This window comes from Chryseobacterium sp. c4a, assembly GCF_009900745.1.
Classification (GTDB): Bacteria; Bacteroidota; Bacteroidia; order Flavobacteriales; family Weeksellaceae; genus Chryseobacterium.
Genome location: NZ_WXVU01000001.1, coordinates 57,672 through 173,014 on the forward strand (window position 1 = coordinate 57,672; position 115,343 = coordinate 173,014).

The window sequence follows — 115,343 nt, forward strand, 5'->3', positions numbered from 1 at the left end:
ACAACCGTAACCTGTGAAGTCAATTAAGATGGGTTTATTCTCTTTTTTAGCGATTTCTATCGCTTTAAAGAAATCATGTTCAGGATGCATTCCTAAGATACCATCTTTTTCATCATGGAAATAGCTAACATTCAATGGAGGCAAAATACCACTTAATAATTGAAGTTTTGGACGATCAGACGGAATCAATCCCTGGATCAGATAGATCACAAAACCAATTCCTAATGCCCCTAATATTTTTCTGGTAATCGAAATCTTAGGTTTTTTATCATCATGCGGGAACTTGATTAACCCGAATAAATATAATGCCAATCCTAAAGCAACAATGATCCAGATAGCGATGAAAAGTTCTCTTTTTAAGAAGAATGTCTTCGATACAAGGTCTGCTTTTGATAAGAACTTTAAAGCTAAAGCCAATTCTACGAAACCTAACACAACTTTTACTGTGTTCATCCATCCACCTGATTTCGGAAGACTTTGCAATGCCTGTGGGAATAAAGCTAATAGCCCGAAAATAATAGCCCATGCTAAACCAAATCCAGCCAATGCGAAGGTTAATAACATCGGAACATTTGAAGAACCTGTTACGGCACTTCCTAATAAACTTCCTAAAATAGGCCCTGTACAAGAGAAGGAAACGATTACCAGTGTCAATGCCATAAAGAAAATACCAATGATACCTCCTGCTTCCTCAGCTTTAGAAGATTTGTTGGCAATAGAGCTTGGTAATGTAATATCATAATACCCGAAGAAACTTCCGGCAAAGAAGATAAATATGATAAAGAAGGCAATGTTCAGCCATACACTTGTAGAGATCTCATTGAAGATGTTTCCTGCAATCCCATCAATGATATGGAAAGGGATACTTAATAAAACGAAAATAAGCAGAATGAAAAATCCATAGATCAAAGCATCTCTTTTCCCTTTCGCTTTATCCTTACTTCCTTTAGTAAAGAAAGATACGGTTAAAGGAATCATTGGAAATACACATGGTGTCAGCAAAGCGATCAACCCTCCAATGAAGCCTAAGAATAAATAAGTCCAATAGTTTTCATCCACTTTCGTAGAAGCAGTACCGCAATCAGTTAATGGTTTTTTAAAGTCTATCGTTTCGATTTTCAGTTGCTTAGGATCCAGTTTTGAAGCCTCGGTGACTGTAATTTCTGACTTTGAAGGATTCTCAGTAACTGTTTCAACGGCTTTCACAGAATCTTTTTTAGCTTCTGTAGTTTCTGCAGTTACTTCCTCCGTTGCTCCTTTGGGAGTAACCTTCTGATTGAATTCTAATGTATTCGGTGCAAGACAAACCCTGTCATCACAAGTTTGGTAGGTGATTTCAGAAGTAACATCAGCAGGTTTGGTAGGATCCTTTAGCTTGAATTTTTGTTTAAAGCCAGCTGTGTTGGAATAGAAAACAATCGTTCCTCCGAAAGCTTCAGAGAATTCTTCATGTTTTTTGCCAGCCTCCGTGAATTTTCCGATAAGTTCAATGTTCTTTCCTGAAACTTTATACTCTGTAGGAATTCCTGTATCTTCAGGAAGATCTTTTGAGTAAATGTGCCAGCCACTTTCCATGGTAGCATTTAAAACCGCTTCATACTGGTTATTGCCCAGATCGTTGATGGTAAATTTAAACTTTACAGGATTTTTAATCTGTGCATTAATTCCTGTTGCTAAAAAGAGTAGAATTAATAAAAACCAATTTCTAAATTTCATTTTTCGTTTCATTAAAAATTTTGAGAATACGTTCTGTTTTCTCATCCTTTGCATATCTTCTATCCTGTCTGAAAGGAATGACTCCAAGTACAGAATTCTTACTGTCAGACAATATCCAAATTTTTTGCCTCGCTAAAATAGATAATTTTTCGTCCCTAAAAAATTTAGAAACTTTCTTTTTCCCTGAAAAACCAGTCGGGTAAAACTCATCACCATCCTGTTGTTTTCTTAAACGCAGAGGAAACTGTAGTTTTTCAGCATCAAAATCCCAATTCAGATTTTTATTGATTCCATCAATGTCTTCAATAGAATCCTGAAGATTAAGACTGATCCGGTTTTCTGAAAAATCAAAATGATCGATCAGAAGAATCTCATCTTTGCTTTCTTGCTTTTTATTCTTATCAATAAAGATTAATTCATCTCTGTTGACAATCAGTTGATATTCTTTAGAAAAAAAAGAACTGTTGTTTTCAGCTTTAAATATTTTTGGGATTTCTTCTTCCTGATTGAACCCATATTTTTTTAAAATCTCAAACTTGACAAAAGCGCTTTCCTGATCCAGCTTCTCCTTTGATAAGATTTTGTGGTCTTGGTTAAATACAGTGAGTTTATTTTCTATTTCCTCAAGCTGTTTTTGAACAAAATCTTTGGTTTGGTTTAGATATGAAGAACTTTTTTTGAAATTTTCCAAAAAGTGATCATTGGTTTCCTGTAATTTGGGAACAATTTCATTTCTGATCTTGTTTCTCAGGTAATCACTTTTTTTATTGGAAAGATCTTCCCGGAACTCAATCGTGTTGTCCTCAGCAAATTGGTAGATTTCCTGTTTTGAAAATGATAGAAGAGGTCGAAGGATATGATTATCATTGGCAGGAATACCGATTAATCCATTAATTCCGGCAGCTTTGGAAAGATTGATGAGAAAAGTCTCCAGCTGGTCATTAAGGTGATGAGCAGTAACCAGAAATTCCAGTTTTTCTTTTTCCTGAATTTCCTTAAAAAAAGCGTACCGAAGCTCTCTTGCCCAAAGTTGGATAGAATTTTCAGGTTTTTTATCGCTTTCTGAAACCTCATACAAATGAAATTTAATATGATTTTTCTCACAAAAATCCTGTACTACTTTTTGATCCAGATTTGAATCTTCACCACGAAGTTTATAATTAATATGAGCCACCTGAAATGAACATCCGGAATCCTGGTTTTCATCTCTCAAATCCCTGAACAAAGAGGCCAGAACCATAGAATCTGCACCTCCGCTCACCGCTAAAAGATAGTTGTAATTTTCAGGCTGGTGAATAAGATTTTCTAATTGTTTTTTGAAGCTTGATTTTTTCAACATAGACGTTGAGAATTTCTTTTATGCAAAGATAATCCATATAATTCAATTGAATTTCCCTAACTTTGATTAGTCTAAAAATGATTACTTATGAAGATTTTAAAAATTTTAGCGGTTTCTGCAATGGCGTTGGGGATGACATCTTGTGTGAGCAAGAAGCAGTATGATGCCTTAAGCACAAACTATAAGCAATGTATTGAAAACATCGGAGAAAGACAAAGGGAAATTCAGGATTTGAAATCTCAAAACTCTGCATTATCAGGTGAAAATAATTTATTAAAAAGCCAGCACGATGCTTTAAAATCATCATTGGATGCATGTCTTTCCAATACCGGGAAAAGTTCTGCTAACATTGACAAACTTGTGGGCGAAATCAATGCTTCCAACTCATATATCAAGCAGTTGATTTCAAACAACGCTAAAAACGACAGCTTAAACCTTGCTTTGTCTAATAAATTGAAGAGATCATTAGATAATGTATCTGATGACGACGTACAAGTGAAGGTGTTGAAAGGAGTGGTAATGATCTCCCTTTCTGATAAAATGTTATATAAAACAGGAGATTACAATATCTTACCTGCAGCTCAGGAAGTGCTAGGTAAAGTAGCGAAAGTAATCAACGATTATGACAAATATTCTGTACTTATTGAAGGAAATACAGATAATGCACCATTAAATTCTGCAAACTTACCAAGAGATAACTGGGATCTTTCTGCATTAAGAGGAACCTCTGTAGCTAAAGTTCTTCAGACTCAGTTTGGTGTAGATCCTGCTAGAATTACGGCAGGTGGTCGCTCTGAGTACAATCCGAAAGCAACTAATATGAGTGTTTCCGGAAGATCTGAAAACAGAAGAACGGAAATTATCATTATGCCTAAGCTGGATGAATTCATGAAGCTTATGGATATTGCTCCGAAAAAATAATTACTGAACAATACAGTAAAAAAGATCCCGATTTTTTGGGATCTTTTTTTTTGCAATATTTTGAATGTAACTTTTAAAGAAATCGTTCTACTTATTTAAAATAAATTCGATATTGCCTTTGGGAATCAATAAGATGTATTGATGTTGAGGATACTTGTTACCACCGCTTATCAGCAATTTACCAATAAAAATAATAATCACATGAAAATAATTATTCTATCGGTAAGCTTATTAGGATTCTTTTTATCCGGAACAGCTTTTGCGCAAACGGAAACTTCCGGAAGAGAAAAAGTATATAAAGCAACCCACACAAAAAGCACAGAACTGAAGCATACCAAGCTGAAAGTGAGCTTTGATTACCAGAAAGAGGAAATGAATGGAGAGGAATGGCTCACTGCATCGCCTTATTTTTATCCTTCAGACTCATTGGTATTGGATGCTAAAGGAATGCTGATTCATGAGGTGGCAATGGTGAGGAATGGAAATAAAACACCAATACAATATCATTATAATGACAATGTTCTGAAAATCAATCTTGATCAATCTTATAATAGAAATCAAGATTATACGGTTTATATCAAATATACTGCCCGGCCTAATGTAGTAGAGAAGCAAGGAAGCCCAGCCAAGGGATTGTATTTCATCAATGCTGATGGAAAAGATCCTGATAAACCTACACAGATATGGACAGATGGAGAGTCTGAATTTTCATCAGTATGGTTTCCTACGATAGATAAACCCAACCAAAAAACTACTCAGGAAATTTATATGACGGTTCCTGATCAATACATAACTCTTTCTAATGGTATTTTAAAAGAGTCCCAGAAAGAATCTGGAAATATGAGAACGGATCATTGGGTCATGGATAAAAGACATGCGGTTTATCTTTTCTTTATGGGAGTAGGAGAATATAGTGTGGTAAAGGATAAATGGAGAAATATTCCGATAGACTATTATGTGGAAAAGGAATATGAACCGTTTGCAAGACAGATCTATGGAAATACTCCTGAAATGATGGATTTTTTCTCCAAGAAGTTGAATTATGATTATCCCTGGCCAAAATATTCACAAATTACCGGAAGAGATTATCCAAGTGTAGCTATGGAAAACACAACTGCTACTCTTCATAATATGGGAGTAATGCAGAAACCAGGGCAGCTCATAGATGAAAATAAATGGGAAGAATATATTGCTCATGAGCTTTTTCATCATTGGTTTGGAGACTTGATAACAGCGGAGAGCTGGAGCAATCTTACGTTGAATGAATCGTTTGCTAATTATTCCCAGTATCTCTGGAATGAGTACAAATATGGAAAAGATCAGGCAGATTACCATTTAATGTCTAATGTCAATAAGTATTTCAACAGCCCTTCTGATTTTAAGAAAGATCTTGTACGATTTGGTTATGATTCACCTGAAGATGTTTTTGATGTGGTTTCCTATGAGAAAGGAGGCGGAATTCTTCATATGCTGAGGAACTATTTAGGAGATGATGCTTTTTTTGGAGGAATAAATGATTTTTTAAAGACCTATGAATATAAAAATGCGGAAGCTCATCAATTAAGATTATCGTTTGAGAAAGTGTCCGGAAAAGATTTGAATTGGTTTTTTAATCAATGGTATTACGGAAGTGGAAATCCGAAATTAGAGTATTCCTACACTTTTGAACCTGTTAAAAAACAAGTGGAAGTTGTGATCAATCAGTCCCAGGAAAAACCTTTTGAATTTCCTTTGGCAATAGATGTGTATGATAATGGGAAGCCAACACGATATAACGTATGGGTTAATGCACAAGCAAAAAATACTTTTAGTTTTAATGCCTCTGCAAAACCTGATTTAATTAATATCAATGCCGATGGAATATTGCTTTCCGAAATCACAGATAAGAAAACTGCAGCTCAAAATTTAATGCAGTTTATTCATTCTAAAGAATATCTAAGCCGTTATAAAGCAATAGTTGGGATTAAGGAAGACTTGAATCATCCAGAAGCTGTTAAACTACTTACTGCTGCCTTAAAGGATCCTTTCTTCAGGATAAGAATTAAAGCATTGGAGGTGCTAGATCTTACCAATGCATATCAGAATAAAAATCTGGCTGCTGATGTTGAAAAATTAGCAGCTAACGATTCAAAAACATTAGTGCAGGCTGCAGCGATTAATGCCTTGGCAAAGACTAAAAATAAAAAATATATACCGCTATTTGAAAAAGGAATAAATGCGATGTCCAATGCTGTAAAAGCAAACTCATTACTGGCAATCATTGCTGCGGATCCTTCAAAAACTAAAACATTGGTTGATAGGATAGATCTTTCGGAAGCTTCTAGGGGTACGATCATCAAAATGCTTCCTACTGTTGTGGAGAATAAAATAGATTCCCAAATGAAATATATTGTTTCTTTTGTGGCTTTTTATCCTTTAGTGAAGCCTCAAAATCCGGAATTGGGAAAATATGCAGAAGGAGGTTTTAACAGGATTATGGAGACTGATAATTTTGCTGCTACCAATGGAATTGTTAAAATATTGAGTCAGGCAAAATCTGAAATTGTCAAAAATGTTGAAAATAAAAAATCAATTTATATTATGTTGGAAGCCGGACTGAATAAAAAGAATGAGCTATTGAAAAACAATCCACAGAACAAGGATAGTATTAATAAGCAGATTGCCGCACTGAAACAAATAATGGAGGAATATAAATAAAAAAAATCCCGAATTTCTTCGGAATTTGTTTCTTTAATCAAATTAATTCTTCCTTTTTCAAAAGGGAAATAATTCGTTGCAAAAAAGAATTGGATATTTCAGTCTTGTTTTTTCTTGCAGAAGACTGTGTACTTCCTTTCGGAGGTGCTTTTTTTTGATTCTCATGGTTAGTTTGTAGTTTATCTTCTGCAGTCATTTGTTATCTCGTGTTTTTACCCCTTCGTTCTCTTTGCAAACTTATAACTAATGCGACATAAAAAACATCCGTATTTTCACGGTATTTTGTATGGGATTTTTCCCGATAGCTAGATTATTAATTTTTTTGAATGTTTTATTTTGAATATAATCATCTGATTAATAAAAGAATGCGTATATTTAAATCTCTATAATGAGATATAGATAAAACAGAGGTATCCGAAAATCTTAAGAGTAGGAAATTAATACTAAACAAAATAATATGAAAAATTCAAAAAAACTTTCAAGAGGAGAAATGAAAAGTGTAAAAGGTGCTATTAACGGATGTAATCCACAGATATTTTGTAGTAGTCCACAGACAAAGTGTTGCCCAGGATGGGTTTGTGCTGGTATAAGACAATATTGTATAGCCATATAATAATTTTCACATAAATTTAGATAGACCTAAGAAAAAAGAGAGGAATTCATTCTTCTCTTTTTTATATCTTATCCTGAACAGAGGCAGTTTGTTTAAAAAGAAGTTTAAAATCCGTAAATTTGTTTAAATTAAAATGGTATGAGTTTTTTTGAAGAAAAGAATCCTGAAATGGATAGATATTTGGAAGCACACGCTTCCTCAGAATCCGAAATTCTAAAAAAGCTGAGAAGAGAAACTTATCAGAAAACGACGCAGCCTCATATGATTTCGGGCTATCAGCAGGGAAGATTACTTACAATCATCTCCCAAATGTTACAGCCTAAAAACGTTCTTGAAATTGGAACTTTTACCGGATATGCTACTTTATGCCTGGCTTCAGGATTAGCAAAAGATGGTAAGATTACCACATTAGATGTAAATGAAGATCTGGCTTATCTGCCGAAAAAATATTTTGAATCCAGCGAATATGCTGCTCAGATTGATTTTAAACTTCAGGATGCTAAAGAATTTTTAAAAGAAACCGATGAGGTTTTTGATTTGATTTTTGTAGATGCTGATAAAGAAAATTATGCAGAATATTTCAGACTCATAAAACCTCATACAAAGTCCGGTTCAGTAGTGATGTTTGATAATGTTCTATGGTATGGAAAAGTGCTGGAGGAAAATCCAAAACTTAAATCTACACAATCTATTCAGGAACTAAATGATTTGGCGGCAAAAGACGAAGATTTTGAAAATCTTATTTTACCTTTGCGGGATGGAGTCAACTTCCTTCGCAGGAAGTAATTAAATGAAAGGTTAAGAGATTTAGAAATTAAAGGATAATATAATTTCTAAATCTCTTAATTTTCCTAATTTCTAAATGAATAAAATGAATAAAGGAATTTGTATCGTAACAGTAGCACCCGTTCGAGCAGAAGGCTCGGACAGAGCAGAGATTGTTACGGAAATATTGTTTGGAGAAAGTGTAGATATTTTGGAAGTTAATAAAAACTGGACTAAAATAAAAATGCACTATGATGGCTATGAAGGGTGGATGGATACCAAACAGCTAAAACTGGTAACAGATGAAGAGCTTGCTAACAGGAAAGTGACTGTTGTGACGGAAGATTTTTCTTCTGTATTGATGAAAGATGGCAAAACCTTATTATCTATGGGTTCTGAAGTAGAGTTTCCTGTGGTTGCTTCAAGGAGAAGCCATGATGTAAGGGAAAGTGTTGCTCTTACGGCCAAAGAATTCCTTAACGTACCTTATTTATGGGGAGGGAAAAGTTTTTTTGCAGTAGATTGTTCCGGATTTACCCAATTGGTGTACAAAGTTCATGGGATTAAGATTCCAAGAGATGCTTCGCAACAGGCCGAAATAGGGGAGGATCTTACTTTTGTAGAAGAAACAAAACCAGGAGATCTAGCCTTTTTCGAAAATGCTGACGGAAAAATCATCCATGTAGGAATCATGCTGGAAAATCAAAAAATTATCCATGCCTCCGGAAAAGTAAGAATTGATACATTAGATTCTACGGGAATCTTTAATGAGGAAATGAATAAACATACTCATAAACTAAGAGTTCTTAAAAGCATTATTTAACAGATGAAAACCTCCAGTATATTACTCATTGTAAATACTCTTTTACTTATTGTAATATGGGCTTTTACGGGAGTGAAATATGCTGGGTTACCTGAAATAATTCCTACCCATTTTGACATTCATGGGAATGTAAATAGTGAATCAGGGAAAATGACAATCTGGCTATTGCCTTGTATTGCTGCTGTTATCCATTTTCTTTTTATCCTGAAATCTAACAATCCGGACTCACCGTTTGTAAATGTCCCTAAAAGCTTTCACAATCAAAAGAATTGGAAGCTGTATCTGTTTACGCTGCAGGTTCCTATAATGGTTTTGTTTTTGGATATTATTGTAGAAAGTATTCGTATTGCAGAAAGAAAACAGACAGAGCTCAGTAATGTTATTTACTTTATTTTAGCAGTGCTATTAGCAATGATTGCAATAGGATTTATAAAATCAATGAAAGAAGGGGTAACAAAGTCTAACGACTAGATCAATCAATATTGAAATTACTTTATAACATATTTATCAATCTCCTTATCTTCGGAATGAAGGTTTTTTCTTGGTTTAATAATAAAACTAAAAAAGGAGTTGATGGCAGAAAAGAATCATTGGCTAAAGTGAAATCCGCTTTTTCAAAAACAGATAAAGTGATCTGGATGCATGCTGCCAGTTTGGGCGAATATGAACAAGGATTGCCTGTGCTGGAGAAGCTTAAAGATCAGTTTTATGATCATAAAATCTTAGTGACATTCTTCTCTCCGTCAGGGTATGAGAATGTGATTAAAAAGAAACATATTGCCGATGTAGTCTGCTATTTACCATTTGATAAAAAAAATACTATAACCGAATTTATAGCACAATTTGATGTTAAACTATTTTTTACGGTGAAGTATGATTACTGGTATAATCTGCTTGCTGTACTTAAAGAAAAGAATGCTAAGGTCTATGTAATTTCCGCTTTATTTTATGAGAGACAATCCTTTTTTACCTCTTACGGAAAGTGGTTTGTAAAACAGCTTAAGCAAAATGTGGATTGGTTTTTTCATCAGACTCAGTTTTCTCTGGCTTTGGCGAAAAGTGTTGGATTAGTGAAATCCTCTGTAACAGGAGATACGAGATTCGATAGAGTAAAGCAGCTTCGCAATCGTGACAATCAAGTGGCACATATCACAGATTTTATCGGAAGTCATAAAGCTGTTGTTTTTGGGAGCTCCTGGCAAGCAGAAGAGAAGATTGCAGAAATGATTTTCCGTAAAAATAACACTCTCAAAATAATCATTGCTCCCCATGATCTGAAGAGAGTAGAACACCTGAAAAATATTTTTCCTGAAGCTTTACTGTATAGTCAGATCAAAGGCTCTCAAACTTTAAATTCTGCCTCTCAAATTTTAATTATAGATAGTATTGGATTGTTGTCAAAACTATATTCCTACGCTGATATAGCGGTTGTTGGCGGAGGTTTTCATGATGCAGGACTCCATAATATTCTGGAAGCTGCCACATTTGGTGTTCCGGTTATTTTTGGAAATCATTATAAAAAGAATCCGGAAGCAGATGATCTTATTTCTGGTAACGGAGGAAAGTCTTTTGCTGACGAATATACCGCTGCAGAATTTGTTTTATTTTTAGCCAATGAAGATAACGAAGAAGAATTAGCAGAAATGTCTGAAAATGCAGCAAAATTTGTTGATGAGAAGCCCGATTCTTCAGCTATGATTCTTCAAAAACTTCTATCTTAAAAAACCCTGGCTTTTTATCTCCTTCATCGTTTGTTCAATGTTTTCAGGAATACTGTCACATTCAAACCAGTTGAGGTCAAGTCCGTTATTTGTGCACAACTTCTGAAGATAATGATTCTCGGATATTTTTTGTTGTAAACTCCTTAAAAGTTCATCAAATTCCATCCAGTAATCTTCATCCAATTTTTTTATCAAAATCAAAGATTTAAATATCTTATTGATGATATAGATGTAGAGTTTGTAAACGTTGTCAAATCTTTGTCTGCTAAGATCATTATTATAATCAAGAACTTTGTCAATCATAAGCAGATTCAGGGAAACGTCTCCAAATTTGTCTGTTGTTATCTTTACATGTTCGGTGATTTCGGCACTTATTTTGCGAACAATGGTCAAAAAATATTTAGCATTACCAATATATTTGGATGCTAAAAGAATCTTTTCTTCCACAATATCTTCCATTGCATTTCTCTTATCATCCGTTGTTTCCGGATCAATAAGCTCGAAATACAGTTTTTTAGATAACAATTTGTCCTTTCTAAGGAGTCTGAAAATAAGTTTATCCTTTTCTGTGCTGGAAAAAGCACTCAACGCCGCTTTAAACTCTTTTGAATACTCCATTAATTGAATATTTTTGAATATTTCATGAATCCATTTAAAGCCCAATTTGCTGTATAATACAATGATTTTACAGTAGAGAATCCCATGAAATCTTTATATACAAGATATTGGTCTTTAATGATATTTTTTTTATTTCTGGAAACACTGTTCTCACGCATTCTATACTTGGCCATTGTTTTATTGATCGGCATTCCCTCAGGGATTACTTTTAGTAGGTTTAGCCACATGACATGGTCTTCACGTTTGCTTTTTACAGGAAATAGAAACTTGCCAACCCTTCTGGTGTCATACATCGTAGAAACCGGAGCCAATCGGCACGTTTTCAATAAATTGGAAAAAGTAACCGTTTTATCTGCCAGAAAATCTTTTAGTATAGGTTGTAGTTGCTCGTTACATCTTGAATAATTACAATATACAAGCTCTGCGTTGTGCTCCTGCATATAATCCGTCATTGTCTCAAGATATTCGGGATACCAGAAGTCATCAGAATCCAGGAAGGCGATATATCTTCCCTCAGCTCTTTCAAGACTATTGTTTCTTGCATTTCCAGCACCTCCGTTTTTTTCAAGTACCTGAAGCTTAATTCTCGGATCGTTGTATTTTTGAATGATTTCTACTGTATTATCTTTAGAAAGATCATCAGTAATCAACCATTCCCAATTTTCGTAGGTTTGGCTAAGAACAGACTGTATCGTTTCTTCTATAAATTCAGCAGAATTGTAACAAGGAGTGATGATGGAAACAAGGTCTTTCATTCAGGTTTTTAAATATTATGTAAAATTATAAAAATCTTTTTTCATAAAAATGCCACGACGCTATTCCCACTCCGATTACGACAAACATACATACAATGCTCATGAGATAAGGGTTGTAATTGGCAAAAAGCCCAAGTGTAGCAAATACTCTGATAATAGGGAAGTGAAAGATATAAATTCCATAAGTGAAATCTCCGTATTTTCCGAAATTATTCAGGAAATTGAAAGAGTAAGCAATATACAAAACAATAATACTGATCATGATCGGAGAGAAAAGTTTTATTTTGAAAATAAGATCAATCCAAACCGTAATGATAGCAATAATGAAGAGTATATTTTTATGTTTGATAAATTTTTCAAAATGAAAATATAAAAGCATTCCTCCGATAAAATAACATAATGAACCAGGAAGCTGTCTTGAAAGAGCTGCCTTTCCCGTCATTTCAAAATAATTAAGATAGACCAGAGAAAGAAAATACAGAACAATCAAGCTGATGGTTCGATATTTATTGTTTTTTCCAAACAGTAAAAACATCAGCGGAACAGCAATATAAAAACACATTTCGATCTTGAGAGTCCATAAAGCTCCGTTTACGGCTTGGTTTCCGAATACTCCGGGAAGCCATGGAGCTTTGAAATTCATAAATAATGAATTCCAGAAAATATATTTATAAACCTGTGTATTGCTGAAATATTCGGAAAATGGTAAGGTGCTGACGAGACTGAGAAGAGTAGCACAAAGAAATACAACGAGCAGGTAAGCCGGAACAATCCTGTTAAATCTTTTTTTTGCATAACTTTTTAGGCTGGAAGACCTTTCATAGCTTCTGGCAATTAAGAAGCCACTCACAATGAAAAACGAGAAAACGGCAACTTCAACTGGGCTATGTGTTAAAAATAAAAGCTTATCAGAAGCACTTAACGCGCCCAAGTGTCCGACAAAGACAATAAAGGCGAGGAGAACACGGATGAAGTCAAAATTGTTTTTCGTTATAGATTGCATTTTTTTTCTTTGCTACAAAAATAACTTTTTTAATAAAACAGAGCTCTTTTCAATTGTTCAATATTTGTTAAATAAAGGCAATATGGCCTCTTTCGACTTTAAAATATATATAAATAAAAGCCGATAAAATAATTTTTCACAAAAAATAGTGAAATAAATCAAAAAAATTATAATTTTAGCGCTTGAAAAAAATAATCTATGAAGAAATTAGCACTACTATTTTTTGGTTTATCATTATTGATAACTACCGGATGTAATAACAGCAACGATATTGTTATAGATGAACCCGTTATTGGATTCTGGCAACCGTTAAAAGAGGTAGTTACTACCGTAGAGGTAGGTGAGCAGCCAATTTCAGATGTGATTACATATACCGACTGTCAGAAGCAATCCAGATGGTGGTTCAGTACCGAAATAGCTGGAAAAAGAATGGATGTGGAAGATCCTACTACAGGAACAGCCTGTAATATTTTACCAGATAAGAACTTTACCTATACGTATGATAAAAGTGCTAAAACCCTTCAGATGAAATATCAGGGAGTGGTAGAACCTGTAAATACTAAGGTGGTTACAATCGACGCAACTACACTTAATTTATCCATAAGAGTAGAAACTGAAGATCCTACGATATTTAAAACAAGAACGATCACTTTTAAAAGAGTAAGCCCTAAACCTTAATTGGGTAATTCAAGATATAATAAAGGTCTCATCTTCGGGTGAGACCTTTCTATTTAAATGAGAATGACAATTCATCATAAATTAAATTTCTATTTCCTTTAAAATCATTATTTTTGTGAATCTTGTTTAAAAGAAAAACAATCCAATATTTAAAGTCTAACATATAAACATCCATATAAAGTGTTTTACGATCATCAGCAGATAGAAAAAAAGTGGCAGAAATACTGGGAGGAAAATCAAACCTATAAAACCTCCAACAATACCGATAAACCTAAATTTTATGTACTCGATATGTTTCCGTACCCATCCGGAGCCGGACTTCACGTAGGACACCCACTGGGATATATTGCGTCAGATATCTATGCGAGATATAAAAGACATCAAGGGTTTAACGTTCTCCACCCGGTTGGATATGACAGCTTCGGGCTTCCTGCTGAACAATATGCAATTCAGACAGGGCAGCATCCTGCTATTACTACGGAACAAAATATCAACAGATACGAAGAGCAGCTAAGAAAAATCGGATTCTCATTCGACTGGAGCAGAGAAGTAAGAACTTCCGATGCTTCTTATTATAAATGGACACAATGGATCTTTATCCAGTTGTACCACTCTTGGTATAATAAAGATACCAACAAGGCAGAAGCTATTGATACTTTAATCAAACACTTTGAAGAAAAGGGAACAGAAGGATTAAATGCCAATCAGAACGATGAATTGAACTTCACTGCTGAAGAATGGGCAAGTGCTTCTGATTTAGATAAAGAAGATATCTTACTAAACTATCGTCTTGCTTACAGAGCAGAGACTACCGTAAACTGGTGTCCTGCATTAGGAACCGTTTTAGCAAATGATGAGATAAAAGACGGAAAATCTGAAAGAGGAGGTTTCCCTGTATTCCAAAAGAAAATGATGCAGTGGAGCATGAGAATCTCTGCATATTCTGAAAGATTATTACAAGGTCTTACCACATTAGACTGGCCACAACCGTTGAAAGACTCTCAGGAATACTGGATCGGAAAATCTCAGGGAGCACAAGTGAAGTTCCAGGTAGAAGGGCACGATGAGTTCGTTGAGGTATTTACCACAAGACCTGATACTATTTTTGGGGCAACCTTTATGGTACTGGCTCCGGAAAACCCATTAGTGGATACTATTACTACAGAAGCTCAAAAAGTGGAAGTAGATACTTATATAGAAGAAACTTCTAAGAAAACAGAAAGAGACAGAATGTCTGACGTGAAAAACGTGAGTGGAGCTTTCACTGGAAGTTATGCAATCAATCCGTTCAGCGGAGAAAAAATGCCAATCTATATTTCAGACTATGTATTGATGGGATATGGAACAGGAGCTGTAATGGCTGTACCGGCGCATGATGAACGTGATCATAGATTTGCAAAGAAATTTAATTTAGAAATTAAAAAAGTAGTTGAAACAGAAGAAGACGTTCAGGAAAACTCTTTTGACTCTAAAGACTCTGTGTGTGTAAACTCGGATTTCTTAAACGGGCTACATTATAATGATGCTAAATCAAAAATAATTGCTGAAATTGAAACGAAAGGAATCGGTCATGGAACTACGAATTATAGACAGCGTGATGCGATTTTCTCAAGACAACGTTATTGGGGAGAACCAGTTCCTATATATTATAAGGATGGAATGCCATACACGTTACCAGTTTCTGCTTTACCATTAGAACTTCCTGAAGTTGAAAAATACTTGCCAACAGAAGATGGAGATCCGCCACTAGGAAATGCAAAAACATTTGCGTGGGATGAGGTGAACCAGAAAGTGGTTGATACAGATTTAATTGATGACCAAACGATATTCCCATTAGAATTATCTACAATGCCGGGTTGGGCTGGAAGCTCATGGTATTTCCTTAGATATATGGATCCACAAAATGATGGAGAATTCAGTGCAAAGAATCTTTCAGATTATTGGGGACAAGTAGACTTATATATAGGAGGTAGCGAGCACGCAACCGGTCACTTATTATATTCTCGTTTCTGGAACATGTTCCTAAAAGACAGAGGGTATATCAATCACGATGAACCTTTCCAAAAATTAATCAACCAGGGAATGATCCTTGGGATGAGTGCATTTGTATACAGAATTGATGGTACTAATCAATATGTATCTAAAAACTTAGCCAGCGAATACCAGACTCAACAGATTCACGTTGATGTATCTTTATTAAAAGGAACATCTGATGAATTAGATACTGAAGCATTCAAAGCATGGAGACCTGATTATGCAGAAGCAGAATTTATTTTAGAAGATGGAAAATACATCACAGATCGTGAAGTAGAAAAAATGTCTAAGTCTAAATACAATGTAGTAAATCCTGATGATATCTGTGAAGAATACGGAGCAGACGGATTAAGATTGTATGAAATGTTCTTAGGGCCATTGGAGCAATCTAAGCCTTGGAATACACAAGGGCTAAGCGGAGTGTATGGTTTCCTTAAAAAATTCTGGAACCTTTATTTTAATGGTGATGTATTTGAAGTTTCTGATGAAGAACCTACAAAAGCAGAATATAAAGTTTTACATACCTTAATAAAGAAGGTTGTTTATGACATTGAAAACTTCTCTTTCAATACCTCAGTGTCATCATTTATGATTGCTGTAAATGAACTTCAGAAATTAAAATGTAACAAGCGCAATATTTTAGAACCGTTAGCCGTTATCATTTCTCCGTATGCTCCTCACATCTGTGAAGAATTGTGGAGTTTATTGGGACACGATGCATCTATTGAATTCGAGGCGTTTCCTACATTAAATGAGGATTATCTAATCGAGGATGAAATTGAGTATCCGGTAAGCGTAAATGGTAAAATGAAGTTCAAAATTTCTCTTTCAGCTCAATTATCTGCTAAGGAGGTAGAAGATTTGGTGATTTCAAATGAGAAAATGCAACAGATTTTGGAGGGCAAAACCCCTAAAAAAATCATTGTAGTCCCTCACCGTATTGTGAATATCGTAATTTAAAAAAAAATTAACATTGGGAAATTAAAAAAAATGGAGTCCTTATTTTTTAGATTTTTTAACTCAAATGTTAAATTTGAGGAAAATAAATAAAATAATTGCGAATAATTATAATATCAAAATCGTATTAAATTTTCTTTATTAAAAAATATCAAAATGTTTAATTAAGACTCTTGCATTTTAATTAATTTTGCCTTTAATTTACACCCTGTAAAATTTTAAAACAATATAATTTAGTTAAATATGGAAATGAATGTTTCAAAAAATGATGAGCAAGTAGTTGCTAGAAAAGCGGGAGGTTTAAATCCAGCTGTTATTATTCCTATTTTATTAGTAATAGGGATTTGTATTTGGTTATTCGTTTTAGGTAACCCAGGTAATTTTAAAGCTGATCCAAGATTAGCAGGTGCATCAGTAGCGTTTTCTGATGTTGAAGGTAAGGAGATGCATCCAGAAGGGTTTTTAGGGATGATCTACATGGGAGGTATTATTGTACCATTACTTGTAACATTCATGATTACTGTTATTGTTTTCTCATTTGAAAGATACTTTGTATTAAGCAAAGCTTCAGGTTCAGGTAACGTAGATAACTTTGTAGTAAAAGTAAGAAGCTTACTAAACGGAAACAAAATTGACGAAGCTTTAGAAGAGTGCGACAGACAGCAAGGTTCTGTAGGGAACGTTGTAAAAGAAGGTCTTACTACTTACAAGGCTCTTGCTCACGATACTACTTTAAATAAAGAGCAGAAAATGGTAGCGCTTAACAAAGCTATCGAAGAAGCTACAACTCTTGAGATGCCAATGCTTGAGAAAAATATGATGATCCTTTCTACTTTAGGTACTGTTGCAACGTTAGTAGCACTACTAGGAACAGTAATCGGGATGATTAGAGCATTCTTCGCGTTAGGTGCTGGAGGAGGTACTCCAGATGCAGCAGCTCTATCAATCGGTATTTCTGAAGCCTTGATCAACACGGCGTTAGGTATTGGTACTTCTGCAGTAGCGATTATTCTTTATAACTTCTTTACTTCTAAAATTGACGGATTAACTTATAAGATCGACGAGATCGCTATGAGCATCCAACAGTCTTTTGCTGAATTCCACTAAGATGGAACTGTGTTTTGCACAATAAAAGAAGTTTAAAAAATAATTTATAAAAAATAATGGCGAGAATTAAACCAAAAAGACATGGAGTAGTTACGGACATGACCGCGATGTGCGACGTTACGTTCCTATTACTTACGTTCTTTATTATGACCACGCAGTTTAAAAAACCTGATGTGGAGCAGATCAAACCGCCATCTTCAATTTCGGAAAAATTACTTCCTGATGCTAGTTTAATGACGATCAACGCTACACCGGACGGAAAATTTTATTTCCAGCCAGTAGAGAATGCATCAGAAAGACTTGCTCTTTTAGATAAAATGGGTCAGAAGTATGGCGTTACTTTTGATAATAATCAAAAAGCAGCTTTCCAGAAAGTTCAGGCTATTGGAGTTCCAATGAACCAATTAAAAGGGTATTTGGATTTGCCTGAAGATGAGCAGAAAAATTACAAGAGTCCTACAGGGATTCCTATGGATAGTACAAATAAGCAATTAATTGACTGGGTAAAAGAAAGTTTAAGCGTTAACCCTGACTACAAGTTAGCCATCAAAGGTGACGTTACAACAAAATATCCTAAAGTTAAAAGCCTATTTGAGGGTTTAAGAGATATCGATTTTCTTAAATTTTGGTTGATTACATCACAAGAAGGTAAACCTAATGAATAATTAAGAAGAAATGGCAGAAGTACAAGTACAGGATAAGAGTGCCAAGGGTGGCAAGGTTCGATCCAAGAAAAACAACCCCAGAGTCGATATGACTCCGATGGTTGACCTTAATTTCTTACTATTGATGTTCTTTATGTTTACGTCAACTTTTAGTAAACCGAATGTGATGGATTTGGGTCTTCCGGCTAAACCGAAAGATGATAAACAAAAACCACCTCCAACAGAAATTAAACTTTCGAATTCAATTTCTATATTACTAGGAAAAGATAATAAAGTATTTTGGCACCAGCAGGATCAAACTTCCTTGAATGACCAAACTCTTATGGAAACTAGTTTTGACAGAGAAGGAATTAGAAAAGTAATTGAGCAGGCAAAATCTAGAGCTGCAGATCCTACCAAATTTACGGTGATCATTAAGCCAACTGACGATGCTGTATATAAGAACTTTGTTGATATTCTTGATGAAATGGCAATTACCAAAAGTGAGCAGTACGGTGTTACTGATATCAAATCTTGGGAAAAAGCTGTTTATGAGAAGAAAGTAGGTGGTGCAGCAGCACCGGCTGCTACAAAGTAATTTAACCATAAAATTGTTATTTTATCTATGGCAGATGAAAATGTATACAATCAAAATCTTACTTTAGACGAGATTGTATTTGAAAATAGAAACAAGGAATATGGTGCCTATGATCTTAGACATCAGTATCCTAGACTTCTGACAAAATCTTTTATTGTCGGAACATCTATATTCCTTTTGGTAGCTTTGTCTCCGTTCATCTATCTTACAATTAAGAATCTTACAGCTCCGCCTAAGACAGAAGTTAAGGCAGATCTTTTGAATATTGAGGAAGATGATCCGATTATTGAGCAGCCTAAAGAAGAAGAACCACCTCCACCACCTCCACCTCCAAAAGAGGAACCAAAAATTGAGGTGATCCAGAACGTGGTTCCTGAGCCTGTAAAAGCTCCGAAAATTGAAACTCCACCTCCGCCAATTTCTAAGCAGTTGGAAACTACAACTGGTTTGCAAAATCAGGAGGGAGTAAAAGCTCCGGCTTATACACCACCACCGCCACCACCATCTACAGGAAACAAAACTGCTACTGTAGAAGTGAAAGCGAACAACCCTAACGAAATCTACAAAGATGTAGACCAATCTGCAGAATATCCTGGAGGTATGGGTGCATTAAGAAAATTCTTAGGAGAAAACTTCGATACTTCATTAATGGAAGGAGGTGAAGGTACCCTTAAAGCTAAGCTTAAGTTCGTTGTAGAAAGAGACGGAACTGTTTCTGCAGTTACTATTGAAGAGAAATCTCCAAATAGCGACTTCAACAATGAAGCAATTCGTGTAGTTAAGAAACTTAAAAAGTGGACTCCTGCTAAAAGAAATGGAGAAAGCGTTAGATCTTACTATAGCGTACCATTTACTATGAACTTTGAATAATTAGACTTATTTATTCAAAATATAAATAAAAAGAGAGGCTTATGCTTCTCTTTTTATTTTTTTTGTATTTTTGTTACATGATGTTCAAGTGGTTATCCCTAGTAGCGGGATTGTTTTATATCGTATTAGGAATTGTAGTAATGGTCTACAGATTCTTCTTTACTATTTTAGACCCTATTGTAGCGTATGCTTTAGGTGGGGTATTTGCTCTTTATGGGATATTTAGGATCTATAGAGCTGTTTCAGAAATCAAAAAAAACCGAAATGAAGAATAGTTTTTTTAAAACTGCAGCGGTTGTTGCTTTAAGCTTGATGATTGCTGGCTGCAAAAAAAAAGACGATAATGCTCCTTCTTATAATAAAGGTAATCTAACAATTTTTACGGACGATTCTTTTCAAAGTGTTACAGAAGCATTGGCTGAGGGGTATATGATCAGCTATCCTGAAACAAAGATTAACGTCGAAACAAAAAAAGAAGATTTAGGTTTTATTGACTTATTAAATGATAAGGCAAAGATTATTGTAATGTCCCGAAGCCTTAATGCAGAAGAGATCAAAACTTACGAAGAAAGAACTCAGTTAAAATTTACTCCTGCAAAATTTGCAGCAGATGCTGTAGTTTTTGTGGTTCCAAAAGATTCTCCAAAAGAAAGTATCTCTATGGATGAGATCAGTAACGGGATGCTTTCAGAAAATAAAGATTTTATTTTTGACGGAACAAACTCCAGTAATCTAAATTTTGTAGCTGAAAAATTAAAAAAACAGCCTAAAGACCTTAAATTTTCCATTATTCCGGGAAATCAAAAGGTTATTGAAGAATTGGGAAAATATCCGAATAAAATAGGCGTTATAGGACTTAATACATTTAGCCGCCCTTATGATAAAACTTCTGAGCAATTGAGAAATATGGTGAAAGTTCTTCCGGTGGTTAATAACGGAAAAACATACAATGCCGATTCTGAAGGACTTCGTTCTATGGATTATCCATTTACAAGAGTTCTTTATTTCCTGGCTAATGAAGGTGGATTCAATATTGCAAGTGGATTTATAAGATTTTCATGTACCCATTTGGGACAAAAAATTGTTCAAAAAGAAGGTTTACAGCCTTATAACCTGTACAAAAGAGAGGTGCAGATGCGTTAAAAAATATAATTTCACAATTTACCTCAAACAAATAAAGTGTTTTGGTCTGAAAATTGTGTAGAATATAACTCAATTGATTAGAAAATATAAAATGAAAGATATAATGAATATGAATGTAAAGAAGATTGCTTTTGGAGCAGCCGTGGTATTTTTTACCGGTTTTGCCACTGCACAGACATTGCAGGATGGTATTAACAGTATAGACAGTGATAAATTTGCTCAGGCAAAAACAAACTTCACTGATATGATCGCTAAAGAGCCTACTGCTGATAACTACTTCTATTTAGGAAATACTTTCTTAAAGCAAGGAGAGCCAGATTATGCAAAGGCTACTGAAAACTTTAACAAAGGATTAGCTGCTGATGGTAAAAGCTTTCTTAACAAGATCGGTTTAGCTACTGTAAAGTTAGGTAAAGGTGACAAAAGCGCTATTGCTGAAATTCAAAAAATCGTAACCGATTCTAAAGAAAAAGATGCTGACGTATTATTCAGAGCAGCAGAAGCTTTAACTTTATTTGAAAAGAACAGTTCTCCGGATCTTGCAATTCAGTTCCTTACTAAAGCAATTGAAAAAGCAGAGAAAAAAGGAGTTCCTGCACATTATTATTATACATTAGGTGATGCTTACAGATTGAAGAGAGCTCCGGGTGAAGCAATGTCTGCTTATGACAAAGCGTTACCATTAGCTAAAAATAAAGCTTCTGTTTATACAAGAATGGCAACTTTATGGATGGCTGCTCAGCAATGGCAACAAGCAAAACAAAATATTGATAAAGCAATTGGAGTAGATGCTACTTATGCACCTGCATACAAAGCAATGGCTGGATATGATATCAGATATCAGCAAAATGCAAAAGCTACACAAGACCTTATCAACTATACAAAATATGCTGATGAAGATCCATATACTCAATTAGAAATTGCAAAATTGTACTTCACAAACGAAGATTATGCGAGCTCTAAAACAGTATTAGATAAAATATTTGATAAAATTGAAGACCCTATTAAGTTCAAATTAAGAGCTTATCAGGATTATGCAGATAAGAACTATGCAGGAGCTAAACAAAACATGGATACTTTCGTTTCTCAAGCTGATAAAACAAGAGTATTACCTGCTGACCAAGGTTTACAGGGACTTATCGCTGCGGGATTAGCAAAAGATGAAAAAGATGCGGCTAAGAAATCTGCTTTAACAACAGAATCTCAACAGAAAATCGCTATTGCTAAAGCTGCAAAAGATGAAACAATGAAGTGGGATTTAGAATTAGCAAACATCGCTGGAGGTGGAGGTGCTTCTCAGGCAGAAGCTGATAAAGGGCCTACTAACCCTGCCATTGAAGCATTGAAAAAACAAGTAGCAGCTAACAGCCAGGATTCTGATGCTTTATTCAAATTAGCAACAGCTTATCAGGACGTTAAAAACTGGAATGGAGCAATCCTTACATGGCAGAAAATGTCTGCACTTCTTCCGGATTGGGCACCAGCTTACTACAGCCAAGGATATTCTTATCAGCAGGCTGGTAACAATGAAGCGGCTAAATTAGCTTACGAAAAATTCATCAGCACTGTAAAACCTGCTGAGCAAGAAGCAAACAAACAGACTTTAGCTTATGCTTACTTTGCTGTAGCTTACATGAGTAAAGATTCTGATGCTGCAAAAGCTAAAGAATATGTAGCTAAATCTTTACAGTTAGATCCTACTTATCAGGATGCTGTAAAATTAAATGCAGAGATCAACAAGTAATTTAAATTTTAAATTATAGATATTAAAACTTCCCATTCGTAATGTTTGGGAAGTTTTTATTTTAAACTTATCTTTGATTATATGAAAACTGATATACTTGCTTTTGGAGCACATCCTGATGATGTAGAGCTGGGATGTGGTGGAACTATTGCTAAAATGGTTGCTGAAGGAAAAAAATGTGTCGTGGTAGATCTTACCCGAGGAGAACTCGGAACAAGAGGTACAGATGAAACCAGAAAAGCAGAAGCTGCAGATGCAGCAAAAATTTTAGGACTGTCTGCAAGAGAGAACCTGGGAATGAAAGATGGCTTTTTGGTGAATTCGGAAGAATACCAAATGAGGATCGTAAAAATGATCCGCAAATACAGGCCAGAAATCGTATTAGCGAATGCAATTGATGATAGACATCCAGATCATGCAAAAGGAGCGAAATTAGTGTCGGATGCGTGCTTTTTGTCCGGATTGAGAAAAATTGAGACCGTAGTGGATGGAGAAGCCCAGGAAGTTTGGAGACCTAAGCATGTTTTCCATTATATCCAGTGGAAAGATATCAAACCGGAGTTCGTTATTGACATTTCAGAATTTTTAGATAAAAAGATTGCTTCATGCATGGCTTATAAAACTCAATTTTATGACCCGACTTCTAAAGAACCTGAGACTCCAATTACCACAAAAGACTTTTATGAAAGCTTAACTTACCGCGCACAGGATTTAGGGCGATTATCGGGAGTTGCTTACGCTGAGGGCTTTACGTCAGAAAGATTAATTTCTTTGAAAAATTTTGATGGAATTGTTTGGTAGTTGAGAAAATTGTCCTATATTTGCACTCAGAAAACGGTGATTGTAGCTCAGTTGGTTAGAGCGTCGGATTGTGGTTCCGAAGGTCGTGGGTTCGAGACCCATCATTCACCCAAAGAAAGTACACTTTTTGAAAGTGTACTTTTTTATTTTATACCTATTCTGTGGGTGAAATAATATCTCTTTTTTATTCTTTTTCGAGAAGCTTTTTCCCGCTATCCACTCATACTCCTCACGCCGACCCCTAAAAATGGCATCGCTTGCTGCGGGGTAACCGTTTCTATCGGGGCTAATTTTATGAGTAATAAAATGATAAATAATAGGAGGTATTTTCTTTATCATTGTTATTCATTATTTATTTGTGGAGCAACATTCACAATTGACTACTCTCTTTTCACAGACTATTTCTCATCCAATTATTGATATTCGTCATAAAATCTCATTTTGAAACAATAGAGGTTTTAAATTTCACTATATTTAAACACACTAAGTTCAAATATGGATATAAAAGTCACTGTAAAGCAGTTGGGCAGGAAGCATCCTGTTCTTTCGGAACAAAAAATTGAAATCGCTTACGAAGATTCAATAATCTCTTTAGAAAATTTATTAAAGCTCATTGTTCAACAGCAGGTAGAAGAGTTTAATGCTAAATCATTCGAGCTCGAAGATGAAGATACGGCTAAAATTCCAACAGATAATTACCTAAATATTCTTACTGATACAGGTAAAGTAGGCTTTGGGAGTATTTATAATCTTAAAGAAGCAGACGTACAAAAAGCCCAGGAAAATGCTGTTCAGGCATTTGAAGATGGGATGTTTGCTGTCTTCTATAATGATGAACAGTTCGAAAATCTTGATCAAACAATAGATTTGAGTTTACAATATACATTTACTTTTATCAGGCTCACCTTTCTTGCTGGAAGCTATTGGTAACCAAATTATACAAACAAATAAAATACATGGAAATCACAAAAAAATTAGAATCGAAAAAATTAATTAATAATTACTATGAAAAGCTACGGAAAGACCTTATAGAAATGTCAGAAAAGGGAATTTCTACACAGGTATTTCCGGAAAAACCTCTCCTGAAGAAAGAGGTTGCTGAACTTGCTGTACTCCTGATGGGAAAAACAAATTATTATCAGGCCATGACATTGGGTTCAAAAGAAGCAGAAAAGTTTAAGGAACTTATTAAGACTAATATTTGGGAGGATCCAGACTATTATCAACTGTTGGTTTATTATTTTGGCGAAAATGCTGATCTTGTAAAATATGCGTGGAACAGGATGCCTTATAAAATGTATCAGAAAAGTTATTATCGTCGTTCATTCAGAGCTCCTCATAATAAAAGATACATTCAGCTTAATCAGGCTAATCTGATTCGTGAATTGTTGCGTTTTACAGCTAAAAATTCATATGACAATGAATATTATAATCTTTCATTGCAAGAACAGATTATTTATGACAATGAGGTTTATAATAATAGTCATCAGTTCTATATCTGGTCAGCTGCGATTGATACGGGGAATACAGATGTTTATCAGCTTATTGAAGATATTATTTTCAACAAACATAACGAAGGTAAAGTATCCCTTAATATTATTAAGACCTTACTGAATAGTGAACAAAAACACTGTTGGGAGCTTGTAGAAAAACTTTTACTTGCAGCTCAGCGACAGGAGGGGCTAAGACAAACCATTCTGGAAGCATTGGACGAAACCAGTATTGGGGCTTTGGAATATATGATCAATGTAATTATTGAACAGAAACTTACCCGTTTTTCATCTGTAGTACGTGGGGTAGATACCTGGACAGGATTAGGCTGGGAAGCTGAGAAAGAATCTGTAGTAAAAGGAATATTGTCATTAGCTTCTGCTTATTTCAGTCATCCGGAACAAATTCCCGAAGCAATAAAAAGCAAAAATAATAATGAAGTTTATATGGCCTTGTGGGTGCAGGGAGTTTGGGATGTAGATAAAACAGTTCCTTTCTTACATGAATTATTTGATAAAGGAAATGTGGAGAAGAAATGCCTGGCGATTAAATTTGCAGCCGAAACGGATGACCCATATATTCAGATGCCTTTGTATTATAAAGCGGTATTAGAAGGTAATGTAGAAGTGATGGCCTTTGCAGGTACTCATATATCAGCATTATTAAGTGCTAATACCAGCACTAAATTCTTTATCAACAATCCAGACTATCCGGATTTCTTTGAAAAGCTTCATGAACTTACTCAAAAAATAGAAGTTAAAGAAAAGAAATTTGAAGGAAAAGTATTTTCATGGCTGAATGTTACTTTCAAAAAAAGTGATTTGTATGCTTCCATGTTTTATCTGGTAGGAGAGGATAGCAATAAACTTGATCTGGTTCTTTCGTATTTTGATCAGTTTGATCTTTCATTACGTGAGTTATTGGCTCGAGATATATTGCGTGAATTTTACTGTTACTCTCTGTCGTATGCAGTAGGAAAAAAGAAACTGAAAGTAACAGCTTTTCAGAGAGAATTTGCTTTTAAAATTTTAAAAGACAGAGGAGAGGCATTAGTAGCATCCGGAATCAATGTTTTGTTACAGGATCCTTTAAGTAAAGAAGAAATTATGGTGTTCTTTGATCTCTTTAAACGAAAAGGGGGAGTACTTCGTAAAAAGCTTATAGAACTTGTTATAGAACAGAAAGATGATGTTGTGATTCCATTAATTGAAGAATTAATGAGTAAAGGAGATCTGGAGCAGCGTGCAGCCTCATTGGATATAATGCTTCAGCTTCAAAAAGAAAAAAGAGCAGCTGCACAGATTACGAACTGGACAAAACAATATACTGAGAGATCAAAAATAACAGAAAGAGAGCAGGGGTTATTGGATCAGATCAATCCATCAGGAGATCAGACCATTCTTTCTGAAGACAATGGATATGGTTTTTATGATCCTAATGTAGTGTCAAAATTTGCATTACCAAAGGTGGAATCTAATTCAATATATGCACAGGCTACTAAAAAAGACAAATATGGGTTTACAAAACCTATGGATGCTGTGAAAGCGGAAATAAAGAAGCTTAATGACTTATTCCTGAAACATAAAGATCACGAATATGAATCTGAAGAATGGGATGGCACTGTAACAACTTTGCTGATGGGAAATACTTTTCGTCAGATCAAAAGAGATACAGATGGTTTTACAGTTGTGCAATTAGCCGAAAATTATCCTTTGTATGAAGTTTGGGAGAAATGGTATCTGGATTCAGGCTTACAACCGAGAGACCTGTTTTTATTAACATTAGCTGAAAGTTGTGATAGAAAAGTTTTCAGAGAATTTATGGAAAACTATGTATTCTACTACAAGGATATTTTAATAAATCCGTTGAAGGGAAGATATGCCTGGGAAAATCCGATTTTGATTATATTAAATTCATTAAAAGATAAATTTGTATTTGAAGAACGAGTAGATTTTGCGATAGATGCTGCCAGTACACTCTTTGCTAATCTTCCTGAGAGTATTCTCAACTATAAAGGAAAAGATAGTAATGATTACTATTACCAGGATCAGGGAAATGGCTGGCAGAAACTCGATTTTTTCATGCCTTTCTTATGGGCTATTCCAAGAACAGGACTTACAGATGAACAGCATATCAAACAATGGAACCTGTACCGTTGGATGCAGTATAACGGATTGAAAGAAAATATCAAAAAATCGGTTCCTAATTTCTATTTCTTTTGTAAAGCTTATGAATTAAAGCTCATTACAAAAGAAGAACTATATGAGGGGATTTTAACGGCTGATTCGGCGATCAGAGAGCTTACAACAGTTAAAGTTAATTATTATAACAACGAAAAATATCTGGAGGTATTTCCTTTCCTGAAGCCTATGATTACGGAAATACAGGATAAATTCCTTGATATAGAACTCATCCGCGGAGATTCTAATACAGCGGTTTCTCATTTTGTACAACAATTTCAGACCATATATGGAGCGAATCGTTTTGTTCAGATTCTGAAAGGTCTTGGTAAATCAGGATTATATGCTAATTACATCTATAGTTACAGTAATGAAAGCATGACCAAGCAAAAGTTATTCTCTAAATTGATTTCTGAATGTTATCCTTTAGAAAGTGATACGCAGAAGGTATTCAATGAAATGATGAAGAATGAGAAGATTTCAGAGCTTCGTTTAATTCAGGCGGCAGTGTATGCACCGCAGTGGCAGTCTCTTGTTAGCAGTTATTTAGGCTGGAAAGGTCTGGATTCTGCAATTTGGTGGATGCATGCACATACTAAAACCGGAGCTTATGAGGCTCAAAATGCAAAACTGGAAAGTGAAGTAGCCAAATATTCATCGGTGGATATCCAGGATTTTAAAGATGGAGCAGTGGATAAAGATTGGTTTACAAAAGCCTATAAGGAGCTTGGCAAAGCGCGTTGGGAAATGTTGTATGAATCTGCAAAATATATATCAGACGGAAATGGTCATAGAAGAGCAAGGCTTTATTCTGATACTCTATCCGGAAGCTTAAAGATCAAAGAAGTTACGGCTAAAGTAAAAGATAAACGTGACCAGGATTACCTTCGTGTGTATGGATTAGTTCCTTTAAGCAAAACAAACCCTGAGAAAGATGTATTGAGCCGATACGAATACATTCAGCAGTTCAAGAAAGAGAGCAAAGAGTTTGGTTCTATGAAGCAATCCAGTGAAGCTTTGGCTATCCGTGTGGCTTTGGAGAATTTAGCGAGAAATGCGGGATACCCGGATCCGGTAAGGCTTACCTGGGCGATGGAAACCAAGCAAATCCAGGGGCTTTTATCAAAAGATACTCAAGTAACTATTGATGGGGTGACTGTGGGCTTAATTATTGAAGATAGCGGGAAGGCTGAATTGGTTGTATTCAGAGATGATAAACAGCTGAAATCTATTCCGCCGAAAATTAAGAAAGATAAAGCCATCGTTGAATTGACCAATAATCGTAAAATTATGCGTGAACAATGGTCGCGCTCCAGAAAAGGGTTGGAAGAAGCAATGATAAGAGGCGATGAATTCTTTTTAAAAGAAATTAAAACCCTTTTCGAGCATCCGGTTATTGTCAAGCACTTAGAAAAGTTGGTATTTATCTCCAATGATCATACAATAGGATTTTATCATGATGGTAGCCTTGTGAATGCTCATGGTGAGATCCAGAAATTGAGCGAAGAAAGTACTTTACGTATTGCACATTGTGTAGACCTGCATGAACATTCTGTATGGAGCGACTATCAGCATTATTGTTTTAAAGAAAAGCTTATCCAGCCATTCAAACAGATATTCAGAGAACTCTATGTTCCGACCCCTGATGAATTGAAAGAGAAGTCTATTTCCCGCAGATATGCAGGACATCAGATTCAGCCAAAACAGACATTGGCATTGCTTAAAACAAGGGGATGGAAGGTTGATTATGAGGAAGGATTGCAAAAAGTATATCATAAGGACGGTTTCCAGGTAAAATTATATGCTATGGCAGACTGGTTCTCACCGGCAGATATAGAAAGTCCAACGTTGGAGACCATAGAATTTCACTCATTAAAGGATTATAAAAATATTCCTTTTGAAGACATTAATCCAAGGTTATTCTCTGAGGTAATGCGTGATGTGGATCTTGTGGTTTCTGTTGCTCATGTAGGAAATGTAGATCCTGAAGCTAGCCATTCATCTATGGAAATGAGAGCAGTGCTGATGAAAGAAACAGCACGTTTGTTTAAGCTGGATAATGTGAAAATTGAAGGTTCACATGTATTGATTAAAGGCCAAATGGCAGAATATAGTGTACATTTAGGAAGTGCGGTTGTGCATCAGACTCCGGGGAGGTATTTATCCATTCTTCCGGTACATTCTCAGCACAGAGGTAGATTGTTCTTGCCTTTTGCAGATGACGATCCAAAATCAGCAGAAGTACTATCTAAAGTATTATTACTAGCTAAGGATAATGAAATTCAGGATCCAACTATCCTTTCCCAGATCAAAAGGGAATTTGTATAGGATAGAATTAAAAAAACTAAAAGGGTACACTGGTGAAGTGTACCCTTTTTTATGTTCTAAAAGATCAGCATCATTAAATAAGTTGCATTATATTTGTTTTTGAAAACTTTAACTGTTAAAACATAAATAAATGGGAATATTTGATTTTATAAGAAACGAACTTATAGAAGTTATTGAATGGGTAGACAATACTACTGATACAGTACTTTGGAAATTTCAGGATAACGGAAATACTATAAAAAACGGAGCAAAACTTACCGTACGTGAAAGCCAGGTTGCTGTTTTGATGAACGAAGGAGAGTTCGGAGATGTATATGCTGCGGGGCTTCATACACTTGCTACGAATAATATGCCTGTTATCACTACTTTGGAATCCTGGAAATATGGTTTTAATTCTCCATTCAAAGTAGATGTTTATTTTGTCAGTACCAAACAGTTTACCAATTTAAAATGGGGAACTTCTTCTCCTGTTATCATGAGGGATTCAGAGTTGGGACAGATCCGGTTAAAATCATTCGGAAACTTTGCGATAAAAATTCATGATCCCAAGAAATTTATTACTGGATTTACGGGAACAAATTCTTACGTAAAAGTGGATCAGGTTGAAGAAACCCTCAGGAATATTATTGCAAGCAAGATGGCGGAAGGATTTGCCGAAGTAAATGTTACTGTTTTGGATTTAACAAGTCAGTTTTCTGAGCTGAGCGAAAAATTAATGCCTGTTTTCCGTAATGAGTTTGAGGCTTATGGAATCAGCCTTGAAAAGTTTTTTATAGAAAGCGTTTCTCTGCCTGATGAAGTGGAAAAAATGTTCGACAAAAAAACTCAGTTGAATATGCTGAAAGGCAATCTCGATGATTTTAATAAAATGCAGGCCGGAATTTCACTGGAAAATATGTCTGATAATGGTGAGGCCGGTAACATAATGGGAATGGGAGCAGGAATATTGATGACAAATGTTTTAAACCAGTCTGTTCAAAGCGCCCCAGGTGTCTCCTCGAAAAATAAAACCGAACTGATGGATATTCTGAAGCAGTTAAATGATTTAAAAACACAGGGTATTATTACAGAAGAAGAATTTACCCAAAAAAAACAGGAAATACTGAAACAATTATAGACTTCTATGGCAAATATAGTGGAGTATCCGTGTCCTAACTGCAACTCGGAACTCAATTTTGATTCGGAGCTTCAAAGTCTTAAGTGTTTACATTGTAAAACGATTGTTCCTATTACTGTGAGCAATAAGGTGATTTCAGAACAACAAATCAACGCGTTTTTAGATGCATCAAAATTACCTGCTACTGAGCTGAAAGAAGTTACTTTCCGCTGTTCAAAATGTGGAAAAGATAATATAAGTACAGAGAATATTGCTTTCTTCGAATGCCAGTACTGTAAAAATAATATCATTAATACAGACGGATATAGATCAAAACCTATCACTCCGGGATCTGTAATCCCTTTTGAGATTTCAAAAGAAGAAGCATTGGGTATTTTTCAGGAATGGATTGGTAAAGGCTTCTGGAATGATTCTGCTCTCAAGAGACAGGCTCTCAATGATAGAATGGAAGGATGCTATGTTCCGTTCTGGACATTGGATTCCCATACCGAAAGTGCATGGTCTGGAGAAGCCGGAACTTATTACTATGTAGAAGTAGAATATAAAGATTATAACGGAAAACAGAAGGTAAAAAAGGAAAAAAGAATACGGTGGCACTATAAGTCGGGATCTACCCAACAGTTTTTTAATGATATGCTGCTGTCCGGATCGAAAGAGTTTGATCAGGCAACGGTGGAGACAATCTATCCTTTTGATATGAATAAACTGAAACCTTTTAATCCGGAATATTTATTGGGCTGGAGTGCTAAAGCTTACGATGGAGATCTTGCTCAGGCCTACAATTTTTTTCATCAGCATATAGATGCCAAAATCCGAGATGTGTGTATCAATCTTTTAAAAGAAGATACCTACAGAGGGTTGTCTATACAGACGACATATTTTAATGAGACCTATAAACATATGGTTCTTCCAATATGGTATTGCCATTATCTTTTTAAAGGGAAATCTTATTTTTATATGATTAATGGGCAGACCGGTAAAATTGATGGGAAAAAACCACTTTCCAGTATTAAGATCATTTTTACAATAATGATTATTCTAGCTATGATTGCAGGGCTGATTATTATAGGAAGGCAAAAATAAATCTAGGGAAGGTGCTTTTGTAGCAATTCAAAAGCTATAGATAAATTAATAGCAAAGGCGATGCAACTCTAAACCTAACAGGTTTTAAAAACCTGTTAGGTTTCAATTAAGATTTTTTTGAAATACAAGTCTCTACACGGATATTCCTTTCCCTAATTATATTTTTCAATAATTTTGCCATAAGCCATAAGCCATAAGCCATAAGCCATAAGCCAACTTCAGGGCATAAAAAAAGCATCTTTTTCAGATGCTTGTGTTTTTAGATATTCTTTTTTTAAACTTCGTCGTCAGAGTCTATTGTATAAGATCTGCTTTTGAAATCTTTGTCATGTTTTTCTGAAATTACATCCTCACCCTTTTCATTAATGATGAAATCTGTGGACTCATTAAACATCTCCTGAAAACTCTTAAAATCTTCCTTGTAAAGGTAAATTTTATGCTTCTCGAATGTAGCTTCCCCATTCTCTCCGAAATTCTTCTTACTCTCTGTAATTGTAAGATAATAATCTCCTGCTTTCGTCTCGCGCACATCAAAGAAATAAGTTCTTCTCCCTGCTTTTAACACCTTCGTGAAAATCTCATTTTCATGGCGTTCCTTGTATTCACTCATTGTTAGATATTTTTTAATCTTGTTAAGAACAAATATAAAAGAATTCTTTTAATCACAAAATTTTTTTTATGATTTATTTAACAATTAGGAACGAAACCGCTATGCGGTTACAGAATTAGCAATTTCGGTTAGGTTGATGATTTGGTCTGCTTTTTGAGCGCTAGACTCTCTGTGTGTGATAATTATGGATGTCGCATTACTGATTTTTCGATCAATATTTTCAAGGATATTCTGCTCTGTTTCGGTGTCTAAAGCAGACAAAGAATCATCAAAAATTATGATATTTGGGTCTTTAATCAGGGCTCTGGCAATACAAATTCTTTGCTTTTGTCCTCCCGAAAGCATGACCCCGCGTTCACCAACAAGTGTTTTATATTGCTCCTTAAACTCAACAATATTTTTGTGAACATCTGCAATCTGAGCATACTCAATTACTTTTTCATGCGATGGATGATCAATGGCAAATCCGATATTATTTTCAATAGAATCTGAGAATAAATAACTCTCCTGAGGAATATATCCGATGAAGTTTCGATAATTCTCCAGATTATGCTCTTTCAGATTTTTACCATCAATCAGGATTTCTCCTTCAGTAGGGTCTATCAGTCTGCATAAAAGAAGGGCAATGGTAGATTTTCCACTTCCGGTTTTTCCCATAATGGCTAAGGATTCTCCGGCTTTAATTTTAAAGCTTAAATTCTCCAGCGCTTTAATTCCTGTATTAGGATAAACATACGATACATTTCTGAATTCTATATCTCCTTGAATAGGATACTTCTCAAAGTTGGTATTGACGATCTCAGACCTTTTATCCATGAATTCATTGATTCTTTGCATAGAAGCCTCAGCTCTTTGATTCACAGAAGTTACCCATCCTACCATAGAGAAAGGGAAAATCAAAGTATTAATATACATGAAGAAATCAGCAATCTTACCAATGCTTAATTCTCCTGCAATGTATTTTGTTCCTCCGATCCAGATAATGGCAACATTCAGTAAGCCGATAACAAACAGAATGATGGTAAAGAAGTAAGCTTCTGTTTTGGCAAGATCCAAAGCCTTATTCTGATAATCGGTAACTTTAATTCCGTAGTTTTTTTCAATGTATTTTTCTCTTGCGAAAAATTTCACCACACGGATCCCTGAAAAGCTGTCCTGTACAAAAGTGGAAATTGCAGATTGGCTTTTCTGCATGATCTTCGACTTTTTATTGATAATGGAGCTTACTTTATAGATGGCAAAAGATAAAATCGGAAGTGGCAATAAAGTCCATAAAGTCATGGAAGCATCCGTTTTTACCATATAAATAGCTGTAATCAGAACAAGAACAATAAGGTTGGCGACATACATTACGCCTGGCCCAAGGTACATTCTTACGGCTACTACATCTTCACTTAACCTGTTCATCAGGTCTCCGATGGTAGTCTGTTTATAATCCGTTAAAGATAAATCCTGATAGTGTCTGTAAATTTTATTCTTTAGCTCGTATTCAATTCTTCTGGAAGCAACGATGATTGTTTGTCGCATCATAAAAGTGAAGAATCCGGTTAAAAGTGAACATCCTACAATAATTCCAACATAGATAAGTACCTGCTGATTGAAACCAAGATTTCCGCCTTTGGTAAGTTCGTCTACAGATTTTCCTACAAACTGAACTTTATATATATTGAAAAAATTACTGGCAATGATGAATAATACCCCCCAAAACAAAAGTATCTTATGTTTCCAAAAATAAGGGTTTAAGGTTTTTAGCGCTTTCATATAGTTTTACAAAATTACAAAAATGTCATCAGACTACGAATTCCATCAATTTTAAATTTTGTATCTTTGCACTCATTAAAAAGCTCTTTGAATGTTAGGAAGACGACAAATCCGTGAAAAAGTAGTACAGGCTGTGTATTCATACTATCAGAACCCTGTGAAATTTGATGTTTTAGAGAAGAACATGTTCGCTGGAATAGAGAAAATCTATTATCTCTATATCTATCAGCTTAATTTTTTAGTAGGTCTAAAAGAATTAGCTGAGCATCAAATTGAAATTGGTAAGAATAAATTTCTTAAAACCGATGCTGATATTAATCCTAACCAAAAATTCATCAACAACCAAGTATTGCTTAAACTGGAAGAAAATCCAGAGAGATTATTCTTCACAGGTCAGCACAAGCAGCTGAAGTGGGATATGCATGATGATCTATTGGTGAAAACTTTCCAAAGAATTACTGCAGGAAAACGTTATCAGGATTTCATGAAAGAAGAAGGATTTACTTTTGAAGAAGATCAGAAGTTTATCGGGAAATTATTTTTAAGATATATTGCTGAAAATGATGATTTCCATGATTATCTGGGAGATAAAGAACTTTCATGGTACGACGATATCCATATCGCGAATTCTATGGTTCAAAAAACAATCGGATTCCTAAGAGAAGATGAAGAAAGCAGAACTTTGATCAAAATGATTAAAGATGAAGATGATAAAACTTTCGCAGCTAAATTATTGAAAGATACCCTAAACAATTGGGAAAACAATGAGAAAAAGCTGGAAGAAAGATTAGAAAACTGGGATTTGGAAAGAATTTCCCTAATGGACAAAGTGATCTTGTCAACAGCTATTGCTGAACTTGATAACTTCGCCTTCACGCCTTCAAGAGTTATTATTAATGAATATATCGAGATCGCAAAAGTGTTTGCAACAGATCGTTCAAATATTTTCATTAATGGTATTTTAGATAAATATTGTAAAGATCAAAATAGAATATAAAATGAAAAAGACGTTATCAATTATCGCCTTGTCAATTATAGGCTTTGGATTAGTTTCTTGTAAAAAAGAAAACAAAGAAACGCAAAGCCCTGAAGCTGTGGCTACTGATTCTGCAGCTGTAGGAACTCCGGCAACTCCTGATTCTGCTGCTGCCTCTGTAACAGGAGAAGCTCCTGCTGCCCCTGTTTCTAAAGAACCATCTACTTCTATCGCTTTATCTGAAAGTAACTTCAACTTTGGAAAAATCAAAAAAGGAGATAAAGTAGAGCATGTGTATGAAGTAACCAATACAGGAAAAAATCCATTAGTGATTTCTGAAGTAAAGCCTGGATGTGGATGTACAGCTCCTGATTTTACAAAAGAGCCTATCATGCCGGGTAAAAAAGGAAAAATTACATTGCATTTTGACTCTTCAAACTTTGATGGAAACGTTCAGAAGTATGCAGATGTTTATGCAAACGTAGAAAAAGCTCCAATCAAATTAACGTTCACAGCGGACATTCAACCATAATTAAAAAAATATGTTGACATTATTTTTACAGGCGCAGCCACAAGGTTCTTCATCGATGATGCTGATCATGATGGGTGCGATGTTTGTAGGGTTTTATTTCCTGATGATCAGACCTCAGATGAAGAAGCAGAAACAGGAAAAAAACTTTCAGGAAACCCTTAAAGTAGGAACTAGAGTAGTCCTTACTTCTGGTCTTCACGGAAGAATTGCTCAGGTTCAGGATGACGGGTTTGTTATTGAAACATTATCAGGAAAACTGAAGTTTGAAAAAGCTGCTGTTTCCAGAGAAATGACGGAAAACCGTTTCGGAGATAAAGCAAAAACAGCTGAAAAACCAGCAGATAAAAAAGAAATTGAAACTGAAGAAAAGAAATAATCTAATTCAGTCTGAAAATAGTTAGCTGCGGCGGGTGAACTTTGTTCACCCGCCGCAGCTTTTTTATACGGTTTTCTTTGTAATTAAGTGAAAACATTAGTGAAATTAATGTTTAATAAAAAATTATCTTTGTCTCATGAATCAAAACACAGGCAAAACCGTTCTCATTTTAGGAGCCAATTCAGACGTAGCAAAACAATGCATGATCCAATACCTTGAAAAAGGATTTTCTGTAATGGCTGCTTCCAGAAATACAAAATCCCTTGAAGAGTTTATCATTTCAAACAATCTGGATCCAAAAAGAGTAACCGTGCTGTATTTCGATGCCGCAGATTTTGATTCTCACCAACAGTTTTATAATGATCTTGCTGTAAAACCTCATATTGCTGTATATTCGGCAGGTTTTCTGGTGGATAATCAAAAGGCTTTGAGAGACTTTAAAGGAGCTAAACAAATGATGGAAGTTAATTATATGGGTGGAGTTTCTATTCTCAACATGATTGCGATGGATGAAAGCAATAAAAACCTGGAAAGAATCATCGGTCTATCTTCCTTATCCGGAGTGAGAGGCAGAAAAAGTAATTTTGTCTACGGAAGCACGAAGGCTGCATTCACCCAATATCTGGCGGGATTAAGACAGGAATTAGCTTCCAGAAAAATAAAAGTCAATGTTTTGGTGATAGGATACATCAGAACGAAGATCAATGAAGGGTTAGAACTGAATGAATCTTTGATCATGGAGCCGGATTATGTAGCAAAGTTTATTGTTAATGCAGGTAATTCCTTTACTATTGTTCCTAACTTTAAATGGAAGATTATTTATCATATTCTGAGACTTTTACCAGAAAGCCTGGCTGCAAAATTGCCTTAATTCTTTAATTTTTACTGTTCAAAATTTATTTTAAGGAAGATTTTTTCCCTGAAAAGAGACTTCGGTATTTTTTTTGTAATGATACTCCCGAATTATTCTTCCTGGCAAGATTCAATTTCTAAAATGATCATTGAGTAAGCGGAAACAATCTGTTCTGCTGTCAATCTATTGTAAAAACATTTAACTATTGATTTTAACTTCCAAAGAGTTAAGGTTAATTTTTTTTTTTTTGAAAAAACAAGACTTTCTATTCAGAATTCATTTTTAAAATCTTGTAAAACAGGAAGGAATACCTATAATGATATATAAAAATAAGTAGTATAAAAAATGGACGATTTACAATTGAACAACATTCAAAAGCATTGGGACACCTTAATAACCTCAGCCATTTCATGGGCTCCGAGAATCTTTACGGCAGTGGTCTCTGCATTATTGATTTATCTGATCGGATCATGGATGATCAGAATGATTAAGAAATTGGTGGCAAAAGGTTTCAAAAAACGTAATATGGAAGCTTCTTTACAGCACTTCCTGCTTAATATTATCAATTGGGGACTTAATATTCTTCTCTTTATTGTAGTGGTAACCCAATTAGGAGTGCAAACTTCAGCTTTTGTAGCCATGATTGGTGCTGCAGGTTTAGCGGTAGGTTTGGCATTACAGGGATCATTGACGAATTTCGCAGGTGGTATTCTTATTTTGCTGTTAAAACCTTTTAAAATCGGAGACTTTATCTCTACAAGCACAGGGGTTTCCGGAACAGTACAGGCCATCGATATTTTCCATACAAAACTGATTACACCACAAAATCAATTGATTATTATTCCTAATGGAGTTGTTTCTAATAATAGCATTACCAACTTTACTCAGTTAGGAACTAGAAGAACATCATTGGATATTGGAGTAGCTTATGATGCAGATCTTAAAAAGACTAAAGAGGTTTTAATGGGAGTCATTATTAAGAATCAATATGCGCTTACAGATCCAGCTCCGCAGGTAATGGTAACAACACTCGGCGATAGTGCCATCAATTTATCAGTTAGAGTAAGTGCATTAACTGAAAACTTCTGGAAACTGAATGAAGAACTTATCATCGATTGTAAAGAAGCCTTAGATCAGGCCGGAATTGGTATTCCTTTTCCACAGAGAGATGTGCATGTTTACAACAAATAGTTCTCTGCTATGATTTAAAAATTATAAAAAACTCCTGTATTCAAAGCGATGCAGGAGTTTTTATTATAAGATGATACCCTTTACTTTTCTTTCTTTGAGTATTGTTCAAGGAAACTTGTGAATGTTTTATAATCATTTTCCTTAAAGTCTTTTTCCGAAAAAACAAAATTGATATTGCTGTTGATACTACTCAGAATAAGGTATTTGTCAACGAGTTTATAGCTGGTTTTGCTCCAGATACTACCTATTGTACTCAATGAATTCTCAATAGTAATATTATCTTTATTAAGAATTATAAAACTGGCTTTTTCATCTTTTTGTTTAAAATCATTGATCTGTGCTTCCAAAGATTCATAAAACGTCTTTTTACGTGCAAAATATTGATATAGAAGTAAGAAAATATAACCAATAAAAATAACACCAGCATATTTAAAAACAGTGGAAGCGGGATTATTTTGAATGAAATTTAAACGGGAAAAACCAAGTGACAGAAATAACAAAGCATAAAATATTGCTTTTTTAAGTTCTGTAAACCCTTTTTTCCAGCTATACTGAAAGAAAAATTTTTGATGTTCTCGCTCCCTATTTTCATTAAAAGGAAGTTCTAGTTTTATAGATTCATTCATTGGCTAAAGTTTTGAGCGTAAAAATATAGAAATTAATCAATATTTTCTGACAACCCAGGAATCTTGATCAGGTTAATTTCGTTTTTTGTCAAATGACAATTGTTTTTACATTCTACTTTTATACCTTTATATTTCCGCAATCTGTGGATAAATATAATATGGAAGAACTTTTTAATTACATCAAAAAATTTGGATTACTGAATGCACAGGATGAACTTCTGATTACAGAAGGAATTCAGGAAACCTCTGTGAAGAAAGGAGAGATTTTCGTAGAAGCAGGTAAGGTGAGCCAAAAAATTGCTTTTGTAAAAGAAGGGGTATTCCGGTCTTTGTATTACAATAAAGAGGGTGATGATTTTACCCGATATTTTATCTATGAAGGTCGTTTTATTGGAGACTTTCAGGGATTTACAGATCAGCTTCCCGCTCACGAATATATAGAGGCAATTACAGATGCTGTATTACTTGTTATTGATCTTAACCATTTTAAAATATTAGAGGAAAAGATTGCAATTTGGCCGGTGCTGTTTGCAAGAATTCATGGGTTTGTCGCGGAAAATAAACTTAAAGTAGCGAGCATTATGCTTAACCAGGATGCAAAATCACGGTATATTCATTTTCTAAATCATTATCCGGGGCTTGCCAACAGAGTTCCACAATCGATGTTGGCTTCTTATTTAGGAGTAACCCCTTCATCGTTGAGCAGAATCAGGAGAACGATCAATGAGTAACGTGCTGCTCTTATAGTAAAATATAAAATAGGGTTTTAAAGATCAAGATCTAATATCAATGATCTTATTCTTTTTCAACTGAATAAACTTTACATACGAAGTGTCCATTCAATAGGAACGGGCTTTAGCCCGTTTTATCATATCATAAAAATTCCATTGGCTTTAGCCAAAACCTATTCAATACAAAAAAAACGGATTGGATTCCTAGATATTTGTATTATAAATTCCTACAAAACACGTTTTTGCCAAATGGCAATGGCCTCTCTTTCAAACTGTCATAGTTTTGTCCAATAAAAAATAATTATATGGATATTGTATTAGGACTTCAATGGGGAGATGAGGGAAAAGGAAAGTTTATTGATCTTATCAGTGAAAATTATGATATTGCAGCTCGTTTCAATGGAGGCTCGAATGCTGGACATAGCATTGAAAGAAACGGAAAGAGAATCACGCTTAAAATGATTCCTTCAGGTATTTTTATGCAGGGAGTACAAAACGTTATCGGAACAGGAACTGTTCTAGATCCTATAAGTTTTAAAAATGAAATTCTTAATCTAAAGAAATTTGACGAAACTCTTCAGCCGGAGAAAAACCTGATTATTTCTAAAAAGGCTCATTTTGTATTACCTACCTACAAGCTGATGGACGTTTTCATGGAAGAAAGCCCAGCTTATACAACTATTGGAACAACAAAAAATGGAATTGCTCAGGCGTATTCCAATAAAATTTTAAGACAAAACGTACGAATTGGAGATATGTATGCTCCTGATTTTAAAGAGAGAGTAGAACGTATTTTAGAAAGAGATTACAGCTTTTTGGCTGGTGAAGATATGGTTTTACCATCTTTGGAAGAGATTAGCAAAGAGTTTTTTGAAGCAGTAGAGTTTCTAAAGCAATTTAACTGTACAGAAACAGAACTGTTCCTTAATAAATCTTTGACAGAAGGAAAAACAATATTAGGAGAAGGGTCGCAGGCAACATTATTAGATATTGATCACGGCACTTATCCTTATGTAACTTCTTCTTCCACGATTGCGTCAGGAGCTTGCAGCGGATTGGGGATTTCTCCGAAAAAGATCGGTGAGATCTATGGTATTACCAAAGCATACTGTACAAGAGTAGGGAACGGGATATTTCCAACGGAGCTTTTTGATGAAATGGGTGAAGAAATCAGAATAAAAGGAAATGAGTTTGGTTCCAATACAGGACGACCAAGAAGAACTGGTTGGCTAGATCTTCCTGCTTTACGATACGCGGTCATGATTAATGGGGTTACCCAATTGGTTCTGACTAAAGCAGATGTTTTAAGTGGATTGAAATCAGTGGCAGTTTGTACTCATTACGAATTGGAAGATGGAACGGTTGAAATTACCGCAGGTACACTTCCTGAAAATGCTAAGCCAGTATTCAAGTGGTTAGATGGATGGAATGCTGATTTCTCAGTGATTACAGATCCGTCAGCACTTCCGGAAGAATTGATGAACTTTCTATCCTTTTTGGAACAGGAAGCGGGAGTTCCGGTAACTTACCTTTCTACAGGGCCGGGAAGAGAAGAGATTTTGAAAATGAAGTAAGTTGATATAAAGGTAAAGCGGGATTATTTCCCGCTTTTATTTTGTATTTCACAGTTCTGTAAGAATTCCAGATCAATATAATAATGGCTGGGAATGTATTTATCAAAATAGATTCTGGTGGATGAATGCTTGTCAATAATTTCTTTTAAAGTTATTTTGTCAATATTGGTGTAAGCGGTGAAGAGTATTGGAGCATTATCATTGATATATTCAACAGTTATTTTGGTCTTTACAAATTCAATATCATTTTTGTTATAAAAGATATTTACATAATCATTCTGGGTTTTTCCCACTCCAAAAACGAAACTTTCTATTACAGTCCTACTGAGATCTATCGTGCCGTAGATCTTATATCTTTTAATGTCATCAACGATGAGGTTTCTATTGAAATCCTTTAAAGAAAATCCTTCTTCCTCTTCATTGCTGCCTTTTGTAAAAATATAAAAATAGACAAGCGCCAAAATAGAAAGCCCACCCATAAAGTATTCAACTTTAAAAGATTCTGTTCTGTGTGTTCCTTTTATTTTTCCACCCATCCCGTGCATGAACATAAATAGCCCTACTAAGCCGGCAATAGTAATAGGGATTTCCCAAATTTTGAGTTTTCGTTTTTCTCTCATTAATGTAAAGTAAACTTATTTGAAAAGGTTAATAAGGTCTTCTTATACTATCATTTTTAACTCTGATCAAATGGTTGTCATTAAAGAAATTATAACCCAGATCAATCATTTTGAAGGTTTTATCTTCTAATTGAATTTTAAATATCTTACCATCAGTATTGATGCTGCGTCTATATAAATAGAGGTTTTTATAATCTTCATTGGTGGGAACAGGAAGGAGATATTTTCCTGTAAAAGGAAGGTTTCCGGAATATGAACTGATTGTTTTTGCTTTTAATAGCTCACTGAATAAATGAAATATTTCAGATTCCTTTAAATCAATAGTTTGTGTCCCAGATGTAAAATCGTAAACAGAAATAGGATCAGTTTTCAAAGTCTGTAGAGAAATATTCTGATAAAGATAGCTGATATTTCTGATCAATCTCCTCAGTTCAAAAGGAGATTCGCCACCATAATCATATACCGTTTTTATAATTTTTCCTTTTGAAATAAAAGTAATAGTGGAGGAAGCCATATCTGTCCAATTACTTGAATATTTCGGCTTTAAAGCATGAAAATCAACATATTTTAATTCATTAAAAATCTCTTTTGTAATTTGAGAGGAAACTTTCGAACTGAAAAAACCATTTTTGAGATTGTGTGAGTCTCCGTAAAATAAAAAATTGCCTTTATTGTCTATAACCGTCGAATTAGAAGGACAAGAACCATAGCAGGGAGACTTTGAAACAACAATTTTATCAATTGGTGGATTCATTTTCTCATAGGTCTTGCTTTTAAAAGGAATTAAGGTTATTAAATTTTTTTTCTTAGTCTCTAAAACTATCTTATTCTTGCTTAGTTCCACAATTTTTTGTGAGTCAAATTTTTTTTGTAACAGGACTAAAAATAAGTAATGAATCACCTTTTATTTTGAATTGAGTCTTTTCTCCATAATATCGGATTGAGTCCCGGTCAAACTTGAAAAATCCATTTTTGCAGACATAGGTATCATTTTCTTCAAAAATCAATATGGGTAGATCATGAATAAAGGGCATAGTGAGTTCTACATCTTCCAATGATTCGTCATTATTAATTTTAATAATCCATTCACCTGCTAAATCCTTTTTCTCAAAGGAATTGCAGGAATAAATCAGCAAGGTCAATAAAATTAATAAACTGAGTTTTTTCATAATAAAAAAGCGGGGCAAATACCCCGCTTTAAATTTATGCTTTTAAATCTAATTTTAACTCTAGTTCATCGAGCTGTGCATCCGCAATAGATGCTGGTGCATCAATCATCACATCACGTCCTGAATTGTTCTTAGGGAATGCGATATAATCTCTGATTACTTCATTACCATCAAGGATCGCTACCAGACGGTCAAATCCGAATGCTAAACCTCCATGTGGCGGTGCTCCGTACTTAAACGCGTTCATTAAGAATCCAAACTGAGCTTCCGCTTCTTCTTTTGAGAATCCTAATAGGTCAAACATTTTAGATTGAAGATCTCTGTCGAAAATTCTGATAGATCCACCTCCGATTTCGTTTCCGTTAAGAACCATATCATAAGCGTTGGCTCTTGCTTTTCCAGGATCAGTTTCCAATAAATGAATATCTTCTGGTTTTGGAGACGTGAAAGGGTGGTGCATTGCGTGGTATCTTTCAGTATCTTCATCCCATTCCAATAGAGGGAAGTCAACAACCCAAAGTGGTGCAAATACGTTTCCTTTTCTTAATCCTAAACGGTTACCAAGTTCCATTCTCAATGCAGAAAGCTGAGCTCTTACCTTGTTTTCGTTTCCGGAAAGAATTAACATTAAGTCCCCTTCTTTTGCTCCGAATTTTTCAATGATCTTCGCTAAGTCTTCTTCGTTGTAGAATTTGTTTACCGATGAAGTTTTCACTCCGTCATTCTGGAATTTAGCCCAAACCATACCTGAAGCTCCGATCTGTGGACGTTTTACCCAATCCACAAGCTCGTCAATCTGCTTTCTTGTATAATCTGCACATCCTTCTACATTGATTCCGACAACCAATTCAGCTTCATCAAATATTTTAAAGTCTTTTCCTTTTACAAGTTCGTTAAGCTCTACGAATTCCATCCCGAAACGGATATCCGGTTTGTCATTTCCGTATTTTCTCATCGCATCAGCAAACGTCATTCTTGGGAACTCACCGAATTCCTGGCCTGTGATGTCTTTGATAAGAGTTTTAGTCATTCCTTCAAAAACATTCATTACATCCTCTTGCTCTACAAACGCCATCTCACAGTCGATCTGTGTAAATTCCGGCTGTCTGTCTGCTCTTAAATCCTCATCACGGAAACATTTTACAATCTGGAAATATTTATCCATTCCACCTACCATCAAAAGCTGTTTGAAAGTTTGTGGAGACTGTGGCAATGCATAAAACTGTCCAGGGTTCATTCTGCTTGGTACAACGAAGTCTCTTGCTCCTTCCGGGGTAGATTTGATCAAAACAGGAGTTTCCACTTCAATGAAACCTTCATCAGACAAGTAGTTTCTTACTTTTTGAGCCATTTTGTGACGGAAGATCAATTTATCTTTTACCGGATTTCTTCTGATATCCAGGTAGCGGTATTTCATTCTTAATTCTTCTCCACCGTCAGTTTCATCTTCAATGGTGAAAGGAGGAAGCTGAGAGTCGTTTAAGATGGTTAATTTTTCAACCAAAATCTCAATTTCTCCTGTAGGAATATTAGGATTTTTACTTACTCTCTCAATTACTTTTCCGGTAGCCTGAATCACAAATTCACGGCCTAATTTTTTAGCCTCTTCCATCAATTGTGCAGAAGAACGCTCCTGGTCAAATACCAGCTGGGTAATTCCGTAACGATCTCGAAGATCTACCCAAATCATAAATCCTTTATCACGGATAGTCTGTACCCATCCAGATAGTGTAACTTCTTCATTCAGATTTTTCAGAGATAGTTCTCCGTTCGTGTGTGATCGAAACATAATTATTTGTTTAAAGTTCAATGTTTAAGGTTCAGGGTAGAACCTCTTTTTTACGTTGGCAAAGATAAGATTTTTGCAGGTTTTATAGATAAAAAAACTTCTGATTAATTTTATTGCCAATTGCTAAGGCTTGCTACGATACAGATTTGTATTTTTGAGGATATCTAAATTATAACCAGAGAAATGACTAAATATATTGACTTTTTAAAAAAAGCCTTTAGTGGAGAAGAAACCGATTTTACCAAGGTAAATATCAGAAGTGCTGTACTTCTTCTTGCGATTCCTATGATGCTGGAAATGGCAATGGAATCGGTATTTGCATTGGTTGATCTTTATTTTGTGGGACATCTGAAAGAGAGCGGCTACGCCATCCAAACGGTTGGTCTTACAGAATCTGTACTTTCTGTAATGTATTCTATTGCTATTGGAATGAGTATGGCAGCAACGGCGATGGTAGCAAGAAGAATTGGTGAGAAAAATCCGGAGCAAGCCTCCCGTAGTGCAGCTCAGGTATTGTTGGTTTCATTTGCAATAACGCTTGTTCTAAGTGTTTTGGGTGTTGTGTATGCTGAGGAAATTTTAATTCTGATGGGATCAAAACCCGAAGCAGCTGCTTACGGAAAAGACTTTACAAGAATTATGATGGGAAGCAGCACCATTATTATGCTTTTATTTCTGATCAACGGAATCTTTAGAGGAGCAGGAAATGCAATGATTGCTATGAAAAGTTTATGGATTGCCAATATTGCCAACATTATTCTTTGTCCTATCCTGATTAAAGGCTTAGGGCCAATTCCGGCAATGGGTCTTACCGGAGCAGCATTAGCAACTACCATTGGACGAAGTATTGGGGTAATGTATCAGTTGTATCATCTTTTAGTAGCAGATACACAGATACGAATCAAGCTTTCTTACTTTAAACCCAATTCAGAATTAATTAAATCTATTATCAAAATTGCTACCCCTGGAATCTTCCAGTTTGTGATTGCCTCATGCAGCTGGATCTTTCTTGCCGAGCTGGTAGCTACTACAGGTGGCGAAAATGCCTCTGCAGGATATCAGACAGCATTGAGATTAATGATGTTCTTTATGCTTCCGGCTTGGGGATTGAGCAATGCAGCATCTACACTGGTAGGGCAGAATATGGGAGCGAACGAAATGCTGAGAGCAGAACAGTCTGTAATGAAAACGGTAAAATATAACGTGATCTTTATGGTATTGGTAAGCTTAATATTTGTTCTTTTCGGTAATTTCTTAGTGAGTTTCTTTACTCAGGAAACGGAGATCAAGGATTTTGCTAAAAATGCACTTCACATCATGAGTATCGGGTTTATTTTCTATGGAATCGGAATGGTAATGATTAATGCCTTCAACGGAGCAGGAGATACCTGGACACCAACTTGGGTGAATCTTTTCGGATTCTGGCTTTTTCAGATTCCTTTAGCTTATTTTCTTTCCAAGCATTGGGAGATGGGGCCAAAAGGAGTGTTTATTTCAATTCCGGCGGCTGAAACTTTGATTACTGTGGTTGCTTTTATCTTGTTTAGAAAAGGGAAGTGGAAAACAGTTAAAGTGTAAGGATGGGAAGCAGGAAGTTTTGAGGATTAAGATACAGATTACCATTTCTTTTTATAATAGATTTATGAGAGGAAAATTAAATTAACGACTGGAAGAACTTCCATCTTCCAGCCTCCATCTTCCTTTCTTATAAAACTTTAACTGCTTAGATAATTGGATATTAGCCATGTATTTCCTAAATTCGTAATAACAACAAACACTTTATTACTATGGGAAAAGGAGACAATAAATCGAGAAGAGGTAAAATTCATGCTGGGAATTACGGAAAAAGAAGACCTAGAAAAGCTTCCAAGTCCTTTACAGCAACCGAAGAAAAACCTAAGAAGTAACCAAAAAGCAAAAAGACCGAAGAGTATCTCTCCGGTCTTTTTTATGACAAATTAAATTAATTATTTTCCAAAAATATTTCCAAGAATACTTCCTAGTCCGCCTCCTTGTTGTTGCTGGTTTCCACCACCACCAAGAACACTTCCTAGAATGTCATTCAATGGATTTCCTCCTGATTGAGATTGCCCGCCTCCTAAAACACTTCCAAGAATGTCATTTAAAGGACTGGATTGTTGAGTTTGTGCCTGATTCGTTGCATTCCCTAAGATTCCTCCTAAAAGATCTCCTAAACCTCCTGCTCCTACATTGCTTTGTTGTTTTTGTTGACCAATGTATCCCATAACAACGGGTGCCAGCATGGCAAGAATAGGCCCTATCTTATCAATTGAAATTCCTGTATTTTGTGATAATTGATTTTCTACTGTACTCTTTTGCCCACCAAAGATATGATCAAGGATAGATCCACCTTCAGCCTGTCTTGCTTCAATCTGCGAAGGATCGTTTAAAATACTTCCGTTGTGATCTTTATCTAAGGCACTGTTAAGTGCTTCAGCTTCTTTAGCATCCTGAGATTTATTTCTAAGATAAGAAATGATAAGAGGTGTAGCTACTGCTAATAAGGCAATTACCTGGTTTCTATTGATTCCGAATTTGTTTTCGGCCTGTTCAGCAACCTGGTTGCTTGTGTTCCCTGTAAGTAGGTCGATTAAGCTCATTTTTTGTGTTTGTTAAAGTATTAATTGACTCAAAGTTATCAAAAAATATGCCTCGCAAAATATTTCGGATTCATAATTATTGTTAAAGTTTTCTGATCTCTTCTTCAGTGTATCCTTTGCTTTTTAATACTCTTATGTATTCTTTGGCACTTACCGTCATCCAGCTAATAGGATCAGGAGCTACTTTATTATCAACCGTGAACTCAAGAATTCCTACATTGTCATTCATCCATGGAAGTAAGTAATACTTCATTCCCCCTTTATATTTTTTGAAAGTATCGGCTTCTCTGCCTTTTTCTGTAAGCAATACGGTATGATAAGCAAAAACATATCCTAAAGGGATCAACATACATACCCATGAAAACTTTTTGAATGAAACATATTTTACCGAAGAAAGTCCATATCCAATAGACAATGCAAAAATAATGTTGAATGGAAGGAAGAATACATAATTATCGGAAACCAGATAGAATGTGGAGAATCCATATACCAATAACGCAGCAATGAAAAAGACATAAAACATTTGTTTGTTTGTCTTATACAGGAGGCTCATTCCCGTTATTCCGAAAAATATAAAAATATTGAAGTTATAGATGAGGTACACCAAAGACTGGAACAAATCCTTTATCAATTCCATGGGTGTTTGTTTCAACGAATCTTCAACCCATGTTCCCTGATCAGAAGAATAAAAAGATTTAAAGGGTAACCCTTGAGACATATTCAGAATAAACAATGATGAAAATAACACTGCAAAAAGAATAAACGAAGGATATACATATTGTTTTTCCTGTCTGAAATAGAATAAGAAAAGCAGTAGAGCAGGGATCAGTAAAATATTCTGGATATGTACCCACAGGGCGATTCCCAAAAATAAGCTGCTCAGTATAATGTGAATATTTTTCTTTTCAATAAAAGCTTTTACCATGGAAAAAAAGAAGAGACTTACCCATAGAGAGTTGTATGTGTATACTTCCACAATTTCAGCATTTCTCCAGAAAGAAAAACTAAAACCAAAGACAAATGCTGCGGTAATAGCTGTCCATTGTATTTTCGTAATGGTTTTTACAATGAGATAAATGATAGCCACTGTTATTGCTCCTGAAGTAACAACAAGAAACCGACTTGCCTCAATAGCATGAAGGCCTGTTAGGTTTTTAATCAAGATCCCTGTATTGGTATATAAAAAATGGGAAGTTGCTGTGGCAGTAGTTTCAAACTCGCCTTTTTCTACAGACAGAACAAACCCTACACAATCAGCAAAGGGAATTTTAGTAAAACTCCCGATATAATAAATGGCTAAAAAAATAAAGAATAGAGCTATAGCAGATAGATATTGCTTCATTCTTAGTTTTTTACAATTGGAACATTAGAACATGCTTCTCCAAACATAAGAGACTTCACAAGAGGTTTTAGTTGTTCTACCAGCTCTATATAAGCATTTTCAGGAATTTCTTTATCCGAACAGCCCTTTACAAGAACTCTTTTCCCTCTCATGTCTTCAAAATCATAGGTCTGAATAGCATTATGCATCAGAATAACTTCCAGATCTTCACGATTTCCAAACACGATTTTCTTGGCCACATCGGTCAATTTAGCTGTTAGCACAAAATAAGCCCAAAGTGGAATAATAGTATCTACAGAATTGTAAATATAAATATATGAATCTCGGTATTCTTCAACGTTAATTGCTTCCACTTTTTCACGGAAATCTTTCTCCTTCAGAATCATCTCCTGAAAAAGGAAATCTTTAAGGTCAATACCTTTTCTTTCTCCCTTTGGAAGCAAAGTAGTAAGGTCAAAATTTACAAGGCCGCTTTCAGCAACTTTATTTCTGATTTCAAATTCTTCTGACATTTTTATCATTATCTTTGAACAAATTTACGAATTAAGATCAATATACATTTTAATTTGTTCTCTATCCTTACCATAGAAATAGCCCATGATTGAAAGTAACAGGTTGTTTTTAACGGTCATTAAAACAAATAAAGATTTCTGAGGAAATGAAATATTATATTATTGCAGGAGAAGCTTCCGGTGATCTTCATGGAAGCAATTTGATGAAAGCTCTTAAGCAAAAAGATCCGAATGCGGAGTTTAGGTTTTGGGGCGGTGACCTGATGAAAGCTCAGGGCGGAACATTGGTAAAACATTACCGTGATCTAGCTTTTATGGGGTTTCTCGAAGTGGTTATGAATCTGAGAACGATTTTAAATAATATTAAATTCTGTAAAGAAGATATTCTGAAGAATAAACCGGATGTTATCATTCTGGTAGATTATCCTGGTTTCAATTTAAGAATCGCTCGATTTGCCAAAGAATTGGGAATTAAAGTGATTTACTATATTTCACCACAACTTTGGGCATGGAAAGAAGGAAGAGTAGAAATCATCAAAAAATATGTAGATGAAATGATGGTTATCCTTCCTTTTGAAGAAGATTTTTACAGAAAGCATGGAGTTCATTCCCATTTTGTAGGTCATCCTTTGTTGGATGCCATTTCAGATTTAAAAGAGATCAAGATTGATGATTTTAAAAAAGAACATGGTTTGAATGAGAAAGAAATTATTGCGCTTTTACCCGGCTCCAGAAAGCAGGAGGTTGAGAAAATGCTTGAAATTATGCTTTCCGTAAGACCACACTTTAAAGACTATCAATTCGTTATTGCAGGAGCACCAAGTCTTCCGAAAGAATTTTATCAAAGTTATGTAGATGATAATGTACACTTTGTTTCAAACAAAACGTATGATCTGTTGAGATGCTCAAAAGCAGCTTTGGTAACTTCCGGAACAGCAACTCTGGAAACTGCATTGCTGAATATTCCTGAAGTGGTATGTTACCGTGGTAGTAAGATTTCTTATGCCATTGCCAAAAGACTTGTAAAAAATATCAATTATATTTCATTAGTCAATCTTATCATGGATCGGGAAGTGGTAAAAGAACTTATCCAGAATGATCTGAATACTAAAAATTTGGTAGACGAACTCAATAAAATTTTAGAAGGAGGAAAAAGAGAACAGGTTCTGAATGACTATAGCCTTTTGAGAGAAAAGCTTGGTGGTAAAGGTGCCAGTGATCATGCTGCTGAGGTTATTTTAAAAGTCTGAGGTCAATTTCCGAAAATCTTAATTCCTCTATTACAATGAAACAGGTAAAGAATTTTCTTTTATTCTTGGTTTGTACACTTTTCTTTTCAAAAAGCTTTGCCCAAAAAGGTGAGGCATTGAGAGATAAAGTTCAGATTTTCTATTATGGTTGGTATGGTAACCAGAAAACAGATGGTAGTCTGCAACACTGGAATCATGAAATTATCCCACATTGGAGCAATCCTCAATGGAATAATCTTGGGAATCATAAAGGAGGTGACGATATTGGAGCCAATTTTTATCCGGAATTAGGCAATTACAGTTCCAATGATAAAACGATCATAGAAAAACACATGAAAATGATAAAAGATTCAGGTGTAGGGGTTGTGGTCGTAAGCTGGTTGGGAAAAGACTCTTTTACCGATAAAAGCTTGATACAGTATCTGGACATTGCAGATCGTTTTCATTTAAAAATAGCATTCCATATAGAACCGTTTTATAAATCGGTGGCAGAACTCAGAGATCAGCTTTCTTATCTTGTAAAAACATATTCCCATCACCCCGCTTTTTACAAAAAAGATGGAAAGCCTTTGTACTATGTTTATGATAGCTATAAAATAGCTCCTGAAGAATGGGCGAAGCTGCTTTCTAAAAATGGAGAGAAGAGTGTACGCAATACTGAATTGGATGGATTATATATCGGTTTATGGGTAGAAAAAAATGATTCTGTCTTTTTTGATAAAGCTGGATTTGACGGGTTTTACACTTATTTTGCCAGTGAAGGATTCGTTTTTGGCAGCACAACTTCTAATTGGGATTTCATGGCTCAATATGCTAAAGAACATCATCTTATTTTTATCCCTTGTGTTGGGCCTGGTTATTCCGATACCCGAATAAGACCTTGGAATGAAGCTAATTTCAAAAGCAGAGAAAACGGTAAATACTATGAAAAAATGTTTGATGCGGCGATGGCAGTCAATCCCCAATTTATAGGAATTACTTCGTTTAATGAATGGCATGAAGGAACTCAGATAGAACCTGCCATTCCTAAAAAGACTGGGGATTTTACCTACGAAGATTATGGGAAAGATCCATGGGTGTATATCAAAGAAACCAAGCGTTTAACGGATAAGTTTTTAAAAGGAAAGTAAAACTTTTTATGTAAACGTAATTTTATAGCAAAAATATAAGCGCCCTGTTAATCTCTTTGAAGATAGCAGGGCGTTTTATTTAGCAATTACAGTAATAGCAAGCGAATTTTCAATTTCTTATATTGAGAATGTAATTGATTGAAATTGAATAGAGAACCTCTTCTGATCTTAGCAATATGTTTTATTCTTGGAATTTTTTTTCAGGATAACTTTGTATTGGAAAGAGGCTGGATATATGGGATTGTTATTGTTAATCTTGGAATTTTAAGTTCTATATTTTTTAACACCTATTTTTTACATAAAGCCAGAGTGATTCTGATGGGAGTATTGTTCTTTGGAATAGGAATTATTCTCCACTTTTATAATACATTATCTCAAAAAAATGAAGTCTTGGTTCATAAAAAAGAAGTCATTGTTTTTAAAATCTCTCAGAAGTTAAAGTCAACAGAAAAATATAAAAGATACGAAGGAGTGGGGCAATGGAGAGGAGCTAGTTTTAATTCCATATTTTATATTCCCTCAAATAATGGGGAGCTAGATTTTAATCATTATTACAAAGCCGAAGCCTATATTACACAACTAAAAAAGCCTCAATATGATTTTCAGTTCAATTACGCGCAATACTTGAAACGAAGGAATATTGATTATCAATCTTATATTTCAAGCGAAATTTCCTCAACAGAAAGAAGTGATTTAAGTTGGAAAGATCAGGTGAAGCAATATAGACTCAATGTTTTATGGAAAATCGACAAAATCGAAATGTCTGAGAAGACCAAAGCATTTTTGAAAGGAATTATTTTAGCAGATAGAACCGAAATGGATACAGATACCGTACAGGATTTCAATAGATCGGGATTGGTTCACTTATTAGCCATTTCAGGAACTCATATTGTAATTATTTTTGGCCTTGTTTATTTTTTGATGGTTCGTTTTATTCCATTGCGCTTCAGGAAATATGCGATTATTTTAAGCCTGATTTTTATTTGGCTATTTGCATTGTTTATTGGATTTGGAAACTCTGTGTTGAGGTCTTGTATCATGTTGACGGTGTATTTTATTTTTGTTATTCTGCAGAGAAAACCGGATTTACTGCACTCGTTAGCCTTATCAGCATTTATTATTTTAATCCTTGATTCTCAACAGCTTTTTGACGTAGGTTTTCAGCTTAGCTTTCTGGCTGTATTGGGAATATTTTGGTTGAATCAGCCTCTTTTGAACCTTTTTCCCAGACAGGATAATTATTTTAAGAAATTGATTTTTAATACCGTTACCATATCCTTATCGGCACAATTAGCTACCCTTCCATTGGTGTTATATTATTTTCATCAGTTTTCATTGATTTCATTCATCGCTAATGTTGTTATTGTTCCTTTTTCTGAAGTCATTATTGTGTTTTCATTCCTGATGACCCTTCTTATTGCTCTGGGAATTAATGTTAGCATTCTTGATACAGTATATGATGTTTCCATTCAGTTTCTTTTGAAGAGTATTCATTGGTTTGCAGGAGCTGATGAAGTATTGATGAGGAATATCCCAATGAATTTGATCGAAGTAATATCAATATCTGTAGTGGTATATCTACTGAGACCTTTAATTTTAAAATGTAATTTAAAAAAATCGATAAATTTCATAATGGCTGTTTTGGTTTTTTTTATGATAAGAATTGGATGTAATATCATTGAAAATCAGAAGGAAGAAGTGCTTATTCATGCTTTTAGTAAGAACGAAATTATTTCAATAAAGAATGGAAATAGAGTTTGTTTTTGGGTACGGAATATAGCAGATCGAGACAAGGTTTTACAATTTGTAATAGAACCTTATTGCTCTTCCAGAAGGATCGATCATTTTGAAATAAAAGAGATCCCTTTTTCAACTAAAAAAATAGTTTTTAGAGGTCAGGTTTATGATATAAAATAGAGATTTTTGATTTTTTCATTTTCCTTTATTTATAACCTGTTAAGCTCTTATTTAGAAAGATTACAAACTGTCTAATTGTGAGATTTCTCACTTTTCGATATTGTTAACATTTCTTAATTTTGTGGGAAATTCAAATTTAAACTTATATGGCAGGTTTAACGAGTTCTACGATAGGTAGAAAATACGCTATGGCATTATCAGCTATGTTTTTGCTGATTTTTCTTATACTGCATTTGACAACCAATTTGTTATCAGTTCTAAACAGGGATGCATTCAATACAGCATCTGAGTTTATGGGCTATAATCCTTTTGTGCAGTTCTTAATGCAGCCTATTCTTGGTTTTGCAGTAATTTTCCATTTCGCGATGGGATTTGTGCTTGAAATCAAGAATAATAAAGCGCGTCCAGTAAAGTATGCATCAAACAATGCTGCTGTAAATTCTACATGGATGTCTAGAAATATGATTATTTCTGGGGCAGTTGTGTTAGCTTTCTTGGCGCTTCACTTATATGATTTCTGGTTACATGAGATCAACTATAAGTATGTTGAAGGAATCGCTCCTGATTCAGAACGTTTTTGGCCAGAGCTTCATGAGAAGTTTGCTGACCTTTGGAGAGTCGCTTTATATGTGATCTCTTTTGTACTATTGGGCTTACACTTAGCTCATGGATTCCAGTCTTCATTCCAATCTGTTGGAGCAAGACATCCAAAATATACACCCGTGATCAAAGCTTTCGGAACATGGTATTCTATCCTTATTCCTGCAGGATTTATCATCGTGGCAGTTTTTCATTTTATAACTCAATAATATCAATATACTAGTATGAGTAAATTAGATTCAAGAATTCCAGCGGGTCCTCTTAAAGACAAGTGGAAAAATCATAAAGATCATATGAACCTTGTTGCACCAAACAACAGAGATAAGATTGATATTATTGTTGTAGGTACAGGTTTGGCAGGAGGTTCTGCTGCAGCTACTTTAGCTGAGCAAGGATATAATGTAAAAGCATTCTGCTACCAGGATTCACCAAGAAGAGCGCACTCGATTGCAGCTCAGGGAGGGATCAACGCAGCTAAGAATTACCAAGGTGATGGTGACTCTACTTACAGATTATTCTACGATACCATCAAAGGTGGTGACTATAGAGCAAGAGAAGCTAACGTTTACAGATTAGCAGAAGTTTCTGCTAATATTATTGACCAGTGTGTTTCTCAGGGAGTTCCTTTCGGTAGAGATTACGGTGGCCAGTTAGATAACCGTTCATTTGGTGGGGTTCAGGTAAAAAGAACATTCTACGCAAAAGGACAAACCGGACAACAGTTATTATTAGGAGCATATTCTTCAATGAGCCGTCAGATCGGTAAAGGAAGAATCAAGATGTACAACCGTCATGAAATGCTAGACCTTGTAATTGTTGACGGAAAAGCAAGAGGTATTATCGCAAGAAACCTGGTAACAGGTGAAATCGAAAGACATTCTGCTCACGCAGTGGTAATTGCTTCTGGAGGATACGGAAACGTATATTTCCTTTCTACCAACGCTATGGGATCAAACGTTTCTGCAGCTTGGAAGATTCACAAGAAAGGTGCTTACTTCGCAAACCCTTGCTACGTACAGATTCACCCGACTTGTATTCCGGTTCACGGAACTCAGCAGTCTAAATTAACTTTGATGTCTGAATCATTAAGAAACTCAGGAAGAATCTGGGTTCCTAAAAAGATTGAAGATTCAGTAGCGATCAGAGAAGGTAAATTAAGACCTGAAAACATTAAAGAAGAAGATAGAGATTACTATTTAGAAAGAAGATATCCTGCATTCGGTAACCTTGTACCAAGAGACGTTGCTTCAAGAGCAGCTAAAGAAAGATGTGATGCTGGATACGGAATCGAAAATAACGATACTCAGGAAGGTGTTTACCTTGATTTCTCTACAGAGATTATGAAAAAAGGTAAAGAAGCCGCTATCGAAAAACATATTCACAATCCTACAGATCAGCAGATCTATGACCTTGGTAAGAGCTGGGTTGAGGAGAAGTACGGTAACTTATTCGTAATGTATGAAAAAATTACGGCTGATGATCCTTACAAAACTCCAATGAAGATCTATCCTGCAGTTCACTATACAATGGGTGGTGTATGGGTTGATTATAACCTTCAGTCTACGATTCCAGGATGTTTCGTAATCGGTGAAGCTAACTTCTCAGATCACGGAGCTAACAGACTTGGAGCATCTGCATTGATGCAAGGTCTTGCAGACGGATATTTCGTACTTCCTTACACGATCGCAGATTACCTTTCTGCAGACATCAGAACAGGAGCTATTCCTACGAATTCAGCAGCGTTTGACGAAGCTGAGAAAGGAATTAAAGATAAAATTGATTTCTTCATTAATAATAAAGGAACACATTCAGTAGACCACTTCCACAAGAAACTGGGACACATTATGTGGAACAAAGTAGGAATGGGTAGAACTCCTGAAGGATTAAAAGAAGCAATCAAGGAAATCGAAGAAGTAAGAAACGACTTCTGGAAAAACGTAAAAGTTCCTGGTGAAGGAGAAGGAATGAACACTGAGCTTGAAAAAGCATTCAGAGTAGCAGACTTCCTTGAATTAGGACAATTAATGGCTATCGATGCACTCAACAGAGAAGAGTCTTGTGGTGGACACTTCCGTTGGGACCACGCAACTCCGGATGGAGAAGCGGAAAGAGACGACGTAAACTTCAAATACGTTGGAGCTTGGGAATATCAGGGGAACGATATCAACGCGGAAGTGTTGCATAAAGAAGAACTGATCTACGACAACATCGAGGTTAAAACTAGAAGTTACAAATAATCTCCAACCTATAAATATAACATTATGAGTGCAAAAAAAGGCTTACATCTTACGCTGAAAATTTGGAGACAAAAAAATAATAAATCTAAAGGTCAGTTTGAGACCTATAAAATATCAGATGTATCTACAGATTCTTCATTTTTGGAGATGTTGGATATCCTGAACGAAAATTTAATTAACGAAGGTAAAGAACCTATCGCTTTCGATCACGACTGTCGTGAAGGTATTTGCGGTATGTGTTCTCTTTACATCAATGGTAGAGCTCATGGCCCTGATACAGGTATTACTACTTGTCAGCTTCACATGAGAATGTTCAAAGATGGAGAAACGATCGTTATTGAACCTTGGAGAAGTGCTGCTTTCCCTGTTATTAAAGACTTAATGGTAGACAGAAGCGCGTTCGACAGAGTAATGGCTGCAGGTGGTTTCATTTCTGTAAACACTTCTGGAAATACATTGGATGCTAACGCAATCCCAGTTCCTAAAGAAGATGCAGACAAAGCAATGGACGCTGCTGCTTGTATCGGATGTGGAGCTTGTGTAGCTACATGTAAAAATGGATCAGCAATGCTATTCGTAGGAGCTAAAGTTTCTCAGTATGCATTACTTCCTCAAGGTAGAGTAGAAGCTAAGAGAAGAGTTCTGAACATGGTGAAAGCTATGGACGAAGAAGGATTCGGAAACTGTTCAAACACTGGTGCTTGTGAAGTTGAGTGCCCTAAAGGTATTTCTCTTGAAAATATCGCAAGAATGAACAGAGAATACATGTCTGCTCTTGTAGATCAAGGATAGAATTGATTCAAAATACTTAAAAATCGCCCTCGTTTCGGGGGCGATTTTTTTTATATCCGTATTCTAGTTGTTAAAGTTTGTTAACTTATTGATAGATCTTAGGTTTACTTTGCTGAATAAGTATATATTTGGAGGGCAGTTGAATGATTTGAAAAGCATACCATTTCAACTGTTTTTTACCCTTGAAAAATCGAGAGATAAAGCAATTGAAATGTCCCTTTTTATCGGTGGTAATAAAATTTTTAAAAAAAATAATCAGTGTGAATTAACATGCCCTAAAAAGCGTATTTTTGTGTAATATTAAAAATTGAAATGAAAAAATATCTTTTATTGTTTATCATCGCGATTTTCGTGATGTCTTGTTCAAAAAAAGTAGAAGTAAAAGGAAAAATTACAGGAAGCTCACCATTAGAAAGAATCGAATTTGTAGAAGCTTCTGGAGTAGGAACCTTGCCTTTAATTAATATTGGTCTGGATAAAGATGGCAACTTTTCAGGAAACTTTGAAGCTCCTAAAGACGGAATGTATGTTATCAATTATGCCAACAAACAAAACTTAATCTACCTTGAAGGAGGACAAAAAGTGAATATCTCAGGAAATGCATTGACATTCCCTAACGAATATGTGATTACCGGAGATGCTAAAAAGAATAATGATTTCCTTACAGCAACCCAGAAATTTTTGGGAGACTATGGAAATAAAGTTGATTTAAGACAGCTAATGGCTGGAGATGAAGCAGCATTTGTTAAAGGGATGCAAAAAGTAGAAGCAGACATCAATAAGAATGTTGATGATCTTGCAGCTAAAAATAACCCAAGTAAAGCTCTTTTAGACTGGAAGAAAAATGATGTTAAAGTAACAATCCTTAATCTTCTTGCTAATTATGAGATGTCACATGGGGCAATGTCTGGAAATCCATCTTACAAGCCTTCTAAAGCTTTGACGGATTATGAAACTAAATTGGATAATGATAAAGATGCGATGGTGAAAACGATTCCACTTTACAGACAGTATCTTCTTGTAAAAATGACTCCGGATTTCCAAAAATATGCAGAAGCTAACAGCAAAAATAAAACTGGAATTACCACTTCAGAAATGTTTGCTAAATATTTGAGTACTAAAAAAGATATCTCTCAAACAGCAAAAGATTACCTTTTAGCATTTGTAATGGCTCAGGCAGACATTCACCCAACCTCTCCAACTGCTAATATTGATAAGATCAAAAAATTGATTGATACAGATATTAAAGATGCTACCATTAAAGCAGATTTGTTGAAAATGCAAATGGCTATTACAGGTCTTAAAATCGGAGAAGTTGCCCCTGAAGCAGCTTTAGTAAAACAAGATGGAAAAGCATATAAACTTTCTGAAAACAAAGGAAAACCATATATGTTATTCTTCTACGCTTCGTGGAATCCTTACATTGGAGAAGCTACAGTACCAGTTTTAAAAGAAGTTGTTAATTTCTACAAATCTAAAATGAACTTTGTTTTTGTAAACGTAGATGATACAAAAGATCAGTTCATCAAAACAAGTAATTCTTTATTAAAAGGAATTCAGGGAGTAAACGTTTACGGAGAAAAAGGAATGGAATCTGATATCGCTAAAAAATACGGAGTGTACGGATTCAAATTACCTTGCTTTGTGATTGTTGATAAAGATGGAAAAATTGCCAGCAGATCATTTGTAAACCTTGGAGAACAGGAATTAGTAACAATTTTAGATAAGCTTACAGGGCTTTCTGCTCCAAAAGTTGACCCGAATGCACAAATGCAGCCTCAACTACAGATTGATCCTACTGCACCGCAGCCTGCAAATCCTCAACCTGCACCTACAAAATAATAAACTTTAATATAGATCAGAACCTTATCTTCGGATAAGGTTTTTTTTATTGTACTTTTGCAAAATGAAACTCTTGAGTTTCATACATAGAAAAAATAGAATTAGAGGAATGAGAAAGAAGAAAAAAGATATTACTCTTGAAAATATTAAGCTGTTAACTGCCGGTGCAAAAGGAGTGGCAATTGGTAAAACGGAAGACGGAAAAACAGTATTGGTTTCGGGAGCAATTCCAGGTGATATTGTAAATGTCAGAGTAAAAAAAGCCAAATCCAAATATTATGAAGGGGAAGCAGTAGAAGTACTGGAAAAATCTCCGTTCAGAGCAGAACCGAAATGTGTTCATTTCGGAACCTGCGGTGGATGCAAATGGCAAAACATGAGCTACGAAAAGCAGCTTGATTTTAAACAGGAAGAAGTATATAACAATATCAAAAGAATTGGTGGGATCGAGGATTTCGAAACCCTATCCATTCTGGGTTCTAAAGAACAGTATTTTTATAGAAATAAAATGGAGTTTTCTTTCTCCAATGCAAGATGGCTTACTCAGTATGAGATCAGCTCTGAAGAAAACTTTGGAAGCAAAGATGCTCTAGGTTTCCATATTCCGGGAATGTGGAGTAAGATCTTAGATCTTAAAGAGTGTTTTTTACAGGAAGATCCATCCAATGCAATCCGATTAGCTGTGAAGAAATACGCTGTTGACAACGGACTAGACTTCTTTGATGTAAGAAATCATGAAGGATTCCTGAGAACGTTGATGATGAGACAAAACTCTAAAGGAGAATGGATGGTATTATTCCAGCTTTTTAGAGAAGAAAAAGAAAATAGAGAAAAGCTTTTTGCGTTTATCTTAGAGAAGTTCCCACAAATTAAGACATTGGTGTATGCTATTAATCCAAAAGCCAATGACTCTATCTATGATCTTGATATCAATGTCTATTTTGGTGAAGGATATTTAATGGAGGAAATGGATGGACTGAAGTTTAAAATCGGGCCTAAATCATTCTTCCAGACCAATTATAAGCAAGCCCTGGAATTATATAGAAAAACACTTGAATTCGCAGATCTAAAAGGAGATGAAGTAGTGTATGATTTATATACAGGAACGGGAACAATTGCTCAGTATGTGGCAAGAAATGCAAAACAGGTTATCGGAATAGAATCTGTTCAGGAAGCAATTGATGCAGCCATTGAACATGCTGAATTAAATGGCCTTACCAATACAACTTTCTATTGTGGAGATATGAAAAATGTCTTTAACGATGAATTTATGGAAAATCATCCTAAAGCAGATGTTTTGATTACAGACCCACCAAGAGATGGAATGCACCAAAAGGTAGTGGAGCAAATCTTGAAGTTGGCTCCTGAAAAAGTAGTGTATGTAAGTTGTAATTCAGCTACGCAGGCGAGAGACCTAGCCTTGATGAAGGATGATTATACTGTAGTAAAAATATTACCGGTAGATATGTTCCCACAAACCCATCACGTAGAAAATATAGCATTGCTGATTAAAAAATAATTTAATTAAATTTGAGCTCAAATCTTAATATGAAGTATTTTAAATTTCTCCTAATGCTCTGCCTGGTAGGAATGTTCTTTTCATGTGGCAGCGATGATGATATCTGTGAAAGCGGGGAAGGAACTCCAAGAATGAGAGTCTCTTTCAGGGCTGCGGACTCAGATAAAGGGAAAACTCTCGATTCTTTATCTGTAGCGGTAGATTATGGCTCGGGAAAAGTGGATCTGGGATGGCAGAAGAACATCGATTTTAGACTTATTCCTTTAAGAGTGGATGATTCACCTTATACCGATATTTATTTTAAACTATCCACTAAAGGAAAAGAAGCTAAAGTAAGAATGAGATATACTACAAAATCAGTATATGTATCTCCTGGATGTGGTGCCAAAAAGACGTATGAAAATTTAAGCTCAGAATTAATAACTCCTGATCCTATTCAAAGCCTGGAAAACGGACAAAATCAAATATTGAATGAAGACAAGACTAATCTTTACCTTCTTTTTTAGCCTATTCGGGATCTTAACCTGGGCACAAGAGAAAAAGAAAGAAGAAGTGAAAAAGGCTCACTGGAAATATAAACCGAATTTTATGGTAGGGCTTGATGTTTTGAATACCGGAGTTGGTTTTTTTTCAGACAGAAAGCTATATCAGGGATTTATTTCCTCAAAAATTAATGGGAATGTACATGCTATTGCAGAAGCAGGTTTCGAAAAAAACATATACCAGAAAAATGGGTATGATGCTAAAGTAAATGGCCCTTTTGTTAAACTTGGAGCATTCTATATGCTGGCCAAGGATAAAGAAAATGAATTCAATGGATTTTATGCAGAAGGAAAAGTAGCCGGATCATTTTATAATCAAGAGTATATGGCTATTCCTGTTCGTGGATATGGAGGAAGTAATTCTTCGGTATCTTTTCCTTCATCATCACAATCTTCATTCTGGTTAGAAGGTACTCTGGGAGGAAGAGTACAGTTATTCGAATCCAATTTTTATATTGATGTGAATCTTCAGCCCCGTTATTTGGTATACACTTCCAAGCAGGATAATATCTCTCCGATGATTATTCCGGGATTTGGAAGAAGCTCATCAAAATTCAATATGGGATTTGCATGGAATATAGCCTATAAGTTTTAATAAGCTTTTTAAACAAATCATTTATTATATCAATAAGCCCAGGGAAATTTCCCTGGGCTTATTGTTTTATGATAGGGTGAGATATGATTTGCTATATAGATAGAATAGTAAAAGTAAGGCATTCATATAAACAGAGTGTATTACTCCATTTTTTTCTTTTTCATTATAAGTGATATCGTAAGTTTTGTGGGATTTTATCATTGAAAATATTTTTAATTGATGATCTTGTAGATTAAACTGTAAAATAAATGGATTGATAATAATACTATAAATAGCTCTTGAACGTTAAGAGTAGATAGAGTATTATTATAAAAGGTGATGATGTTTTATATAGTTTTCATTTCATTAAAAATTAAGAATATCGTCAAATGTTAATGAATTTGCTTGAATTTGTAATATTTTTTATTTTCAATCATATAGGTTATTATTGTTTAATTTTTATAAAAAAGCATTTTGATAAATGTATTATAATGAAAAAATGATTAGATTTGTGTAAATATTAAAATATTAGCTTATGGGATAAAATTACTTTTTTTACTACAGAAGTTCTGTAAAGCAAGAGGTTTTGGAAATTCTTTTTAACCTCTTAAAATGGGAAATACTATAATTCTTAATTATCGTTATCATTATTAAATTTTAAAAAATATGAGTGGACTTTTACTCTGTAAAATGAGCCGGCCTTTTAAGGTGCTCATTGCATTGCTCTGTATGGTCGTCGGATTGTCCATGCAAGCACAAACCATTACAATTGGTACCGGAACATTAACCCAAAAGTATCCTTTAGCGGTTGATTACGGTTTTGAACGTTCTGCTGCAATTTATACTGCTGCAGAAATTGCTGCAGCAGGAGGAAATGCTGGGAGTATTCTATCTCTGGGATGGAATTCTACATCAGCCTCGAATATTGCGAGACCAGTAAAAATTTATATAAAACCGGTAGGTACTACAACAGCCATGACGGCGCAAAACTGGGGGACTTTAACTGCCGGAGCAACTTTATTGTATAGCGCAAATACTGGTCTTATACCAGTAGGATGGTATACTGTTCCTTTACAGATTCCTTTTACCTATAATGGAGTAGACAATTTGATGGTACTTGTTGAAACCAACTATGGGAAAACAGGTACTTCGACTGGTGCGCCGAAGCTTACATATTCTACCGTTACGAACGGACATATGTATATTCAGACTGACAATAACCCTCCTACTACTGCTAATGGTACGGTAACCAATTCCAGACCAGATATTCAGTTAACCTTTGGTACACCACCATCATGTTTACCAATGCCTCCGGGAGGTGCACTTACTACCGGAACTGTTACAGCAACGAGTGCTGTTCTAAACTGGCCTGCTTACGTACCTGCCCCAGCGGGAGGATATGATGTGTATTATAATACAACGAACGTACCACCGGTATCAACAACATCTCCGAGTTTAACTGTTCCAGGGCCTACTGCTAATATCGGCCCATTACTTCCATCCACAACCTATTATGTATGGGTTAGAGCAAGATGTAGTGCATCAGATCAAAGTGTCTGGTCTTCACAATTGATATTTGCTACACCGGCAACTTGCCCGGCAATGCCTAATGGTGGAGTAATAACAACAGGTACAATTACACCTAATAGTGCCGTAATTAACTGGCCTACATTTGGATATACACCAGCAGAAGGATTTGAAATTTATTATAATACTACAGGTGCTGCACCGAATGGATCAACTCCACCTTCACAAACTGTTCCTAATGGATCAGCTACATCTGCTACTATCAGCCCTTTACTTCCAGATACAACTTATTATGTATGGGTAAGAGCAAAATGTAGTGCAACAGACCAAAGTGCCTGGAACGTTACTCCAAAATCTGTTGTAACACCTCCTACCTGTTTACCGGTTCCTTCCACAGGATCTTTTACAGTAGGATCAATGACACCTACAAGTGCTGTTGTGAGCTGGCCAGCTTCACCTTCCGCACCTGCAGGTGGATACGAGGTATATTATAATACTACAGGTACACCGCCGGTAGCTGGTACTCCAGGAAACCTTGTTGTTCCGGGAACTTCTGCTCCTTTAACACCATTGGTTGCAGGAACTACCTATTATTGGTGGGTAAGAGCCGTTTGTACTTCTTCAGACAGAAGTAGCTGGGTGGCAGGACCTTCATTTTCACCAGGTCAAATTGGAACTGGAACTGGTAACTCAAGTTATCTTCCTATATATGCTTACTATGGATACAACTATTCTCAGCAGATTTATACCGCTGCAGAAGTTTTAGGAGCTGTAGGAAATGGTAAGTTTATTACTGAACTCAAGTTTTATGTTAATACTGCCGCCGCTGCTGCTGCAGATCAAAATAAATACAATGAGTGGGTAGTTTATATGGGGAATACTACACAAAATAACTTTACTGGAAGCGCCTCTTGGGTGCCATATTCTTCTCTGAAGAAAGTTTGGGAAGGAACACTTCCTACAATGACAGATGGGACTTGGATTACTATACCATTAACCACTCCATTACTATGGGATGGGACAAGCAATATTGTTGTGGCTGTAGATGAAAACTCACCAAGTTATACATCAGATGTAACCTGGGGAAGTTTTACAGCTACTGCTGATAGAGGATTATTATACTACAATGATAGTACTAATCCGGATCCAGCTTCTCCACCAACATCTTCACTAAACAGATACAAAGATATTCCTAAAATCAGACTTAAAGGAATAGAGCTTTTACCTTGTACAGGAGCACCACCAAGTAATATTGTTGTAAATAATGTTACCGCAAGTACAGCAGTTGTAACATGGTTACCTTCCATAGGAGCTACTTATGTGATACAGTATAGACCTGTTTCCGGCGGGCCTTGGAAAACAATGAACATTACAACGGCTTTGGCAAGTAGTGCACAATTAATTAATTTGGTAGATGGAACTCTATATGAAGTTCAGATTGCAACAATTTGTAACGGTACTCAGGGAGCATTCTCTACGAGTACTCAGTTCTCAACTCCTGCGCTTACTTATTGTACGAATGTTCCTCCTGTTGCTACACCACCTACATTGCCAAGCGGATATATTAGTAAGGTAGTTGTTACACCTACCAATGGTCCTATTATGGCAAGCTCTTCAGGATATGACGGATACAAAGATTATAGTACAGATCCTACAAGATTGGTAACTTTAGTAAGAGGAACAAATGATAATAAAATCAGCATTACTAAATTCTTCCCTGGTAATTCAACCAGCTATGGAGTAGGAGTTTGGATTGACCTTAACAGAAATGGTATTTTTGAAACAACTGAAAGATTTGTTAATGGTTCTTCCAGTACAACTACGCCTGTGAATACAGCAGGAACTGGGTTCAATATTGCACTTCCTCCATCTGCTGCTACTTATGATGGCCCTCTTTTAACTCGTATGCGAGTGATTATGAGAAATGGGGATGTTACTTCTCCTTGTGGAGCATTTTCAGGTAGTGGAGAAGTAGAAGATTATGCGGTAAGATTAATTGACCAGCCAGTATGTTCAACTGCAGCACCATTAAATATTACAGTTTCAAATATTACGGATGTAAGTGCTACATTCTCATGGTTAGCAGCTACAGGGGCAACTTATAAATTACAGTATAGAAAGAAAACAGGTCCTGGTAATAACTGGATTCCTGTGAACACGATACCTGCTCCAGGAAATTCTTATACGGTACCAGCATCTAGCCCATTATTGGAACAAACAGAATATGAAGTTCAGGTAGCAACTATCTGTAATGGGGTAACAGGGCCATGGTCTGCCCTAATAACATTTAAAACATTACCGCTGCAATATTGCGTTATATCGGGTAGTGGAGAGAACGATCACATTTCAAATGTAACTGTTACCTCTGCTAACTTAGGAACACCTCCAATGATCAATAATTCTGATCAAAATTATTATACGAGCTATAATACTCCAGCTACACTTATTACTTTAGATGCAGGGTCTTCGGGTAATAAAATTTCAGTTGGAAAAGCATGGAACGGAGCAACAAGTAATGATGCTGTTGCTGTTTGGATTGATTATAACAGAAACGGGCAATTTGAGACTACTGAAAGAATTCTTGGTTCTGCAGGAAGTACAGTTACACCAGTTACTGACGTATTTACAGTTCCTAACGTTCCTAATGTGTATACAGATCCATACACGACTACGATGAGAGTAATATTGAAGCGTAGTACAGCTATTCCTACAGCATGTACAAATGCTGCTGATGGTGAAGTGGAAGACTATGCTGTAAAAATCAGACCATGTAGTAGTTTACCACCAAATGCACCTACCTTTACTACGATCACCCATACAACAGCTGTTGTTAATTTATCAGGAGGAGTAAATACAGTAACTTATCTTGTAAGATATAGAGTAAACGGAACTTCTACATGGACAGAAGTATATGCCTCTACAGTATTAGGGAATATTCCTCTTACTCTTATAGGATTAAGCCCTGCAACAACGTACGAAGTTGAAGTTGCCGCAGTTTGTGGTGGTTCAACAAGTACAGCATCACCGATTGTGAAATTTACAACGAGATGTGATCCTACCCCTCCAACGGTAACAGTAAGTAATATTACTCCAACAACTGCTTTGATCACATGGAATCCGGTTGTTTTAAGTGCAACATATAGAATGAGATGGAGAAAAGTAGGAGCTACCGCATGGGAGCCAGTGATCAATCTTCCTGCTGCACCTACCAACACCTATGTATTAGGAAATCTGGAGTCATTTGTAACGTATGAAGTTCAGGTTGCCAATAAGTGTGATGGTGAAGCTAATTTTAATGATTACTCAAACTCTAAAGTATTTACAACAGAAAGAATTTGTGAAATTCCACCTCCAGGATTAACGATTACTCAATTATTGCCAACTTCTGCAGAAATTACATGGGATCCGTATCCGGGAGCAACATATCTTCTTAGATATAGAAAAGTAGGTATTCCAAGTTGGACTGAAGTTACTACACCTGTTAATACTATTATATTGAACGGTCTAGTAGAAATGACTAAGTATGAAATGCAGGTTGTGAATATTTGTGGTGGTAAGCCAGGAAATTATACTCCACCTTACTACTTTACAACACCAACTGTTATTTACTGTAAGATGAAATCAGAAAATGCAGCATCTGAATATATTTCCAAGGTAACCGTTATTCCAAATGGAAAACCAAAAATGGAAAATGAATCAAAAGCATCAAGCTATACAGATTATACAGGTGTTACTAAAGCATTTATCGAACTGGTTCAAGGATCTACAGATAATGAGATCATCATCGAGAAAAAATGGTTAAGTAAGAGTTATAATGAAGGAATTTCAGTTTGGATCGACTTCAACAGAAATGGAGAATTTGATATCAATGAGAAGATCTTCACTTCACCTCCAAATACAGACACTCCTGTATCAGGTAAATTTAGTGTTCCGGCAGATTCTTTTGTAAGCACAACAGATTACAAATATGCTGTAATGAGAGTGGCAATGGAAAGAGATGGAATCCCTGTAAATTGTGTGAATGTTAAGAATGGAGAAGTAGAGGATTATACGGTAAGAATTTCTAAACAAGGAGTTCCTAATCCAATTAACCAAACAGATATCCTGATCTATCCTAACCCTGTAACGACAGTATTGTATGTGAAAAATGTAAGCAAAAGAGCTAAATATAAAATTTACAATGCTGCAGGGCAAGTCATCGTAGAAAATATCCTATTAAATAACGAGATCAACGTTAGCAAATTGATTAACGGCGTTTATGTAATAGATATTGATGATAACGGTAATACTGCTCAAAAGAAATTTATCAAAAAATAATTAAGCTAAATTTCATATATAATAAGCCTTCAGAAATGAAGGCTTATTTTTTTGTACGAATTTATTTATACATCAATGTATGTTATCAGTAACGATAAGAGGTACTAATGGCTGTGAAATGATCGGGTAAAAGCAAATGGTATATAATAAAAAAAGCCCTCTGAAATGAGGGCTTTATGTATTATAAAAGTTAGGAAAAATCTAACAGTTTATTTATTCAATGGCAAAGATGACTTTTTCAGTCTGTTCTTTTAATTCTTCCAGATTGGAATTGTTATAAATGATGCAATCTGCCATTTTGATTTTATCTTTTTCAGGCATTTGCTTTTCCATAACAGCTTCTACTTCGCGATAGGTTTTGTTATCTCTATCCATTACCCTTTTGATTCGGATATTATCCTCTGCTGTTACTAAAAGTGACTTGTAACATTGTCTGTTAAGTCTTAGCTCAAATAATAAGGCGGTTTCCTTAAAAACCAGGTATTTGGTTTGTTGTTTTATCCATTGCTCAAAATCAATACGTACAGCAGGATGAATGATCTCATTTAATTGCTGAAGAAGATCTTTATTATTAAAAACCTTACTTGCTACAAATTTTCTGTCATATAACCCATTGGCATCATAAGACTCTTCACCTAGCAATTCTTTGATTTTAATTTTTAATTCTTCACTATCATTGACAATTTCTTTTGCCCTGTCATCAGAATAATAAACTGGGAAACCGAACTCTTCAATGAATTTTGCAACGGTAGTTTTTCCTGAGCCAATTCCTCCTGTTAAACCAATAATCTTGGGTGCGGGCGGCTCTGCCTGTGGACCCTCTGAATGTAATTCCTCCATAATTAAATATTAATATCCAAAAACATCATTAAAACTGAACGTCTCATCCAGTCTTACTCCTTTTTCAGTCATTTTAAGACTCGCTAATTCATTGTGAGCATCATGCTCAAAGAATAATAAATATTCATTATCTACACATTGTTTAAGGAATTTTCCTTTTTCTTCAAGTGTTAAAAGAGGTCTTGTATCATACCCCATTACATACACCTGATTAATGTGTCCGGCAGTAGGAATAAGATCCGCTGCAAAAACAACTGTTTTTTCCTGATATTGAATGACCGGCAGCATTTGCTTTTCTGTGTGTCCGTCTACGAAAATAACATCCATTTTCAGATCAGGAGCAAAACCATAATTTCCGGTAGTAGGAAGAGGCAAAAAGTTCAATTGTCCGCTTTCTTGTATAGGAATAATATTTTCTTTCAGAAAGCTTGCTTTTTCTCTTGCATTAGGCTCTGTTGCCCACTGCCAGTGGTTTTCATTAGTCCAGAAATGAGCATTTTTAAAAGCAGGTCTGTAACCCGTTTTGTCATCATTCCATTCTATGGCCCCCCCACAGTGGTCAAAATGAAGGTGAGTAAGGAATACATCAGTAATATCTTCCTTTACAAAACCATATTTTTTTAAATTTTTATCCAGAGTATCATCTCCCCAAAGAGAATAATGACCAAAGAATTTATCATCCTGCTTATTCCCCAGACCGCAGTCTACAAGAATTAGTTTTTTTCCATCTTCTATAAGTAGGGAACGGGTTCCCAATTCGATTAAGTTTTTTTCGTCTGCCGGGTTTGTTTTTTCCCACAGACTCTTTGGGACGACACCAAACATAGCACCGCCATCCAGTTTAAATTTTCCACATTGTATTGGATATAACTTCATATATATTTTGATTTATTTCTTTATTAATTTCATTTTCTCAGCAATTTTCTGAGCCTGAACATCTGATTGTTCAAGGTGGGAAATGATGTTGTTAAAATCATTTTCTTTCCTGTTCTGAGACAATTTCTGTTTGATGAAAATTTCCGTTGGAATAACCTTGATTCCAAATGCTCCTTTCATTTCCTTTTCCACAAACTCCTTTCCCATAGCTTTTACCATCATGGGGCACTGTTGAAACTGTTCATATTTTGAAGTTAACTTATCAAGGTGAACGTAAAGTTCATCTTGATTCATAAGTTCAACTTTTCCATAGATCTGTACCGCTTCATAGTTCCATGTGGAAACATTCACGTGGTCATACCAGCTGCTGGAAATATAAGTATGGGCACCTAAAAAGTCACACAATACTTCATCACCATTTTTTATGGTTTTTGCCTGTGGATGGGCTATGGAAATATGGGTTTCAATATAAGAATTTTCCGGATCACTTTCATTCAACATCATCATGGAATGGGTGGCACGAATCTTATCAACAGAAGAAATGAGTAATGCAAAGGAATTTTCTTTGATGATTTCTCTCATCACATCCATATCTTCACTTCTGTACAATTTAGGAACAAACATATATTAACACCTCTTTTTTTACCTTAAAACTGAAAAATTTGACTCAAAAACCTTGCGCCTTGCATTAAAAAAGCTCTCCCGGATTCTTTGGCCTTGAAATATTTAAATGCTGATAAGCTTTATCCGTAGCTTCTCTACCTCTTGGAGTTCTGATGATAAATCCTTCCTGAATCAGGAACGGTTCATACACTTCCTCTACAGTTTCTGGGTTTTCTCCAATAGAAGTTGCTAAAGCAGAAATTCCTACCGGTTTTCCCTTAAAGTTTTCAATCATGACACGCATGATCTTATTATCCATTTCATCCAATCCAAACTCGTCTACATTAAGAGAATCTAAAGCATATTTGGTAATCTTGATCTCAATTTCACCATTCCCTTTAATTTCAGCAAAATCACGTACTCTTCTCAGTAACGCGTTGGCAATCCTTGGTGTTCCACGGCTTCTTCTGGCAATTTCAATGGCTGCATCTTCATAAATAGCTACTCCTAAAACTCTCGCACTCCTCTGAATAATTGTTGATAAAAGCTCAATAGAGTAGTACTCCAATCTGCTTTGAATACCAAATCTTGCCAGCATGGGCTTGGTAAGCATTCCGCTTCTGGTAGTTGCTCCTACAAGAGTAAAAGGATTCAGCCCGATTTGTACACTTCTGGCATTAGGGCCTGTTTCCAACATGATATCGATCTTGTAATCCTCCATTGCAGAATACAGATATTCTTCCACAACCGGAGAAAGACGATGGATTTCATCAATGAAAAGAACATCATTTTCTTCCAGATTGGTAAGCAGACCTGCTAAACTTCCGGGTTTATCCAATACCGGCCCGGAGGTAATTTTACAGTTTACCCCAAGTTCATTGGCTATAATATTAGCTAGTGTTGTTTTTCCTAATCCTGGAGGGCCATGTAAAAGGACATGATCAAGTGCACCACCACGTCTTTTGGCAGCAGTCACAAAAACCTCAAGATTTTCCAGCGTTTTTCTTTGCCCTGCAAAATCTTTAAAGCTTTGGGGACGAATTTGTTCTTCCTGCATCAGCTCCTCTCGTGAGTAGTTTTCCTTATCTGGATGTAAAAAATCTGGCATTAATTCATTTCATTTACCTCAAAGATAGCAAATTTAGGCTAAGATTGAAATGAAGATTAAGAAAAGGTGAAATTGAGACTGAGATTGATATTATGGCTCAGGTTTACATTGGGAGGAAGAGCGAAATTGAGATATTTTAAGTATTTTTGAGAGGAAAATTAAAATTTGAATGATTTCATTTTGAACGCATCCTTTGTTGTATTGGAATTGCAGACAGAGATCATTCACTTTCTAACCTTTAACCTAAATAAATGAAATTAATAGGCCCATTTAAGCAGGTTGTGACACTTGCCAATCTTCCATTAAGAGGAAAACTTATAGATGAACAATTAGAAATTATTGTTGATGGAGGAATACTTGTTGAAAATAATACCATTCAGAGAATTGGTAATTTTGAAACGTTAAAAAACGAAAATCCAGCAATAGAAATAGAAACCATTCAAGGAGAACAAGTGGCTCTTCCAGCGTTTGTAGATTCACATACTCATATTTGCTTTGGTGGAAATCGTGCGAATGACTTTGCGATGCGTAATGCTGGAAAAACATATCTGGAAATCGCTGAAAGTGGTGGTGGAATCTGGAGCTCCGTACAACATACAAGAAATGCTTCAGAAGAAGAATTACTGAAAACATTACTGGAAAGAATCAAATTTCTTGTTGACCTTGGAATTACCACTATTGAAGTTAAAAGTGGTTATGGATTAGATGTGGAAAACGAGCTGAAAATGCTTCGAATCATCAAGAAAGCTCAGAAATCAACAAAGGCCACTTTAGTTCCTACTTGCCTTTCTGCTCATTTAAAACCAAGAGACTTTGAAGGCAGTAATCCCGAGTATCTGAACTATATCCTTACCGAAATTCTTCCAAAAGTAAAAGAAGAAGATTTAGCAAGGCGTGTAGATATCTTTATAGAGAAATCAGCCTTCCAACCTGAAGAAAGCAAAGAGTTTTTACTTAAAACTAAAGATTTAGGTTTTGAAATAACTGTTCACGCAGACCAATTTACACCAGGAAGTTCAAGAATTGCAGTAGAAGTTGGTGCTAAATCGGCAGACCATTTAGAAGCAACCATTGATGAAGATATAGACTTCCTTGCAAAATCTGATACCGTAGCAACAGCGCTGCCGGGAGCAAGTTTGGGACTGGGTGAAAAATTTACACCAGCAAGAAAATTATTAGATGCAGGAGCTATTGTAGCCATTGCAAGCGACTGGAATCCGGGATCTGCGCCTATGGGTAATTTAATTACTCAGGCTTCCATCTTAGCGACTTTCCAGAAGCTGACTACTGCTGAGGTATTAGCAGGAATGACTTATCGTGCTGCTTATGCTCTTAATCTTGAAGACAGAGGGCAGCTTGACCAAGGTAAAAAAGCAGATTTTGTAACTTTTAAGACCAATAATTTCCAGAATGTTCTTTATAATCAAGGAAGTTTACAAGCTGAACACGTTTATATTGACGGGGAAAAGGTTAATTAATATACTAAGAACCTAATTACAATGGATGAGAAGCTGGATTATAAAGGTTTTTGGAATTGGTTTCTAACAAAGGAAGAAAACTTTTATCAAATTGTGGCAATAGGAGATCAGGAAGCTATTGAAAAAGATTTTTTCGACAGTATCGCTCCAATGCTTAGCCAGATCAATGCAGGATATTATTTTCTGACAGGAATGTGTGATGATTCTACCGTAGAATTGGTTCTTACCGCAGACGGCGAAGTCAGGAATATTGTTTTTATTGAAGAACTTATTGCGGCCGCTCCTACATTAGACCATTGGAAATTTACGGCCTTAAAACCTGAAAAAAATATAGATAATGTAGGCGTTGAAATGGGAGATTATAGCTTTTCGAAAGATAATATTTTCTTCTATTCCAAAGAACAGGAAGAGTATCCTGACGAAATCGATCTTGTCTTCGTGTATGATGGCAATGCCGAAAATAAAGACGCTATTACAACAGGAGTCTGTATTTTTTTGGATAGCTTTTTAGGAGAATTGAACTTTGCTACACAAATTGATACCTTTATCGTGATAGGAAAGAACCAGGCTCAACAAGAACTTGTTCCTATTGAAAAACTGAAAGATTTCTTATTATGGAGGGAAACAGAATTTACGGAAAAATATAAAAGCGTAAAGAGAGAAGATGTGGAAGAAGAGTTTTCTATCCTCAGAGCGACCTTGGATAATGAAAGACCGCTTATTGCCTGTATGAATCTTCCCTTATTAAATTATGATGCAAAAGCTTCCTATCCATGGATTTCGGTGCTCAAATTTCATTATAATGGAGATGAAAATGACGGATTGCCGGAAAAAGAAGATTTTGAAAAATTAAGTGATATCGAAGATAAAGCTATTGAAGATCTAAAGGAGAAAGGATATCTGTACATAGGAAGAGAAAGTGCAGATAATATCAAAGAAAGTTATTTTGCCGGGAAGGACTTCAGACAGATTTCTAAAGTTTTTAAAACTATAAAAGATAACAATCCTGAATACAAAATCTCATTCAGAATCTTTAAAGATAAATATTGGCAGTATTTTAAATATTATAATAATGCTGTTTAACATACAAAAGTGGAAGAGTTTCTTTTCCACTTTTTTTGTGGATAATATCCATCTGCTTAGAAAGATTCATGGGAATTGATGGGTAATTAATCTTAAGTTTTAAACTATAATACACGTGGAAAAATGATCATAAGAATACCTGTTCTGAAATCATAAAGTCCTCTATATTTTTCATATTTTCTATAAGTTTTCTTATCTTGCGCCGCAATTAGCGTTGATTTTTAGATAAATAACGCATTTTTTCATAGTTCTTAAGTGCACCGGAGAACCCGGAAAACCTGGATATTTTCTTATTTCTCAGTACTTTTTTTACAGCTATATCCCGTACCAGGAAGACTTGTCAATACTATAAACGAAAATAAAAATGATGAATTTTCAAAATGTTAGATCTACTTTTAACAAAGGGGTCACTATTCCGAGTTTGATATTTATTATAGGTACCTGTTTTCTTTCAGCAGTTTATCCAAAACCTACTGAAAACATCCTGAATGAAATCAAACAATTTATATTTGTTAACCTAAATTGGGTGTATGTATGGTCTGTAACATTATTTGTTATTTTTCTTGTATACCTGCTTTTCAGTAAATATGCCAACATTAAACTGGGAGCCAACGACAGTAAGCCGGAATATTCCTTTTTCTCATGGATTTCCATGTTGTTTGCCGCAGGAATGGGAATCGGGCTGATTTACTTCAGTGTTGCAGAACCTATGCAGCATTACTCTTCAGAGGTTTTTGCAGATAATCATTATGTAAGCCGTGCTAAACAGGCGCAGCTGTACACTTTTTTCCATTGGGGAATTCACGCATGGGCAATTTATGGGGTAGTAGGACTTTCCTTATCTTATTTTGCTTACCGCTACAGGCTTCCATTATCTTTAAGAAGCTGCTTCTATCCTTTATTAAAAAATAAAATTAATGGAAAGTGGGGAAATGCCATTGATGTTTTTGCATTGTGCTGTACATTCTTCGGAATCACAACAACCTTAGGATTTGGAGTGGTACAGATCAGTTCCGGTTTAAATATTCTTCATATTACTCCTGAGAATAGTTTTACATATCAAATTATTATTGTGGTTACTCTTGTTACCCTTTCCGTTATATCAGCAATTTCCGGAGTAGGGAAGGGAGTGAAGATTCTAAGTAACATCAATGTAATCAGTGTTATCGGACTCTTACTTTTTGTATTAATATTGGGGCCTACAGTATATCTGATCGGAAGTTTTACGGACGGGCTGGGAAATTATATTAATAACTTTTTCAATCTTACTTTCAACACCCATGTCTATGAGAAAAATGCATTGCCATGGTTTTACGACTGGACAATTCTGTATTGGGCATGGTGGATCTCTTGGTCACCATATGTAGGACTGTTTATTGCAAGAATTTCAAAAGGGAGAACCATCAGAGAATTTATTCTAGCCGTTTTAATCCTTCCTACATTATTCAATTTTATCTGGATGTCTGTATTTGGAAATAGTGCTATTTGGTTTGATTTAAATGTTGCGAATGGACAATTAAGCCAGTTTGCTACAGATCCGGATGCCTTAATGTTCCGTTTTCTGGATTATCTGCCTTTATCTGAATTTACAGGATTCTTTGTTATTTTGATCATTTTAATCTTCTTTGTAACATCAGCAGATTCAGGAATATTTGTAATGAACAGTATTGCCACTAAAAATGCCAGCAAATCCCCCAAATGGCAAATTGTATTCTGGGGCGTTTTACTTGCCGTTCTTTCGCTTCTGTTACTGAATGTTGGTGGGCTGAAAGCACTTCAAAGTATGACCTTAATTACAGCATTGCCTTTTTCTATTGTGGTAATTTTATTTATAGTAAGCCTGATGAAAGGACTTACCATTGATCAGAAATATTACGACAGAAACTTTTCAGTATCTACAGTACCATGGTCTGGTGAATTCTGGAAAGAACGTTTAAAAAATATTGTTTCCTTTAAAGATAATGCTTCCGTAGACCGTTTTATTAAGGTGAAAGCTAAAGAAGCCTTTACAGACCTGCAGCAGGAATTTGCATCCAATGGAATTGAAGCCCAAATAAATCATCACGAAAATCCTGTCAGAATAGAAATAGAAATTCATCAGGGAGTGGTGAATAACTTTATTTATGGAATAGAAAATAAGGTAAAGACCGTTTCGGAATACATTATGAATGAAGAAAACCTTCCGGATCTGGATGATAATAAAACACACTATCCTAAATCTTATTTTGGAGATGGAAGAGAAGGATATGATGTACAGTATTTTACCAAAAATGAATTGATTTCCGATGTCCTGAAACACTACGAACGATTTTTAGAAATTATTTCAGAAGAACGAAATGAAATGTTTATCAGCAGCAATGCCAATCAGAATAAAGCCTAAAAAAGAAGTTATTTACCTTACAATGAATTCTTTGGATAATGTGCCAATGGAGTTTTTTTATCTAAACAATATTAATTAGCTTTACTGAATAGAATGATGTGACTAAAATTGAATTTTAAAGGATTATGTTTCAAAATATTTGGCAGGGTAGATTGGACGGGGAAGAGCTTCTTTTCCATAGGCTATTTCAGAGAGTAAAGGAAGAACAGAATTACGACAATATTTTAACAAATGAGTTCGTTTTGCATGGTTTTGCCGTGGATGAGGGAGTCAGGAGGAATAAAGGCCGTCAGGGTGCTAAAGATGCTCCCAACGTCATTAGGAAGAATATGTCTAATTTTCCGGTGATTCTTCCCAATTTCTCTATGCTGGACTTTGGAAATGTTACCTGTGAAGATGGTAATTTGGAAAATGCTCAGAATAATCTTGCCAAAAATGTTTCAAAAGTTCTTTTAAAAGGTGGAAAATCTCTTGTTTTAGGAGGCGGACATGAAGTAACCTATGCTCATTATCTAGGAATTAAAACAGCCTTTCCAGAGCAAAAAATTGGAATCATCAATATAGATGCCCATTTTGATAACAGACAACCCGAAAAAGGGGTAGGGCCAAGCTCAGGAACAGGATTCTGGCAAATTGCACAGGAAGCTCCTATCAATTCCCTCCACATCGGAATTCAGAGAAATTCTAATACCTTAAAACTATTTGATACTGCCCATCAATATGGAATGAAGTATATCCTTTCCGATGAATTATTCTTTGAAAACCTTCCCTCTATCTATCAACGTATTGATGATCTATTGGAGAATGTAGATTTTGCCTATCTCACTATTTGTATGGATGTTTTTAATGCATCTATCGCTCCGGGGGTTTCAGCTTCAGCATATAATGGTATCTTTGCAGATGCAACCTTTATGCATTTTTACAGGCATATCTTAAAAAACAAAAAACTGGTTGCACTGGATGTGGCAGAAGTCAATCCGTCTTTCGATATTCAGGATAGGACGGCAAGACTTGCAGCTTGTCTGGTGAATGAATGGCTAATGATTTAAGATAAAGCTATATTCTTCCGATAGAGAAAATCATTCTTTTATTGACCCTTAAGGAATAGAATTTGCTGACTTTATCGTGCTTTTAAAATAAAAGCGCTCATAAATTCATTAGCTGAATTTAAAACAGAAATTATATTATGGAACAATTAATTGAAAACAAGCTTATTAAAGCAGATGACGTGTTTTCAGTGTGGCGAAAAGTGCCGTTTGAAGAAAAGCAGAAGTTAATCGCAAAAGCCGCAGAAATATTAAAAAATAATTCAGAGAAATTTGGAAGGATCATTACTACTGAAATGAATAAGCCTATTTCGGAATCCATTGCTGAGGTGGAGAAGTGTGCTTTGATGATGAATTATTATGCCGAGGCTGAAAATATTTTAAAACCCGAAAAAATAGCATCTGAATTTGCTTACTCTGAAGTTCATTATGCTCCTAAAGGCGTTATTTTGGGAGTTATGCCTTGGAATTTCCCTTTCTGGCAAGTGTTGAGGTTTGCTGTTCCTGCAATATTGGCAGGTAATACAGTGGTTTTAAAACATGCTTCAATTTGTTTCGGAAGCGGAAATGCCATTGAAGAAGTTCTTTTGGAAGCAGGTTTTCCGGAAGGAGTGTTCCAGAATCTTGAAGTAGGGCACAAAGCGGTAAAAGAAATCCTTGAACACGATGCTGTAAAAGGTGTAAGTCTTACAGGAAGTGGAAAAGCAGGTGGAGAAGTAGCTTCTATCGCAGGTTTAAATATCAAAAAATCTTTACTTGAATTAGGAGGAAGTGATGCATTTATCATTTTTGAAGATGGAGATTTGGAAGCAGCAGCAAAAGCAGGAGCAAAATCAAGACTTCAGAATTGTGGACAAACCTGTACAGCAGCCAAAAGATTCATCCTTGATGAAAAGATCGAAGACCAATTTTTACCCATCTTCATTGAAGAATATAAAAAATATGAAATCGGAGATCCTTTCAATAAAGAAACGAAATTAGCTGGAATGGCAAGACCAGATCTTGCTGATGAGCTGGAAGCACAATTCAATAGAGCGTTGGAAAATGGAGCCGAAATCATTCTTCCACTGGAAAGAATTTCAGAGAATGAATTTAAACCAGGTTTAATCAGGGTTAAGGAAGGAAATCCAATCTTGAAAGAAGAACTTTTTGGCCCTCTTGGAATGGTGATGATTGCAAAAAATGCTGAAGAAGCATTACAGATTGCTAATGATATTCCTTTTGGACTTTCAAACTCAGTTTGGACTCAAAATAAAGATCGTCAGTTATACTTTATTGAGAACCTTGAGTCAGGAACCGTTAATATCAACAGAATGACCAGTTCTGACCCACGTTTCCCATTTGGTGGATCCAAGGCTTCAGGATATGGAACAGAGCTTTCTTTACATGCTTTAAAAGAGTTTGTAACGGCAAAAACTATTGTAGGTAACTAACCTTGTATAATGTCATTCCGAGGAACCGAGGAATCTCTGAGATTCTTCACTCCACTACGTTACGTTCAGAATGACAAGTTATCCTTATTTAATACAACAAATAAAAACTCCCGGAAATTAGATTTCCGGGAGTTTTTTATATGCTTTGACAAAAAGTAATTTTGCTTATTGCTTATTGCTTATTGCTTATTGCTTATTGCTTATTGCTTATTGCTTATTGCTTATTGCTTATTGCTTATTGCTTATACTGTGGTTAATCTCAATGTATTTGTCTTACCACCTTCGTATGATGGAGTCGCATTGATGTTGATTACAAAGTCACCTGTTTCGATATAACCATAATTATGCGTTAACATATTTACCTGGATAATGGTTTCGTCAGTAGACTTCTTCATATCATAATAGTAAGCGTGAACACCCCAAAGAAGGTTCAGCATCGTGATTACTCTTCTGTTACCACTATAAACGATGATGTGAGAATTTGGTCTGTGCGCTGCAAGCTGGAAAGCTGTATAACCAGAATGCGTTAATGTAACGATAGCAGAAACATTGGTTGTTTTTGCAATTCTTACCGCTGCAAGACATACTCTGTTTGTGATGAATCTCTCATCGATGCAGTTGTAATCCTTTTCAATAGGCTCATTCTTATGTTGGTAGAAATGAGTGGTTTCAATGTTTTTAACAATTTTAGCCATGTTTTCTACTACTTGTACAGGATATCTACCTACAGAAGTCTCTCCTGAAAGCATTACCGCATCAGCACCGTCCAATACAGAGTTGGCAACGTCATTTACTTCCGCTCTTGTTGGCGTTAAGCTGTTGATCATTGTTTCCATCATCTGAGTAGCAATGATTACAGGCTTAGAGTAGAATCTTGCTTTTTCTACCAGGTTTTTCTGGATAGCAGGAACTTCTTCCATTGGAACTTCTACACCAAGGTCACCACGAGCAACCATTAGTCCGTCACATTCCAATAAGATTTCTTCAATATTTTTAACCCCTTCAGGTTTTTCAATCTTCGCGATAATCGGAGTCTTGAATTTACCATTTGGATGTTTTGCAATTAATTCTTTTAAATCAATGATATCCTGAGCATGACGTACGAAAGAAAGAGCAATCCAGTCTACTTCCATGTCAAGCATAAAATTAGCATCCTGAATATCCTTTTCTGTCAATGCAGGAAGAGATACAACCGTATTAGGAAGATTAACTCCTTTCTTAGAGCTTAGTGGTCCCCCTTGAATTGTTTTAGCCTTTACAGTATCGATTTCGTTGGTTTCAATAACCTCCAATACCAGCTTACCGTCATCGATAAGGATTCTTTCCCCTGCTTTTACATCTTGCGGGAATTGTTGGTAAGTCATGTATACCTTCGTGGAATCTCCCTCCATCTTTTCATTAGTAAAGGTAAGGATATCCCCCGGATTCAGGTAAGATCCCTCTTTTACAACACCTACTCTCAGCTTAGGGCCCTGAAGGTCACCTAAGATACCCACTGAATAACCGTACTCGCTGTTTAGTTCTCTAATTATTTCAATATTTTTTCGAACTAAGTCGTAATCTGCATGGGAAAAATTTATTCTGAAAATATCAACACCCGCCTTCATTAAATCTAACATTACCTCCTTCGATGATGAAGCAGGCCCTAGTGTTGCGATAATTTTTGTCTTCTTTAAATACTTATTCATAATACTGGATAATTTGATAAAGTTCCTCTTCAGAACTCAGTGTATAATCTTGAATTGGAAACACAAGATTTTCAGGGAGCAAAATTACGGAAAAATCAGGAAACTGTTCCGAACTATGCAGAATATATTCTACATCTACCTGATTATTTAATAAAAATTTAATGTTTTCTTCTTCTGTAAAGAGCTCGGTTTGAACTTTTTTTTGTTTACTTTCAGAAGATTTATTTGAAATAAAGGTGAAACAGGTCTTAGAAAACTTGTGATAGGCTTCAAATCTTGGAAAAAAATAATCATAATAATCCCCATGGAAGACCATGTCTTTTTTTCTTGAAAAGCTGAGATTGTTAAGTCGATTTATTTTATAGAAAAACTCATGAGCGGGTATATCTTTTGCTAATCTTACCAATCCTATGGCAATATCTTCAAATTCTATATCATCCAGATCATAAAGTTTTTGAATTTCCAAGTATATTTTCTTTTTTATTTAAAATATAAAAAGCCCTCTGTGCTGCCTTTTCTTCAGCCTTTTTCTTGGAGGTTTCTGTGGCATTGGCAATTTTTTCATCTCCAAACCATACATGGCAACGGAACATGACTGCTTTATTGGCCTGTATTTCCTCGCAGGTTTCGTACTTTATATTTACCTTCTTCTTCTGACTCCATTCAAGCAGGAGCCCTTTGTAGCTGACAATTTTGTTCTCAAGCTTGTTAATTTCGGAAGGCGTGAGAAGTTTTTCCAGAATGATTTTTTTACAAGCATCATAATGGAAATCCAGATAAATAGCACCGATTAAAGCCTCAAATAAATTGCCGGAGATATTCTCCCCTAAAGCTGAAGAGTTATTCTGCTTTTGCAGAAGATCTATAAGCTTGAGGTCTTCGCCTAATTTATTAAGATTTTTCCTATTAACAATCTTAGATTTCATTTGTGTCAGATATCCTTCATTAGCCTGAGGATAGGTCTGGAACAAATGACAAGAAATAATTGTACCCAAAACAGAATCTCCCAAAAATTCAAGTCTTTCGTAGTTGCTGTCTTGATTTTTAGAAGAATTTTTCAAAGAAAAAGCTTCGCGGTAAAGAGCAATATTTTGTACCTCCGTACCCAAAACTTTTCCAAGTTCGGTACTGAGAAAATAATCTCTTTCCGTTAATTGTCTTTTTCTTTTTTTGAGAAGGAATTTAGAAAAGTATTTCTGTAACTCCATTCATTGAATTTAGATTTTCTTAAATAGAACGCAAGCGTTATGCCCGCCAAATCCAAAAGTATTGCTCATGGCTACTTTTACATCTTTCTTCACGGCAGTATTAAACGTAAAGTTTAGTCTGCTGTCGATCTTTTCATCATCAGTAAAATGGTTAATGGTAGGAGGAACAACACCATGAATAATAGTTCCTAACGCAGCGATAGCTTCAATAACTCCGGCAGCACCTAAAAGGTGACCTGTCATTGATTTTGTAGAATTGATCTGAATATCATAAGCGTGCTCGCCTAATAATTTCGAAATTGCATTGGATTCTGCGATGTCTCCTAATGGAGTAGAAGTACCATGCATGTTGATATGATCTACTTCATCAGCAGTTAAACCTGCATCGTCCAAACAGTTTTTCATTACCAGATAAGCACCAAGACCTTCAGGATGTGGAGCCGTCATGTGATATGCATCTGCACTCATACCGCCTCCTAATAATTCTGCATAAATTGTTGCACCACGTTTTACCGCGTGCTCATATTCTTCAAGAACAATACATCCTGCACCTTCTCCTAGTACAAATCCATCTCTGTCTTTGTCAAAAGGTCTTGAAGCTGTTGTAGGATCATCATTTCTTGTAGAAAGTGCCATCATTGCATTAAATCCACCGACACCACTTGCTGTAACGGCTGCTTCAGAGCCTCCGCACACAATCACGTCTGCTTTTCCTAGTTGGATAAGCATCTTGGAATCAATTATAGCATTAGCTGAAGATGCACATGCAGATACTGTAGTATAATTAGGCCCATGGAAACCATATTCAATTGAGATCTGACCTGGGGTCATATCTGCAATCATTTTAGGAATGAAGAACGGATTAAATCTTGGGATTTCCGTATTAGCCCATCCTAAAACTTCTGTTTCAAATGTTTCCAGCCCTCCGATTCCGGAGCCCCAAATTACACCAACTCTGTTTTTATCTACATTATCTTCAATAATACCAGAATGTTCTACTGCTTCTCTAGCAGCAACAAGTCCCAGTTGAGTATTTCTATCCATCTTTTTAGACTCTTTCTTATCGAAATGCTGCAATGGATCGAAGTTTTTTACCTCACAAGCGAACTTGGTTTTAAAGTTTGTGGCATCAAAAAGAGTAATCGGAGCGGCTCCGCTCTCACCTTTCACAAGATTTTCCCAGTATTCTTTTGCATTATTTCCGATTGGTGTTATTGCTCCAAAACCTGTTACAACTACTCTTTTTAATTCCATAAACTTTTAAAATTTTCTTTTTTGTTGAAGAATATTATTTATTTACTACTTCTTCGATGTAAGCGATAGCGTGCCCTACAGTAGTAATTTTTTCAGCTTGATCATCAGGGATTTGAATGTTGAATTCTTTTTCAAATTCCATGATTAATTCAACTGTATCTAGTGAATCTGCTCCTAAATCGTTAGTGAAGCTAGCTTCAGGAGTTACTTCTGTTTCTTCAACGTCAAGCTTATCAGCGATGATAGCTTTTACTCTTGATGCAATGTCTGACATAGTAAATTATTTTTTTAATTGTTAGATGGTGCAAATATATAAAATTCTTGACGATAAAACATTTTTTTAGTCTTTTTTGTGGATTGGAGGCTTTCATTTTAGATTCAAAAAGTTTAGTGTTTTAGTTTTCAGTCATTTATATTTGATTGGATTATAGAGCTTTAATTTTTATTTTATGATGAACCGAATTATTTTCCGGTTAAAATGTTTAAAAACGCCTAAGTTTTGTCTCTTCCGGAGCCCAAATGAATGAAAAAGTTATCCTTTTTTTGTCTATATTTGTGTGTTATGAAATTAACACGTTAGCTTTTTTAAATAAGCAAATCATATTTCTACTAAAGAATGGCTCGTAGTCATTCTCTTATTTCTATTGTTTTATTTAAAAGCTAAAAAATGAAAAATTTCTTTGAAAGTCCTTTTAAAGGCAAAATCATACAAGACCATATTCAGAATCCCAATATCATTGCCGGTAAATATTCCTATTATTCCGGATATTACCATGGTCATTCCTTTGATGACTGTGCCCGCTATCTGCCTCCTGACAGAAATGACGTAGATAAGCTGATTATTGGTTCCTATTGTTCCATTGGGAGCGGTGCCAGTTTTATCATGTGCGGAAATCAAGGACATCGATATGATTGGATCTCAAGCTTTCCTTTTTTCTATATGTCTGAAGTAGAATCTTTTCAAGAGAGTAAAGATGCTTTCAAACCGGCGGGAGATACAGTTGTCGGAAACGATGTATGGATTGGAACAGAAGCCATGATCATGGCTGGGGTTAAAATAGGAGACGGAGCTGTTATCGGAAGCCGAGCATTGGTGACAAAAGATGTAGAACCTTATACTATTGTAGGTGGTAATCCTGCAAAACCAATCAGAAAAAGATTTAGTGAGTATCATATTGCATTATTACTGGAGATGAAATGGTGGGAGTGGGATGAAAGTATTTTAGGAAATGCAATGCCAATACTTTGTTCAGCTGATATTGATTTGTTATATGAGTTTTATAAAAGAATAAAGTAATTATTAAGTTAATTTGTTGGTAAATAAAGAGATGTTGTCAAATTCTTCCTTATTTACCAATATTTTGAAATTTTATTTTAATCCAATATTTCATTCATTTGAAGATTGATCCCATTTCTCATTTGCATTTAAAAAACATTTGGATTACCACCAAGTAAATTCTTATAAAACGATTGGAATTTGAAAAGAGAGCCTAGTATAATAGACTCTCTTTTTTGTAAATCTAATATACCTTTTATTATTTGATGAAAGTTTGTTGTGTACAGTGTTTGTTTTAAATATGATTGACTATCAATCAGTTGTACTTGTGACGTAGATTTGAGATAGTGCTTTTTTTGCATGTTATCAGGATTTGAAATTTACTTTGCTAAAAAATAAATCTGAAAAAATTGATGCGCCTTTACCGCTTCTAAGATCTGATTAATTTTGAAATTATAACACAACAATTCTATTAACACAAACAAAATGAAAAAACAATTATTATTAGCGGCTACGATTGCTGCTTCCTCTATTGCGTATGCTCAGGTCGGAATCAATACGACAACTCCTAAAGCTACACTGGATGTGGTGTCTTCTCCCTCAGACCTTGCTAAAACTGATGGTTTTATAGCGCCAAGATTAACTGGGGCTGAACTGAAAGCAAAAGATGTTAACTATGATGTTTCGCAGACCGGAGCGATTATCTATGTTACACAGGCATTAACTCCTGCTGACACAACAGTAAAAACGGCTAATGTGACTGCTGTGGGCTATTATTACTTTGATGGCAGTATATGGAAAACTTTTACAGGCGGAGGGCAGGAGCCTTGGAATGTTGCAGGAACAAATACTCAGGCATCAACCAATACTCAGAATATCTATCAAACGGGGAAAGTAGCTGTTGGGTTTAATCCCGGAACAACACCTGTCGGTAATCTGTCTGTTTATGAAAACAATACCTCAGGAACGACAGGTACCTCTTATGGAGTTCAAAATACACTAACTTCAAATAAGCAGGGGGATAAGATCGGAATCTCTTCACAATTGACGGATAATGCCGTAAACGGAGGGGGGTATGTGTTTGGTATTTCATCTCGTACATCAGGAACAGCACTTTCAGGAAATCTATCAACGAGTGATATGCGTGGGATCAATTCGAATGTTCTTGTTTCAGCTCTTGGTGGAAATACTGCAAATATTAATTGGCTCTACGGCTATAAAAGTAATATTACATTGGATGGGAATGGTATATTGAATATTCCTCAGATACGGGGATTTATCACCCAATTTGCTCCTAATGTTACGGGGACGTTCAATTCAAATGCATCTATAGAGGTGGTGGGGTCTTATACTGATTTTATAGGATCTGGAACTTATAATATTTCCAGGTTGACAGGGATGGCCATTACTACAGGAAATAATAATGGAACAAAAAATATTCAGAACTCATTTGGTCTTTATATAAGCCGTTATCGTTTTACAGGAGATAATGCTGCTAATGCTTATAATTTATATTCTCAAGGAGCTGATACCAAAAATTATTTCGAAGGCAGAGTAGGTGTGGGGATCAATGCACCCTCTGCGCAGCTTCATATTGTAAAACAGGCTTCGGATCTTACCCCTGCAATCATTATAGGGTGTAATGAATATGTGGATAATGCAGCTGCTGTTTCTGCCGGCTTACCAATTGGGGCATTATACAGAACCGGTGACTTTATAAAAGTAGTTCATTAAATAAAATCTGTATTGTTTCCTAAAAGAGAAAATAAAACAGGCTATGATGCATTTATAACTTTACACAAGATGTAAGATAATTTCATATCGATTAATGTTGTGTTTGCCATGATTCTTATTACATGGTCTTTCTACGTAGCGGCTGCTTCTGGCGGCTGCTACCTTTAATCCTAAATTAAAACAATGATCAAAATAGATAATAAAAAGAGGGTTGATCGTTGGATGTACTCTTATATTTTCAGTATGATATTGGGATTGTTTGTTTTGCTGATATCCTACCTGCTTCGTATTCATTCCTTCTATTTGTATAGTATTCAATTGGTTGTTTTTATATCAATTGTTTTTTTACTGTTTCTTTTCCTCAATCTGAGATATGTTGAAATAGAAAACTCTGAAGCGGTATTGAGTATAAAAGAATATCATCCGATGAGGGGAAGGTTTTTTCCTGAGTTTTACAGACAAGTAGAGATTCCCTTAACAGAAATTCGCTCCGCAAAAATAGAACTGATTACAAAGAAACTTTTGATTTTCATTGAAAGCAAGACGGCAGGAAAAGTCATTGCTAAGACCTTTGTATTACAATATATGGATATTGGCCATTTGCATACCATGGATAAATCTCTGAAAGATTCATTACGGTAATTTTTTTAAAAACCACTGAAATGGAAAATTTTAAAAACATACATATTGGAGGCTTCATCAGCATACGTATAAAAGAAACGGAAACAGATATTTCAAGAATCTGTAATTTTTTCAAATTATCAATATTGGAAATTGAAAAAATGCTTGATCAAAAATCGCTGGACTCAGATATACTTCTTAAATGGAGTAAAATCCTGGAGTATGATTTCTTTCGATTGTACTCTCAACATTTGATTTTATATGCACCTCCTTCTTCTTCAGAATGTAAAGTAGAGGTGAAGAGTGCAAAATATATTTCTCCTCAGTTTAAGAAAAATCTTTATACCCGGGAAATTATAGATTTTATACTTGAGCTGATTAGATCAGGAGAGAAAACTGAACAGCAGATCATTGATGATTATAAAATTCCTAAAACCACATTATATAAATGGAAAAGCAAATACGTAAAGTAAATGTAAAGCCTGATTATAAGCGTATTTATACTGATCTTATATTGAAAAGATATCCTGAAAAAGAAGAAGACTGTGACGTTTTGTTACAAAAAGAAACGTTATCGTTGCTGGATGTGATACAGCTCAATCAAAAAATTTTTAACAGAGATGAGAATAGTTCTTTTAATCAGAAGCTTCGGGCATATGATAAGGATGCAATCGTAAAAATTCTGATTTACCAGAAGAAAAACAGACTGAGCAATGTTCAGTTAGCGGCTCATTTCAAAATCAGTAAAAATACAATTGCCAGATGGAAGAAGATATTTTTTTGATGTCACTATAAGTTGATGGTTGCTTTTTATTTGATTTCCAATTTATTTTCTTTATTAGCTAGTCTTAATTTAAAATGGCATTTTTTTTGACTTTGCTTAAAATTATAAAACACAAATTGATATGCTGATAAAAAAAATACTGTTTCTGATTTTGGTGGTTTTTATCTGTATGAATTTTTCTGGACAAAAATATACTCCTAAGCAAATAGATAGTCTGGGGAAAATAGCCGCTTTTAATATGGCAGATAAAAAAGAAGCTTTGAAATTGCTCTTTAAGTATATTGATCTAATTAATAAAACCAATGAAAGAAACACCGAGGCTGAAATAATGTCTTATATCATAACAGTTTATTCTGAGCTTGGAGAATATGATAAGTTGATAGATTATTCTATAAAGCTGGAGGATTATGCCCGAAAACTTGAGGATCCTTCTTATGAAATATTTGCTATCCGTATGAGAGGAATGGCATATTCAGAATTGGGATTGCTCCTTAAGGCAGAAAATATGTTTAAACAGGCGCAGAGAATGGCCTCAAAACTAAAGGGTGATAAGCTGTTTACGGAAAAAGGAATTTTGTTTGGTAATCTGGCATTTCTCAAAAGAATAATGGGTGCATCTAGTGATACTTTATTGGCCTATCGGAGAAAGAGTTTGGTTTGTTATAAAAAAATTCAAAATAAAGAAAAAAGAAGTATGATATTAACTTCTGCATATTCTAATATTGGATTTGATTTTACTGAAGCTAAGCAGTTTGATTCGGCACTCTATTATAATCATAAAGCCTTGGTGCTTTCTATTTTAAGAAAAGATTCTGTGAGACAAGCTTCTATTTTTGGAAATAGAGGGCGTATTTATTATGAAAGCAATAATCAAGATAGTGCTCTTTTCTATTTAAAAAAAGCTCTGCCTGTCATGGAGAAGAATAGGTCATATGCACTAACCAATGTTTATGATGATTTGGCACTCATATATGAGAAACAAAAAGATTATAAAAATTCTTTATATTATAGGAATAAGTACAAACAAATTGATGATAGTTTGCGAAGTGTTGAAAAAAAAGCAGCAAATAAAGAATTTATACAGACCAATGAAAATAATAATCATCAGATTAAAAGTTTTTATTTTATTTTGGGAGGTATTCTGATTATATTGATGGTTATTATATATTATACGATACAGTATTTTAGAAGATATTGTGAAGAGAAAGAAGAAAAACAGCAAAAAGAAGTCCTGATTTCCAATTTGGAAGATAAAGTCAATGATGCTTTTGAAGAGGTGATTCAATTGGCAAAGTCGGATGATCCTTCTTTTCTTTCAAGGTTTAAAGAGGTTTATCCTGATTTCTACAATAAACTATCGGAGATGTACCCCTTTCTTACTTCTGGTCAGCTTAAATTTTGTGCTTTGCTTCGTTTGAATTTTTCAACCAAAGAAATTGCTTATTATAATCATCTCACGATCCGAGGTATTGAAACCAAGAAAAACAGATTGAGAAAACAATTGAATATTTCTTCCAATGAAGATCTGAATAACTGGATGATGAAATTCTGAAAAATAGTTTGGTTGCATATGATTTAAAATAAAAAAAGAACCTCGAAGGAAGTTCTTTTTTATGAAACGTGGAGTTGGAGGGATTCGAACCCTCGTCCAAACAAGCAATACATAAGCTTTCTACATGCTTATTCTACCATTGGTTTTCGACTGAAGGCAGAGGATAGACACCCAACTTCCAGCTTATCTTCTGAGGTTTTCGAATTTCAGCCAAAGCTTCTGAAATCTTATTTCCGCATTCCTATATCCCAGAATCAAACGCCGCAGAACAGAGCATTTGTGGAATATCTTGCTTCCCTACTAAAATCTTCGAGAAAACGCTTGATCTACTATACTTCGATATTAAGCTGCAAGAGCGAACTCTTCGTTGCCAGTTAAAATTTTGTAGCAAGGGATTATAGAGATCGCGCTACGGTTCTCTGCATGCTTACTTACCCATTGGTCTTGCTGTCGAAACCAGTCAACCCCATGAATAAAGTGGAGGCAAAGATAATGCTTTTTGTTTACATTTCATTAATCTTACTTGTTTTGATGAAAAATAAGATCCTAAAAAGGAGGCTGAGTAACTATAATTGAAATGTTTAGAAATTGTGGATAAAAAAATATAGTAAGCAAACTGCCTTTAATGCAGGGTTTTTAAAGAGGAGGGAAGGAGATTTGGAATTGTTTCTTTTAATATATTTTGTACTTTAAGAAAAAAAGCATAGTTTTGCAATCCAAAATGAGATGTAAAATATGTTAATAATTCCAGTTAAAGATGGTGAATCCATCGACAGAGCTTTAAAAAAATACAAAAGAAAATTTGATAAAACAGGTACAGTTCGTCAATTAAGAGCTAGACAACAGTTTATTAAGCCTTCTGTAACGTTAAGACAAGCTAGACTAAAAGCGGCTTACAAGCAAAGAGCACTTAGCAAGGAAGAGCAGGCTTAAGAATTTTTCTTAAACACATATTAATTCACTTCTTAAATTCTTATATTTGAGGAGTGAATTTTTATTTTTATACCCATGATGCTGGAAAAGTTTTTAGAATACTTACAATTCGAAAAAAGATATTCTCCCCATACGATTACAAGCTATAAAAAAGATCTTGATGACTTTTCCCATTTCTATCTCCGAACAGAATCCTCTGAAGATATTTCCAAGGCAGATAAAAAGATCATTAGAAACTTTATCGTTGATCTAAGCGAAAATAATATCTCCAAAAGAAGTATCAATCGAAAACTATCATCACTCAGAAGCTTTTATCTTTTCCTTCTAAAGATAGGCGAAATTAAGGTTTCTCCTACTGAGGGGGTCTCTTCCCTTAAATTTTACGCAGAAAAGCAGATTCCTATGTCTGAAGAAGAAATGGTCGATCTTAATGACCGAATCTTTGAACAGGAATATGATGTGTTGGAAAAATGCATCATGGAGGTGCTTTATCAAACCGGGATGAGAAAAGCAGAACTTTGTGGCCTGATATTTGAGAATGTTGATACTGTAGGCAATGAATTGAAAGTAATAGGAAAAGGGAACAAAGAAAGGGTAGTTCCCATTTCTGAAGACCTGTCTGGGCTTCTGAAAAATTACTTGGAAATAAGAAATCCACAGACCGAATTTCAAGCCTATTTTTTTGTCAATAAGAAAGGGAAAAAACTCAATGAAAAATTTGTTTATTTGGTAGTTAATAAGTACCTTAGTCTTATAACAACGAAAGAAAAAAGAAGTCCTCATATCCTTCGTCATAGCTTTGCTACTCATGTGTTGGATAATGGGGCGGAGATCTCCAAAGTAAAAAAAATATTAGGGCATTCCAGTCTTGCCAGTACTCAAGTCTATACGAATGCTAATATTGAACAATTGAAAAAAGTGTTTAATCAAGCTCACCCTCGAGCATCAAAAAAAGAAGAATTATGAAGATTTCAGTTCAATCAATTGGTTTAACTCCACACGAACCACTAGAGTCACACATCGACAAAAAAGTAAGTAAGCTAGATACATTCTATGACAAAATTCAAGAGTGTAAAGTATTTCTGAAAGTAGAAAATAATGCTGATAAAGCGAATAAGACAGCTGAGATTATTTTGGCGGTTCCGGGAGATGATATCGTCGTAAAGAAGACATCTGCAAGTTTTGAAGAAAGTTTAGATCTTTGTGTTGATACCGCTAAAAAGCTATTAATCAAGAAAAAAGAAATGGCTTAGAAAAAAAAGTTAAAAAAAGTTCATAAAATATTTGAGAATTCAAAAAATCCGTTCTATCTTTGCAATCGCAAAAAAGGAACAGCGATCTTTTGAATTCTTTTTTATATTTGCCTCCATAGCTCAGTTGGCCAGAGCACGTGATTTGTAATCTCGGGGTCGTGGGTTCGAATCCCTCTGGAGGCTCATAAAAATATAAACTTTTGGGGAGATTCCAGAGTGGCTAAATGGGACTGACTGTAACTCAGTTGCTTCGGCTTCGTAGGTTCGAATCCTGCTCTCCCCACTTATATTTTTTTAAAAAAAAGTTTGCAAGATTAAAAAATAATTCTTAGTTTTGCACAGCGTTTACCAATGGTTTTGTAAACAAAATCGCGGAAGTAGCTCAGTTGGTAGAGCGTCAGCCTTCCAAGCTGAATGTCGCGGGTTCGACCCCCGTCTTCCGCTCAAAAAATCAATCATTAAAAGTTGATTTTTTTAACACTGAAATGTGTAGAGTAGAGTTTTCTCAATCACTTTCAGTCTAAATATTAAATGCCTCCATAGCTCAGTTGGCCAGAGCACGTGATTTGTAATCTCGGGGTCGTGGGTTCGAATCCCTCTGGAGGCTCTATTTAATATAAAATATCTGGGGAGATTCCAGAGTGGCTAAATGGGACTGACTGTAACTCAGTTGCTTCGGCTTCGTAGGTTCGAATCCTGCTCTCCCCACATTTTATATTAGAAAAAAAGTTTGCAGAATTAAAAATTAATTCTTAGTTTTGCAAAGCGTTTACCAATAATTTTGGAAACAAAATTGCGGAAGTAGCTCAGTTGGTAGAGCGTCAGCCTTCCAAGCTGAATGTCGCGGGTTCGACCCCCGTCTTCCGCTCAATAAAAATCACGCTCTTCAGTGTGATTTTTTTAATTAATGCCGACTTAGCTCAGCGGTAGAGTGCTTCCTTGGTAAGGAAGAGGTCACGGGTTCAAGTCCCGTAGTTGGCTCTCGAATCTCCCGAATACCTTCGGGAATTTTTTTTGCCTAAATTTCAAAATAGGCCTTTTGTTTTTTCTAAATATCTTTCCTAATAATTATTATATTTGCGGAGTTTTTAAAACTTATAAAAGCTATTAATCAATAAATTTAAAAGATGAAAAAAATTATTCTATTACTAGGAGTGACTTTTTCCTCCGTAACATTTGCTCAGATTACTGATATAAGCAACGTAGTTAAAGCTATGGAATGTGAAAGTATTGGAAAAGTAAGTCCATTAGGGGTATTTATGGGGGAAATGAAAAAATGTTCCGGGGATGTATATGAATTTAGTTATAGAGATTATAAATACTCCCAAATTACTGATATTAAGAGGTTCTCTTTTGCAGACAAGGATGGAGCTTATGAATATTTATACAATACTCTTATTAAAGGAATGAACGAACTTCCAAAGGACAAAGTTGTACTTAAATTACCCGATGCTCTTTTACACTTAAAATTTGAAAAATCATTGGGAATTCCATGTGTTACAATTTTTCATACTAGCGAGGCTGGGGTAGTAGGAATGTCTCAGACATTTACAAAAAAACAAATTGATAAACTTTTTGGAAAAAAATAATATTCAATTGTGGGTTTTAGTCCATAATTGTTTCTCAACCTTCCCGGAATTTCTTCCGGGATTTTTTTGTCTGAAATTTGATATAAATTTTGAGATGAAAAAGAAATTGAGTTGTTGACAATGAAAAATAGTTATACAACTGTTTAAAAAATCAATACACTATTTTTATATTTTCATTCCAGAACAAACAATGTGATTCAGCATTTTCTTATCTGAAAAGTACTATTCTTCTTAACTTTTATCACCGACCGGTAATCATCATGAAAATTTTCGCTACATTCGTGTAAAATAATTTTTGATGAATATTCTTTTATTAGAAGACGATCTCATTCTTTCTGCAGAGCTTTGCCGGTTTTTAGAATCCAATAATTTCACCTGCGATAAAATCTATGATGGAGAAACTTTTCTTCGCCAGATTAAGAATAATTCTTATGATCTGTATTTGCTGGACATTAATGTTCCTAAAATAAATGGCTTGGATGTTTGCCAGACGATCCGTTCCTTTGATAAAAGTACTCCTATCATTATCATCTCTGCATACGGAGATATCTCAGATAAAAAAGATGCCTTTACCCGATTGGCTGATGATTACCTAGTAAAACCTTTTCAATTTGAAGAACTCCTGTTAAGGATCAATTCTCTGCTAAGACGAAAAATACCTTCAGATACTTCTGATCAGGATATTATAAGGGTAGATGACCTTATTATCAACAAAACAGAGCAGAAAGTGTATCGTGGTGGGAATGAAATAACGCTCACCTTAAAGGAATTCCAACTTTTAGTTTATCTGGCAGAGGCACAAGGAAGAACTGTTTCCAAACAGCAGATTACAGAACATGTATGGGAACATAATTTTAATACCAATACTAATACGGTAGAGGTATACATTAATTTTTTAAGAAAAAAGCTTGATAAAGATTTCAAAATAAAATTAATTCATACCCGATCCGGTTTCGGATATTACTTAAGCCCATTATAAATGTCTTTAAAAAGAAAGATCGCTTTAACGATTAGTATCGCCTTTTCATTACTTTTTGGAATGGTGATGGCGGTCATTTATTTATCTTTTAATGATTTCAGAAGAGATGAATTTAAAGAGAGATTCAGGCAGCGATTGGAGTTTACGACCCACTTTATTTCAAAATCAAAAGATTTTGAAGAAGAAGCACCTATCTTTTTCAATGAAAATTCAGATAATATTCTTTTGAATGAAAAGATTTTGATTTTTAATGAACAAAAAGAATTAATCTATAGTACGATTAAAGATCGCAATGTTACCTGGGATAGTGCAATGTTGAAGGAACTGGATAAAAAGAAAATTATCTACACTGAAAAAACCGTTCCTGAGATTTATGCTGCACTGAGAAACATTAATGGAGAAAACTATTACATCCTTACCAGTGCCTTTGATACCAATGGAAAGTCAAAATTGGGATTTTTGAAATACCTTTTGATTGCTGCTTATGCAATGAGTACACTTCTTATAGGTTTTTTCAGTTATTACTTTGTGGAAAAGTTTCTTCGTCCTTTAGAAGATTTAAATAAAGAAATTTCAGAAGTAACGGCTCATAAACTTACCACTCAAATTCCCGTACAGGAATCTAATGATGAAGTAAATGTTCTTGCAAAATCTTTCAATACGATGATTGTAAGACTTAATGATGTATTTCAATCACAAAAAGATTTTACAGCCAGTGCTTCCCACGAAATCAGAACACCCATTACAAGAATGGCATTCCAATTGGAAAACCTGATTAAGTTTGAAGAACATTCTCCAAAAACACTGTCTTCACTACAACAAATTCAAAGGGATGTTTATCAATTATCAGACTTAACGAATTCATTATTGTTGCTTACAAAGTTTGATAAAGAAAATATTCAAAGCATTTATGAAGATGTGAGAATAGATGAAGTGATCTTTGAAGCCTTTGAAGCAGTAGAAAAAAGTTATCCTGAGCTTAAACTTGATTTTCTTATCACTGAAGAAACATTTGAAAATGCTTTTCTCACAATTAGTGGTATACAGTCCTTATTGGTGATTGTCTTTATTAATCTATTTAAAAATGCGGCGGTATATTCTGATGATACCGAAGTGAAAGTTTTAATTACCGAAACAAACAATAACCTTAGTGTTGATGTGATTTCCCATGGTGCTACCATTTCAGAAGAAGAGCAGACCAAGTTATTTGAAGCTTTTACAAGGGGAAATAATGCTCAGAACATTGCTGGTTCTGGACTAGGCTTGAGGATTGTTAAAAGAATCCTTGAGTATCATGATGCGGAAATTATTTATTCATCTCCCGCAGAATACATGAATAAGTTTACATTGATTTTTAAAAAATATTTTATTTAAGCTGGCTTATTTCAAAAATCAGCCCCAATTTTGGTTAAACTTCAGATTAATTTTTTCGATAAAATTCAACTATCGGAGAAAAAAAATAATTTCTCAGTTTTATTAATCCCTGTAAAAATGGGTAGTTTAAGGTGATTTTAATATTTTTTTAAGCCCTCTTTAAGTTTCTTTTAATCGCATCCGAGCAATTTTGTAATTTAAAAAGAAAAATAATGAACAGAATTGCAGTGCTGTGTCTTGCCGTTTCCTCATTCATGGCGGCACAACAGCAAATGTCTCTTTTGGATTGCGAAGAAGCTTTTCAAAAGAACAATCTTCAGCTGCTCGCCGAACAATACAACATCAATATGGCTGATGCTGATATCCTGCAGGCCAAAATCTGGGAGCTGCCACAGCTGAGTGGGCAGTTTAATGCTTATAACCCTCAAGGTAAAAAGTTTTTTGATGTTGGCCATTCAAAAGGAGCAGGAATTACTCAGTTAATTTATATGGGTGGCAAAAAGAAAAATGAAATTGCATTTGCCAAATCTAATAAAGAACTCGCCCAACTCCAGTTTTCACAACTTCTTGTTGACCTGAGATCCCAACTTCGATCTGCCTATTTTAATCTTTACTACGAAAGATTAAAGCTTGGGAATACAGATAAGCAGCTAGGATACATGAACGATCTGTTAAGTGCTTATCGTATACAGTCTGCTAAAGGAAATGTATCCCTTAAAGATGCGGTTAGACTTCAAAGTTTAGTAATTCAACTGAATCATGACAAGCTTGAGATCAACAAAAATATTCTTGATTTTGAACAGAATTTAAAAGTTCTTACAGGAATCACGGAAGATATAGAACCTTTGATCCCTGAATCTGAAGCTAAAGAAGCATTAGCGGCTCAGCCTTTTGGAGATGCCGAAGAGTTGAAAAATAAAGCACTTGAAAATAATGCTGATTATCGATACAATCTAAAACTAATTGATAACAGTAAGCTTTATGCCCAATGGCAGAAGTCAATGAATGTACCGGATATTAATGTTGGTGCAGCATGGGATCAGGCAGGAGGTACTTTTAATAATGAAGCCAATCTGACCTTAGGAATTCCTTTGCCATTATGGAGAGTAAATCAAGGCAATGTGGAGAAAGCTAATTATGCAATTAAGCAGAACCAAAAAAATGCAGATTTCCAGAAACTTACTCTTGAAACAAAAGTACAGGCAGCTTATAAAACCTGGAAAGCACAATATGATCAGCTTTTGGATATCAAAACAACAGATCTTCAGAATATGGATTTAGTGTATAACGGAATGGTGACCAATTTTAGAAAAGGAAATGTAAATCTTATTGAATTTACAGATTTTATGGACAGCTACCGGGAAACAGCACTTCAAATCTATGATATGAAGAACGAGATCATGCAGGCGGCAGAACAACTTAACCAATTAGTACAAACGAAAATCTTCTATTAAACAATGAAAACTTATATTATCCCAGTATTAATGGCCTTATCATTAATGGCTTGCTCAAAAAAAGAGGAAGAAAAAGAAAATCCTGCTAAAAAAGGTTTTGAACTCAGCAATACAATGTTGAAGTCTATCTCTCTGGCAAAAGCTGAACAAAAGAATATAGAAGATGAATATAGCTTTTACGGAAAAATCTCCGCAGACAAGAATAGTTATATAGACGTTTATCCATTAGTAGGTGGAAATGTGATGAGTGTAAACGTAGAACTTGGAGACTACGTGAAAAAGGGACAGGTACTGGCTACAATAAGAAGTACAGAGCTTGCTGAAATTCAAAAAGATGTAAGTGATGCCAAAACCGACCTTGTTGTTGCTAAAAATAACCTTAGGGTCGCTAAAGAACTCTTTGAAGGAAAATTGAATACGGAAAGAGAGGTGCTGGAGGCAAAAAGCCAGCTGCAAAAAGCACAAGACCAATTGCAGAGAGCTACAGCAGTAAGTACGGTTTATAATGTTAAATCAGGAAATATATATAGCGTTGTCGCTCCTATTAATGGATACATTGTACAGAAAAGTATCAATAAAGACATGCAGCTGCGAAGTGACCGAAGCGAAAATATATTTGACGTAGCAAATACAACCAATGTTTGGGCGATTATGAACGTTAACGAATCTGATATTGATAAAATCAGCCTTGGAATGAAAGCTCAAGTGTCTACACTTTCTTATCCTGATAAAGTTTTTGATGGAAAAATAGATAAAATATTCAAAATTATTGATCCGCAAACCAATGCTATGCAGGCGAGAGTAGTCCTGGATAATGCCAACGGATTGTTGATCCCGGACAGTAAGGCTACCATAAAAGTATCCAGCCTGGAAAGCAATACAATGTTGAGTATTCCTTCTAAAGCTGTAATTTTTGATGATAATAAAAGTTTTGTAGTTGTTTTCAAATCGAGAACCGATGTGAAAGTAAGAGAAGTGAAAGTACAGAAACAAGTAGGGAACATTACGTATATCGCAGATGGTCTTAAAGAAGGAGAGGAAGTAGTTACGAACAACCAGCTTTTGATATATCGTTCTCTAAACAGCTGAAAATTGTAGTGATTTAAAATAAATTCTTTCAACGGCTTTTTTAGGTCATCAATGTATGTATCATGAATAAATTCATAAAAAATATAATCGCTTTTTCGTTAAAGAATAAAGCATTTACCTTTATCTGGGTGGCTATTTTAGCGATTGCCGGATTTATAAGTTTCAAAAATATGCCTATTGAAGCTTTTCCGGATGTAACCAATACCCAGATTGTAATCATTACCCAATGGAATGGACGTAGTGCGGAAGAAGTAGAACGCTTTGTTACTACCCCCATAGAATTGGCAATGAGCCCGGTTCAGAAGAAAACCAGTGTGAGAAGTACCACAATGTTTGGGCTTTCCATTGTAAAAATTCTGTTTGATGATGGGGTGGATGATACTTTTGCCAGAAATCAGGTCAATAACCAATTAAGAACCATTAGCCTTCCTGACGAGGTTGACCCTGAAGTGCAACCACCCTACGGGCCAACCGGAGAAATTTTCAGATATACGCTGGAAAGTAAAACGAAAGATTCCCGTAAACTGCTTACTCTGCAAAACTGGGTGATAGACCGTGCACTAAGAGGAGTTGCCGGAGTAGCAGATATCAACGTTTTCGGTGGGCAGGATAAAGTATTCGAGCTAAGTATCGATCCCAGAGCACTGGACAAATATAATCTGACACCACTTCAGGTATATGATGCTGTTACCAAGAGTAACCTGAACGTTGGAGGTGATGTCATTGAAAAAAATGGACAGGCTTATGTTGTAAGAGGAATAGGTTTGGTAAAATCTATTACAGATATTGGAAATATTACCATTCAGAATGATAGCGGAAATCCGGTGCTGGTAAAAAATGTAGCAGAAGTTCATGAAAGCTCTATGCCTAGAGTAGGGCAGGCTGCTTTAAACAATCATGATGATACCGTAGAAGGAATCGTCGTGATGAGAAAAGGCGAGAACCCAAGAGAGGTTTTGGTAGGCGTAAAAGCTAAAATTAAAGAACTGAACGAGAAGATTCTTCCGAAAGATGTGAAGATGGTAACTTTCTACGACAGGGATAACCTGATGGATTTCACTACTCACACCGTAATGCATAACTTAATTGAAGGAATTGTATTGGTAACGGTGATCGTTTTGATCTTTATGGCAGACTGGAGAACCACACTGATTGTTTCCATCATCATTCCTTTATCCCTATTATTTGCCTTTTTATGTTTAAAATTAGCAGGGATGAGTGCAAACTTACTTTCTCTGGGAGCTGTAGACTTCGGGATTATCATCGATGGAGCCGTCGTCATGGTGGAGGGCCTCTTTGTAATGCTCGACCACAAGGCGCATCGGTATGGAATGGAGAAATTCAATAAATTAGCCAAAGGGGGTTGGATTAAACAGACCGGAACGGGGCTAGGAAAAGCTATTTTCTTCTCGAAGCTGATTATCATTACCTCGCTGATTCCCATCTTCTCATTCCAGAAAGTGGAAGGGAAAATGTTCTCTCCTTTAGCATTTACTTTAGGATTCGCATTGATGGGAGCCCTGATATTTACCTTGACATTGGTTCCCGTACTTTCTCATATCCTTTTAAATAAAAACGTAAAAGAAAAAAATAACCCATTTGTTAATTTCTGGGACAGAATAGTGCTAAAAGGTTTCAACATAACCTTTAAACATAAAAAAATGAGTATGATCGTTGCGATTTCATTCCTTGCTTTGACATTATTCTCAGGGAAATTCCTTGGAACGGAATTCTTACCACAGCTGAATGAAGGATCACTTTGGATTACAGCAGAAATGCCAATGAGTTCATCGTTAAAGGAATCTCTGAAAACAGCAGATCTTTTGAAAAAGGATATTATGAGTTTTTCTGAAGTGACAGATGTTCTGGCACAAACAGGAAGAAGTAATGATGGAACAGACCCTAATGGATTTGGTTTTGTACAGTTTGCTGTAAACCTTAAACCAAGAGAAGAATGGAAGAGGAAAATTACCTATGATGAACTTATTACTGAAATTGATCAAAAGCTGAGAAGTTATCAGGGAATCACCTTCAACTATTCTCAACCGATTTCAGACAACGTAGCAGAAGCTGTAGCTGGTTTTAAAGCTGAAAACGGAATCAAGATCTATGGTGATAATTTAGAAACCTTAGACAAATTAGCCCATGAGATTCTAGGTAAGATTAAAGATGTTGACGGAGTAAAAGACCCGGGTATCATTAAAAATATCGGTCAGCCGGAAGTAAGTGTCGTATTAGACAGAGATAAAATGGCTGCTTATGGAGTAATGCCCGCAGACGCACAAGCAGTATTGGAAATGGCTTTTGGAGGAAAGACCGCTTCTGAAATGTTTGATGGAGAAAGAAAATTCCCGATCCGTCTTCGTTACTCTCAGGAATACAGAACCGATGAAAATGATATCGCTGCTTTGATGGTTCCTACTCAGGACGGGGCAAAAATCCCTTTAAAAGAGATCAGTACTATTGTAAAAGATAATGGAGCTGCATTTATTTACAGAGATAATATCAAAAGATATATTGGGGTAAAATTCTCAATCCGTGACCGTGACTTGGGAAGTACCATTGCTGACGCTCAGAAAAAAGTAGCTACTATTGAACTTCCTGATGGATATTCTGTAGGCTGGACAGGGCAGTTTGAAAATCAGCAGCGTGCTTCACACAGATTGGCCCAGGTAGTTCCGGTAAGTATTCTGATGATCTTTTTCCTTTTGTTTATTCTGTTTGGAAATATGAAGGATTCACTTCTTGTATTGGCGAATGTTCCGTTTGCTCTGATTGGAGGGATTATTGCCCTGCATGTTACCGGAATCAATTTCGGAATCTCTGCTGGGGTAGGGATGATTGCCCTTCTTGGAATCTGTATACAGAATGGGGTTATTTTGATTACAGAATTTCATCAGAATGTTAAAAACGGACTGGATATAGACAATGCTATCCTCACGGGAGTTAAATCCAGAACCCGACCGGTGATTATGACTGCCTTGATGGCATCTATCGGATTAATGCCGGCTGCGTTATCTACAGGAATTGGTTCAGAATCTCAAAAGCCTTTAGCTATTGTGATTATTGGTGGGTTGATAACGGCCACTGTGCTTACTCTGCTTATTTTCCCGATCATTTTCTGGATATTTAACAGAACAAAAAGGTTAACCCAAGCCTGATTATCTTTCATTTTATATATTAATTGAGCCTGAAATATTCTGTATTTCAGGCTCTTTCGTAAAAAAGGCTATAAAAGGTTCCAGAAAGATTTTTTCAATCCGGAAAAATGTGTAAATTTGCAGTCTCAATGCATCGAAATATAAGGTTTGTCCTTCATTGGATGAGAATATTGAAAGTTTTTTGAATAAAAAGTTTTTGGTATTTAAAAATTCATTATATTTGCACACCGAAAATTTGAAAAACAATAAATAAATAATTTTAAATCATGGCAAAGGAAACGTTTAATCGTAACAAACCACACTTGAACATTGGTACTATTGGTCACGTTGACCATGGTAAAACTACTCTTACAGCTGCTATTTCTGCTGTATTAGCTAGCAAAGGTCTTGCTGAGAAAAAAGACTTCTCTTCAATTGACTCTGCTCCAGAAGAAAAAGAAAGAGGGATCACTATCAATACTGCTCACATCGAGTACGAAACTGTAAAAAGACACTATGCTCACGTTGACTGTCCAGGTCACGCCGACTATGTTAAGAACATGGTAACTGGTGCTGCTCAGATGGATGGAGCTATCGTAGTATGTGCTGCAACTGATGGTCCAATGCCTCAAACTAGAGAACATATCCTACTTTGCCGTCAGGTAAACGTACCTAAGATCGTTGTTTTCATGAACAAAGTTGACATGGTGGATGATCCAGAATTGTTAGAGCTTGTTGAAATGGAACTTAGAGATCTATTAGCTACTTATGACTTTGATGGAGATAACTCTCCAGTAATCCAAGGTTCAGCTCTTGGAGCACTTACTGCAGCTACTAACGGTGACTCAGAAGATAAGTGGTTCAAAACTGTTGAAGCTCTTATGGATGCTGTTGATGAGTGGATCGACGAGCCAGTAAGAGATACTGACAAGCCATTCTTGATGCCAATCGAAGACGTATTCTCTATTACAGGTAGAGGTACTGTAGCAACTGGTAGAATCGAGGCTGGTGTTATCAACACTGGAGATCCAGTTGATATCGTTGGTATGGGTGAAGAAAAATTAACTTCTACTATTACAGGAGTTGAGATGTTCAGAAAAATCCTAGACAGAGGTGAAGCTGGTGATAACGTAGGTCTATTGTTGAGAGGTATTGAAAAAACTGACATCAAGAGAGGTATGGTAATCGCTAAGAAAGATTCTGTGAAGCCACACAAAAAATTCAAAGCATCTGTTTATATCCTTTCTAAAGAAGAAGGTGGACGTCACACTCCATTCCACAACAAGTACCGTCCTCAGTTCTACGTAAGAACTACTGACGTTACAGGTGAGATCTTCTTACCAGAAGGTGTAGAAATGGTAATGCCTGGTGATAACTTAGAGATCACTGTAGAATTGTTACAACCAATCGCTCTTAACGAGGGTCTTAGATTCGCGATCAGAGAAGGTGGTAGAACAGTTGGTTCAGGTCAGGTTACTGAAATCTTAGACTAATCATCTTAAAATAAATTAAGCTTCCGAAAGGAAACTCTCGGAAGCTTTTTAACTACGGGCATCGTCCAATGGTAGGATACCGGTCTCCAAAACCGTTGATCAGGGTTCGAATCCTTGTGCCCGTGCAAATATAAATTATGAGTTCATTTGTCGATTTTTTAAAAGGTTCTTATAACGAATTCAGACATAAAGTTGAATGGCCAAAGTGGGCTGACCTTCAGTCATCTACTATTGTAGTGACTATTGCGACAGTGATTCTGGCATTGTTTACATTTGGAGTTGATGAATTGTTTTCTAAATCAATCAGCAACATCATTGGTATGCTAATCAACATGTTCAATTAATTATAAAAGTATTTTCCCAAAATGAGCGAATTGAAATGGTATGTGCTGAAAGCTATCAGCGGACAGGAAAATAAAGTGAAAAACTATATTGAGACAGAAATCAAACGTCTAGGGTTTGAGCAGTACGTTACTCAAGTGGTTATTCCTATGGAAAAGGTTATCCAAATTAGAAACGGTAAAAAAGTTCCTAAAGAAAGACCTTACTATCCTGGATACTTGATGATTGAAGCTGAGCTGATGGGAGAGATTCCTCACGTTATCAAAAACATCCCTGGAGTTATTTCTTTCTTAAGTTTAACAAAAGGTGGAGATCCTGTTCCAATGAGAAAATCAGAAGTGAACAGAATGCTTGGAAGAATGGATGAACTTTCAGAATTCGCAAGCGATGTTGAGATTCCATATGTAGTAGGTGAAAACGTAAAAGTGATCGATGGTCCTTTCAACGGATTCAATGGTACAGTTGAGAAGATTCTTGAAGACAAAAAGAAAATTGAAGTTTCTGTATTGATCTTCGGTAGAAAGACTCCAATGGAACTAAGCTACATGCAAGTAGAAAAAGTATAATATTTACTTATATAACATATAAAAAAGACTGCTATTAAGCGGTCTTTTTTTTGTTCATAACAATGCTCTCTAATAGTATGAATAATAACTGATGAGAATGTTTTACTCATATAAATTCACAGGAATAGAGGATCAGTCTCAAAAGTTGTTATACTACTGTTTATTTTGCATCGATTTGAATTTATGCAATGTTTCTATTATCTTAAAAAATTGTAGTATTTAAACCATTAAGGAAAATGAAGAAGATAAGACAAGTTAAGTTTCATCAAAGATGTATGAAGGAGACGCTTTATAATAGCTTTAGCTATATTCTTAACTTTCCTTAAACGCTTAAAAAATCTTAATGGTTCAATATTTTTAATCATTCACCACCAGCTGGAGTAAAGAAAAATTTTTCAGATAAGGGAAGTCTTTTTGCTTAGTCTACAACTTTTGCATCTGATCCGGAATAGAGGCATCCTTAAGAGTAGTAAAGGATATGTTTAGCCGAGACTTGAGCTTATTTACTGAATTCTCATACCCAATCTGAATGTCAACAACGATGTTTCTTGCTGAAATAATTGAATATTGATAAAAAAACAATTGTTTTTATCCCACTAATTTGATTTTTTATAAATTTTGATAGATTATTTTATTAAAAATATAAATTCAGAATTGGCGTTAACCGCTTCTATTGAGTACTTTGGCAGAATCTAATATTCACATTCACGGGATGTTTGGTTTATTTACCTTTACTGATGGGCTTTTTGTAAGATTAATTCACTTTTGATGGCATAGTTCTTGCTGCTTACTCAGCAATTAATCCACAAAACTTTTTGTTTTCTCATAACGTGCACTGTTTACAGATGCACAACACATTTTTTGTGTTTTTAAAATTAAAAACCTGAGATGTGATGAATGAATGTGGAAAATAAAACCTATACAAACACACAACGGACAATGACAAAAATTATTTCGATGATCCTTTTATTAGGGTCAGCGGTATATATAAATGCCCAAGTTGGTATCAATACTGCAAAGCCTGAAAAAGAACTGACAGTAAACGGAACGATGAAGACCTCCGGTATGGTTTTCAAAAAGTCTATGGAAAAATTGGGAGCTGATGAAAACTATACTTTTATTATTAAATCTCCAGCACCGGAAAATAAAATTACGGCATACAACGACTCTTTTGTACCAAATTCTCCGGCACCTATCAATATCGTTCAATTTAAAATCACTTGTGATCCTTCAGATAAAGATTGGGTAAATGAATTTGATACCAAAATTAATTCTAAAAAATTTCTGGTCGTAATCTCTTCTTTCGGATTTACTCAACCAATAAGAACCAATACTGCAGATTGGGTTACTCCGGTACCTCAGATATTTGCTTATTCAACAGGGACAACCTGGAAATTAAAGGCAGACTATGAAGGTTTCTCTCCAGCTTCAAATTTACCAACTGGAGAATGGACTCTTAATTTACTTGTATATGATAGATCTTATGCAAAAGAATTCAACTCAACTCAGGATCTTAAATCTTCAACCACAGGTGCAGCAGCAGCGCCTTTAATTCAATAAAAAACGCAAAAATGAAAAAAATTATAACATTATTCTTTGTAGCGTTAGCTTCTTTAGGCTTGAGAGCACAAATAGGAATTAATACAGCCAATCCAAAAGGAACTCTTGATGTAGAGGGAGAAACTCTCGTAGAATCTTATTTAATTGATACTGAAAATGCAACAGCCAGAGGAAATTATTTATTGCTTACTCGTTCAAAAGATACTTCTCCTGTAGGAAAAGTGAAATTGCTTGACATTACCCTCCGTAATGTGGCACCAGTAAATATGTATACTGTGGTACTGAAAAATGTAAAACAAGATGAAGTTGTCAATCTAAATACCGGATTGGATGCTGATAAATATGTAGTTGCTATTACAGGAGCTGTTTTTTCTGATGCCGTATCAGCTACTACTAATTCTACCTCAAGATTATATGGTGCATATTCTACTGAGGTAACAAAAGTACAGAAAGATGGAAAAACTTATCAGGCTATTAATTTAAGTTTTAAAGGAGCGGGAACAGTATCTGCACAAAACGGAACATGGACTCTTACCTTAAATGTATTTGAAAAATCATTGATAAAAGATTGGGGAACGGTTACTGGCTCAGTTTCAGCATCAGCATCACCTTCTTTTTCCGGAGTATCAACCAATACGCCTCTTGGGCTTCAATAATAAAACATGATAAGAAAAATTTATATTACAATGATGATAGGGTTGGGTGTATTTTTCAATGCCCAGACCGGTAGAGTAGGAATCAAAACAGATAAACCTACAGAAACACTTGATGTAAATGGTAAAACATATACCAATTCCTTATACCTTAGAAATCCTGGAGAACCTACGATGACTGGAGGAAGTTTTTTGGCTACATCAGAAAATGCATTACAAATTTATGATCCGAATTTAGAAAGCAGTGGATTATTCAATTATATTAAACTTACCCTTACGAATGTTTCAGGAGACGGTATTGCAGATTATGATACAAAAATAGATACGAATAATTTCCTGGTTGTGCTTCATAACTATTCTTTCAAACTTAATAATTGGAATACAAATGTGATGCTTGATTATGGTAATAATGGAGTGAATGATAATAAACAGGGATCTCCCGATGTTGTTGCATTTAAAAGTAACGGAACCTGGCATATCAAGGCAAAATTTACTAATAGTAGAATTATTGCCAATACATCTGCAGGTCTGCAAAGAGATTATAACAATTTTACAGTGGATCTTTATCTGATGGCTTATAAAAGATTGATTACAAAACACAACATTAATGATATCAATGCAGATCTGAAAGGAACTGATGGATCAACACAAACTATTAATAAACCATCCGGTTTTTAAATAGGAAAACACAAAAACAAGTATAAAGAAAAAACCAGACTGTTGAAATATAGTCTGGTTTTTTATTATGTAAGATATCAACATTTTGTTTGAAACTTGCAAAATGAGTAAATACAAAGGGTATTGATTGTAAATGGCCGTTTTGTTTTAATAGTTTCCTGGTTATTTTTGAATTATTTTATCAGTTTGTAAGGTATGATTGAAGATTAAATATTGTTTTTTCAAATGATTTTATAATTTTATATGGAATTATACTGGAAATGGGAAAACAATTACTTTTTGCATGGCTGCTATTGCTTCCATCTATACTGTGCTTTGGGCAGAGTAATAAAGAATACGAGCAATTGATGAATACTGCCAATGAACTAAAGTTCAAAGATTGGAAAATGGCAGAAAGTAATATACAGCAGGCAAGAAAAAGGGTTGCTGATCATGATCTGGGAGACTTTTATCTGGAAGCTGCGAAAATTTACAGTGATGTAAATTATTTTGATCTCGCATTGGATTATTCCAATAAAGCTTACCATATATTCTGGGGAAAAGATGAAGAAAAAACAGCCAAGATAGATGGAATTTTTGCTTATACTTATTCCCAGCTCAATGATACTAGAAAAGCTGTTACTTATTATAGAAAGCTTTTAAACTTTTATCAGAAGAAAAAAAAACAGACAGAAACCATTAAAGCATTTAATAATTTAGGAAACGCTTATCTGGTTTTGTCAAAACTGGATTCATCAAGATATTATTTTGAAGAAGGATTAAAAGCTTTTGAAACATATGATAATCCGGTTTTAAAGGCTTTTGTCTTTTCAAACTTTGGTAAGCTCAATTTTTTGGAAGGAAATAATATCAAGGCAGAAGATTATTTATTGGAGGCCAGTACTATTTTAAAGAAAAATAATATTGATGATCATAAATCAAACTATCAGGTCAATTATAATCTAGCCAACTTCTATATCGAAACACAACGCCCGGAGAAAGCGCTACATTATGCTCAAAATATAGGAAAATATATAACTGCGAATGGAGTAAACTTTGATAATACCAATTATTTGAGAACTCTATATAAGGCTTATCAACTGAATAAAGATTATAAACATTCTTCGGAAACCTTTAAAAAATATGATTCTATTCGGGAGCTGTTGAATATAGAAGAGAAGGCTGTAAATGTAGAGCGATTGAAGATACAACATGATTACGAACTGCAGAAAAGGCTAGATAGAATAGAGCAGGACAGAAAAAATATGTTGTATGTGGTAATGGTTATCATTCTTCTATTAGTTGTAATCATAAGTATTTTACTGCTTATTAATTTCAGGAACAAAGCCGAGAAACTTAGACTTGAAAAAAAATTAATAGAAAACCGTGAAAGGCAGCTGGAAATAGACAATCAGATGAAAGAAAAAATGCTGGTCTACAAATCGATGGAGCAATCTAAGATTGAAGAAATCTTTAAGTCACTTTTGGAACAAGTGAATGTTTTAAAATCCAAGCTTAAAGACAGTGAAATCAATGAGGTCTCCCGAATTATCAACGAAATTAAGCTGAATACCAAACACGATTCATGGGGCGATTTTGAATACCACTTCCTGAATATCCATGAATCATTTTATGAAAATCTGGACCGCAAACATCCGGGTTTAACCAATTATGATAAACGATTGGCAGCGATGCTTAAACTTAAACTCTCCACAAAAGAAATTTCAAATCTTTTGAATGTAACGCCTAAAACCATTGAAAATTCAAGAACCCGTCTGAGAAAAAAGATGGATCTTACCAATACAAAAGAAGATCTTGCTCAATATTTAAATGAGTTGTAATTCATTGTTCTATAATTGTTTGTGTTTTGGTGTGTGGTAATGATGTGGTGTTTTTATTTTGTTATGTGGTAACTGTGTGTGGAATTTTTCATAGAGCTGGAAGACATTGCATTCCTTTGTCTCCTATTTAAAACAATACCGCTATGAAAAAATTACTTACTCTTTTTGTTGGCCTTTCAATAGGCTTTATGGGAAAAGCACAATGGAATCCAATATTGGATCAGAATCTTTTGGTGACCAGTGCGGGGTCATCTTCTTTTGCTGAAACTACGAGTGAGGGAAAAACGTATATTGGATACTGGAAGACTGTGCCGGCACCTGTGAATTTTGAACTTTGGGTTCAGATTCTGGATAAGAATGGCAGTAAGCTGCTAGGTACAGAGGGAATTAAAGTTTCTGATCAAATTCCCATGGGAACCTATACGGTTGTGGAAAGGACAAGAGTAGACGCATCAGATAATCTTTATATAGGAGTGACAGGAACCGGGGCGGGAACGCCGGGATATATTTTTAAAATTACCCCAGATGGTACATCAGTCTGGCCGAATGGTATTAGCTTGGGAGAAGCTTATTTACCTACTATTTTGCCACTGCTTGATGGAAATATTGTGGTCGGATACTTTCCCCCAAGTCAAAAATACGCGAAAGTACAAATGTTTAACCCTGCAGGACAGCCTATGTGGGCAACTCCTACTCAGATTATTTCAGATGATCCTGCTAAAAATACAATTCCGGCCGATCTTTTTAAATTGTCGGGGAATGCATGTGAGCTTATTTTCCATAAACAAGTGTCGTTTGGAACGACGAGCTATTTGTTTGCCAATAAAATAAATCTGCAAAACGGTTCATTGATGTGGGACACAGCTAGACAGATTACTGCCAAATCTACCTCTTACAATGCAAAATACTCAGGAGCGGTAGATGGAGATGTGGTGTATTATGGCTATAGTACGGGTGAAAATATGAGGTTCGACGGTTACCTTCAGAGGGTTAATCCTGATAGTTCTCTTCCATGGGGTGTTTCCGGGGTGGACTTTGATACCAATCAGATTTATTTTGAAAAAGATATGAAAATTGCTTTTGAGCCCGGATCTTCTTATATATGGTCGATTGCCAATTATAGTTCTTCTTCCCAGGGAGAGAATGGCGAGTTTGTTCAGAAGTTTGATAAAATTACAGGCGGCAGGCTATTTACAGATAATGCTAAACAAGTATTTCCTGTAGATAATATATCAATGTTCCATTATAGTAATCTACAATTGGTAAATGATCAACCGTATTTTGTAGTACAGAAAAAAGAAGGAACGGCGCTCAATGTATCTCTAAATGCTGTCTTGCTTAGAGATAATGGTGATTTTCAATGGCCTCAACATTATCTTCCGATGGCAACCTTTCCTGCTTCTAAAGCCTATACAACCGTATTGAAGCCTATAAACGGGCAAGGCGTTATTGTGTTTAAAGAATCTAAAAATACAGAAGGGGCACCTTCAGGAATCTATGTACAAAATCTACTTCTGCCTAATGGTACAATGGGAACTCGTGATATTTCAGAAATAAAATCAAATATTAAGTTTTATCCGAATCCGGCAGTAGATCTTATTCATATAGATGGATTGAAAGATCAGGATTTTAAAATTTATAATACTGCTGGTCAATTGGTAAAATCTGGATTTATTAAGCAAGGAATCATTGATGTTAAAGATCTGGTAAAAGGTGTTTTTATTTTAAAGGTAAAAGAAAAAGAAGAGAGTTTGAAGTTTATTAAAAAGTAATTTTCCATATATAGTAATAGTGTAAGGGGGAAGAAGGAGAGCAGATATCTGTTCTCCTTCTCATTATAATATGACGATATACCTGTAGTGGTATTATAATCTGAAATACGAACTTATGAATATCAATTATTTTTTTAAAACTTTTTAAAAATCAGTAATATCCGTTTGTAGTTTCAAAAATATTTTATACTTTTGCAGTCCAAAAAGTAGGTTTGTCATAAGTGAGTGCGATAACCTGCTGAATAATAAATGCTTCCAAACTCATTAATTATTCAAATTTAAAAAACAAACAATGGCTAAGAAAGTCTTTAAAATGGTAAAGCTTCAGGTGAAAGGTGGCGCAGCTAACCCTTCTCCACCAGTAGGTCCAGCATTGGGTTCTGCAGGTGTGAACATCATGGAGTTTTGTAAGCAATTTAACGGAAGAACCCAAGATAAGCCAGGGCAAGTTTTACCTGTAGTAATTACAGTATACGAAGACAAATCTTTTGAATTCGTTATTAAAACTCCACCTGCAGCGATTCAGTTAATGGATGCGGCTAAAATCAAGGGAGGTTCTGGTGAACCAAACAGAAACAAAGTAGGTGCTGTAACTTGGGAACAAGTAAAGAAAATCGCTGAAGATAAAATGGCGGATCTTAACTGTTTTACAATGGATTCTGCTGTTTCTATGGTAGCAGGTACTGCTAGATCTATGGGATTAAGAGTAACAGGAACTAAACCAACTTTTAACGCTTAATACTTAAAGAAATGGCAAAATTAACTAAAAAGCAAAAGGAAGCTTTAAGCAAAGTAGAAAAAGGAAGAATCTATAACCTTGAAGAAGGTTCAGCTCTTGTAAAAGAAGTGAACACTGCAAAGTTTGATGCTTCTGTAGATATCGCTGTAAGATTAGGTGTAGACCCAAGAAAAGCAAATCAAATGGTAAGAGGTGTTGTATCTCTTCCTCACGGTACTGGTAAAGATGTTAAAGTTTTGGCTTTAGTAACTCCAGATAAAGAAGCAGAAGCTAAAGCTGCTGGTGCTGATTATGTAGGTCTTGACGAATATTTACAAAAAATTAAAGACGGTTGGACAGACGTTGACGTTATCGTTACTATGCCAGCTGTTATGGGTAAATTAGGTCCATTAGGTAGAGTATTAGGTCCAAGAGGTTTAATGCCAAACCCTAAATCAGGAACTGTAACAATGGAAATTGGTAAAGCAGTAACTGAAGTGAAAGCAGGTAAAATTGATTTCAAAGTAGACAAGTATGGTATCATCCACGCTGGTATTGGTAAAGTATCTTTCGATGCTGCTAAGATCAAAGAAAACGCGCAGGAATTGATCTCTACATTGATCAAAATGAAGCCAACTGCTGCTAAAGGTACTTACGTGAAGTCAATCTATTTGTCTTCTACAATGAGCCCAGGTATTGCAATTGATACTAAATCTGTTAACTAATATTTAATCCTAAGACAATGACAAAAGACCAAAAAGTTGTAGCGATACAAGAGATCAAAGACTTGCTTCAGGATGCAAAAGTAGTATACGTAGCAGATCTAGACGGTTTGAACGCTGGTAAATCTTCAGATTTCAGAAGACAAGCTTTCAAGCAAAATATCAAAGTGAAAGTTGTTAAAAATACACTTTTACAAAAAGCAATGGAACAAATCGAAGGAGTAGATTACTCTGAAATGTTCCCATCTTTCAAAGGAAATACAGCATTAATGATCGCTGATACAGCTAATGCTCCTGCGAAACTTATCCAAGGATTCAGAAAGAAAGAAGAAAAGCCAGCTTTAAAGTCTGCTTTTGTTCAAGAAACTTTCTATATTGGTGACAACAACCTAGATATGTTGGCTAACATCAAGTCTAGAGAAGAAATGATCGGTGAAATCATCGGATTACTTCAGTCTCCAATCCAAAGAGTTGTTTCTGCTCTTCAAAACAAACCTGAAACTGTAGAAGCTAAAGCTGAAGAAGCTGCTCCTGTAGTTGAAGAAACTCCTGCTGAAGCTCCAGAAGCTGCTGCAGAAAGCACTGAAGAAACAAGTGCTGAATAATTATACTCAAAAAATTAAATAAATAATCAACAAAAACATTACAACAATGTCAGATTTAAAAAATTTAGCTGAAACGCTAGTAAACCTAACTGTAAAAGACGTAAACGAATTAGCTGCTATCCTTAAGGATGAGTACGGAATTGAGCCAGCTGCTGCTGCTGTAGTAGTTGCTGCAGGTGGTGCAGGTGAAGCTGCTGAAGAAAAGACTGAATTCGACGTAATTCTTAAGTCTGCAGGTGCTTCTAAATTAGCTATCGTTAAATTAGTAAAAGATTTAACTGGTGCTGGTCTTAAAGAAGCTAAAGATATCGTAGACGGAGCTCCTTCTGCAATCAAAGAAGGTGTATCTAAAGACGAAGCTGAAGCTCTTAAGAAGCAATTAGAAGAAGCTGGTGCTGAAGTAGAATTGAAATAATTTCAATTTTATTATAAATATAAGAAGCCTGAGCATTTGCTCAGGCTTTTTTTGTTATGATCATGAAGAAATATATGCATTTTATTTATAAGTGTATTTGAATATTTTTACAACGTATAGTGTTATATTTTATTATTAATATTTATTTGATAATAATTAACATAATATTTTATTTTAATTCATTGTATTGGATATTTTTAATGAATTTTTTTTATTAAAATGTTGTTTTGTTTGAAAAAGTATTATATTTGTACTAATAAAAAACACAACAAATGGATAGAAATTACTTTCTTTCCTATGGTCAAATAGCGTTTCTTCTGCTACTCTCGGCTATAGGAAAACTAAATGCAAGAATTATATCTGCTACAGAAAGCAAATTTGAATTGCTTCGCTATACAGATATAAAAGATACTGATTGCTACCCATACTTATCTTATTCTTTTTTGCAAGATACTGTGAGTTCTGCAGTATACGATTTTCGTCATCATATAGAAAATCATGGTGATTCTCAAGATACTGTTTTCGGAAATTCTTTACATGACAATTTTCCAATTGTCACTGACTACAATTTTTTCCTTCTGCCTATGAAAGATTTAAGGTCTGTTTTTCCTTTGAATAAATGGAGGGTATTACATTCTGTAGGTCATATAGAAGTATTGAGTGTAATAAAACAGGTGAAAAGGTTTTCTATCAACTCAGCTAGACTGATTGATGGCTTCAAGTTTATCATTAAGATTCCTGATAAGCTGATGATTGCTTCTATAAAATAATATTTCTGATTTTTACGATCTCTGGTAGAATTTCATTTACATATTTAAATGAAATAGCCATCGGATTGTCCTCTTCTAAAAATACAAACAAAAAAAAACAACAAATATCAACTAAGTATGAAAAACAAATTATTCACACTAGCACTTTTATCTGTCGGATTTTCTTTTTCCGCACAGGTTGGGATTAATACGGGGCAACCCCAGGCTACTCTTGAGGTAGTGGGTTTTCCATCCGATGTTAATAAGCTTGATGGAGTTATCGCCCCAAAACTTACGGGAGTGCAGCTTAAAGCTAAGAATTATACAGCTGCTCAAACCGGAGCTATCGTATACGTTACAGTTGCTGAAACATCACCTACCGGACAAACTGTGGATGTTATAACACCTGGTTACTATTATTTTGATGGAACAAAATGGGGGAATTTAAATGCAAATTGGCGCACAGTAGGGAACAGTGGTACAACGCCCACTTCTTCAACGTTAGGAACAGATATTTCTAACGGCAATTATTTGGGAACAAGTGATGGACAGAATTTGGTATTGGCTACACAAAAAAATGTAAAGGGAATACTTGATGTAAATGGAACGCTTCAGGGTGGAAACTCTAATGATGTAACAGGGCCTTATGCAGCTTTTTCCTGGGGATCAAAAAATACAACCAATTCAACCTCTTCCAATATTGCGTTAGGAAGAAATAATACAGCAACAGCAGTCGCAGCTAATTTTCCAGCAGTAGCTATTGGGGCTAATAATGCGGCTACGAGCGGTGCAAAAATTATTGGAAATTCCAATACCGCATCAGGAGCTAATCAATTGGTATTCGGGAACTCTAATACAGTAACCGGTAATACAGGGCTTACAGTTGGAAATAGTAATACAAATAACGGCGGAATTGCTATAGGGGCAGGAAATACTGTCTCGATGAATAATATAGCAATAGGGTCAGCCGGTAATGCTTCAGGGGTGGAAGCTATGACAATAGGCTTTACGGCAACGGCAACAGCCGGACAAACAGTATATGCTAATGGCTCTCATATCTTTTTTAACAAAGGAAATGCTAGAGGTACGATCGTAGGAATTAACATGATCCCTACTGCAGCGGCGACTTCCGGAGCTGCTATGCAAATATTGGGAGTTGCCAGCCCTCCGGCTTCTTGTACATCAGCAGAAGAAGGTGCGATCCGTTACAATTCTACAGCAAAAGTACATGAAGGATGTAATGGAACAAACTGGAGAGCTTTCTATTAATTGAAAAATAAACACAAACCTTATAAAATAAAAAAATGACCAAAAAATTATTCGAGAAACTGACCGCAGTGCTCATGACATTGGTGATGTCAACAGTAGCATTTGCACAGCAGGGCTATGAGCCAATCCGTGGGATGGGTGTGGAAGCAAAACCTGTAAATAATTCAGGAATTTGCTTAGCATGTTATAACGGAAGCATGAATCCGGTGGTAGATGCCAACCTGGATAACAGCGTAAGTATGGGAAATTTCGCTTCTTTAATAAGTGGAAACGGAATCTCAGTAAAAAATAAAAATACATCTTATCCGGCAGGATATATTACCGGATTTAATGTTGATCTTGGAACAAGCTTTATTACGATTGATCTTTTAAGCTCTTTAAGAATCAGTACATATAAAAATGGAGTTCTCCAGGAAAGCACTACAAGCAGTACACTTTTATCAGTGCCGGCATTCGGGGGAAGCAAGAACAGAATATTTTTACACTTTAAGACTTCTAAAGAGTTTGATGAAGTGAGATTGTATCAGACGAATGTTCTTTCCGTTTTCAGTGCTATGAATGTATACTACGCATTTGCATTTGATCCGGCGAAAGTGCCTGTGGATAATAATGGTATTTGCGATGATATCATTGCGGGAAGCGGTGTAGATGGTAACGTATCAGGAAGCAGCAGTTTCTTAGCTCCGCTTTCTTACGTTCAAAACAAGGAAAATATCGGTGACGGAAATAAAAATTCTTTTGGAAAAATCATACTTCCGATTGGTTTATTAGGATCATATTCTGTAGGAGTTTTAGATAAAAACCAAGTATATCCTGCAGGAAACAGAACAGGGTTTGTTATTGAGCCTGATGATCAGGGAAAACTACTAAGCGCTGAATTCTTAAAAAATATTACTATTGAAACTTATTTATTCGGACAACTTCAGGACTCTAGACAACTTTCAGATGGTGGAGGATTGATTAATATTAAAGTTCTTGGATATGGTTCAGGGAAACAAAAAGTAACTTTAACTACCACTAAGCCTTTCAATGAAGTAAGATTAAAAATTACTCAGACGGTAGGATTCAACCTAGGTGCTCTTAAAGTATATTATGCTTTCGAAGAACCTATCTCTTGTGAATGTGATGATAAAATTCAGACCAGCGGTTCTGCGGTACCTGGAAATTTAGTAACAGGATCAAGCTGGACATCAGGGCCTGGATTCTTTGGTCTTATTTTAGCTAAAATGACCAATCCGGAAGCTATTGTGGATAACAATCCATCCAATTATGCAATTGCAACAGTTCCGGCAGCATCTATTTTCAGTATTTTCTCAGCGTATGCAACAGTAAGCAGCAATAGTATGCTTCCTGCTAATACAATGGCTGGATTTACTGTAGAAAAAGCAGGGAATCTACTTGGAGTAAGTGTGCTTGAAAATATTACCGTGACCTTATATAACGGAAATACGGTTACAGATAACTTTACAAGTTCTGGAAGTCTTATCAGTGGAAATTTCTTTACCACAAACTCTAATAAATTTTATGTAGGAGGAAAGGCTACAAAACCTTTTAACAGAATGAAAATTACCTTCAACAGCGGAACAGCCGTTCGTATTCCTCAAAATTATTATATCTATAATGCTTTTGCAAGTAAAGATGATGATAATGATGGAGTGCCAAACTGCTTCGACCGTTGCCCTAATGGTGATGATAATATAGATAATAACGGAAATGGTATTCCTGACTGTGCAGAAGGCTGTACAGCGGTGAATGATAAATCGCCTGTATTGGATACAGATGGTGATGGTATTGTTGATGCATGTGATCTGGATTCAGACAATGACGGTATTCCTGATGCGATTGAAGACTTTGATAAAAATGGGAAATTCCAGGATGATGATAAAGAAGGAGATCTTCTGTTGACTCCTATTTTGGGAGATTCAGTACC

Annotated in this window: 101 protein-coding genes, 9 tRNA genes and 1 other RNA gene (2 of these 111 cut by a window edge); 85 read left to right on the top strand and 26 right to left on the bottom strand. The window is 35.4% G+C overall.

Annotation, left to right across the window (positions count from 1 at the left end):
- Both GTR01_RS00270 and tilS read right to left on the bottom strand, forming a co-directional pair.
- Window positions 1-1,716: the 5' portion of a protein-disulfide reductase DsbD family protein gene (locus GTR01_RS00270; RefSeq protein ID WP_160135894.1), read on the bottom strand. Its footprint begins 351 nt before the window's first position; only the first 1,716 of its 2,067 coding nucleotides appear in the window; its start codon is at window positions 1,714-1,716; its stop codon lies off the left edge, out of view.
- Window positions 1,706-3,055 (bottom strand): tRNA lysidine(34) synthetase TilS, encoded by a 1,350-nt coding sequence (tilS, locus tag GTR01_RS00275; protein ID WP_160135895.1) that lies wholly within the window; start codon window positions 3,053-3,055, stop codon window positions 1,706-1,708. The genes GTR01_RS00270 and tilS overlap by 11 nt, the downstream gene beginning before the upstream one ends.
- A gap of 87 nt (window positions 3,056-3,142) precedes the next feature.
- Between tilS and GTR01_RS00280 the strand changes: the two genes are divergently transcribed.
- The 7 genes from GTR01_RS00280 to GTR01_RS00305 all read left to right on the top strand — a co-directional run bounded on the left by GTR01_RS00280 (window position 3,143) and on the right by GTR01_RS00305 (window position 10,595).
- Window positions 3,143-3,976: an OmpA family protein gene (locus GTR01_RS00280; protein ID WP_160135896.1), complete on the top strand. Its 834-nt coding sequence runs from the start codon at window positions 3,143-3,145 to the stop codon at window positions 3,974-3,976.
- Window positions 3,977-4,177: 201 nt separating this feature from the next.
- On the top strand, window positions 4,178-6,673 hold the full coding sequence (locus tag GTR01_RS00285) for a M1 family metallopeptidase (RefSeq protein ID WP_160135897.1): 2,496 nt from the start codon (window positions 4,178-4,180) through the stop codon (window positions 6,671-6,673).
- 457 nt (window positions 6,674-7,130) lie between these two features.
- Window positions 7,131-7,286, top strand: coding sequence for a CCPGW family putative bacteriocin (locus tag GTR01_RS24865; protein ID WP_410492561.1), 156 nt, complete (start codon window positions 7,131-7,133; stop codon window positions 7,284-7,286).
- A 138-nt stretch (window positions 7,287-7,424) separates the two neighbouring features.
- A complete protein-coding gene (locus tag GTR01_RS00290) occupies window positions 7,425-8,072 on the top strand; it encodes an O-methyltransferase (protein ID WP_160135898.1) in 648 nt (215 codons plus the stop codon).
- Between the two features lie 85 nt (window positions 8,073-8,157).
- Window positions 8,158-8,874, top strand: coding sequence for a C40 family peptidase (locus GTR01_RS00295; RefSeq protein WP_160135899.1), 717 nt, complete (start codon window positions 8,158-8,160; stop codon window positions 8,872-8,874).
- 3 nt (window positions 8,875-8,877) lie between these two features.
- A complete protein-coding gene (locus tag GTR01_RS00300) occupies window positions 8,878-9,345 on the top strand; it encodes a DUF1648 domain-containing protein (RefSeq protein WP_160135900.1) in 468 nt (155 codons plus the stop codon).
- A gap of 11 nt (window positions 9,346-9,356) precedes the next feature.
- A complete protein-coding gene (locus tag GTR01_RS00305; RefSeq protein WP_160135901.1) occupies window positions 9,357-10,595 on the top strand; it encodes a 3-deoxy-D-manno-octulosonic acid transferase in 1,239 nt (412 codons plus the stop codon).
- Here the strand turns inward: GTR01_RS00305 and GTR01_RS00310 are convergent.
- Genes GTR01_RS00310 through GTR01_RS00320 form a run of 3 tightly spaced genes read right to left on the bottom strand, consistent with a single transcriptional unit; the run spans window position 10,587 to window position 12,971 of the window.
- On the bottom strand, window positions 10,587-11,213 hold the full coding sequence (locus GTR01_RS00310; RefSeq protein WP_160135902.1) for a deoxyuridine 5'-triphosphate nucleotidohydrolase: 627 nt from the start codon (window positions 11,211-11,213) through the stop codon (window positions 10,587-10,589). The two genes, GTR01_RS00305 and GTR01_RS00310, sit on opposite strands and share 9 nt — an antisense overlap.
- Complete coding sequence (locus tag GTR01_RS00315) at window positions 11,213-11,968, bottom strand: glycosyltransferase family 2 protein (protein WP_160135903.1); 756 nt, start codon at window positions 11,966-11,968, stop codon at window positions 11,213-11,215. Before GTR01_RS00315 ends, GTR01_RS00310 begins: the two co-directional genes overlap by 1 nt.
- A gap of 25 nt (window positions 11,969-11,993) precedes the next feature.
- Window positions 11,994-12,971, bottom strand: coding sequence for an acyltransferase family protein (locus GTR01_RS00320; RefSeq protein ID WP_160135904.1), 978 nt, complete (start codon window positions 12,969-12,971; stop codon window positions 11,994-11,996).
- A gap of 198 nt (window positions 12,972-13,169) precedes the next feature.
- Between GTR01_RS00320 and GTR01_RS00325 the strand changes: the two genes are divergently transcribed.
- The 15 genes from GTR01_RS00325 to GTR01_RS00395 all read left to right on the top strand — a co-directional run bounded on the left by GTR01_RS00325 (window position 13,170) and on the right by GTR01_RS00395 (window position 31,746).
- A complete protein-coding gene (locus GTR01_RS00325; protein ID WP_160135905.1) occupies window positions 13,170-13,649 on the top strand; it encodes a lipocalin family protein in 480 nt (159 codons plus the stop codon).
- A gap of 180 nt (window positions 13,650-13,829) precedes the next feature.
- Window positions 13,830-16,643 carry a leucine--tRNA ligase gene (gene leuS / locus GTR01_RS00330; RefSeq protein ID WP_160135906.1) on the top strand — a complete coding sequence of 938 codons (2,814 nt, stop codon included), beginning with the start codon at window positions 13,830-13,832 and terminating at the stop codon, window positions 16,641-16,643.
- Window positions 16,644-16,883: 240 nt separating this feature from the next.
- Window positions 16,884-17,747: a MotA/TolQ/ExbB proton channel family protein gene (locus tag GTR01_RS00335; RefSeq protein ID WP_045501175.1), complete on the top strand. Its 864-nt coding sequence runs from the start codon at window positions 16,884-16,886 to the stop codon at window positions 17,745-17,747.
- A gap of 56 nt (window positions 17,748-17,803) precedes the next feature.
- Window positions 17,804-18,412: an ExbD/TolR family protein gene (locus tag GTR01_RS00340; protein ID WP_160135907.1), complete on the top strand. Its 609-nt coding sequence runs from the start codon at window positions 17,804-17,806 to the stop codon at window positions 18,410-18,412.
- Between the two features lie 10 nt (window positions 18,413-18,422).
- The gene (locus GTR01_RS00345) at window positions 18,423-18,989 is read left to right on the top strand and encodes an ExbD/TolR family protein (protein WP_160135908.1); all 567 of its coding nucleotides are present in this window, start codon (window positions 18,423-18,425) and stop codon (window positions 18,987-18,989) included.
- 27 nt (window positions 18,990-19,016) lie between these two features.
- Window positions 19,017-19,859 (top strand): energy transducer TonB, encoded by an 843-nt coding sequence (locus GTR01_RS00350; RefSeq protein WP_160135909.1) that lies wholly within the window; start codon window positions 19,017-19,019, stop codon window positions 19,857-19,859.
- A gap of 77 nt (window positions 19,860-19,936) precedes the next feature.
- Window positions 19,937-20,134, top strand: a complete 198-nt coding sequence (locus GTR01_RS00355) for a C4-dicarboxylate ABC transporter (RefSeq protein WP_185155078.1) — start codon at window positions 19,937-19,939, stop codon at window positions 20,132-20,134.
- Window positions 20,124-21,002: a PstS family phosphate ABC transporter substrate-binding protein gene (locus GTR01_RS00360; RefSeq protein ID WP_160135910.1), complete on the top strand. Its 879-nt coding sequence runs from the start codon at window positions 20,124-20,126 to the stop codon at window positions 21,000-21,002. The genes GTR01_RS00355 and GTR01_RS00360 overlap by 11 nt, the downstream gene beginning before the upstream one ends.
- A gap of 91 nt (window positions 21,003-21,093) precedes the next feature.
- The gene (locus GTR01_RS00365; protein WP_160135911.1) at window positions 21,094-22,746 is read left to right on the top strand and encodes a tetratricopeptide repeat protein; all 1,653 of its coding nucleotides are present in this window, start codon (window positions 21,094-21,096) and stop codon (window positions 22,744-22,746) included.
- A gap of 81 nt (window positions 22,747-22,827) precedes the next feature.
- Window positions 22,828-23,547, top strand: a complete 720-nt coding sequence (gene bshB1 / locus GTR01_RS00370) for a bacillithiol biosynthesis deacetylase BshB1 (RefSeq protein WP_160135912.1) — start codon at window positions 22,828-22,830, stop codon at window positions 23,545-23,547.
- 35 nt (window positions 23,548-23,582) lie between these two features.
- Window positions 23,583-23,658 (top strand) — tRNA-His (locus tag GTR01_RS00375).
- Between the two features lie 384 nt (window positions 23,659-24,042).
- Complete coding sequence (locus tag GTR01_RS00380) at window positions 24,043-24,477, top strand: hypothetical protein (protein WP_160135913.1); 435 nt, start codon at window positions 24,043-24,045, stop codon at window positions 24,475-24,477.
- Window positions 24,478-24,503: 26 nt separating this feature from the next.
- Window positions 24,504-29,546 (top strand): DUF4132 domain-containing protein, encoded by a 5,043-nt coding sequence (locus GTR01_RS00385; RefSeq protein WP_160135914.1) that lies wholly within the window; start codon window positions 24,504-24,506, stop codon window positions 29,544-29,546.
- A gap of 130 nt (window positions 29,547-29,676) precedes the next feature.
- On the top strand, window positions 29,677-30,663 hold the full coding sequence (locus tag GTR01_RS00390; RefSeq protein WP_160135915.1) for an SPFH domain-containing protein: 987 nt from the start codon (window positions 29,677-29,679) through the stop codon (window positions 30,661-30,663).
- A 6-nt stretch (window positions 30,664-30,669) separates the two neighbouring features.
- Window positions 30,670-31,746 (top strand): hypothetical protein, encoded by a 1,077-nt coding sequence (locus tag GTR01_RS00395; protein ID WP_160135916.1) that lies wholly within the window; start codon window positions 30,670-30,672, stop codon window positions 31,744-31,746.
- A gap of 274 nt (window positions 31,747-32,020) precedes the next feature.
- Here GTR01_RS00395 and GTR01_RS00400 read toward each other — a convergent pair whose 3' ends face one another.
- On the bottom strand, window positions 32,021-32,356 hold the full coding sequence (locus GTR01_RS00400) for a DUF3276 family protein (protein WP_002976288.1): 336 nt from the start codon (window positions 32,354-32,356) through the stop codon (window positions 32,021-32,023).
- A gap of 99 nt (window positions 32,357-32,455) precedes the next feature.
- Window positions 32,456-34,117, bottom strand: a complete 1,662-nt coding sequence (locus GTR01_RS00405) for an ABC transporter ATP-binding protein (RefSeq protein WP_160135917.1) — start codon at window positions 34,115-34,117, stop codon at window positions 32,456-32,458.
- Between the two features lie 91 nt (window positions 34,118-34,208).
- On the opposite strand from GTR01_RS00405, the gene GTR01_RS00410 reads away from it, so the two are divergent.
- From GTR01_RS00410 to GTR01_RS00430, 5 genes are all read left to right on the top strand, one after another.
- The gene (locus GTR01_RS00410; protein WP_160135918.1) at window positions 34,209-35,114 is read left to right on the top strand and encodes a transcription antitermination protein NusB; all 906 of its coding nucleotides are present in this window, start codon (window positions 34,209-34,211) and stop codon (window positions 35,112-35,114) included.
- Window position 35,115: 1 nt separating this feature from the next.
- Window positions 35,116-35,625 (top strand): DUF1573 domain-containing protein, encoded by a 510-nt coding sequence (locus GTR01_RS00415; RefSeq protein ID WP_160135919.1) that lies wholly within the window; start codon window positions 35,116-35,118, stop codon window positions 35,623-35,625.
- A 10-nt stretch (window positions 35,626-35,635) separates the two neighbouring features.
- Window positions 35,636-36,001 (top strand): preprotein translocase subunit YajC, encoded by a 366-nt coding sequence (gene yajC, locus GTR01_RS00420; protein WP_160135920.1) that lies wholly within the window; start codon window positions 35,636-35,638, stop codon window positions 35,999-36,001.
- 136 nt (window positions 36,002-36,137) lie between these two features.
- Window positions 36,138-36,872 carry an SDR family NAD(P)-dependent oxidoreductase gene (locus GTR01_RS00425; protein ID WP_160135921.1) on the top strand — a complete coding sequence of 245 codons (735 nt, stop codon included), beginning with the start codon at window positions 36,138-36,140 and terminating at the stop codon, window positions 36,870-36,872.
- Between the two features lie 327 nt (window positions 36,873-37,199).
- Entirely contained in the window at window positions 37,200-38,045 is an 846-nt protein-coding gene (locus GTR01_RS00430) for a mechanosensitive ion channel family protein (protein ID WP_160135922.1), read from the top strand.
- An 80-nt stretch (window positions 38,046-38,125) separates the two neighbouring features.
- On the opposite strand, the gene GTR01_RS00435 is transcribed toward GTR01_RS00430, so the two are convergent.
- Window positions 38,126-38,671 carry a hypothetical protein gene (locus GTR01_RS00435; protein ID WP_160135923.1) on the bottom strand — a complete coding sequence of 182 codons (546 nt, stop codon included), beginning with the start codon at window positions 38,669-38,671 and terminating at the stop codon, window positions 38,126-38,128.
- Between the two features lie 158 nt (window positions 38,672-38,829).
- On the opposite strand from GTR01_RS00435, the gene GTR01_RS00440 reads away from it, so the two are divergent.
- Both GTR01_RS00440 and GTR01_RS00445 read left to right on the top strand, forming a co-directional pair.
- Window positions 38,830-39,402: a Crp/Fnr family transcriptional regulator gene (locus GTR01_RS00440; protein ID WP_160135924.1), complete on the top strand. Its 573-nt coding sequence runs from the start codon at window positions 38,830-38,832 to the stop codon at window positions 39,400-39,402.
- 305 nt (window positions 39,403-39,707) lie between these two features.
- Window positions 39,708-40,976 (top strand): adenylosuccinate synthase, encoded by a 1,269-nt coding sequence (locus GTR01_RS00445; protein WP_160135925.1) that lies wholly within the window; start codon window positions 39,708-39,710, stop codon window positions 40,974-40,976.
- A 23-nt stretch (window positions 40,977-40,999) separates the two neighbouring features.
- Here the strand turns inward: GTR01_RS00445 and GTR01_RS00450 are convergent, their stop codons facing one another.
- From GTR01_RS00450 to aspS, 4 genes are all read right to left on the bottom strand, one after another.
- Window positions 41,000-41,596, bottom strand: a complete 597-nt coding sequence (locus GTR01_RS00450) for a hypothetical protein (RefSeq protein ID WP_160135926.1) — start codon at window positions 41,594-41,596, stop codon at window positions 41,000-41,002.
- Between the two features lie 28 nt (window positions 41,597-41,624).
- Window positions 41,625-42,350 carry a DUF6438 domain-containing protein gene (locus GTR01_RS00455; RefSeq protein WP_160135927.1) on the bottom strand — a complete coding sequence of 242 codons (726 nt, stop codon included), beginning with the start codon at window positions 42,348-42,350 and terminating at the stop codon, window positions 41,625-41,627.
- 103 nt (window positions 42,351-42,453) lie between these two features.
- Window positions 42,454-42,765, bottom strand: coding sequence for a hypothetical protein (locus GTR01_RS00460; RefSeq protein ID WP_160135928.1), 312 nt, complete (start codon window positions 42,763-42,765; stop codon window positions 42,454-42,456).
- Between the two features lie 34 nt (window positions 42,766-42,799).
- The gene (gene aspS / locus GTR01_RS00465; protein ID WP_160135929.1) at window positions 42,800-44,554 is read right to left on the bottom strand and encodes an aspartate--tRNA ligase; all 1,755 of its coding nucleotides are present in this window, start codon (window positions 44,552-44,554) and stop codon (window positions 42,800-42,802) included.
- Between the two features lie 183 nt (window positions 44,555-44,737).
- Here aspS and GTR01_RS00470 point away from each other — a divergent pair, with 183 nt between their 5' ends.
- A complete protein-coding gene (locus tag GTR01_RS00470; RefSeq protein WP_160135930.1) occupies window positions 44,738-46,132 on the top strand; it encodes an MATE family efflux transporter in 1,395 nt (464 codons plus the stop codon).
- Between the two features lie 209 nt (window positions 46,133-46,341).
- Entirely contained in the window at window positions 46,342-46,461 is a 120-nt protein-coding gene (locus GTR01_RS00475) for a 30S ribosomal protein THX (RefSeq protein WP_115970471.1), read from the top strand.
- 60 nt (window positions 46,462-46,521) lie between these two features.
- Here GTR01_RS00475 and GTR01_RS00480 read toward each other — a convergent pair whose 3' ends face one another.
- The 3 genes from GTR01_RS00480 to GTR01_RS00490 form a co-directional block, all read right to left on the bottom strand.
- Window positions 46,522-47,175 carry a DUF937 domain-containing protein gene (locus GTR01_RS00480; RefSeq protein ID WP_160135931.1) on the bottom strand — a complete coding sequence of 218 codons (654 nt, stop codon included), beginning with the start codon at window positions 47,173-47,175 and terminating at the stop codon, window positions 46,522-46,524.
- A gap of 82 nt (window positions 47,176-47,257) precedes the next feature.
- On the bottom strand, window positions 47,258-48,517 hold the full coding sequence (locus GTR01_RS00485; protein WP_160135932.1) for a protein O-mannosyl-transferase family: 1,260 nt from the start codon (window positions 48,515-48,517) through the stop codon (window positions 47,258-47,260).
- 2 nt (window positions 48,518-48,519) lie between these two features.
- Window positions 48,520-49,029 carry a DUF2480 family protein gene (locus tag GTR01_RS00490; protein ID WP_160135933.1) on the bottom strand — a complete coding sequence of 170 codons (510 nt, stop codon included), beginning with the start codon at window positions 49,027-49,029 and terminating at the stop codon, window positions 48,520-48,522.
- A gap of 146 nt (window positions 49,030-49,175) precedes the next feature.
- Here GTR01_RS00490 and lpxB point away from each other — a divergent pair, with 146 nt between their 5' ends.
- The 11 genes from lpxB (at window position 49,176) to GTR01_RS00545 (ending at window position 67,276) form a co-directional block, all read left to right on the top strand.
- Window positions 49,176-50,279 (top strand): lipid-A-disaccharide synthase, encoded by a 1,104-nt coding sequence (lpxB, locus tag GTR01_RS00495; protein WP_160135934.1) that lies wholly within the window; start codon window positions 49,176-49,178, stop codon window positions 50,277-50,279.
- A 35-nt stretch (window positions 50,280-50,314) separates the two neighbouring features.
- Window positions 50,315-51,409: a glycoside hydrolase family 99 protein gene (locus GTR01_RS00500; RefSeq protein ID WP_160135935.1), complete on the top strand. Its 1,095-nt coding sequence runs from the start codon at window positions 50,315-50,317 to the stop codon at window positions 51,407-51,409.
- A 138-nt stretch (window positions 51,410-51,547) separates the two neighbouring features.
- A complete protein-coding gene (locus GTR01_RS00505) occupies window positions 51,548-53,326 on the top strand; it encodes a ComEC/Rec2 family competence protein (RefSeq protein ID WP_160135936.1) in 1,779 nt (592 codons plus the stop codon).
- A gap of 146 nt (window positions 53,327-53,472) precedes the next feature.
- Window positions 53,473-54,135 (top strand): succinate dehydrogenase cytochrome b subunit, encoded by a 663-nt coding sequence (locus tag GTR01_RS00510; protein ID WP_160135937.1) that lies wholly within the window; start codon window positions 53,473-53,475, stop codon window positions 54,133-54,135.
- Between the two features lie 15 nt (window positions 54,136-54,150).
- Window positions 54,151-56,163 carry a fumarate reductase/succinate dehydrogenase flavoprotein subunit gene (locus GTR01_RS00515; RefSeq protein ID WP_160135938.1) on the top strand — a complete coding sequence of 671 codons (2,013 nt, stop codon included), beginning with the start codon at window positions 54,151-54,153 and terminating at the stop codon, window positions 56,161-56,163.
- Between the two features lie 24 nt (window positions 56,164-56,187).
- Complete coding sequence (locus GTR01_RS00520; RefSeq protein ID WP_045501147.1) at window positions 56,188-56,955, top strand: succinate dehydrogenase/fumarate reductase iron-sulfur subunit; 768 nt, start codon at window positions 56,188-56,190, stop codon at window positions 56,953-56,955.
- A gap of 312 nt (window positions 56,956-57,267) precedes the next feature.
- Entirely contained in the window at window positions 57,268-58,797 is a 1,530-nt protein-coding gene (locus GTR01_RS00525) for a TlpA family protein disulfide reductase (RefSeq protein WP_160135939.1), read from the top strand.
- Between the two features lie 109 nt (window positions 58,798-58,906).
- On the top strand, window positions 58,907-60,316 hold the full coding sequence (gene rlmD, locus GTR01_RS00530; protein WP_160135940.1) for a 23S rRNA (uracil(1939)-C(5))-methyltransferase RlmD: 1,410 nt from the start codon (window positions 58,907-58,909) through the stop codon (window positions 60,314-60,316).
- Window positions 60,317-60,345: 29 nt separating this feature from the next.
- Window positions 60,346-60,822 carry a DUF6452 family protein gene (locus tag GTR01_RS00535; protein ID WP_160135941.1) on the top strand — a complete coding sequence of 159 codons (477 nt, stop codon included), beginning with the start codon at window positions 60,346-60,348 and terminating at the stop codon, window positions 60,820-60,822.
- Window positions 60,788-61,453, top strand: a complete 666-nt coding sequence (locus GTR01_RS00540; RefSeq protein ID WP_160135942.1) for a DUF6048 family protein — start codon at window positions 60,788-60,790, stop codon at window positions 61,451-61,453. The genes GTR01_RS00535 and GTR01_RS00540 overlap by 35 nt, the downstream gene beginning before the upstream one ends.
- A gap of 645 nt (window positions 61,454-62,098) precedes the next feature.
- Window positions 62,099-67,276, top strand: coding sequence for a fibronectin type III domain-containing protein (locus GTR01_RS00545; RefSeq protein ID WP_160135943.1), 5,178 nt, complete (start codon window positions 62,099-62,101; stop codon window positions 67,274-67,276).
- A 213-nt stretch (window positions 67,277-67,489) separates the two neighbouring features.
- Here the strand turns inward: GTR01_RS00545 and coaE are convergent, their stop codons facing one another.
- The 4 genes from coaE to ruvB form a co-directional block, all read right to left on the bottom strand.
- Window positions 67,490-68,116, bottom strand: coding sequence for a dephospho-CoA kinase (coaE, locus tag GTR01_RS00550; RefSeq protein WP_160135944.1), 627 nt, complete (start codon window positions 68,114-68,116; stop codon window positions 67,490-67,492).
- 9 nt (window positions 68,117-68,125) lie between these two features.
- Complete coding sequence (locus GTR01_RS00555) at window positions 68,126-68,992, bottom strand: MBL fold metallo-hydrolase (protein WP_160135945.1); 867 nt, start codon at window positions 68,990-68,992, stop codon at window positions 68,126-68,128.
- A 12-nt stretch (window positions 68,993-69,004) separates the two neighbouring features.
- A complete protein-coding gene (locus tag GTR01_RS00560) occupies window positions 69,005-69,616 on the bottom strand; it encodes an FMN-binding negative transcriptional regulator (protein WP_160135946.1) in 612 nt (203 codons plus the stop codon).
- Window positions 69,617-69,680: 64 nt separating this feature from the next.
- Window positions 69,681-70,703, bottom strand: a complete 1,023-nt coding sequence (ruvB, locus tag GTR01_RS00565) for a Holliday junction branch migration DNA helicase RuvB (protein ID WP_160135947.1) — start codon at window positions 70,701-70,703, stop codon at window positions 69,681-69,683.
- 251 nt (window positions 70,704-70,954) lie between these two features.
- On the opposite strand from ruvB, the gene hutI reads away from it, so the two are divergent.
- The 5 genes from hutI to GTR01_RS00590 all read left to right on the top strand — a co-directional run bounded on the left by hutI (window position 70,955) and on the right by GTR01_RS00590 (window position 78,123).
- Window positions 70,955-72,181, top strand: a complete 1,227-nt coding sequence (hutI, locus tag GTR01_RS00570; RefSeq protein WP_160135948.1) for an imidazolonepropionase — start codon at window positions 70,955-70,957, stop codon at window positions 72,179-72,181.
- A gap of 21 nt (window positions 72,182-72,202) precedes the next feature.
- Complete coding sequence (locus tag GTR01_RS00575) at window positions 72,203-73,264, top strand: DUF695 domain-containing protein (RefSeq protein ID WP_160135949.1); 1,062 nt, start codon at window positions 72,203-72,205, stop codon at window positions 73,262-73,264.
- A 364-nt stretch (window positions 73,265-73,628) separates the two neighbouring features.
- Window positions 73,629-75,644: a BCCT family transporter gene (locus GTR01_RS00580; protein ID WP_160135950.1), complete on the top strand. Its 2,016-nt coding sequence runs from the start codon at window positions 73,629-73,631 to the stop codon at window positions 75,642-75,644.
- 125 nt (window positions 75,645-75,769) lie between these two features.
- Entirely contained in the window at window positions 75,770-76,693 is a 924-nt protein-coding gene (gene hutG / locus GTR01_RS00585; protein ID WP_160135951.1) for a formimidoylglutamase, read from the top strand.
- A gap of 137 nt (window positions 76,694-76,830) precedes the next feature.
- A complete protein-coding gene (locus tag GTR01_RS00590) occupies window positions 76,831-78,123 on the top strand; it encodes an aldehyde dehydrogenase family protein (protein ID WP_160135952.1) in 1,293 nt (430 codons plus the stop codon).
- A 242-nt stretch (window positions 78,124-78,365) separates the two neighbouring features.
- On the opposite strand, the gene pyk is transcribed toward GTR01_RS00590, so the two are convergent.
- Genes pyk through GTR01_RS00615 form a run of 5 tightly spaced genes read right to left on the bottom strand, consistent with a single transcriptional unit; the run spans window position 78,366 to window position 82,547 of the window.
- Complete coding sequence (gene pyk, locus GTR01_RS00595; RefSeq protein ID WP_160135953.1) at window positions 78,366-79,811, bottom strand: pyruvate kinase; 1,446 nt, start codon at window positions 79,809-79,811, stop codon at window positions 78,366-78,368.
- Window positions 79,804-80,277, bottom strand: coding sequence for an IPExxxVDY family protein (locus GTR01_RS00600; RefSeq protein WP_160135954.1), 474 nt, complete (start codon window positions 80,275-80,277; stop codon window positions 79,804-79,806). Before GTR01_RS00600 ends, pyk begins: the two co-directional genes overlap by 8 nt.
- Window positions 80,255-81,019 carry a ribonuclease III gene (rnc, locus tag GTR01_RS00605; RefSeq protein WP_160135955.1) on the bottom strand — a complete coding sequence of 255 codons (765 nt, stop codon included), beginning with the start codon at window positions 81,017-81,019 and terminating at the stop codon, window positions 80,255-80,257. Before rnc ends, GTR01_RS00600 begins: the two co-directional genes overlap by 23 nt.
- Window positions 81,020-81,028: 9 nt before the next feature.
- A complete protein-coding gene (gene fabF, locus GTR01_RS00610) occupies window positions 81,029-82,273 on the bottom strand; it encodes a beta-ketoacyl-ACP synthase II (protein ID WP_160135956.1) in 1,245 nt (414 codons plus the stop codon).
- 34 nt (window positions 82,274-82,307) lie between these two features.
- The gene (locus GTR01_RS00615; protein ID WP_002976354.1) at window positions 82,308-82,547 is read right to left on the bottom strand and encodes an acyl carrier protein; all 240 of its coding nucleotides are present in this window, start codon (window positions 82,545-82,547) and stop codon (window positions 82,308-82,310) included.
- Window positions 82,548-82,940: 393 nt separating this feature from the next.
- Here GTR01_RS00615 and catB point away from each other — a divergent pair, with 393 nt between their 5' ends.
- Together catB and GTR01_RS00625 are read left to right on the top strand one after the other, a co-directional pair.
- Window positions 82,941-83,570, top strand: coding sequence for a type B chloramphenicol O-acetyltransferase (gene catB, locus GTR01_RS00620; RefSeq protein WP_160135957.1), 630 nt, complete (start codon window positions 82,941-82,943; stop codon window positions 83,568-83,570).
- A 465-nt stretch (window positions 83,571-84,035) separates the two neighbouring features.
- A complete protein-coding gene (locus tag GTR01_RS00625) occupies window positions 84,036-85,283 on the top strand; it encodes a hypothetical protein (protein WP_160135958.1) in 1,248 nt (415 codons plus the stop codon).
- A 60-nt stretch (window positions 85,284-85,343) separates the two neighbouring features.
- Here GTR01_RS00625 and GTR01_RS00630 read toward each other — a convergent pair whose 3' ends face one another.
- Window positions 85,344-85,601 (bottom strand): hypothetical protein, encoded by a 258-nt coding sequence (locus tag GTR01_RS00630; RefSeq protein ID WP_160135959.1) that lies wholly within the window; start codon window positions 85,599-85,601, stop codon window positions 85,344-85,346.
- 84 nt (window positions 85,602-85,685) lie between these two features.
- On the opposite strand from GTR01_RS00630, the gene GTR01_RS00635 reads away from it, so the two are divergent.
- The 4 genes from GTR01_RS00635 (at window position 85,686) to GTR01_RS00650 (ending at window position 88,240) form a co-directional block, all read left to right on the top strand.
- Window positions 85,686-85,925, top strand: a complete 240-nt coding sequence (locus GTR01_RS00635) for a hypothetical protein (protein WP_160135960.1) — start codon at window positions 85,686-85,688, stop codon at window positions 85,923-85,925.
- 20 nt (window positions 85,926-85,945) lie between these two features.
- Window positions 85,946-86,377 (top strand): transposase, encoded by a 432-nt coding sequence (locus GTR01_RS00640; protein WP_160135961.1) that lies wholly within the window; start codon window positions 85,946-85,948, stop codon window positions 86,375-86,377.
- The gene (locus GTR01_RS00645) at window positions 86,353-86,688 is read left to right on the top strand and encodes a helix-turn-helix domain-containing protein (protein WP_160135962.1); all 336 of its coding nucleotides are present in this window, start codon (window positions 86,353-86,355) and stop codon (window positions 86,686-86,688) included. Before GTR01_RS00640 ends, GTR01_RS00645 begins: the two co-directional genes overlap by 25 nt.
- Before the next feature lie 121 nt (window positions 86,689-86,809).
- Window positions 86,810-88,240 carry a tetratricopeptide repeat protein gene (locus tag GTR01_RS00650; RefSeq protein WP_160135963.1) on the top strand — a complete coding sequence of 477 codons (1,431 nt, stop codon included), beginning with the start codon at window positions 86,810-86,812 and terminating at the stop codon, window positions 88,238-88,240.
- Window positions 88,241-88,306: 66 nt separating this feature from the next.
- Here GTR01_RS00650 and ssrA read toward each other — a convergent pair.
- Window positions 88,307-88,708: a transfer-messenger RNA gene (gene ssrA / locus GTR01_RS00655) on the bottom strand.
- 267 nt (window positions 88,709-88,975) lie between these two features.
- Here ssrA and rpsU point away from each other — a divergent pair.
- The 32 genes from rpsU to GTR01_RS00815 all read left to right on the top strand — a co-directional run.
- The gene (gene rpsU / locus GTR01_RS00660) at window positions 88,976-89,173 is read left to right on the top strand and encodes a 30S ribosomal protein S21 (RefSeq protein ID WP_034687383.1); all 198 of its coding nucleotides are present in this window, start codon (window positions 88,976-88,978) and stop codon (window positions 89,171-89,173) included.
- A gap of 78 nt (window positions 89,174-89,251) precedes the next feature.
- On the top strand, window positions 89,252-90,139 hold the full coding sequence (locus GTR01_RS00665) for a tyrosine-type recombinase/integrase (protein ID WP_160136631.1): 888 nt from the start codon (window positions 89,252-89,254) through the stop codon (window positions 90,137-90,139).
- Window positions 90,136-90,426 (top strand): HPF/RaiA family ribosome-associated protein, encoded by a 291-nt coding sequence (locus GTR01_RS00670; protein ID WP_034693158.1) that lies wholly within the window; start codon window positions 90,136-90,138, stop codon window positions 90,424-90,426. The genes GTR01_RS00665 and GTR01_RS00670 overlap by 4 nt, the downstream gene beginning before the upstream one ends.
- A gap of 109 nt (window positions 90,427-90,535) precedes the next feature.
- Window positions 90,536-90,609, top strand: a tRNA-Thr gene (locus GTR01_RS00675).
- Between the two features lie 19 nt (window positions 90,610-90,628).
- Window positions 90,629-90,709: transfer RNA gene (locus GTR01_RS00680), tRNA-Tyr, on the top strand.
- An 88-nt stretch (window positions 90,710-90,797) separates the two neighbouring features.
- Window positions 90,798-90,870, top strand: a tRNA-Gly gene (locus tag GTR01_RS00685).
- 89 nt (window positions 90,871-90,959) lie between these two features.
- Window positions 90,960-91,033 (top strand) — tRNA-Thr (locus GTR01_RS00690).
- 20 nt (window positions 91,034-91,053) lie between these two features.
- Window positions 91,054-91,134 (top strand) — tRNA-Tyr (locus GTR01_RS00695).
- Between the two features lie 87 nt (window positions 91,135-91,221).
- Window positions 91,222-91,294, top strand: a tRNA-Gly gene (locus GTR01_RS00700).
- Between the two features lie 41 nt (window positions 91,295-91,335).
- A tRNA-Thr gene (locus tag GTR01_RS00705) sits at window positions 91,336-91,407 on the top strand.
- 146 nt (window positions 91,408-91,553) lie between these two features.
- The gene (locus GTR01_RS00710; protein WP_160135964.1) at window positions 91,554-92,015 is read left to right on the top strand and encodes a hypothetical protein; all 462 of its coding nucleotides are present in this window, start codon (window positions 91,554-91,556) and stop codon (window positions 92,013-92,015) included.
- Between the two features lie 298 nt (window positions 92,016-92,313).
- Window positions 92,314-92,994, top strand: coding sequence for a response regulator transcription factor (locus tag GTR01_RS00715; RefSeq protein WP_160135965.1), 681 nt, complete (start codon window positions 92,314-92,316; stop codon window positions 92,992-92,994).
- On the top strand, window positions 92,995-94,368 hold the full coding sequence (locus tag GTR01_RS00720; RefSeq protein ID WP_160135966.1) for an ATP-binding protein: 1,374 nt from the start codon (window positions 92,995-92,997) through the stop codon (window positions 94,366-94,368).
- A 212-nt stretch (window positions 94,369-94,580) separates the two neighbouring features.
- On the top strand, window positions 94,581-95,822 hold the full coding sequence (locus GTR01_RS00725; protein WP_160135967.1) for a TolC family protein: 1,242 nt from the start codon (window positions 94,581-94,583) through the stop codon (window positions 95,820-95,822).
- Window positions 95,823-95,825: 3 nt separating this feature from the next.
- The gene (locus GTR01_RS00730) at window positions 95,826-96,911 is read left to right on the top strand and encodes an efflux RND transporter periplasmic adaptor subunit (protein ID WP_160135968.1); all 1,086 of its coding nucleotides are present in this window, start codon (window positions 95,826-95,828) and stop codon (window positions 96,909-96,911) included.
- A 62-nt stretch (window positions 96,912-96,973) separates the two neighbouring features.
- A complete protein-coding gene (locus GTR01_RS00735; protein WP_160135969.1) occupies window positions 96,974-100,072 on the top strand; it encodes an efflux RND transporter permease subunit in 3,099 nt (1,032 codons plus the stop codon).
- Window positions 100,073-100,338: 266 nt separating this feature from the next.
- A complete protein-coding gene (gene tuf, locus GTR01_RS00740; protein ID WP_045501120.1) occupies window positions 100,339-101,544 on the top strand; it encodes an elongation factor Tu in 1,206 nt (401 codons plus the stop codon).
- Between the two features lie 54 nt (window positions 101,545-101,598).
- A tRNA-Trp gene (locus tag GTR01_RS00745) sits at window positions 101,599-101,669 on the top strand.
- A 12-nt stretch (window positions 101,670-101,681) separates the two neighbouring features.
- Window positions 101,682-101,888 carry a preprotein translocase subunit SecE gene (gene secE / locus GTR01_RS00750; protein WP_160135970.1) on the top strand — a complete coding sequence of 69 codons (207 nt, stop codon included), beginning with the start codon at window positions 101,682-101,684 and terminating at the stop codon, window positions 101,886-101,888.
- A 21-nt stretch (window positions 101,889-101,909) separates the two neighbouring features.
- Window positions 101,910-102,452, top strand: a complete 543-nt coding sequence (gene nusG / locus GTR01_RS00755; RefSeq protein WP_065395256.1) for a transcription termination/antitermination protein NusG — start codon at window positions 101,910-101,912, stop codon at window positions 102,450-102,452.
- A 939-nt stretch (window positions 102,453-103,391) separates the two neighbouring features.
- Entirely contained in the window at window positions 103,392-104,012 is a 621-nt protein-coding gene (locus GTR01_RS00760) for a hypothetical protein (RefSeq protein ID WP_160135971.1), read from the top strand.
- Between the two features lie 11 nt (window positions 104,013-104,023).
- The gene (locus tag GTR01_RS00765; protein ID WP_160135972.1) at window positions 104,024-104,668 is read left to right on the top strand and encodes a hypothetical protein; all 645 of its coding nucleotides are present in this window, start codon (window positions 104,024-104,026) and stop codon (window positions 104,666-104,668) included.
- A gap of 6 nt (window positions 104,669-104,674) precedes the next feature.
- Window positions 104,675-105,343: a hypothetical protein gene (locus GTR01_RS00770; RefSeq protein WP_160135973.1), complete on the top strand. Its 669-nt coding sequence runs from the start codon at window positions 104,675-104,677 to the stop codon at window positions 105,341-105,343.
- Between the two features lie 260 nt (window positions 105,344-105,603).
- Window positions 105,604-107,163 (top strand): LuxR C-terminal-related transcriptional regulator, encoded by a 1,560-nt coding sequence (locus GTR01_RS00775; protein WP_160135974.1) that lies wholly within the window; start codon window positions 105,604-105,606, stop codon window positions 107,161-107,163.
- Between the two features lie 143 nt (window positions 107,164-107,306).
- Window positions 107,307-108,935: a T9SS type A sorting domain-containing protein gene (locus GTR01_RS00780; protein WP_160135975.1), complete on the top strand. Its 1,629-nt coding sequence runs from the start codon at window positions 107,307-107,309 to the stop codon at window positions 108,933-108,935.
- Between the two features lie 292 nt (window positions 108,936-109,227).
- Window positions 109,228-109,674, top strand: coding sequence for a 50S ribosomal protein L11 (gene rplK, locus GTR01_RS00785; RefSeq protein ID WP_045501113.1), 447 nt, complete (start codon window positions 109,228-109,230; stop codon window positions 109,672-109,674).
- An 11-nt stretch (window positions 109,675-109,685) separates the two neighbouring features.
- The gene (gene rplA, locus GTR01_RS00790; protein ID WP_045501112.1) at window positions 109,686-110,378 is read left to right on the top strand and encodes a 50S ribosomal protein L1; all 693 of its coding nucleotides are present in this window, start codon (window positions 109,686-109,688) and stop codon (window positions 110,376-110,378) included.
- A gap of 17 nt (window positions 110,379-110,395) precedes the next feature.
- Window positions 110,396-110,980 carry a 50S ribosomal protein L10 gene (rplJ, locus tag GTR01_RS00795; protein ID WP_160135976.1) on the top strand — a complete coding sequence of 195 codons (585 nt, stop codon included), beginning with the start codon at window positions 110,396-110,398 and terminating at the stop codon, window positions 110,978-110,980.
- 46 nt (window positions 110,981-111,026) lie between these two features.
- Window positions 111,027-111,395 carry a 50S ribosomal protein L7/L12 gene (gene rplL / locus GTR01_RS00800; protein WP_160135977.1) on the top strand — a complete coding sequence of 123 codons (369 nt, stop codon included), beginning with the start codon at window positions 111,027-111,029 and terminating at the stop codon, window positions 111,393-111,395.
- Window positions 111,396-111,667: 272 nt separating this feature from the next.
- Window positions 111,668-112,165 (top strand): hypothetical protein, encoded by a 498-nt coding sequence (locus GTR01_RS00805; RefSeq protein WP_160135978.1) that lies wholly within the window; start codon window positions 111,668-111,670, stop codon window positions 112,163-112,165.
- 117 nt (window positions 112,166-112,282) lie between these two features.
- Window positions 112,283-113,413: a hypothetical protein gene (locus GTR01_RS00810; protein ID WP_160135979.1), complete on the top strand. Its 1,131-nt coding sequence runs from the start codon at window positions 112,283-112,285 to the stop codon at window positions 113,411-113,413.
- 35 nt (window positions 113,414-113,448) lie between these two features.
- Window positions 113,449-115,343, top strand: partial view of a T9SS type A sorting domain-containing protein gene (locus GTR01_RS00815; RefSeq protein ID WP_160135980.1) — the 5' portion only. 706 nt of this gene lie beyond the right edge of the window; only the first 1,895 of its 2,601 coding nucleotides appear in the window; the start codon lies at window positions 113,449-113,451; its stop codon lies off the right edge, out of view.

Bases quoted from the DNA above. Each gene is read 5' to 3' on its own strand.
- tuf (WP_045501120.1), top strand. From the start codon at position 100,339: ATGGCAAAGGAAACGTTTAATCGTAACAAACCACACTTGAACATTGGT.
- GTR01_RS00280 (WP_160135896.1), top strand. From the start codon at position 3,143: ATGAAGATTTTAAAAATTTTAGCGGTTTCTGCAATGGCGTTGGGGATG.
- rplJ (WP_160135976.1), top strand. From the start codon at position 110,396: ATGACAAAAGACCAAAAAGTTGTAGCGATACAAGAGATCAAAGACTTG.
- GTR01_RS24865 (WP_410492561.1), top strand. From the start codon at position 7,131: ATGAAAAATTCAAAAAAACTTTCAAGAGGAGAAATGAAAAGTGTAAAA.
- tilS (WP_160135895.1), bottom strand. From the start codon at position 3,055: ATGTTGAAAAAATCAAGCTTCAAAAAACAATTAGAAAATCTTATTCAC.
- GTR01_RS00500 (WP_160135935.1), top strand. From the start codon at position 50,315: ATGAAACAGGTAAAGAATTTTCTTTTATTCTTGGTTTGTACACTTTTC.
- GTR01_RS00360 (WP_160135910.1), top strand. From the start codon at position 20,124: ATGAAGAATAGTTTTTTTAAAACTGCAGCGGTTGTTGCTTTAAGCTTG.
- GTR01_RS00525 (WP_160135939.1), top strand. From the start codon at position 57,268: ATGAAAAAATATCTTTTATTGTTTATCATCGCGATTTTCGTGATGTCT.
- GTR01_RS00715 (WP_160135965.1), top strand. From the start codon at position 92,314: ATGAATATTCTTTTATTAGAAGACGATCTCATTCTTTCTGCAGAGCTT.
- GTR01_RS00355 (WP_185155078.1), top strand. From the start codon at position 19,937: ATGATGTTCAAGTGGTTATCCCTAGTAGCGGGATTGTTTTATATCGTA.
- GTR01_RS00710 (WP_160135964.1), top strand. From the start codon at position 91,554: ATGAAAAAAATTATTCTATTACTAGGAGTGACTTTTTCCTCCGTAACA.
- GTR01_RS00805 (WP_160135978.1), top strand. From the start codon at position 111,668: ATGGATAGAAATTACTTTCTTTCCTATGGTCAAATAGCGTTTCTTCTG.
- GTR01_RS00445 (WP_160135925.1), top strand. From the start codon at position 39,708: ATGGATATTGTATTAGGACTTCAATGGGGAGATGAGGGAAAAGGAAAG.
- rnc (WP_160135955.1), bottom strand. From the start codon at position 81,019: ATGGAGTTACAGAAATACTTTTCTAAATTCCTTCTCAAAAAAAGAAAA.
- GTR01_RS00590 (WP_160135952.1), top strand. From the start codon at position 76,831: ATGGAACAATTAATTGAAAACAAGCTTATTAAAGCAGATGACGTGTTT.
- ruvB (WP_160135947.1), bottom strand. From the start codon at position 70,703: ATGCCAGATTTTTTACATCCAGATAAGGAAAACTACTCACGAGAGGAG.
- hutG (WP_160135951.1), top strand. From the start codon at position 75,770: ATGTTTCAAAATATTTGGCAGGGTAGATTGGACGGGGAAGAGCTTCTT.
- GTR01_RS00535 (WP_160135941.1), top strand. From the start codon at position 60,346: ATGAAGTATTTTAAATTTCTCCTAATGCTCTGCCTGGTAGGAATGTTC.
- GTR01_RS00435 (WP_160135923.1), bottom strand. From the start codon at position 38,671: ATGAATGAATCTATAAAACTAGAACTTCCTTTTAATGAAAATAGGGAG.
- GTR01_RS00470 (WP_160135930.1), top strand. From the start codon at position 44,738: ATGACTAAATATATTGACTTTTTAAAAAAAGCCTTTAGTGGAGAAGAA.
- GTR01_RS00415 (WP_160135919.1), top strand. From the start codon at position 35,116: ATGAAAAAGACGTTATCAATTATCGCCTTGTCAATTATAGGCTTTGGA.
- GTR01_RS00490 (WP_160135933.1), bottom strand. From the start codon at position 49,029: ATGTCAGAAGAATTTGAAATCAGAAATAAAGTTGCTGAAAGCGGCCTT.
- yajC (WP_160135920.1), top strand. From the start codon at position 35,636: ATGTTGACATTATTTTTACAGGCGCAGCCACAAGGTTCTTCATCGATG.
- secE (WP_160135970.1), top strand. From the start codon at position 101,682: ATGAGTTCATTTGTCGATTTTTTAAAAGGTTCTTATAACGAATTCAGA.
- GTR01_RS00485 (WP_160135932.1), bottom strand. From the start codon at position 48,517: ATGAAGCAATATCTATCTGCTATAGCTCTATTCTTTATTTTTTTAGCC.
- GTR01_RS00520 (WP_045501147.1), top strand. From the start codon at position 56,188: ATGAGTGCAAAAAAAGGCTTACATCTTACGCTGAAAATTTGGAGACAA.
- pyk (WP_160135953.1), bottom strand. From the start codon at position 79,811: ATGAATAAGTATTTAAAGAAGACAAAAATTATCGCAACACTAGGGCCT.
- GTR01_RS00400 (WP_002976288.1), bottom strand. From the start codon at position 32,356: ATGAGTGAATACAAGGAACGCCATGAAAATGAGATTTTCACGAAGGTG.
- GTR01_RS00350 (WP_160135909.1), top strand. From the start codon at position 19,017: ATGGCAGATGAAAATGTATACAATCAAAATCTTACTTTAGACGAGATT.
- catB (WP_160135957.1), top strand. From the start codon at position 82,941: ATGAAAAATTTCTTTGAAAGTCCTTTTAAAGGCAAAATCATACAAGAC.
- GTR01_RS00385 (WP_160135914.1), top strand. From the start codon at position 24,504: ATGGAAATCACAAAAAAATTAGAATCGAAAAAATTAATTAATAATTAC.
- rplL (WP_160135977.1), top strand. From the start codon at position 111,027: ATGTCAGATTTAAAAAATTTAGCTGAAACGCTAGTAAACCTAACTGTA.
- GTR01_RS00625 (WP_160135958.1), top strand. From the start codon at position 84,036: ATGAAAAAACAATTATTATTAGCGGCTACGATTGCTGCTTCCTCTATT.
- nusG (WP_065395256.1), top strand. From the start codon at position 101,910: ATGAGCGAATTGAAATGGTATGTGCTGAAAGCTATCAGCGGACAGGAA.
- GTR01_RS00810 (WP_160135979.1), top strand. From the start codon at position 112,283: ATGAAAAACAAATTATTCACACTAGCACTTTTATCTGTCGGATTTTCT.
- GTR01_RS00780 (WP_160135975.1), top strand. From the start codon at position 107,307: ATGAAAAAATTACTTACTCTTTTTGTTGGCCTTTCAATAGGCTTTATG.
- GTR01_RS00300 (WP_160135900.1), top strand. From the start codon at position 8,878: ATGAAAACCTCCAGTATATTACTCATTGTAAATACTCTTTTACTTATT.
- GTR01_RS00580 (WP_160135950.1), top strand. From the start codon at position 73,629: ATGATGAATTTTCAAAATGTTAGATCTACTTTTAACAAAGGGGTCACT.
- GTR01_RS00425 (WP_160135921.1), top strand. From the start codon at position 36,138: ATGAATCAAAACACAGGCAAAACCGTTCTCATTTTAGGAGCCAATTCA.
- GTR01_RS00315 (WP_160135903.1), bottom strand. From the start codon at position 11,968: ATGAAAGACCTTGTTTCCATCATCACTCCTTGTTACAATTCTGCTGAA.
- lpxB (WP_160135934.1), top strand. From the start codon at position 49,176: ATGAAATATTATATTATTGCAGGAGAAGCTTCCGGTGATCTTCATGGA.
- GTR01_RS00395 (WP_160135916.1), top strand. From the start codon at position 30,670: ATGGCAAATATAGTGGAGTATCCGTGTCCTAACTGCAACTCGGAACTC.
- GTR01_RS00640 (WP_160135961.1), top strand. From the start codon at position 85,946: ATGGAAAATTTTAAAAACATACATATTGGAGGCTTCATCAGCATACGT.
- GTR01_RS00380 (WP_160135913.1), top strand. From the start codon at position 24,043: ATGGATATAAAAGTCACTGTAAAGCAGTTGGGCAGGAAGCATCCTGTT.
- GTR01_RS00555 (WP_160135945.1), bottom strand. From the start codon at position 68,992: ATGAAGTTATATCCAATACAATGTGGAAAATTTAAACTGGATGGCGGT.
- GTR01_RS00345 (WP_160135908.1), top strand. From the start codon at position 18,423: ATGGCAGAAGTACAAGTACAGGATAAGAGTGCCAAGGGTGGCAAGGTT.
- GTR01_RS00460 (WP_160135928.1), bottom strand. From the start codon at position 42,765: ATGAAAAAACTCAGTTTATTAATTTTATTGACCTTGCTGATTTATTCC.
- GTR01_RS00665 (WP_160136631.1), top strand. From the start codon at position 89,252: ATGCTGGAAAAGTTTTTAGAATACTTACAATTCGAAAAAAGATATTCT.
- GTR01_RS00440 (WP_160135924.1), top strand. From the start codon at position 38,830: ATGGAAGAACTTTTTAATTACATCAAAAAATTTGGATTACTGAATGCA.
- GTR01_RS00510 (WP_160135937.1), top strand. From the start codon at position 53,473: ATGGCAGGTTTAACGAGTTCTACGATAGGTAGAAAATACGCTATGGCA.
- GTR01_RS00735 (WP_160135969.1), top strand. From the start codon at position 96,974: ATGAATAAATTCATAAAAAATATAATCGCTTTTTCGTTAAAGAATAAA.
- GTR01_RS00480 (WP_160135931.1), bottom strand. From the start codon at position 47,175: ATGAGCTTAATCGACCTACTTACAGGGAACACAAGCAACCAGGTTGCT.
- GTR01_RS00450 (WP_160135926.1), bottom strand. From the start codon at position 41,596: ATGAGAGAAAAACGAAAACTCAAAATTTGGGAAATCCCTATTACTATT.
- GTR01_RS00475 (WP_115970471.1), top strand. From the start codon at position 46,342: ATGGGAAAAGGAGACAATAAATCGAGAAGAGGTAAAATTCATGCTGGG.
- GTR01_RS00670 (WP_034693158.1), top strand. From the start codon at position 90,136: ATGAAGATTTCAGTTCAATCAATTGGTTTAACTCCACACGAACCACTA.
- GTR01_RS00775 (WP_160135974.1), top strand. From the start codon at position 105,604: ATGGGAAAACAATTACTTTTTGCATGGCTGCTATTGCTTCCATCTATA.
- GTR01_RS00615 (WP_002976354.1), bottom strand. From the start codon at position 82,547: ATGTCAGACATTGCATCAAGAGTAAAAGCTATCATCGCTGATAAGCTT.
- GTR01_RS00540 (WP_160135942.1), top strand. From the start codon at position 60,788: ATGAAGACAAGACTAATCTTTACCTTCTTTTTTAGCCTATTCGGGATC.
- GTR01_RS00770 (WP_160135973.1), top strand. From the start codon at position 104,675: ATGATAAGAAAAATTTATATTACAATGATGATAGGGTTGGGTGTATTT.
- GTR01_RS00285 (WP_160135897.1), top strand. From the start codon at position 4,178: ATGAAAATAATTATTCTATCGGTAAGCTTATTAGGATTCTTTTTATCC.
- GTR01_RS00290 (WP_160135898.1), top strand. From the start codon at position 7,425: ATGAGTTTTTTTGAAGAAAAGAATCCTGAAATGGATAGATATTTGGAA.
- hutI (WP_160135948.1), top strand. From the start codon at position 70,955: ATGAAATTAATAGGCCCATTTAAGCAGGTTGTGACACTTGCCAATCTT.
- GTR01_RS00390 (WP_160135915.1), top strand. From the start codon at position 29,677: ATGGGAATATTTGATTTTATAAGAAACGAACTTATAGAAGTTATTGAA.
- GTR01_RS00650 (WP_160135963.1), top strand. From the start codon at position 86,810: ATGCTGATAAAAAAAATACTGTTTCTGATTTTGGTGGTTTTTATCTGT.
- GTR01_RS00720 (WP_160135966.1), top strand. From the start codon at position 92,995: ATGTCTTTAAAAAGAAAGATCGCTTTAACGATTAGTATCGCCTTTTCA.
- fabF (WP_160135956.1), bottom strand. From the start codon at position 82,273: ATGGAATTAAAAAGAGTAGTTGTAACAGGTTTTGGAGCAATAACACCA.
- GTR01_RS00410 (WP_160135918.1), top strand. From the start codon at position 34,209: ATGTTAGGAAGACGACAAATCCGTGAAAAAGTAGTACAGGCTGTGTAT.
- GTR01_RS00365 (WP_160135911.1), top strand. From the start codon at position 21,094: ATGAAAGATATAATGAATATGAATGTAAAGAAGATTGCTTTTGGAGCA.
- GTR01_RS00405 (WP_160135917.1), bottom strand. From the start codon at position 34,117: ATGAAAGCGCTAAAAACCTTAAACCCTTATTTTTGGAAACATAAGATA.
- GTR01_RS00325 (WP_160135905.1), top strand. From the start codon at position 13,170: ATGAAGAAATTAGCACTACTATTTTTTGGTTTATCATTATTGATAACT.
- GTR01_RS00340 (WP_160135907.1), top strand. From the start codon at position 17,804: ATGGCGAGAATTAAACCAAAAAGACATGGAGTAGTTACGGACATGACC.
- GTR01_RS00310 (WP_160135902.1), bottom strand. From the start codon at position 11,213: ATGGAGTATTCAAAAGAGTTTAAAGCGGCGTTGAGTGCTTTTTCCAGC.
- GTR01_RS00295 (WP_160135899.1), top strand. From the start codon at position 8,158: ATGAATAAAGGAATTTGTATCGTAACAGTAGCACCCGTTCGAGCAGAA.
- aspS (WP_160135929.1), bottom strand. From the start codon at position 44,554: ATGTTTCGATCACACACGAACGGAGAACTATCTCTGAAAAATCTGAAT.
- GTR01_RS00515 (WP_160135938.1), top strand. From the start codon at position 54,151: ATGAGTAAATTAGATTCAAGAATTCCAGCGGGTCCTCTTAAAGACAAG.
- coaE (WP_160135944.1), bottom strand. From the start codon at position 68,116: ATGGAGGAATTACATTCAGAGGGTCCACAGGCAGAGCCGCCCGCACCC.
- GTR01_RS00320 (WP_160135904.1), bottom strand. From the start codon at position 12,971: ATGCAATCTATAACGAAAAACAATTTTGACTTCATCCGTGTTCTCCTC.
- GTR01_RS00730 (WP_160135968.1), top strand. From the start codon at position 95,826: ATGAAAACTTATATTATCCCAGTATTAATGGCCTTATCATTAATGGCT.
- GTR01_RS00335 (WP_045501175.1), top strand. From the start codon at position 16,884: ATGGAAATGAATGTTTCAAAAAATGATGAGCAAGTAGTTGCTAGAAAA.
- GTR01_RS00560 (WP_160135946.1), bottom strand. From the start codon at position 69,616: ATGTTTGTTCCTAAATTGTACAGAAGTGAAGATATGGATGTGATGAGA.
- GTR01_RS00760 (WP_160135971.1), top strand. From the start codon at position 103,392: ATGACAAAAATTATTTCGATGATCCTTTTATTAGGGTCAGCGGTATAT.
- GTR01_RS00645 (WP_160135962.1), top strand. From the start codon at position 86,353: ATGGAAAAGCAAATACGTAAAGTAAATGTAAAGCCTGATTATAAGCGT.
- GTR01_RS00725 (WP_160135967.1), top strand. From the start codon at position 94,581: ATGAACAGAATTGCAGTGCTGTGTCTTGCCGTTTCCTCATTCATGGCG.
- rlmD (WP_160135940.1), top strand. From the start codon at position 58,907: ATGAGAAAGAAGAAAAAAGATATTACTCTTGAAAATATTAAGCTGTTA.
- GTR01_RS00455 (WP_160135927.1), bottom strand. From the start codon at position 42,350: ATGAATCCACCAATTGATAAAATTGTTGTTTCAAAGTCTCCCTGCTAT.
- bshB1 (WP_160135912.1), top strand. From the start codon at position 22,828: ATGAAAACTGATATACTTGCTTTTGGAGCACATCCTGATGATGTAGAG.
- GTR01_RS00575 (WP_160135949.1), top strand. From the start codon at position 72,203: ATGGATGAGAAGCTGGATTATAAAGGTTTTTGGAATTGGTTTCTAACA.
- rplA (WP_045501112.1), top strand. From the start codon at position 109,686: ATGGCAAAATTAACTAAAAAGCAAAAGGAAGCTTTAAGCAAAGTAGAA.
- rpsU (WP_034687383.1), top strand. From the start codon at position 88,976: ATGTTAATAATTCCAGTTAAAGATGGTGAATCCATCGACAGAGCTTTA.
- rplK (WP_045501113.1), top strand. From the start codon at position 109,228: ATGGCTAAGAAAGTCTTTAAAATGGTAAAGCTTCAGGTGAAAGGTGGC.
- GTR01_RS00430 (WP_160135922.1), top strand. From the start codon at position 37,200: ATGGACGATTTACAATTGAACAACATTCAAAAGCATTGGGACACCTTA.
- GTR01_RS00765 (WP_160135972.1), top strand. From the start codon at position 104,024: ATGAAAAAAATTATAACATTATTCTTTGTAGCGTTAGCTTCTTTAGGC.
- GTR01_RS00545 (WP_160135943.1), top strand. From the start codon at position 62,099: ATGAGTGGACTTTTACTCTGTAAAATGAGCCGGCCTTTTAAGGTGCTC.